The organism is Arthrobacter sp. 01N444 (assembly GCF_056399305.1).
Map to the genome: position 1 here is coordinate 57,672 of NZ_JBFTRB010000007.1, position 115,343 is coordinate 173,014.

101 protein-coding genes, 1 tRNA gene and 1 pseudogene (2 of these 103 cut by a window edge) are annotated in these 115,343 nt (G+C 68.1%); 66 read left to right on the plus strand and 37 right to left on the minus strand.

The annotated features are described in order from the left end of the window. Positions 1-1,248: the 5' portion of a PucR family transcriptional regulator gene (locus tag AC1DKN_RS10420; protein WP_476871223.1), read on the minus strand. Its footprint begins 528 nt before the window's first position; only the first 1,248 of its 1,776 coding nucleotides appear in the window; it begins with the start codon at positions 1,246-1,248; its stop codon lies off the left edge, out of view. 111 nt (positions 1,249-1,359) lie between these two features. Between AC1DKN_RS10420 and AC1DKN_RS10425 the strand changes: the two genes are divergently transcribed. Both AC1DKN_RS10425 and AC1DKN_RS10430 read left to right on the plus strand, forming a co-directional pair. Beyond that, on the plus strand, positions 1,360-2,898 hold the full coding sequence (locus tag AC1DKN_RS10425; RefSeq protein ID WP_476871224.1) for an amino acid permease: 1,539 nt from the start codon (positions 1,360-1,362) through the stop codon (positions 2,896-2,898). After that, positions 2,895-4,592: a flavin monoamine oxidase family protein gene (locus AC1DKN_RS10430; RefSeq protein WP_476856604.1), complete on the plus strand. Its 1,698-nt coding sequence runs from the start codon at positions 2,895-2,897 to the stop codon at positions 4,590-4,592. The genes AC1DKN_RS10425 and AC1DKN_RS10430 overlap by 4 nt, the downstream gene beginning before the upstream one ends. 27 nt (positions 4,593-4,619) lie before the next feature. On the opposite strand, the gene AC1DKN_RS10435 is transcribed toward AC1DKN_RS10430, so the two are convergent. From AC1DKN_RS10435 to purU, 3 genes are read right to left on the minus strand one after another with little or no spacing between them, the layout of a single operon-like run. Next, positions 4,620-5,141, minus strand: coding sequence for a gamma carbonic anhydrase family protein (locus AC1DKN_RS10435; RefSeq protein WP_223984877.1), 522 nt, complete (start codon positions 5,139-5,141; stop codon positions 4,620-4,622). 38 nt (positions 5,142-5,179) lie between these two features. Then, the gene (locus AC1DKN_RS10440) at positions 5,180-5,623 is read right to left on the minus strand and encodes a class I SAM-dependent methyltransferase (protein WP_476871225.1); all 444 of its coding nucleotides are present in this window, start codon (positions 5,621-5,623) and stop codon (positions 5,180-5,182) included. A 21-nt stretch (positions 5,624-5,644) separates the two neighbouring features. Then, positions 5,645-6,505: a formyltetrahydrofolate deformylase gene (gene purU / locus AC1DKN_RS10445; RefSeq protein ID WP_079553266.1), complete on the minus strand. Its 861-nt coding sequence runs from the start codon at positions 6,503-6,505 to the stop codon at positions 5,645-5,647. Between the two features lie 313 nt (positions 6,506-6,818). Here purU and glyA point away from each other — a divergent pair, with 313 nt between their 5' ends. The 11 genes from glyA (at position 6,819) to AC1DKN_RS10500 (ending at position 16,736) form a co-directional block, all read left to right on the plus strand. Next, positions 6,819-8,117 (plus strand): serine hydroxymethyltransferase, encoded by a 1,299-nt coding sequence (glyA, locus tag AC1DKN_RS10450; RefSeq protein ID WP_459384157.1) that lies wholly within the window; start codon positions 6,819-6,821, stop codon positions 8,115-8,117. Positions 8,118-8,120: 3 nt separating this feature from the next. Next, positions 8,121-9,041, plus strand: a complete 921-nt coding sequence (locus AC1DKN_RS10455) for a bifunctional methylenetetrahydrofolate dehydrogenase/methenyltetrahydrofolate cyclohydrolase (protein ID WP_476856601.1) — start codon at positions 8,121-8,123, stop codon at positions 9,039-9,041. 183 nt (positions 9,042-9,224) lie between these two features. Then, positions 9,225-10,202 (plus strand): ABC transporter ATP-binding protein, encoded by a 978-nt coding sequence (locus tag AC1DKN_RS10460; protein ID WP_043436284.1) that lies wholly within the window; start codon positions 9,225-9,227, stop codon positions 10,200-10,202. A gap of 10 nt (positions 10,203-10,212) precedes the next feature. After that, on the plus strand, positions 10,213-11,088 hold the full coding sequence (locus AC1DKN_RS10465; RefSeq protein WP_476871289.1) for an ABC transporter permease: 876 nt from the start codon (positions 10,213-10,215) through the stop codon (positions 11,086-11,088). Continuing rightward, a complete protein-coding gene (locus AC1DKN_RS10470) occupies positions 11,085-11,933 on the plus strand; it encodes an ABC transporter permease (protein WP_476849124.1) in 849 nt (282 codons plus the stop codon). The genes AC1DKN_RS10465 and AC1DKN_RS10470 overlap by 4 nt, the downstream gene beginning before the upstream one ends. Positions 11,934-11,959: 26 nt before the next feature. Further along, entirely contained in the window at positions 11,960-12,316 is a 357-nt protein-coding gene (locus AC1DKN_RS10475; RefSeq protein ID WP_476871226.1) for a VOC family protein, read from the plus strand. A 146-nt stretch (positions 12,317-12,462) separates the two neighbouring features. Beyond that, entirely contained in the window at positions 12,463-13,032 is a 570-nt protein-coding gene (locus AC1DKN_RS10480; RefSeq protein WP_476849122.1) for a hypothetical protein, read from the plus strand. 10 nt (positions 13,033-13,042) lie between these two features. Continuing rightward, positions 13,043-13,876: an exodeoxyribonuclease III gene (locus AC1DKN_RS10485; RefSeq protein ID WP_476859167.1), complete on the plus strand. Its 834-nt coding sequence runs from the start codon at positions 13,043-13,045 to the stop codon at positions 13,874-13,876. A 17-nt stretch (positions 13,877-13,893) separates the two neighbouring features. Next, positions 13,894-15,009, plus strand: a complete 1,116-nt coding sequence (gene trpS / locus AC1DKN_RS10490; protein ID WP_476871227.1) for a tryptophan--tRNA ligase — start codon at positions 13,894-13,896, stop codon at positions 15,007-15,009. A 4-nt stretch (positions 15,010-15,013) separates the two neighbouring features. Then, positions 15,014-15,625, plus strand: coding sequence for a 2'-5' RNA ligase family protein (locus tag AC1DKN_RS10495; RefSeq protein WP_223914197.1), 612 nt, complete (start codon positions 15,014-15,016; stop codon positions 15,623-15,625). After that, on the plus strand, positions 15,570-16,736 hold the full coding sequence (locus tag AC1DKN_RS10500) for a YihY/virulence factor BrkB family protein (RefSeq protein WP_476871228.1): 1,167 nt from the start codon (positions 15,570-15,572) through the stop codon (positions 16,734-16,736). The genes AC1DKN_RS10495 and AC1DKN_RS10500 overlap by 56 nt, the downstream gene beginning before the upstream one ends. Here AC1DKN_RS10500 and AC1DKN_RS10505 read toward each other — a convergent pair. The 5 genes from AC1DKN_RS10505 to sdhC form a co-directional block, all read right to left on the minus strand. Beyond that, the gene (locus tag AC1DKN_RS10505) at positions 16,699-17,463 is read right to left on the minus strand and encodes an alpha/beta hydrolase family protein (RefSeq protein WP_079553244.1); all 765 of its coding nucleotides are present in this window, start codon (positions 17,461-17,463) and stop codon (positions 16,699-16,701) included. The genes AC1DKN_RS10500 and AC1DKN_RS10505 overlap by 38 nt on opposite strands. Before the next feature lie 134 nt (positions 17,464-17,597). Further along, positions 17,598-18,380, minus strand: coding sequence for a succinate dehydrogenase iron-sulfur subunit (locus AC1DKN_RS10510; protein WP_026537821.1), 783 nt, complete (start codon positions 18,378-18,380; stop codon positions 17,598-17,600). Position 18,381: 1 nt separating this feature from the next. Continuing rightward, positions 18,382-20,181, minus strand: a complete 1,800-nt coding sequence (sdhA, locus tag AC1DKN_RS10515) for a succinate dehydrogenase flavoprotein subunit (protein ID WP_476849119.1) — start codon at positions 20,179-20,181, stop codon at positions 18,382-18,384. Positions 20,182-20,359: 178 nt separating this feature from the next. After that, a complete protein-coding gene (locus AC1DKN_RS10520; protein ID WP_230008514.1) occupies positions 20,360-20,839 on the minus strand; it encodes a succinate dehydrogenase hydrophobic membrane anchor subunit in 480 nt (159 codons plus the stop codon). Positions 20,840-20,842: 3 nt separating this feature from the next. Continuing rightward, on the minus strand, positions 20,843-21,223 hold the full coding sequence (gene sdhC, locus AC1DKN_RS10525; RefSeq protein ID WP_079553238.1) for a succinate dehydrogenase, cytochrome b556 subunit: 381 nt from the start codon (positions 21,221-21,223) through the stop codon (positions 20,843-20,845). Positions 21,224-21,490: 267 nt separating this feature from the next. On the opposite strand from sdhC, the gene AC1DKN_RS10530 reads away from it, so the two are divergent. The 24 genes from AC1DKN_RS10530 (at position 21,491) to AC1DKN_RS10645 (ending at position 47,668) form a co-directional block, all read left to right on the plus strand. Next, entirely contained in the window at positions 21,491-22,624 is a 1,134-nt protein-coding gene (locus AC1DKN_RS10530; protein ID WP_026537818.1) for a mannose-1-phosphate guanylyltransferase, read from the plus strand. A gap of 97 nt (positions 22,625-22,721) precedes the next feature. Beyond that, the gene (locus AC1DKN_RS10535; RefSeq protein ID WP_476849117.1) at positions 22,722-23,921 is read left to right on the plus strand and encodes an amidohydrolase; all 1,200 of its coding nucleotides are present in this window, start codon (positions 22,722-22,724) and stop codon (positions 23,919-23,921) included. Between the two features lie 275 nt (positions 23,922-24,196). Next, entirely contained in the window at positions 24,197-24,661 is a 465-nt protein-coding gene (locus AC1DKN_RS10540) for a MarR family winged helix-turn-helix transcriptional regulator (protein ID WP_476871229.1), read from the plus strand. Between the two features lie 166 nt (positions 24,662-24,827). Beyond that, positions 24,828-25,259, plus strand: a complete 432-nt coding sequence (locus tag AC1DKN_RS10545) for an organic hydroperoxide resistance protein (RefSeq protein ID WP_476871230.1) — start codon at positions 24,828-24,830, stop codon at positions 25,257-25,259. Next, positions 25,256-26,287, plus strand: a complete 1,032-nt coding sequence (locus AC1DKN_RS10550) for an NADP-dependent oxidoreductase (protein ID WP_476856597.1) — start codon at positions 25,256-25,258, stop codon at positions 26,285-26,287. The genes AC1DKN_RS10545 and AC1DKN_RS10550 overlap by 4 nt, the downstream gene beginning before the upstream one ends. Positions 26,288-26,596: 309 nt before the next feature. After that, a complete protein-coding gene (locus AC1DKN_RS10555; protein ID WP_476849114.1) occupies positions 26,597-27,703 on the plus strand; it encodes a BMP family lipoprotein in 1,107 nt (368 codons plus the stop codon). Positions 27,704-27,866: 163 nt separating this feature from the next. Further along, positions 27,867-29,546 (plus strand): ABC transporter ATP-binding protein, encoded by a 1,680-nt coding sequence (locus tag AC1DKN_RS10560; protein ID WP_476871231.1) that lies wholly within the window; start codon positions 27,867-27,869, stop codon positions 29,544-29,546. Then, positions 29,539-30,939, plus strand: a complete 1,401-nt coding sequence (locus AC1DKN_RS10565) for an ABC transporter permease (RefSeq protein WP_476871232.1) — start codon at positions 29,539-29,541, stop codon at positions 30,937-30,939. The genes AC1DKN_RS10560 and AC1DKN_RS10565 overlap by 8 nt, the downstream gene beginning before the upstream one ends. Then, positions 30,936-32,252 carry an ABC transporter permease gene (locus AC1DKN_RS10570; protein WP_223914190.1) on the plus strand — a complete coding sequence of 439 codons (1,317 nt, stop codon included), beginning with the start codon at positions 30,936-30,938 and terminating at the stop codon, positions 32,250-32,252. The genes AC1DKN_RS10565 and AC1DKN_RS10570 overlap by 4 nt, the downstream gene beginning before the upstream one ends. 2 nt (positions 32,253-32,254) lie before the next feature. Further along, the gene (locus tag AC1DKN_RS10575) at positions 32,255-32,659 is read left to right on the plus strand and encodes a cytidine deaminase (RefSeq protein ID WP_476871233.1); all 405 of its coding nucleotides are present in this window, start codon (positions 32,255-32,257) and stop codon (positions 32,657-32,659) included. Beyond that, the gene (locus tag AC1DKN_RS10580) at positions 32,656-33,987 is read left to right on the plus strand and encodes a thymidine phosphorylase (protein ID WP_476871234.1); all 1,332 of its coding nucleotides are present in this window, start codon (positions 32,656-32,658) and stop codon (positions 33,985-33,987) included. The genes AC1DKN_RS10575 and AC1DKN_RS10580 overlap by 4 nt, the downstream gene beginning before the upstream one ends. Before the next feature lie 178 nt (positions 33,988-34,165). Further along, complete coding sequence (locus AC1DKN_RS10585) at positions 34,166-34,801, plus strand: DedA family protein (RefSeq protein WP_476871235.1); 636 nt, start codon at positions 34,166-34,168, stop codon at positions 34,799-34,801. Positions 34,802-34,957: 156 nt separating this feature from the next. Then, positions 34,958-35,692: a DedA family protein gene (locus AC1DKN_RS10590; RefSeq protein WP_476871236.1), complete on the plus strand. Its 735-nt coding sequence runs from the start codon at positions 34,958-34,960 to the stop codon at positions 35,690-35,692. 32 nt (positions 35,693-35,724) lie between these two features. After that, on the plus strand, positions 35,725-36,891 hold the full coding sequence (locus AC1DKN_RS10595) for an adenosine deaminase (protein ID WP_243180079.1): 1,167 nt from the start codon (positions 35,725-35,727) through the stop codon (positions 36,889-36,891). Between the two features lie 121 nt (positions 36,892-37,012). Next, on the plus strand, positions 37,013-37,618 hold the full coding sequence (locus tag AC1DKN_RS10600; protein ID WP_476871290.1) for a MazG nucleotide pyrophosphohydrolase domain-containing protein: 606 nt from the start codon (positions 37,013-37,015) through the stop codon (positions 37,616-37,618). 189 nt (positions 37,619-37,807) lie between these two features. Next, positions 37,808-39,088, plus strand: coding sequence for a phosphopyruvate hydratase (eno, locus tag AC1DKN_RS10605; protein ID WP_018774732.1), 1,281 nt, complete (start codon positions 37,808-37,810; stop codon positions 39,086-39,088). Between the two features lie 86 nt (positions 39,089-39,174). Beyond that, complete coding sequence (locus tag AC1DKN_RS10610; RefSeq protein WP_476871237.1) at positions 39,175-39,978, plus strand: FtsB family cell division protein; 804 nt, start codon at positions 39,175-39,177, stop codon at positions 39,976-39,978. 207 nt (positions 39,979-40,185) lie between these two features. Beyond that, positions 40,186-40,848, plus strand: coding sequence for a DUF501 domain-containing protein (locus tag AC1DKN_RS10615; protein WP_476871291.1), 663 nt, complete (start codon positions 40,186-40,188; stop codon positions 40,846-40,848). Beyond that, complete coding sequence (locus tag AC1DKN_RS10620) at positions 40,845-41,804, plus strand: Ppx/GppA phosphatase family protein (protein WP_476871238.1); 960 nt, start codon at positions 40,845-40,847, stop codon at positions 41,802-41,804. Before AC1DKN_RS10615 ends, AC1DKN_RS10620 begins: the two co-directional genes overlap by 4 nt. 66 nt (positions 41,805-41,870) lie before the next feature. Beyond that, complete coding sequence (locus AC1DKN_RS10625) at positions 41,871-43,283, plus strand: S8 family serine peptidase (protein WP_476871239.1); 1,413 nt, start codon at positions 41,871-41,873, stop codon at positions 43,281-43,283. Between the two features lie 38 nt (positions 43,284-43,321). After that, positions 43,322-44,824: an NAD(P)/FAD-dependent oxidoreductase gene (locus AC1DKN_RS10630; protein ID WP_476856586.1), complete on the plus strand. Its 1,503-nt coding sequence runs from the start codon at positions 43,322-43,324 to the stop codon at positions 44,822-44,824. A gap of 125 nt (positions 44,825-44,949) precedes the next feature. Next, positions 44,950-45,894, plus strand: a complete 945-nt coding sequence (locus tag AC1DKN_RS10635) for an N-acetyltransferase (RefSeq protein WP_476871240.1) — start codon at positions 44,950-44,952, stop codon at positions 45,892-45,894. Positions 45,895-45,926: 32 nt separating this feature from the next. Continuing rightward, positions 45,927-46,000 (plus strand) — tRNA-Leu (locus AC1DKN_RS10640). A 318-nt stretch (positions 46,001-46,318) separates the two neighbouring features. Continuing rightward, positions 46,319-47,668 (plus strand): ABC transporter substrate-binding protein, encoded by a 1,350-nt coding sequence (locus tag AC1DKN_RS10645; protein WP_476871241.1) that lies wholly within the window; start codon positions 46,319-46,321, stop codon positions 47,666-47,668. A 546-nt stretch (positions 47,669-48,214) separates the two neighbouring features. Here the strand turns inward: AC1DKN_RS10645 and AC1DKN_RS10650 are convergent. The 4 genes from AC1DKN_RS10650 to AC1DKN_RS10665 are packed head-to-tail and all read right to left on the minus strand — an operon-like array spanning position 48,215 to position 52,337. Then, a complete protein-coding gene (locus tag AC1DKN_RS10650; protein WP_230009341.1) occupies positions 48,215-48,988 on the minus strand; it encodes an ABC transporter ATP-binding protein in 774 nt (257 codons plus the stop codon). Next, positions 48,985-50,079 carry an ABC transporter ATP-binding protein gene (locus tag AC1DKN_RS10655; protein ID WP_476856584.1) on the minus strand — a complete coding sequence of 365 codons (1,095 nt, stop codon included), beginning with the start codon at positions 50,077-50,079 and terminating at the stop codon, positions 48,985-48,987. The genes AC1DKN_RS10650 and AC1DKN_RS10655 overlap by 4 nt, the downstream gene beginning before the upstream one ends. After that, positions 50,076-51,044: a branched-chain amino acid ABC transporter permease gene (locus AC1DKN_RS10660; RefSeq protein WP_223914177.1), complete on the minus strand. Its 969-nt coding sequence runs from the start codon at positions 51,042-51,044 to the stop codon at positions 50,076-50,078. The genes AC1DKN_RS10655 and AC1DKN_RS10660 overlap by 4 nt, the downstream gene beginning before the upstream one ends. A gap of 9 nt (positions 51,045-51,053) precedes the next feature. Next, on the minus strand, positions 51,054-52,337 hold the full coding sequence (locus AC1DKN_RS10665) for a branched-chain amino acid ABC transporter permease (protein WP_476856583.1): 1,284 nt from the start codon (positions 52,335-52,337) through the stop codon (positions 51,054-51,056). Between the two features lie 508 nt (positions 52,338-52,845). On the opposite strand from AC1DKN_RS10665, the gene AC1DKN_RS10670 reads away from it, so the two are divergent. Together AC1DKN_RS10670 and AC1DKN_RS10675 are read left to right on the plus strand one after the other, a co-directional pair. Beyond that, positions 52,846-53,811: a hypothetical protein gene (locus AC1DKN_RS10670; RefSeq protein WP_476871242.1), complete on the plus strand. Its 966-nt coding sequence runs from the start codon at positions 52,846-52,848 to the stop codon at positions 53,809-53,811. A 164-nt stretch (positions 53,812-53,975) separates the two neighbouring features. After that, positions 53,976-54,893 (plus strand): Bax inhibitor-1/YccA family protein, encoded by a 918-nt coding sequence (locus AC1DKN_RS10675; protein WP_476871243.1) that lies wholly within the window; start codon positions 53,976-53,978, stop codon positions 54,891-54,893. Between the two features lie 111 nt (positions 54,894-55,004). Here the strand turns inward: AC1DKN_RS10675 and AC1DKN_RS10680 are convergent, their stop codons facing one another. After that, on the minus strand, positions 55,005-56,243 hold the full coding sequence (locus AC1DKN_RS10680; protein WP_476871244.1) for an acetyl-CoA C-acetyltransferase: 1,239 nt from the start codon (positions 56,241-56,243) through the stop codon (positions 55,005-55,007). A 20-nt stretch (positions 56,244-56,263) separates the two neighbouring features. Continuing rightward, positions 56,264-57,423 (minus strand): annotated as a pseudogene (gene galK, locus AC1DKN_RS10685) (galactokinase). Between the two features lie 89 nt (positions 57,424-57,512). Between galK and AC1DKN_RS10690 the strand changes: the two are divergent. From AC1DKN_RS10690 to AC1DKN_RS10705, 4 genes are all read left to right on the plus strand, one after another. Beyond that, complete coding sequence (locus tag AC1DKN_RS10690; RefSeq protein ID WP_243180042.1) at positions 57,513-58,490, plus strand: aldose 1-epimerase family protein; 978 nt, start codon at positions 57,513-57,515, stop codon at positions 58,488-58,490. A gap of 169 nt (positions 58,491-58,659) precedes the next feature. Continuing rightward, complete coding sequence (locus AC1DKN_RS10695) at positions 58,660-59,973, plus strand: AI-2E family transporter (RefSeq protein ID WP_476849095.1); 1,314 nt, start codon at positions 58,660-58,662, stop codon at positions 59,971-59,973. 21 nt (positions 59,974-59,994) lie between these two features. Further along, positions 59,995-61,233, plus strand: coding sequence for a threonine ammonia-lyase (gene ilvA / locus AC1DKN_RS10700; RefSeq protein WP_476871245.1), 1,239 nt, complete (start codon positions 59,995-59,997; stop codon positions 61,231-61,233). Positions 61,234-61,238: 5 nt separating this feature from the next. Further along, positions 61,239-61,865, plus strand: a complete 627-nt coding sequence (locus AC1DKN_RS10705) for a rhomboid family intramembrane serine protease (RefSeq protein WP_476871246.1) — start codon at positions 61,239-61,241, stop codon at positions 61,863-61,865. Positions 61,866-62,001: 136 nt separating this feature from the next. Here the strand turns inward: AC1DKN_RS10705 and greA are convergent, their stop codons facing one another. Together greA and AC1DKN_RS10715 are read right to left on the minus strand one after the other, a co-directional pair. Beyond that, entirely contained in the window at positions 62,002-62,496 is a 495-nt protein-coding gene (greA, locus tag AC1DKN_RS10710; RefSeq protein ID WP_028277369.1) for a transcription elongation factor GreA, read from the minus strand. Between the two features lie 219 nt (positions 62,497-62,715). Beyond that, positions 62,716-63,168 carry a DUF4307 domain-containing protein gene (locus tag AC1DKN_RS10715; protein ID WP_476871247.1) on the minus strand — a complete coding sequence of 151 codons (453 nt, stop codon included), beginning with the start codon at positions 63,166-63,168 and terminating at the stop codon, positions 62,716-62,718. 117 nt (positions 63,169-63,285) lie between these two features. Here AC1DKN_RS10715 and mca point away from each other — a divergent pair, with 117 nt between their 5' ends. From mca to AC1DKN_RS10735, 4 genes are all read left to right on the plus strand, one after another. After that, on the plus strand, positions 63,286-64,191 hold the full coding sequence (mca, locus tag AC1DKN_RS10720) for a mycothiol conjugate amidase Mca (RefSeq protein WP_230008780.1): 906 nt from the start codon (positions 63,286-63,288) through the stop codon (positions 64,189-64,191). A gap of 105 nt (positions 64,192-64,296) precedes the next feature. Further along, complete coding sequence (locus AC1DKN_RS10725) at positions 64,297-64,683, plus strand: hypothetical protein (RefSeq protein WP_476871248.1); 387 nt, start codon at positions 64,297-64,299, stop codon at positions 64,681-64,683. Continuing rightward, on the plus strand, positions 64,661-66,928 hold the full coding sequence (locus AC1DKN_RS10730) for a thioredoxin domain-containing protein (RefSeq protein ID WP_476871249.1): 2,268 nt from the start codon (positions 64,661-64,663) through the stop codon (positions 66,926-66,928). Before AC1DKN_RS10725 ends, AC1DKN_RS10730 begins: the two co-directional genes overlap by 23 nt. Continuing rightward, entirely contained in the window at positions 66,925-67,590 is a 666-nt protein-coding gene (locus AC1DKN_RS10735) for an HAD family hydrolase (RefSeq protein ID WP_476871250.1), read from the plus strand. Before AC1DKN_RS10730 ends, AC1DKN_RS10735 begins: the two co-directional genes overlap by 4 nt. A 125-nt stretch (positions 67,591-67,715) precedes the next feature. Here AC1DKN_RS10735 and trhA read toward each other — a convergent pair whose 3' ends face one another. Next, complete coding sequence (trhA, locus tag AC1DKN_RS10740; RefSeq protein WP_230009209.1) at positions 67,716-68,432, minus strand: PAQR family membrane homeostasis protein TrhA; 717 nt, start codon at positions 68,430-68,432, stop codon at positions 67,716-67,718. Positions 68,433-68,586: 154 nt separating this feature from the next. Between trhA and AC1DKN_RS10745 the strand changes: the two genes are divergently transcribed. Next, complete coding sequence (locus tag AC1DKN_RS10745) at positions 68,587-69,348, plus strand: isoprenyl transferase (RefSeq protein WP_043436292.1); 762 nt, start codon at positions 68,587-68,589, stop codon at positions 69,346-69,348. 233 nt (positions 69,349-69,581) lie between these two features. Next, positions 69,582-71,021: a PhoH family protein gene (locus AC1DKN_RS10750; RefSeq protein ID WP_028277376.1), complete on the plus strand. Its 1,440-nt coding sequence runs from the start codon at positions 69,582-69,584 to the stop codon at positions 71,019-71,021. 433 nt (positions 71,022-71,454) lie between these two features. On the opposite strand, the gene AC1DKN_RS10755 is transcribed toward AC1DKN_RS10750, so the two are convergent. Together AC1DKN_RS10755 and AC1DKN_RS10760 are read right to left on the minus strand one after the other, a co-directional pair. Next, on the minus strand, positions 71,455-72,105 hold the full coding sequence (locus AC1DKN_RS10755) for a GNAT family N-acetyltransferase (protein WP_476871251.1): 651 nt from the start codon (positions 72,103-72,105) through the stop codon (positions 71,455-71,457). Between the two features lie 48 nt (positions 72,106-72,153). Continuing rightward, positions 72,154-72,981, minus strand: coding sequence for a hypothetical protein (locus tag AC1DKN_RS10760; protein WP_476871252.1), 828 nt, complete (start codon positions 72,979-72,981; stop codon positions 72,154-72,156). A 58-nt stretch (positions 72,982-73,039) separates the two neighbouring features. Between AC1DKN_RS10760 and AC1DKN_RS10765 the strand changes: the two genes are divergently transcribed. Then, positions 73,040-73,597 carry a prepilin peptidase gene (locus tag AC1DKN_RS10765; RefSeq protein ID WP_476871253.1) on the plus strand — a complete coding sequence of 186 codons (558 nt, stop codon included), beginning with the start codon at positions 73,040-73,042 and terminating at the stop codon, positions 73,595-73,597. Positions 73,598-73,739: 142 nt separating this feature from the next. On the opposite strand, the gene AC1DKN_RS10770 is transcribed toward AC1DKN_RS10765, so the two are convergent. Both AC1DKN_RS10770 and AC1DKN_RS10775 read right to left on the minus strand, forming a co-directional pair. Continuing rightward, positions 73,740-75,455: an MDR family MFS transporter gene (locus AC1DKN_RS10770; RefSeq protein WP_476871254.1), complete on the minus strand. Its 1,716-nt coding sequence runs from the start codon at positions 75,453-75,455 to the stop codon at positions 73,740-73,742. Then, positions 75,452-76,168 carry a TetR/AcrR family transcriptional regulator gene (locus AC1DKN_RS10775; RefSeq protein ID WP_476871255.1) on the minus strand — a complete coding sequence of 239 codons (717 nt, stop codon included), beginning with the start codon at positions 76,166-76,168 and terminating at the stop codon, positions 75,452-75,454. The genes AC1DKN_RS10770 and AC1DKN_RS10775 overlap by 4 nt, the downstream gene beginning before the upstream one ends. 166 nt (positions 76,169-76,334) lie before the next feature. Here AC1DKN_RS10775 and AC1DKN_RS10780 point away from each other — a divergent pair, with 166 nt between their 5' ends. After that, positions 76,335-77,003: a VWA domain-containing protein gene (locus tag AC1DKN_RS10780; RefSeq protein WP_476849085.1), complete on the plus strand. Its 669-nt coding sequence runs from the start codon at positions 76,335-76,337 to the stop codon at positions 77,001-77,003. Positions 77,004-77,105: 102 nt separating this feature from the next. On the opposite strand, the gene AC1DKN_RS10785 is transcribed toward AC1DKN_RS10780, so the two are convergent. From AC1DKN_RS10785 to AC1DKN_RS10795, 3 genes are all read right to left on the minus strand, one after another. Further along, positions 77,106-78,542, minus strand: a complete 1,437-nt coding sequence (locus AC1DKN_RS10785; protein WP_079553135.1) for a class II fumarate hydratase — start codon at positions 78,540-78,542, stop codon at positions 77,106-77,108. 71 nt (positions 78,543-78,613) lie between these two features. After that, positions 78,614-79,228 (minus strand): carbonic anhydrase, encoded by a 615-nt coding sequence (locus AC1DKN_RS10790; protein ID WP_028277382.1) that lies wholly within the window; start codon positions 79,226-79,228, stop codon positions 78,614-78,616. A gap of 9 nt (positions 79,229-79,237) precedes the next feature. Next, a complete protein-coding gene (locus AC1DKN_RS10795; RefSeq protein WP_476871256.1) occupies positions 79,238-79,951 on the minus strand; it encodes a DUF4245 domain-containing protein in 714 nt (237 codons plus the stop codon). Between the two features lie 213 nt (positions 79,952-80,164). Here AC1DKN_RS10795 and glpX point away from each other — a divergent pair, with 213 nt between their 5' ends. Beyond that, entirely contained in the window at positions 80,165-81,187 is a 1,023-nt protein-coding gene (gene glpX / locus AC1DKN_RS10800; protein ID WP_028277383.1) for a class II fructose-bisphosphatase, read from the plus strand. Positions 81,188-81,339: 152 nt separating this feature from the next. After that, the gene (gene galE / locus AC1DKN_RS10805) at positions 81,340-82,311 is read left to right on the plus strand and encodes a UDP-glucose 4-epimerase GalE (protein WP_223914156.1); all 972 of its coding nucleotides are present in this window, start codon (positions 81,340-81,342) and stop codon (positions 82,309-82,311) included. Positions 82,312-82,394: 83 nt separating this feature from the next. Here galE and AC1DKN_RS10810 read toward each other — a convergent pair whose 3' ends face one another. The 5 genes from AC1DKN_RS10810 to AC1DKN_RS10830 form a co-directional block, all read right to left on the minus strand. Next, complete coding sequence (locus AC1DKN_RS10810; RefSeq protein ID WP_230008873.1) at positions 82,395-83,366, minus strand: lipid II:glycine glycyltransferase FemX; 972 nt, start codon at positions 83,364-83,366, stop codon at positions 82,395-82,397. A 4-nt stretch (positions 83,367-83,370) separates the two neighbouring features. Further along, a complete protein-coding gene (gene manA, locus AC1DKN_RS10815) occupies positions 83,371-84,660 on the minus strand; it encodes a mannose-6-phosphate isomerase, class I (RefSeq protein ID WP_476871257.1) in 1,290 nt (429 codons plus the stop codon). A gap of 80 nt (positions 84,661-84,740) precedes the next feature. Then, positions 84,741-86,372, minus strand: coding sequence for an LCP family protein (locus AC1DKN_RS10820; protein ID WP_476871258.1), 1,632 nt, complete (start codon positions 86,370-86,372; stop codon positions 84,741-84,743). 22 nt (positions 86,373-86,394) lie between these two features. Next, on the minus strand, positions 86,395-87,006 hold the full coding sequence (purE, locus tag AC1DKN_RS10825; RefSeq protein ID WP_476871259.1) for a 5-(carboxyamino)imidazole ribonucleotide mutase: 612 nt from the start codon (positions 87,004-87,006) through the stop codon (positions 86,395-86,397). Beyond that, the gene (locus AC1DKN_RS10830) at positions 87,003-88,151 is read right to left on the minus strand and encodes a 5-(carboxyamino)imidazole ribonucleotide synthase (protein WP_476856644.1); all 1,149 of its coding nucleotides are present in this window, start codon (positions 88,149-88,151) and stop codon (positions 87,003-87,005) included. The genes purE and AC1DKN_RS10830 overlap by 4 nt, the downstream gene beginning before the upstream one ends. 268 nt (positions 88,152-88,419) lie before the next feature. On the opposite strand from AC1DKN_RS10830, the gene AC1DKN_RS10835 reads away from it, so the two are divergent. Continuing rightward, positions 88,420-88,986 carry a GtrA family protein gene (locus AC1DKN_RS10835; RefSeq protein WP_223914153.1) on the plus strand — a complete coding sequence of 189 codons (567 nt, stop codon included), beginning with the start codon at positions 88,420-88,422 and terminating at the stop codon, positions 88,984-88,986. 77 nt (positions 88,987-89,063) lie between these two features. Here the strand turns inward: AC1DKN_RS10835 and AC1DKN_RS10840 are convergent, their stop codons facing one another. Continuing rightward, a complete protein-coding gene (locus AC1DKN_RS10840; protein ID WP_476871260.1) occupies positions 89,064-89,768 on the minus strand; it encodes a TIGR03089 family protein in 705 nt (234 codons plus the stop codon). A gap of 370 nt (positions 89,769-90,138) precedes the next feature. Between AC1DKN_RS10840 and AC1DKN_RS10845 the strand changes: the two genes are divergently transcribed. Genes AC1DKN_RS10845 through AC1DKN_RS10855 form a run of 3 tightly spaced genes read left to right on the plus strand, consistent with a single transcriptional unit; the run spans position 90,139 to position 95,760 of the window. Continuing rightward, on the plus strand, positions 90,139-90,681 hold the full coding sequence (locus tag AC1DKN_RS10845) for a WhiB family transcriptional regulator (protein ID WP_230008885.1): 543 nt from the start codon (positions 90,139-90,141) through the stop codon (positions 90,679-90,681). A gap of 29 nt (positions 90,682-90,710) precedes the next feature. Next, the gene (locus AC1DKN_RS10850; protein ID WP_476871261.1) at positions 90,711-94,106 is read left to right on the plus strand and encodes a glycosyltransferase family 2 protein; all 3,396 of its coding nucleotides are present in this window, start codon (positions 90,711-90,713) and stop codon (positions 94,104-94,106) included. Beyond that, complete coding sequence (locus AC1DKN_RS10855; protein ID WP_476856561.1) at positions 94,099-95,760, plus strand: DUF5719 family protein; 1,662 nt, start codon at positions 94,099-94,101, stop codon at positions 95,758-95,760. Before AC1DKN_RS10850 ends, AC1DKN_RS10855 begins: the two co-directional genes overlap by 8 nt. A gap of 30 nt (positions 95,761-95,790) precedes the next feature. On the opposite strand, the gene AC1DKN_RS10860 is transcribed toward AC1DKN_RS10855, so the two are convergent. After that, the gene (locus tag AC1DKN_RS10860; RefSeq protein WP_028277395.1) at positions 95,791-96,342 is read right to left on the minus strand and encodes a metallopeptidase family protein; all 552 of its coding nucleotides are present in this window, start codon (positions 96,340-96,342) and stop codon (positions 95,791-95,793) included. Positions 96,343-96,508: 166 nt separating this feature from the next. Between AC1DKN_RS10860 and AC1DKN_RS10865 the strand changes: the two genes are divergently transcribed. From AC1DKN_RS10865 to AC1DKN_RS10885, 5 genes are all read left to right on the plus strand, one after another. Beyond that, positions 96,509-96,898, plus strand: coding sequence for a DUF3499 domain-containing protein (locus AC1DKN_RS10865; RefSeq protein ID WP_476856560.1), 390 nt, complete (start codon positions 96,509-96,511; stop codon positions 96,896-96,898). A 93-nt stretch (positions 96,899-96,991) separates the two neighbouring features. Further along, positions 96,992-97,225, plus strand: coding sequence for a hypothetical protein (locus AC1DKN_RS10870; protein ID WP_223914147.1), 234 nt, complete (start codon positions 96,992-96,994; stop codon positions 97,223-97,225). A gap of 129 nt (positions 97,226-97,354) precedes the next feature. Further along, on the plus strand, positions 97,355-98,842 hold the full coding sequence (gene ahcY, locus AC1DKN_RS10875; protein ID WP_476856559.1) for an adenosylhomocysteinase: 1,488 nt from the start codon (positions 97,355-97,357) through the stop codon (positions 98,840-98,842). 157 nt (positions 98,843-98,999) lie between these two features. Further along, entirely contained in the window at positions 99,000-100,226 is a 1,227-nt protein-coding gene (locus AC1DKN_RS10880) for a L,D-transpeptidase (protein WP_476856558.1), read from the plus strand. 112 nt (positions 100,227-100,338) lie between these two features. Beyond that, the gene (locus tag AC1DKN_RS10885) at positions 100,339-101,634 is read left to right on the plus strand and encodes a TIGR01906 family membrane protein (protein ID WP_476856557.1); all 1,296 of its coding nucleotides are present in this window, start codon (positions 100,339-100,341) and stop codon (positions 101,632-101,634) included. A gap of 21 nt (positions 101,635-101,655) precedes the next feature. Here the strand turns inward: AC1DKN_RS10885 and AC1DKN_RS10890 are convergent, their stop codons facing one another. Both AC1DKN_RS10890 and AC1DKN_RS10895 read right to left on the minus strand, forming a co-directional pair. After that, positions 101,656-103,485, minus strand: coding sequence for an AMP-dependent synthetase/ligase (locus AC1DKN_RS10890; RefSeq protein WP_476871262.1), 1,830 nt, complete (start codon positions 103,483-103,485; stop codon positions 101,656-101,658). A gap of 61 nt (positions 103,486-103,546) precedes the next feature. Next, entirely contained in the window at positions 103,547-105,304 is a 1,758-nt protein-coding gene (locus AC1DKN_RS10895) for a dolichyl-phosphate-mannose--protein mannosyltransferase (protein WP_476871263.1), read from the minus strand. Positions 105,305-105,508: 204 nt separating this feature from the next. Here AC1DKN_RS10895 and rsmI point away from each other — a divergent pair, with 204 nt between their 5' ends. Together rsmI and AC1DKN_RS10905 are read left to right on the plus strand one after the other, a co-directional pair. Further along, positions 105,509-106,330, plus strand: coding sequence for a 16S rRNA (cytidine(1402)-2'-O)-methyltransferase (rsmI, locus tag AC1DKN_RS10900; protein WP_223914231.1), 822 nt, complete (start codon positions 105,509-105,511; stop codon positions 106,328-106,330). Between the two features lie 292 nt (positions 106,331-106,622). Then, positions 106,623-108,122, plus strand: a complete 1,500-nt coding sequence (locus AC1DKN_RS10905; RefSeq protein ID WP_476871264.1) for an NAD-dependent succinate-semialdehyde dehydrogenase — start codon at positions 106,623-106,625, stop codon at positions 108,120-108,122. A 9-nt stretch (positions 108,123-108,131) separates the two neighbouring features. Here AC1DKN_RS10905 and AC1DKN_RS10910 read toward each other — a convergent pair whose 3' ends face one another. Genes AC1DKN_RS10910 through AC1DKN_RS10920 form a run of 3 tightly spaced genes read right to left on the minus strand, consistent with a single transcriptional unit; the run spans position 108,132 to position 113,373 of the window. Continuing rightward, a complete protein-coding gene (locus tag AC1DKN_RS10910) occupies positions 108,132-110,675 on the minus strand; it encodes a transglutaminase TgpA family protein (protein WP_476871265.1) in 2,544 nt (847 codons plus the stop codon). Continuing rightward, positions 110,672-112,201 (minus strand): DUF58 domain-containing protein, encoded by a 1,530-nt coding sequence (locus AC1DKN_RS10915; RefSeq protein WP_476871266.1) that lies wholly within the window; start codon positions 112,199-112,201, stop codon positions 110,672-110,674. Before AC1DKN_RS10915 ends, AC1DKN_RS10910 begins: the two co-directional genes overlap by 4 nt. 14 nt (positions 112,202-112,215) lie before the next feature. Beyond that, positions 112,216-113,373: an AAA family ATPase gene (locus tag AC1DKN_RS10920; RefSeq protein ID WP_476871267.1), complete on the minus strand. Its 1,158-nt coding sequence runs from the start codon at positions 113,371-113,373 to the stop codon at positions 112,216-112,218. 177 nt (positions 113,374-113,550) lie between these two features. On the opposite strand from AC1DKN_RS10920, the gene AC1DKN_RS10925 reads away from it, so the two are divergent. After that, the gene (locus AC1DKN_RS10925) at positions 113,551-114,438 is read left to right on the plus strand and encodes a TatD family hydrolase (protein WP_476871268.1); all 888 of its coding nucleotides are present in this window, start codon (positions 113,551-113,553) and stop codon (positions 114,436-114,438) included. 304 nt (positions 114,439-114,742) lie between these two features. Beyond that, positions 114,743-115,343: the 5' portion of a ubiquitin-like domain-containing protein gene (locus AC1DKN_RS10930; protein WP_476849065.1), read on the plus strand. Its footprint extends 545 nt past the window's final position; the window shows 601 of its 1,146 coding nt (coding positions 1-601); it begins with the start codon at positions 114,743-114,745; its stop codon lies off the right edge, out of view.

A 115,343-nucleotide genomic window follows, 5' to 3' on the forward strand; every position in this document is an offset into this window, starting at 1 on the left:
GAGCAGGGCGTCGTCGACCTTTAACCGGGTAATGGCGGCAAAGCCGTACTCGGTGAGCTCCACGAGCTTTGTGTCGAACAGCCGCCGCCACTCCAGCAGCGCCCGCACCGGAGCCTCCCCCGGTCCGCCCGGGGTCCGGGAGCTGTCCGGGGCGGCGTCAATCCGGAGACCCTGCACGACCCGCAGCTGGCCGGACCGGGTGGAGGAGATGCTTTGGGCCAGCAGGTCCTTGAACCCGTTGACATGCCGTGCGGATCCTGAGGCCACGCTCTCCGGGTGCAGCAGCAGCGCCGTGGCCAGCTGGCTCGGGGCCAGGGAGCCGCTGATGCGCTGGCGGACCAGCAGTTCCAGCAGCCCGACCGCGGTGGAGACAACGCTGTTCTGGGCCGGGGTCAGCGGGGCGTCCGTGCCGAGGATGAGCGCGCCGAGGTTGGCGTCCCGGGTGCTGCGCAGCGGATACCCGAAGACGAGGGACGAGCCCGCGGCGTCGAACGAATCCATCTCGACCCGCGGACCGCTGCCGGCGAGCAGCCTGGCCAGCAGCGGCTGCAGGTCGGCGGAGTCAACTCCCGGCACGGTGCCGGCAGCGGCGCCGGCGGCCCGCGGACCGGGGGAGGGGCCCGAACCGCGGGCGCGCACCCGCCCGTCGGCGCCGACCAGCACGGCCCAAACCGGGACGCGCTGGACCAGGGCCGCGAGGAGTTCGTGCTCGGGGCGCGCGGACAAGACCGCGCGCATGAGCTGCCGGCTGGTGTCGGCCAACTGGCGGAAGGTCTTGGCGTTGTCCGACTCCAGGAGCCGGGAGAATTCCAGTCCCAGCGCGGCGAACGGGAGGCTCTCCGGGATGGCGACCAGCGTCAGGTTGTGCTGCCGGCAGGCCCGCACCACGGCATCGGGCACGGCGTTGAAGTACGGTTCCAGGCCAAAGCCCAGGGCGCCGACGCGGGCCTGGACCAGGCGCCGCACGTAAGCGTCCACCGCCTCCTCGCTGCCGCCCCCGCCCACGAACGGCAGGCCGGCCGTGAGCAGGAACTCGCCGTCGAGCAGGTAGGGGGTGGGATCTTCCAGTTCGCTGGGCTCCACCCAGCGCAGGCGCTCCTGGCCGTTGCCGCCGTCGTGCACGACGGCCAGTGCCGGCAACTGGCCCAGGAACTGCGCCAGAGTGACGAAGCCGAGCCGCTCCGGGTCCTCAGCAGCCACGGCCGCGGCCCCCGTGCCGGCCGCCCGGCCTGCGGAGTCCAAGTGCATTAAGTCTCATGAGTGAAGACTACAGGTCGTTTTGCACAACCTTGAGAGGTGGCTCACACGCCTAGGGTTGGTTCGGGAAACCGACCACTACTGAAGATAAGGACGTCAATGATGACTGTGCCAACTCTGATCGGCGACCGCCCGCCGGCGGAAGCCGGCCGTCCCGGGCTCACCGCCCAGCTCCTGCGCCGCAAGCCGATCGGACAGCTGGTCCGCGAGGCCGAGACCGGACACGGCGGCACGCGGCTGGTCCGCAGCTTCGGTGTCCTGCAGCTGACCATGATCAGCGTCGGCGCCACCCTGGGCACCGGCATCCTGGTCATCCTGGGCCAGTCGGTGCCGCTCGCCGGCCCGGCCATCTGGATCTCCTTCGCCATCGCCGGCTTCGCCGCCCTGCTCTCCGCCGTGTCCTACGCGGAGATGGCCGGCCTGGTCCCTGCCGCCGGTTCCAGCTACTCCTACACCTATGCCACCATGGGCGAGGGCATGGCCTGGATCTGCGGCTGGTGCCTGGTGCTCGAATACGCCGTCTCCGTGGCCGCCGTCGCGGTCGGTGCGGGCCAGTATGTCAACGAGGCCCTGGCGGTCTTCGGCCTGGAACTCCCGGACGCCATCTCGCAACCGCCGGGAGCCGGCGGCGTGCTGAACGTGCCCGCAATCGTGATTGTCGCCCTGGCCACCGTGCTGTTGGTCCGCGGCGCCAAGGAGAGCGCCTGGATCAACACGGCGATCGTCCTGGTCAAGGTCGGCATCCTGCTGTTCTTCTGCGCCGTGGCCTTCACCGCCTTCAACGGCGGACACTTCGAACCCCTCATGCCGATGGGCGCCGCCGGCGTCTCCGCCGCAGCCTCCCGGGTCTTCTTCTCCTACATCGGCTTCGATGCCGCCTCCACGGCCGGCGAGGAGGCCCGGAATCCCAAGCGCGACCTCCCGCGGGCCATCCTGCTCTCCATGCTGATCGTCACCAGCATCTATGTGCTTGTGGCCGTCGCCGCCATCGGCGCGCGCCCCTGGGGCTGGTTCGACGGCACCGAGGCGGCCCTCGTGAAGATCCTTGAGGAAATCACCGGCCAGCCGTGGGTTGGCGTGGTGTTCGCCGTCGGCGCCGTGCTCGCCATCGCCAGCATCGTGCTGACCGTGCTGTACGGGCAGACCCGGATCCTGCTTTCGATGTCGCGCGACGGCCTGGTGCCCAAGGTCTTCGGCCGGATCTCGGCCCGGACCGGCACGCCGGCTGCCGGAACCCTGATCGTGGGCACCGCCGTCGCACTGACCGCCGGCCTGGTGCCGCTCGGTGCCCTCGCGGACGCGACCAGCATCGGTACCCTGTTCGCCTTCGCCCTGGTCAACGTGGCAGTCATCTACCTGCGGCGGACCCGGCCCGAACTCACGCGCAGCTTCCGCGTCCCGCTCTTTCCGCTGACACCGGTTCTCGGCGCCCTCATGTGCGCTTACCTCATGGCCAACCTCGGCGCCGAGACCTGGGCGGTGTTCGGGGCCTGGATGCTCGTTGGCTGTGCCGCCTACTTCGGCTACGGCCGGAAGAACTCCAGGGTGGCTGCGCTGAGCCACGAGGACTACCTTGACCTATCAAGCCGCCACCCTGACAACACCACCACACACCAGGAAATGAAGGCAGAGATCTCATGACCATCGCCACCGAACTTCCGGCTCCCCGGTCCGCTGCTGAAGCGGGCGCGGCGCCCATCACCATGCTGAATCCGGACTTCCCGTTCAGCTACGACCACTACCTCGCCCACCCGGAGGGCCTGGGATCGGTGCCGCCCGAGCTGTACGGGACCGAGGTCGCCGTCGTCGGTGCCGGACTGTCCGGACTGGTGACCGCGTATGAGCTCATGAAGCTGGGCCTGCGGCCGGTTGTCTACGAGGCCGACAGGATCGGCGGCCGGCTGCGGACCGCCAGTTTCCCGTCCGCGCCGGGGATCGTGGCGGACCTCGGCGGAATGCGGTTCCCGGAATCCGGCAAGGCCTTCTACCACTACGTGGACCTGCTCGGGCTGCAGACCCGGGCCTTCCCCAATCCGCTGGCGCCGGCGACCTCCAGCACGGTGATCGAGCTCGCGGGCCAGAAATACTATGCCGAGACCGCCGCGGACCTGCCGCCGTTCTTCCGTGAGGTGGCGGACGCGTGGAAGGCTGCCGTGAACGACGGCGCCGCGTTCGCCGAGATGCAGGACGCCATCCGCGCCCGGGACACAGCCCGGATCAAGGACCTCTGGAACGCGCTGCTCCCGCAGCTGGACGAGCAGACGTTCTACGGCTTCATCGCCGGCAGCGACTCCTTCAAGGAAGCCGGATTCGCCCACCGCGAGGCCTTCGGGCAGGTGGGATTCGGCACCGGTGGCTGGGACACCGACTTCCCCAACTCGATCCTCGAAATCCTTCGCGTGGTCTACACCGACGCCGATGACCGGCACCGGCTCATCGACGGCGGCGCGCAGCGGCTCCCCGAGGCACTGTGGGAGCACGCGCCGTCGGGTATGGCCCACTGGCCGGACGGCACCTCGCTGGCCTCGCTGCACGCAGGCGCGCCGCGCGGCGCCGTGGACCGCATCGCCCGCGACGGCGGCGGCGACTTCCGGATCCGGGAACGCTGGGGTCGCGAATCCGCCTACCCGGCGGTGGTGACCACCTGCCAGTCATGGCTGCTCTCGACCAGGATCCACACGGACGAGGCCCTGTTCCCTGCCGAACTGTGGACGGCGATCGAGCGCTCCCACTACATGCAGTCCTCCAAGACCTTCGTCATGGTGGACCGGCCGTTCTGGAAGGACATCGACCCGGCCACCGGCCGCGAGGTCCTGTCCATGACGCTGACCGACCGGTTGAACCGTGCCACCTACCTGCTGGACAACGGCCCGGACCAGCCGGCCGTGATCCTGCTGTCCTACACCTGGAACGACGACGCGCTGAAGTGGCTCTCGCTCACCGCGGAGGAACGGGCGGAGCTCATGTTGCACTCGCTGCAGCAGATCTACCCCGGGGTGGATATCGCCAGCCACATCGTGGGCCAGCCGATCACGGTCTCCTGGGAGGCCGACCCGAACTTCATGGGCGCCTTCAAGGCCAACCTGCCGGGACACTACCGCTACCAGCAGCGGCTCTTCACGCACTTCAAACAGGACGGGCTGCCGGCCGAACAGCGCGGGATCTTCCTCGCCGGCGACGACGTCTCCTTCACCGCGGGCTGGGCTGAGGGAGCCGTCACCACCGGGCTCAACGCCGTCTGGGGCGTGGTCAACCACCTCGGTGGCTCCACCCCGGCCGGGAATCCCGGACCGGGCGAGCTGCTCTCCGAGCTCGGGCCGATCGCCCTGGACTGAGCGGCGCCGGCCCCGGCGCACTGCTCCTCAGGCGCTGTGAAGTTCGCGGTGCGCGCGTGCCAGTTCCTGATAGTGGGCGGCGTTGTGCTGGACACCGGCGAACTCCTCGTCGCTGAGCTCGCGCCGGACCTTGGCCGGAACTCCGGCCACCAGCGAGCGGGGCGGGATGACGGTGCCCTCGAGCACCACGGCACCGGCGGCGATGAGGGACCCGGCGCCGATCACGGCCCCGTTGAGGATGGTGGCGCTCATGCCGATCAGGCAGTCGTCCTCAACGGTGCAGCCGTGGACCACGGCGCTGTGGCCGACGCTGACCCGCGCACCGACGGTGCAGGGGAAGCCGGGGTCCGCGTGCAGCACCACGTTGTCCTGCAGGTTGCTGCCGGCGCCCACGCTGATGGCGGCGGTATCGGCGCGGACGCTGACACCGTAGAAGGCGCTCGAGTTCTCGGCCAGGGTGGCGTTGCCGATCACGGACGCCGTGGGCGCGACGAAGGCGGAGTCATGGACGGCCGGAGTGGTACCGGCGAATGCGTAGAGGGGAGCCATACCTCCAGCCTAGGACACGCTCAACGGGGAAAGGAGGGTCAGGCGGGGGACCGGAGCACCGTGAAGCCCTCGCCGCGCGGGTCGGCCGAGGTGCGCGGGTCGCCTGAGCTGCGCGGTTCGGGTGCGGGGAGTACGACGGCGATCGGCGCGCCCGGTTCCGCCACCCGCCCGAGTTCGCGGACGACGTCGTCCCACTGTTCCGCGGGCAGGCCCGCCAGGGCGTCCACCGCCCACACTGAGGCAAACGCGGCATCGGCGAACGGCAGGGAGACCGGTCCGGCCACGGAGGCTTCCAGCCCGTGGGATCGGGCGATGTGGATGTTCTCCTCGGACTGGTCGACACCGGTGAAATGGATGCCGGACTGCACAAAGTGCAGCCCGTCGGCGCCCGGGCCGCAATCCAGGCCCAGCACGCCGTGCCGGCCCTCGTTCTTCAACAGCGCCACAAACGATTCGAGCCGGTCCCTGCGGGAGGATTCCATAGCTCCAGTTAATGACCGCTTCTAGTTAAAGACAACCGTCCGGTTGCCGTCGAGCAGGACGCGGTGCTCGGCATGCCACTGCACGGCCTGGGCGAGGGTCCGGCCCTCCACGTCGCGGCCCATCTGGACGAACTGCTCCGCGGTGCGCCGGTGGTCCACGCGGATGACTTCCTGCTCGATGATGGGCCCCTCATCCAGGGCCGCCGTGACGTAGTGCGCCGTGGCGCCGATGAGCTTCACGCCGCGGGCATGCGCCTGGTGGTAGGGCTTGGCACCCTTGAAGGAGGGCAGGAACGAGTGGTGGATGTTGATGGCCTTGCCCGTCAGCTCGGTGCAGAGCTCGTCCGAGATGATCTGCATGTACCGGGCCAGGACGGTGAGCTCGATGTCGTGTTCCTTCATCAGGACCCGGAGGGCGTCCTCCGCCTGGACCTTGGTGTCCGGGGTGACCGGGATGTGGTGGAACGGGATGCCGTAGAACTCCGCCAAACCCTCGAGGTCGCGGTGGTTGGACACGATGGCCGGAATGTCGATCGGCAGGGTTCCGGAGCGCTGCAGGAACAGCAGGTCGTTCAGGCAGTGGGCGGACGTGCTGGCCATCAGCAGGGTGCGGACCTTCCGGCCGGCGGGGTTGAGGCTCCACTGCATCCCGAAGGCCTGCGCCACGGGTTCCAGCGCCGCCTGCAGCTCCGCCTGGGACGCCGCCGTCGTCGCCTCGACCCGCATGAAAAAGGTGCCCGTACCCTGGCTGCCGTATTGCTGGGAATCTGTAATATTGCAGCCCGCCACCAGGAGGGCCCCGGCGACGGCGTGCACGATGCCCGGCCGGTCAGGGCAGGAGAGAGTCAGGATGTAGGAGGCAGTCAGGTTCTCATCAGTCACGAGGAACAGCCTACCTGCGCTTCAAGGGCAGTTTTGAAAGGGTTTTGGTAGTGTTAACCCGTCGCAACTGGCGTTGGATGGCTAACCATCAGGGAGCGGCACTCACGAAGACCACGGATCGTACGCCTGGGCCGAGGGTCATGTCTTACCGGTCGGCAGCATCACCGCTGCCGCACCGTTGCTGGTGCCCGCGCGGGGTGCCGGCCGCCGCTGTCGCGGCCCGCTGTCAAGGGGCCCGTAATCAAGGGGCGGCGCAACGGGCCAGCCGGTAGCCTGACCAATAGCCGTACCCGTTGCCAACCAGGAGTTCCTCGTGACTACTACCACCGCCACCTCAGCCGCCGTGAGCAACCAGCCGCTGGCCGAACTCGACCCTGAAATCGCCGCCGTCCTTGCCCAGGAGCTTGGCCGCCAGCGCGGCACCCTGGAAATGATCGCTTCCGAGAACTTCGCCCCGCGCGCCGTGATGGAAGCCCAGGGCTCCGTCCTGACCAACAAGTACGCCGAGGGCTACCCGGGACGCCGCTACTACGGCGGATGTGAATACGTCGACGTCGCCGAGCAGCTCGCGATCGACCGCGTCAAGGAACTGTTCGGCGCCGAATATGCCAACGTGCAGCCGCACTCCGGCGCGCAGGCCAACGCCGCCGCGCTCGCCGCCATGATCACCCCGGGCGACAAGATCCTGGGCCTGTCCCTGGCCCACGGCGGGCACCTCACCCACGGCATGAAGCTGAACTTCTCCGGAAAGCTCTACAACGTCGCCGCCTACCAGGTCGAGGAAGATGACTTCCGGATCGACATGGACAAGCTGCGCGAGCAGGCCATCGCCGAAAAGCCCCAGGTGATCATCGCCGGCTGGTCCGCCTACCCGCGGCACCTCGATTTCGCGGCCTTCCGTTCGATCGCCGACGAGGTCGGCGCCCTGCTCTGGACCGACATGGCGCACTTTGCCGGCCTCGTCGCCGCCGGACTGCACCCGAGCCCGGTGCCGTACTCCGACGTCGTGACCTCCACCGTGCACAAGACGCTGTCCGGTCCGCGCTCCGGCGTGATCCTGGCGAAGCAGGAGTGGGCCAAGAAGCTTAACTCCGCCGTGTTCCCCGGCCAGCAGGGCGGCCCGCTCATGCACGTGATCGCGGCGAAGGCCGTGGCCTTCAAGATCGCCGGCACCGAGGAATTCAAGGAGCGCCAGGAACGCGTGCTCGAAGGCGCCAAGATCATCGCCGAGCGCCTCGGCCAGGCCGACGTCGCCGGCGCGGGCGTCTCGGTCCTGACCGGCGGCACCGACGTGCACCTGGTCCTGGTGGATCTGCGCAACTCCCAGCTGGACGGCCAGCAGGCCGAGGACCTCCTGCACTCGATCGGCATCACCGTCAACCGCAACGCGGTGCCGTTCGACCCCCGCCCGCCGATGGTCACCTCCGGCCTGCGCATCGGCACACCGGCCCTGGCCACCCGCGGCTTCGGCGCCGAGGAATTCACCGAGGTGGCGGACATCATCGCCACGGCGCTGAAGTCCGGAGCTGCCACGGAGATCGAACCCCTGCAGGCCCGCGTGGACAAGCTCGCCGCCGATTTCCCGCTGTACCCGCAGCACGAGCAGTGGTAGGCCATGACTTCTTCGCACACCGCAAAAACGGCTGAAACTGCACGGATCCTTGACGGCAAGGCCACCGCCGCCGCCATCAAGGCCGAGCTGACCGAGCGCGTGGCCGTGCTCAAGGCCCAGGGCATCACGCCCGGGCTGGGCACCATCCTGGTGGGCTCCGATCCCGGCAGCACCTGGTACGTCGGCGGCAAGCACAAGGACTGCGCCGAGGTGGGCATTACCTCCATCCGCCGCGACCTGCCGGAAGAGACCAGCCAGGACGAACTCCTGGCCGTGGTCCGCGAGCTCAACGAGAACCCGGAATGCACCGGCTACATCGTCCAGCTGCCCCTGCCCAAACACATCGACCAGGACGTCATCCTGGAGGCCATGGATCCCGAGAAGGACGCCGACGGCCTGCACCCGATGAACCTGGGCCGGCTCGTGGCCAACGTCAGCGGACCCATGAAATCCCCGCTGCCGTGCACGCCCAAGGGCTGCGTGGAGCTGCTGACCCGGCACGGGATCGACCTGAACGGCAAACGCGTCCTCGTGGTGGGCCGCGGCGTCACCATCGGCCGTCCCGTGGGTCTGCTGCTGACCCGCAAGGACGTCAATGCCACGGTCATCCTGGCCCACACCGGAACGGTGGACCTGCCGGCAGAACTGCGGCAGGCCGACGTCGTGATTGCCGCCGCCGGGCAGCCTCACATGATCAAGGCCGCGGACCTCAAGCCCGGGGCGATCGTGCTCGACGTCGGTGTCAGCCGGGTCGATGACGGCAGCGGCAAGGCAGTGGTCACCGGCGACGTGGACCCCGCTGCGGCCGACGTCGCCGCCTGGCTCTCGCCGAACCCCGGGGGAGTGGGGCCCATGACCCGCGCCATGCTGCTCGCCAACGTGGTGGAAACCGCGGAACGCCAATGGGCAGAGAAAAACCGCTGAGCAGAGGAACGCCGCCCGGGGCCCGCCTAAGGCTCCCGCGGTGGTTGGGCCGGCTTTCGGCGGGCCCAACCACCGCAGGATTCCGCACGTTCTACCGCCTGCCGGCATAACGGAACGGATACGTCAGGAGTTTTTACGAAAAGACTCTTTCATAGTTTGCGGGGATCCACTACCGTAGTGCGGGTGTCCGAACTTGCCTCTAAAGAATCACGCGCGAGCAGCCCCTCCGACGCCGCTCTCCCATACGTCATCACCGCCGAGAACCTGACCAAGCGTTACGGCGACGTCACCGCCGTCGACGGCATCTCCTTCCGCGTTCCCGCCGGGGAAGCGTTCGGCCTGCTGGGCCCCAACGGCGCCGGCAAGTCCACCACGATGAAGATGATCGGCGGGGTCTCGCAACGCACCTCCGGCAGCCTGAATATCATGGGCCTGGACCCCGAACAGCACGGGCCGGAGGTCCGCGCCCACCTGGGCGTCGTGCCGCAGCAGGACAACCTGGATGAGGAACTGAAAGTCCGGGACAACCTGCTGGTCTACGGCCGCTATTTCGGCCTGCCCATGAGCTACCTCAAGCCCAAGGCCGACGAGCTGCTGGAATTCGCCCAGCTCACCGATAAGGCCAACTCCAAGGTCGATGCCCTCTCCGGCGGCATGAAGCGGCGCCTGACAATCGCCCGCTCGCTCATCAACGAGCCCCGGATCCTGCTGCTGGACGAGCCGACGACCGGCCTTGACCCGCAGGCCCGGCACATCCTCTGGGACCGGCTGTTCCGGCTCAAGGAACAGGGCGTCACCCTGATCCTCACCACGCACTACATGGACGAGGCCGAGCAGCTGTGCGACCGGCTGATTGTGGTGGACAAGGGCAGGATCATGGCCGAGGGATCGCCGGCCAGCCTGATCCGCGAATACTCCACCCGCGAGGTCCTGGAACTGCGTTTCGGCTCGGAACGCAACGCGAGCGTCGGCGCGGAGCTCGGCGGCATCGGCGAACGCGTGGAAACCCTGCCGGACCGGGTGCTCATCTACGCCCACGACGGCGAGGCCGCCCTGGAGCAGGTCACCGCCCGCGGCCTGCGTCCGGTCACCTCACTGGTCCGCCGCTCCTCACTCGAAGACGTCTTCCTGCGCCTGACCGGCAGGAGCCTCGTTGACTAAGAAAGAGCAGCTGACTAAGCCAATTCAGGCAGCGGGAACGACGGCGGGCGCCGCGGCGGGGACGGCCCTGCGCGCGCACTCGCCGGAAGTCTCGGCCGCCCGTGCCCGCCGCTGGGGCGCGTTCTACTACGCCGAACAGGTCCTGCGGGTCATGAAGGGCTACGGCTGGACCATCGTGATGTACGGGGTGGGACAGCCGGTGGCCTACCTGTTCGCGATGGGCGTTGGCCTGGCCACCCTGGTCGAGGCCAACGGCGCCGGCGTCTTCGGCGGGGTCAGCTACCTGACGTTCATCGCGCCGGCCCTGCTGATCTCGGCGGCCGTCATGACGGCCGCCAACGAGTTCACCTTCCCCGTGATGGACGGCTTCAAGTGGCGGCGCGTCTACTACGGCCCGCACGCCTCGCCGCTGACTCCCGAGCAGATCGCCGGCGGCCAGATCATCGCCGTGACGGTGCGCTTCCTGCTGCAGTCGGCCATCTACTTCGCCGTCGTCGCGCTCTTCGGCGCCTCGCCCGGCGCCTGGGGCTGGGTGTCGATCCTCATCGCCACCCTCGCCGGCCTGTCCTTCGGCCTGCCGCTCATGGCCTACGCGGCCACCATCCAGCACGACAAGGGCCAGTTCGCCATGGTCATGCGGTTCATCGTCATGCCGTTGTTCCTGTTCTCCGGCACGTTCTTCCCGCTGGACACGCTCCCGCTCGCAGTCCGCTGGATCGGCTGGATCTCACCGATCTGGCACGGAACCGAGCTTGGCCGCGTGGTCAGCTACGGGTACGAGGAAGAGCCGTGGCTCACCGTCGTCCACGTCCTCTTCCTGCTGGGCCTGGCGGCTGCCGGCTGGATCCTGACCAAACGCCAGTTCGCCAAAAGGATGGCCTCATGAGCGTCCTGACCGGAAGTTTCAACACAGGGGACCACAGCGTCACCGAAGCCGCGCGCCGCCGCCGCTACGGGCCCATCTACTCCCGCAACGTCCGCGCCGTCGTCGCCCGCGGGCTCATGGCCACCAAGAGCAGCAACTGGATGGTCATGGTCTCCGGGTTCTTCGAACCCGTGTTGTACCTGATCTCCATGGGCGTGGGCCTGGGCGCCATTGTCGGGTCGGTCCAGGGCCCGGGCGGGCAGGAAATCAGCTACGCCGCGTACATCGCGCCGGCGCTGCTGGCCGTGTCCGCCATGAACGGCGCCGTCTACGACTCCACGTGGAACGTCTTCTTCAAGATGAACTTCGCCAAGCTGTACCAGGGCATGCTCTACACCTCGCTGGGGCCGCTGGATGTCGCCATGGGCGAAATCTTCCTCGCCCTGCTGCGCGGGGCCATGTACGCGACCGGCTTCACGGCCGTCATGGGCCTGATGGGCCTCATCACCACGCCGTGGGCCATCCTGATGATCCCGGCCTCGGTGCTGATCGCCTTCGGCTTCGCGAGCTTCGGCATGGGGATCACGAGCTACATGAAGACGTTCCAGCAAATGGACTGGATCAACTTCGTCATGCTGCCCATGTTCCTCTTCAGTGCCACGTTCTACCCGCTCAGCGTCTACCCGCAGTCCATCCAGTGGCTGATCCAGGCCATGCCGCTGTGGCACGGCGTGGAACTGCTGCGCCAGATCAGCGTGGGGGTGTTCACCCCGGCCACCGCCGTGCACATCGGCTACTACCTCGTCATGATTGCCCTCGGCGTCCTGCTCACCACGAGCCGGCTGCGCAAACTGTTCCTCAAGTAGCCGTCCTTCCAAAAAAAGGAGACCCCATGATCGGAAAATGGCAGGCCCTCGTCATCGACTGCGAGGACCCGGACAAGCTCGCCCGCTTCTACCAGGAGCTGCTGGGGATGATCCGGGTGCAGGAGGACGAGGAATGGATTTCGATCGGCGACGCCGCCGACCGTCCCGCCGTCGCCTTCCAGCGGGTGGAACGGCTGGTCCGCCCGCAGTGGCCCGACGCCGAGCACCCGCAGCAGATGCACGTGGACGTGCTCGTCGGGGACCTCGACGCCGCCGAAGCCGAGGTGCTCCGGCTCGGCGCCACCAGCCTCGACGCCGGTACGGAAACCTTCCGGGTCTACACGGACCCCAGCGGCCACCCGTTCTGCCTTGTCCTGACCTAAACCTCCGTCCTGACCTAAACGCTGGTCCTGACCTAAACGCCGGTCCTGACCTAAACGCTGGTCCTGACCCAGGCCGGGCGCGGGGGCGGCGTTCGCCCGGGGTGGAAGCGGAACGGGCGGCCGGCCCCGTTTGCGATAATGGGCTCATGCAATCTCTGGGTAGCTCCTCGTCCACGTCCAACGACACCACGGCCCGCGGCCGGTTTTCCATGTTCCGCATCAGCGGGCCGGGGCTGCTGGTCTTCATCATCGCGTTCGTGGTGGCCGTGATCTTCGCGGCCAACCAGAACGACGTCGTGGGCTGGATCGTGGCGATCATCGCCGGCTTCTGGCTGGCGCTGGCCTCCTTCGTCGTGTTCAGCATCCAGAAGGCCGCCAAGAAGGCCGGAGCCAGGCTGACCGAGGCCCAGAACGCGTTCAACGCCGCAGCGGGCCGGCCGCCGGCTGCGGGCAGCGCGGACCACGGCGGAACCCGCGTGGTGAGCGAAAGCCGCGCAGCGGACAGCGTCCGCGACATGAAGCTGGACCACTCCTTCAAGATTGTCCAGGTCCAGGTCCGGGTGGTCGAGCAGGAGCGGGCGAAGGGGGAGGCGGCGGACCGCGACACGATCAGCCGCGCCCTGGAGACCATCGAGATCACCGCCACCAACGCGCGGGACATGATCAAATCCCCGGGCGGCGATGACGCTCCCGTCAGCGGAACCATCATCGACTAGAGTGGATCGGGTGAGCTCGGCATTGAAGAAGGACCACCTTCGCATCGCGTCAGTCAACGTCAACGGCCTCCGTGCCGCCTACAAGAAGGGCATGGCGGAGTGGCTTGAGCCGCGCGAGGTGGACATCCTGTGCCTCCAGGAGGTCCGCGCGCCGGACGCGATCGTCGAGGAACTGCTCGGCGAGGGCTGGTACATTCTCCATGCCGAGGCCGAGGCCAAGGGCCGGGCCGGCGTTGCCATTGCCTCCCGGGAGGAGCCCCTGGCCACCCGGGTGGGGATCGGCGATGACTTCTTCGCCACGGCCGGACGCTGGGTCGAGGCGGACTACATCGTGCGGGACGCGGACGGGCAGGCCTCACAGCTGAGCGTCGTGAGCGCCTACGTGCACTCGGGCGAGGCCGGCACTCCCAAGCAGGACGACAAATTCCGTTTCCTCGACGTCATGGTCCAGCGGCTGCCCGAACTCGCCAAGCACAGTGACCACGCGCTGGTGGTGGGCGACCTCAACGTCGGCCACACGGAGCTGGACATCAGGAACTGGAAGGGCAACGTCAAACGTGCCGGTTTCCTGCCGGAAGAGCGGGCCTATTTTGACCGTTTCTTCGGCGAGGAAATCGGCTGGAAGGATGTTCACAGGGGCCTGGCGGGTAACGTCGACGGCCCCTACACTTGGTGGTCGCAACGGGGCCAGGCCTTCGACAACGACACCGGCTGGCGCATCGATTACCACATGGCCACGCCCGCTCTCGCTGCTGCCGCAGTGTCAGCCGTTGTTGACCGGGCAGCGTCCTGGGACACACGCTTCTCCGACCACGCCCCGCTGGTAGTGGACTACCGGCTCTAGTCTTAAGGCTTCCACGAATGACCACCACTTCAACTGCGACCACTGTGGCCCAGGCCGGCGTCGCCCCCGACGCTCAGACTGCCACCGCGAAGGACGCCTCTGCGGCCACCGCGGCCGGGCACCGCATCCTCTCCGGCATGCAGCCCTCCGCCGACTCCCTGCACCTTGGCAACTACCTCGGCGCCCTCGTGAACTGGGTCCGGATGCAGGACGAGTACGACGCCGTCTTCTTCATCCCGGACCTGCACGCGATCACCGTTCCGCAGGATCCTGCCGAGCTGGCGCACCGCACCCGGGTCACGGCCGCGCAGTACATTGCCGGCGGCGTCGACGTCGACAAGTGCACGCTCTTCGTCCAGTCCCAGGTGCCCGAGCACGCCCAGCTGGCGTGGGTCCTGAACTGCATCACCGGCTTCGGCGAGGCGTCCCGGATGACCCAGTTCAAGGACAAGGCGCACAAACAGGGTTCCGACCACGCCAGCGTCGGGCTGTTCACCTACCCCATCCTGCAGGCAGCGGACATCCTGCTGTACCAGCCGCACGGTGTCCCCGTCGGCGAGGACCAGCGCCAGCACGTGGAACTCAGCCGTGACCTGGCCCAGCGGTTCAACTCCCGCTTCGGCGACACGTTCACAGTGCCGCAGCCCTTCATCCAGAAGGAATCCGCGAAGATCTACGATCTGCAGCACCCCACCGCCAAGATGTCCAAGTCTGCGGAGTCGCCGGCAGGGCTGATCAACCTGCTGGACGAGCCCAAGGTCACGGCCAAGCGGATCAAGTCCGCCGTGACGGACACGGAGACCGAGATCCGGTTCGACCGGGAGGCGAAGCCGGGGGTGTCCAACCTGCTGACCATCTACTCCTCGATCACCGGGCAAAGCGTCGACGCCCTCGTCACCGCCTATGAGGGAAAGATGTACGGCCACCTGAAGGCGGACCTCGCCGAGGTGGTCACGGAGCACCTGACCCCGATCCGGAACCGGGCCAAGGAGCTGCTGGACGATCCCGCGGAGCTGGACCGGCTGCTGGGCCTCGGCGCGGACAAGGCCCGGGAGATTGCCTCGGTGACCCTGCGCGACGTCTACGCCAAGGTGGGTTTCCTGCCCTATGCCGGCGCCCAGGGAGTCCGCTAGGTCAATGTCCTCCGTCAGCAAAGTCACCGCGAAAGCCGCCACGTCGAACGGACAGCGCAGCGAAGGCATCAGCATCGGTGTGATCCTGAGGTTCCCGGCGGACATCGCTGAGGAGCTCCAGCGCTGGCGGGCATCCTTCGGGGATCCCATGGCCGCCGTCGTCCCGGCCCACATCACGCTGGTCACCACCACCATGACGAAGGACTGGGCCGCGACCCAGCGCCATGTCCGGGACGTGGCACGGCGGCAGGAGCCCTTCACTGTGACCATCGCAGGGACCGGGTCTTTCCGGCCGGTGTCCCCGGTGGTCTTCCTGAACGTAGAGGACGGCTTCGGGGACTGCGTGAACCTGCACCGCCAGCTGCAGTCCGGCCCCCTGGAGCGGGAATTGCCGTTCGGCTACCACCCGCACGTCACCGTGGCCCACGATGTTGCCCCGGAAAGCCTCGACGAGGCCGAAACGGTCCTGAAGGATTACAGGGCCACGTTTCCTGTGGCTAGCATGGGACTTTACGAGCACGATGACAACGGCATCTGGCAGCTACGGGAAGAGCTTGATTTTGGGACCAAACCTGACCACGACAGAGGCCCGGACGGCACCGCAGGCGCCCGATAAGCCGCCGCTCCCCACCGATCTGGCCGGGCTGAAACTGGAAGTCATCCGCAAGAGGGTCGAATGGGGCCGGACCCGGCGCTCCGGCGGCGGCATGGTCGCGTCCCTGATCGCGATGATGAACTGGCTCTTGGCCCGGCTGAACATGCTGCTGCCCCTGCGCGCATACTCGCACTACCTGCGTCAGCGTGGCCCGCTGTTGAGTGCCGGCATCGGCTTCCGGATGTTTTTCTCCATCACGGGCCTGTTGGCCACTGGCTTGTCCTTGGCGGGCCTCGTGCTCAGCGACCACCCCGCCCTGCTGGACCAGGTCATCAGGAGTGTGGCCGCCGCCGCGCCGGGCCTGTTGCAGGTCGACGGCAGCGAGGGGCTGGTTAACCCCTATGCGCTGCTGAACCCCACCAGCCTGGGTTGGGCCGCCGGGATCGCCGCCGTGGTGACGGTGTTCACGTCCCTGGGCTGGATCAGCGGCATCCGCGACGGTATGCGGAGCATGATGCAGCTCGGCCCTTTGGTGATGAATCCGATCCTGCAGATACTCAAGGACGTCGGCACGCTGCTGCTGATGGGGCTGGCCCTGGTAGTCAGCTCCGCCGCCTCGCTGATCTTCGGCACGGCCGCCGGATGGGTTACCGGGCAGCTGGGCCTCGAACCGATAGTTGCCGGGCCGCTGACGACCTCCGTCACGATCCTCGTCCCGCTGCTGCTCGGCTGGGGCACCGCCGTGATCATGTACCGGGTGGCCGCCGGGCTGAAGCCGGCCCGGCGCTCCCTGCTGGAAGGGACCACTCTCGCCGCGGTGGGCACCACCATCCTCCAGATCTTCAGCACCCAGCTGCTGGCCAGCGCCGGCAAGAACCCCATTCTGGCGCCCTTCGCCATCATCATCGGCCTGCTGATCTGGTTCAACCTGGTCAGCCAGGTCTACGTGATCTGCGCCGCGTGGGTGGCGATCCGGGAAGAGGACCTCAAGGCCGGGCCCGCCGCCGCGACCACCGGCTGGGGTGCCCGGCGCGTCCAGCCGGGTAAAACCCCGGTCGAGCCGCGGGTCCGCCGCAGGCCGCTGGCCGCCGCGTTCAGGCGTCGAGGTACTGGTCGGCCCACGCCGAAATAATCTTCGCCGCACGGGCCGCCTGGCCTTTGCCGGTCAGGAGATGGTCGCTGCCCTCCAGCGAGACGAAGCTGCGCGGGTGGCGTGCCGTCTGGAAGATGGTGCTGGCGTTTTCGATCCCGACCGTATTGTCGGTGGGGGAGTGCAGCACCATGAGCGGCTTGTGCAGCTGCCGGATGCAGTCCGTCAGGTCCGCGTTTTCGAGATCCTCGACGAAGTGCCGGCGGATCTCCACCCGCTTGCCGCCGAGGTCCACCTCGGCGCTTCCCTCGCTCAGGATGCGGTCCAGGGCCGCGTCAAAGACGTGGGCCACGTGCTTGGGGGAGAAGGGGGCACCCACGGTGGCCACGGCCCTAAGCTCCGGGATCTGCCGCGCGGCGGACAGGACGGCCGCGCCGCCAAACGAGTGGCCCACCAGCAGGGAAACCCGGCGGTCTGAGTCCCGCATGAATTCGGCGGCCTTGACGGTGTCGGCAACCTTGTGGCTGAAGGACCCCTCCGACCACATTCCCGCCGACTCTCCGAGCCCCACGTTGTCGAACCGGAGCATGCCCACGCCGTTGTCCGCCAGGGCCTTGCACATCCGCGACGCCGAGGGGCTGTCCTTGCCCAGGGTGAAGCCGTGCGAGAACACACCCCAGCCCTTGACCGGGCCCTCCGGCAGGTCCAGCACGCCGGAGAGCCGCTCGCCGGTGGAACCCAGGAACGAGACTTTTTCTGAGTGGGACAAAGTGTCCCCTTTCGTGTGAGGGCGAATCATTGAGGGCGGAAACGACGGCGGCGCCCCCACCCGAAAGGTGAGAGGCGCCGTCGTCGGTAACTACTGAAGGTGAAGCCGGTAATGCGGGCCGGTGGAACCGGTCCTTAGACCTTGCGGGACAGGATGGCCTGCTTGACCTCAGCGATTGCCTGCGTGACCTGGATGCCGCGGGGGCATGCTTCGGTGCAGTTGAAGGTGGTGCGGCAGCGCCACACGCCTTCCTTGTCGTTGAGGATCTCCAGGCGCATGTCGCCGGCGTCATCACGGGAATCGAAGATGAAGCGGTGCGCGTTGACGATCGCCGCCGGGCCGAAGTACTGCCCGTCGGTCCAGAACACCGGGCAGGACGAGGTGCACGCGGCGCACAGGATGCACTTGGTGGTGTCATCGAACCGTTCGCGGTCCTCGGCCGACTGCAGGCGTTCCTTGGTGGGCTCGTGGCCACGGTTGATCAGGAACGGCATGACTTCGCGGAAGGACTGGAAGAACGGCTCCATGTCCACGATCAGGTCCTTCTCCACCGGCAGGCCCTTGATGGGCTCGACCGTGATGGGCTTGGACGTGTCCAGGTCCTTCAGCAGGGTCTTGCAGGCGAGGCGGTTGCGGCCGTTGATGCGCATGGCATCGGAGCCGCAGACGCCGTGGGCGCAGGAACGGCGGAAGGAGACGCTGCCGTCCATCTCCCACTTGATCTTGTGCAGGGCGTCCAGGACACGGTCGGTGCCGTACATGGTGACCTTGAAGTCATCCCACGTGGCGTCCTCGGAGACCTCGGGGTTGTAGCGGCGCACGCGCAGCGTGACGTCGAAGGACGGGATTTCCCCGCCCCCGCCGACGCCGGCGGGCAGTTCGATCTTGGATGCTGGCTCAGCGAGTTCAGCGCTCATCTTAGTACTTCCTCACCATCGGCTCGTAGCGCGTAAAGACCACCGGTTTGGTGGCAAGCCGGATGCCGGCAATCGACTCGGCGGAACCGTCCGCCGGGGCGTGGTCATCCTTGTACGCCATGGAGTGCTTCATGAATTTTTCGTCGTCGCGCTCGGGGAAGTCCTCGCGGAAGTGGCCGCCGCGGGATTCCTCGCGGTGCAGGGCCGCCACGGTCATGACCTTGGCGAGCTCGAGCAGGAAGCCCAGCTCCACGGCCTCGAGCAGGTCCAGGTTGAAGCGCTTGCCCTTGTCCTGGACGCTGATGCGCTGGTACCGCTCCTCGAAGGAGGCAATGTCTTTCAGGACCTGGTTCAGCGTGTCGGCGGTGCGGAACACCTGCATGTTGGCGTCCATGGTGTCCTGCAGTTCCTTGCGGATCGCAGCGACCTTCTCGGTGCCGTCAGAGGTGCGGACGTGCTCCAGCAGGTTCAGCGTGTAGGCCTCCGGGTCAACGGGGAGCTCCACGAAGTCGGCGGTTTTGGCATACTCGGCGGCGGCGATACCGGCGCGCTTGCCGAACACGTTGATGTCCAGCAGCGAGTTGGTGCCCAGACGGTTGGAGCCGTGGACGGAGACGCAGGCGACCTCGCCGGCGGCGTAGAGGCCCGGGACCACCGTGTCGTTGTCCTGGAGGACCTCGGCGCTGATGTTCGTGGGGATGCCGCCCATGGCGTAGTGGGCCGTTGGGAACACCGGAACCGGCTCCGTGTACGGCTCCACACCCAGGTAGGTGCGGGCGAACTCGGTGATGTCCGGCAGCTTGGCATCGATGTGTGCAGGCTCAAGGTGCGTCAGGTCCAGGAGGACGTAGTCCTTGTTCGGGCCGCAGCCTCGTCCCTCACGGACTTCGTTGGCCATGGAGCGGGCCACGATGTCGCGCGGGGCGAGGTCCTTGATGGTGGGCGCGTAGCGCTCCATGAAGCGTTCACCCTCTGAGTTGCGCAGGATCGCGCCTTCGCCGCGGGCGGCCTCGGAGAGCAGGATGCCCAGGCCGGCCAGACCTGTCGGGTGGAACTGGAAGAATTCCATGTCCTCCAGGGGGATGCCCCGGCGGAACGCGATGCCCATGCCGTCACCGGTCAGGGTGTGGGCGTTGGAGGTGGTCTTGAAGACCTTGCCGGCGCCGCCGGAGGCGAACACCACGGACTTGGCCTGGAAGACGTGCAGCTCGCCGGAGGCGAGGTCGTAGGACACGACGCCGGCCACGCGCTTCTGCTTGTACGGCGTGCCGTCCTCGCGGACAGCGTCCTCTTCGACGGTCAGCAGGTCCAGGACGTAGTACTCGTTGTAGAACTCGACGTTGTGCTTGACGCAGTTCTGGTACAGGGTCTGCAGGATCATGTGGCCGGTGCGGTCGGCGGCGTAGCAGGCGCGGCGGACCGGTGCCTTGCCGTGATCGCGGGTGTGGCCACCGAAGCGGCGCTGGTCAATGCGGCCCTCGGGCGTGCGGTTGAACGGCAGGCCCATCTTTTCCAGGTCCAGGACGGCGTCGATCGCTTCCTTCGCCATGACCTCGGCGGCGTCCTGGTCAACCAGGTAGTCGCCGCCCTTGATGGTGTCGAAGGTGTGCCACTCCCAGTTGTCTTCCTCGACGTTGGCCAGGGCTGCACACATGCCGCCCTGCGCCGCGCCGGTGTGGGACCGCGTGGGGTAGAGCTTGGTCAGTACTGCTGTTCGGGCGCGCTGACCTGATTCGATCGCCGCGCGCATCCCGGCGCCACCGGCACCGACGATCACGACGTCGTACTTATGGACCTGCATACCAGACGCTCTTTCTCTCAAAATTCGCTATAAACCACCGGCAGGCCGCGCCTGCCCGGTGAAGTCTCGTGCAATCTGCGCCTGCGTTCGGCAGGCAAGATCAGTTGCCGTGACGGACCGCGGATTCCTGCCCGGACGGGCTGCTGTCCGCGGCGGTTCCGCCGCTACGGCTGGGCCCTTATGGCGCGGGGCAGAAACCGCCGGGAAGCTGGACGCCGTTGGCCACGGGGCACGGATTGAACGTGAAGATGACCAGGGTGCCCAGGATGATGATGACCGTGGTGGCCGCATAGAGAACAATCTTCAGCCAAAGGCGCGTTGCGTCCTTCTCTGCGTAGTCATTGATGATCGTGCGGACGCCGTTGGTGCCGTGCAGCATGGCGAGCCACAGCATGGCAAGGTCCCAGAACTGCCAGAACGGGTCGGCCCACTTGCCGGCCACAAAGCCGAAGTCGATCGCGTGGATGCCCTCGCCGACCAGCAGATTCACCGTCAGGTGGCCGAAGATCAGCACCACCAGCACGACGCCGGAGAGGCGCATGAAGAGCCAGGCGAGCATCTCGAAGTTGCCCTTGGAACCGCCAGTGCGGCGGTACTTGGGCTGGATCTTTCCGCTACCGGGTTTTCCACTGCGTGGACTCTGAATGGTTGCAGTCATGGCTTAGTGACCTCCAAGGGCGAGGGACAGGTGGCGGATGGAGAAGCCGACCATGACGACGACCCAGAGGCCCAGGACCGTCCAGAGCATCTGACGCTGGTACTTGGCACCCTTCTTCCAGAAGTCGACGGCGATGATCCGCAGGCCGTTGAAGGCGTGGAACACGATCGCCGCGACAAGGCCCGTTTCACCCAGGGCCATGAGGGGGTTCTTGTAGGCACCAATCACTGCGGTGTAGGCCTCGGGGGACACACGCACCAATGAGGTGTCCAGCACGTGGACCAACAAGAAGAAGAAAATCACTACACCGGTAATGCGGTGTCCAACCCAGGACCACATGCCTTCACGGCCGCGGTACAAGGTGCCAGCTGGTTTTGTCGGCACTGAATAAACCTCCCTGCAACACAGCGGCGCTGGCATGGGATCCACGCGGGGGGAACGCCTGCTGCGAGAGCACTCGTAAGCTCAAGCCTAAATCTAGGCTTCGCTCACAGCTTATTCAATTTGGGAACTCCTTGTTGACAGGCCCCGGCGCGGTTTTGCGTTTGTTTTGAGACGAACGCCACATTTGACCGTGGTCGCAGGCGCCGGAAGGGCCTGATCCCGGCCCAATTCGGACCGAATTGGCCGCCGTCGGCTAAAGTAGCCGTGATGACTACAGACAAAGTGACAAGCCAGGATTCACCGCTGGACCGTTTTATTGCGGTTATTCCGGCGGGCGGGGTGGGGACCCGCCTCTGGCCCCTGTCACGGGCAGCGGCCCCGAAATTCCTTCACGACCTCACCGGTTCGGGCAGTACTCTGCTGCGCGCGACCTATGACCGCCTCCAGCCCGTCGCCGGCAAGCACGTGCTGGTGGTGACCGGCTCCGCCCACAGGGCAGCCGTCTGCCGCCAGCTGCCTGAGGTCCTGGAAGCCGACTTGGTCCTGGAGAGCGAACCCAAGGACTCCGGTGCTGCGATCGGCCTCGCCGCGGCCATCCTGCACGAGCGGGACCCGGACATCATCATGGGCTCGTTCGCCGCGGACCAGGTCATCAGCCCGGACGATCTCTTCCAGGACGCCGTCCGTGAAGCCGTCTACACCGCGGCCGCGGGCAAGATCGTCACCATCGGCATCAAGCCGACCCATCCCTCCACCGGATTCGGCTACATCCGTTCCGGCGCGAACCTCCACATCCCGGACGCGCCCAGTGCGCAGTCCGTGGTGGAGTTCGTGGAGAAGCCCAGCGAGGAAGTGGCCCAGGAGTACGTCGACAGCGGCGAATATGTCTGGAACGCGGGCATGTTCGTGGCCCCGGTCTCGCTGATGCTCAAGCACCTCGAAGCCAACCAGCCCGAGCTCTTCGCCGGACTCCAGGAGATCGCCAAGGCCTGGGACACTCCGGAGCGCGACGCCGTCACGGCCCGGGTGTGGCCCACGCTGCCCAAGATCGCCATTGACTACGCCGTCGCCGAGCCCGCCGCGGCCGCCGGCGACGTCGCCGTGGTGCCCGGAACGTTCCTCTGGGACGACGTCGGGGACTTCGCCTCCGTGGGCCGGCTCAACAGCGCCAAGGAAGTCGACGAGGTCACGGTCCTGGGCGAAGGCGCACGCGTCTTCACCGAGAACGCGAGCGGCGTGGTGGTCTCCGATACCAAGCGGGTGATCGCCCTGATCGGCATCAAGGACGTCGTGATCGTTGACACCCCGGACGCCCTGCTGGTCACCACCAAGGAGCACTCGCAGCGGGTCAAGCAGGCCGTGGATGCCATCAAGGCCAAGGGCGACACCGACGTCCTGTAGGCGGAGGGGAGCGGATCACGGCCTGTGCAATGTTCAGCAATCCGTAACGCGCCGTACCCGATGCCGCTATTCTTTGGCCGCTCGATAGAGTTATTCAGTGCGCAACTATTCGACTGAAGCTGAGCCCACGACTCTCGTGGGGCCGTGGCTGGAGCCCCTCCTGCCGGAGCTGATCGCTTTCCGCCGCGACCTCCATGCGCATCCGGAACTTTCGTTCAAGGAGTTCCGCACCACCGACAAGCTGGCGAAACGGCTCGAGGAAGCCGGGCTCAAGCCGCGCCGCCTCGAGGGCACGGGCCTGACGGTCGACGTCGGGCAGGGTCCCATCGCCACCGCACTGCGCGGGGATATCGATGCCCTGCCGATCATCGAGGAAACTGGCCTTGAGTTCGCCTCGAAGAACCACGGCGTGACCCATGCCTGCGGCCACGACGTCCACACTGCCACCATGCTTGGGATCGCGCTGGTCCTGCAGCGCATGCACGAGGCGTCCCCGCTGAGCGGGACCGTCCGGATCATCTTCCAGCCGGCCGAGGAAACCATGCCCGGCGGCGCCACCTCGTGCATCGAACAGGGCGTCCTGGAAGGCGTGCCGCGCATCCTGGCGCTGCACTGCGACCCCCGGATCGAGATCGGCAAGATCGGCACCCGGATCGGGGCGATCACCTCCGCCTCGGACACCATCAAGATTGAACTCTCCGGCCGCGGCGGCCACACCTCGCGCCCGCACCTGACCGAGGAGCTGGTCTTCGCCCTGGCGCAGATCGCGGTCAACGTTCCCGCAGTGCTCTCGCGCCGCGTCGATGTCCGCAGCGGCGTGTCCGTGGTCTGGGGGCAGATTTCCGCGGGCTCGGCCCCGAACGCCATCCCGGGCAGCGGCTACATGGCCGGCACCATGCGCTGCCTGGACCGCGACGCCTGGCACGACGCCGGCGAGCTGCTCGACGACATCATCCGGCAGGTCGCCGAGCCGTACGGCGTCGATGTCCACCTGGAACACACCCGCGGCGTGCCGCCGGTGGTCAACTCCGAGCACGAGACCGCGCTGATCGAGGCCGCGGCCCGCGCCGAAATCGGCGAGGGCGCCGTGGTCCTGACCCCGCAGTCCATGGGCGGGGAAGACTTTGCCTGGTTCCTGGCCGACACCCCCGGCGCCATGATGCGCCTCGGCACGAAGACGCCAGGCGGGGAAGAATACGACCTGCACCGCGGCGACTACATTGTCGATGAGCGGGCGCTGGGCCTGGGCATCCAGGTGCTCACGGCGGCGGCCCTGCGCACCATCCGCGACCTGTAAGCCGTTCCGCCCGGGCCCCTACACCGGGCCCGCCCTGCTGCACCCGGCCAGGACCGCCGCACGGAGTTTCCCCACCTATTCCGGCACGACGCCGGGACACGCCGGCGGTGCGGGCCGACACGCCGTCGGCACCCGTCAAACGTGGGGAAACTCGGCGGCAGCGGCGGGGAATCGTGCCGCGGCGGCCCCTTCTACGTCGATGCCGGTTCCCGCTCCGCAATTCAGTTGTGCACAACTGAATTGCACGCAACTAAATTGTGCGGTACGGTGGAGTCATGACCACGTCAGAAGAGGCCCGCACGGGCGGCCCGGAAGCGCTCCGCCTGAACCGGCAGGTGTGTTTTGCGATGTACTCTGCCTCACGTGCCGCCACGGCCGCCTACCGGCCCATGCTCGAGGAGCTCGGCCTGACCTACCCGCAGTACCTCGCCATGCTGGTGCTCTGGGAAGCGGAGCCGCGCAGCGTGCGTGAACTGGGGGAGGAGCTGGGCCTGGACTCCGGCACGCTCTCGCCGCTGCTCAAGCGGCTCGAAGCGCTCGGACTCGTCCAGCGCCGCCGCTCCGCCGAGGACGAGCGCCGCGTGGAGATCTTCCTGACCGGCGCCGGCGCCGCCCTGAGCGCCAAGGCCAGCGGCATCCCGCAGCGCCTGGCGGACGCCGCCGGGCTCACCGCCGCGGAACTGGACCAGCTCCGCGACACCCTGGGCCGGCTGACGAACGCGCTCCACGCCTCCCACTAAGCCCTTCCCTTAAGCCCTTCCCCCTCCACCACCCTTCCCCGGCCCCCACGGCCGACGTCGAAATCGCGGGAGGCGTGCCAGCTCGCCGGAAGTTTACGGCGACTCCGCAGGCTTCCGGCGAGTTCCCCGCTGAACCCCTTCTTCCCGCCGACAGAACGGAATCACCATGAGGACCCTTTACACAGCAGAGGCCCTGGCCTCAGGCGAAGGCCGCGACGGCACCGCCATCAGCAAGGACGGCAAGCTGAGCGTCACCCTTGCCAGCCCGGTCGAACTCGGCGGTGACGGCGCGGGCACCAACCCCGAACAGCTCTTTGCCGCCGGTTACGCCGCGTGCTTCCACTCCGCCCTGCGCCTGGTGGGACGCAAGGAGCGCGCCGACCTGACGGACTCCGCCGTCGCCGCCAAGATCCACTTCGGCGCTCTCGAGGACGGTGCCGGCTACGGTCTGGCCGCCGAACTTGAGATCGCCCTGCCCGCCGTGGACCGGGACACGGCCGAGGCCCTCGTGGCCAAGGCCCACCAGATCTGCCCGTACTCCAACGCCACCCGCGGCAACATCACTGTCGACATCACCATCCTGGAGGTAGCCGCATGAGCAACAACACCGAAACTCTCACCCTTCCCGCCACCACCCGCGAGATCCAGCTGGCGTCCCGCCCCCACGGCCGCCCCGTCCCGGCGAACTTCCGCCTCGCCGAGTCGGCGCTGCCCGAACTGCAGGACGGCCAGGTCCTGGTCCGCAACCTGTTCATCTCGGTGGACCCGTACATGCGCGGACGCATGAACGACGTCAAGTCCTACTCCGCGCCGTTTGCGCTGGATACCGCCCTCGACGGCGGCGCCGTCGGCGAAGTGATCGCATCCCGGGCCGAAGGCCGCGCTGTGGGCGACACGGTGGTGCACGGCCTCGGCTGGCGCGAATACGCCGTCGTCGATGCCGCGGCCACCACGGTGGCGCGCACCGATCTGGCCCCCGCGTCAGCATTCCTCGGCGCCCTCGGCATGACCGGGCTGACCGCCTACGCGGGACTGCTGAAGGTCGCGGAATTCAAGCCCGGCGACGCCGTGTTCGTCTCCGGCGCCGCCGGCGCGGTCGGCTCGCTCGTCGGGCAGATCGCCAAGGCCATGGGCGCGTCCCGGGTGATCGGCAGCGCCGGCTCGCCGGAAAAGGTGGCACGCCTGCTCGAACTCGGCTTCGATGCCGCGTTCAACTACCACGACGGCCCCGTGGCGGAACAGCTCGCCGCGGCCGCGGGTGAGCGCGGGATCGACGTCTACTTCGACAACGTCGGCGGCGAGCACCTCGAAGCCGCGCTGTCCGCCCTCACGGTCGGTGGCCGGGTGGCCATGTGCGGGGCCATCGCCCAGTACAACGCGACCGAACCGACGCCGGCGCCGCGGAACCTCATGCTGGCGATCGGCAAACAACTGACGCTCAAGGGCTTCCTGGTGGGCGGCTACTGGCAGCACATGGCCGAGTTCGTCGAGACCATGTCCGGCTGGCTGGCCGACGGAACGGTCCGTTACGACGAGACGGTGGTGGACGGGCTGGAGAACGCCCCGCAGGCCTTCATGGACCTGCTCGACGGCGCCAATACCGGCAAGATGCTCGTGCGGCTGTAGCCGGACACCCGGCAATCGCCGTGCCGCCACATACGCCTCCGGCGCCGGTTCCTGCGGGGACCGGCGCCGGAGGCGTCTGTGGTCGCGGCGGGCACCGGCTACCTCTAGGTAACAAGTTCTCAACAATCTGGGCATTCGCCGGGACGTGTGTTATCGGGACGTGGCGCAGGCCACTACAGTAGCTTGCATAAGTGCGCCTCGGCGCAGTGCTGCGAAATCCATCAGTGACAACAGAGATCAGCGGAACACCGCAGACAGACACTCATTGAACTTCCGTCGTAGCGCCTACTCTTTCTTCCTGGAGGAAAATTGAAGAACTCTCTGCGTGCCACCTTTAAGCGCGGATCAATGGCCGGCGTTGCCACCGCGGGCGCGGCTGCACTCCTGCTGACCGGCTGCGGAGCTGCCCCGGAGGCCAGCACCGCCACCAACACCGCCAGCAACTACACGGGCTGCATCGTGTCCGACTCGGGTGGATTCGATGACCAGTCGTTCAACCAGTCGTCCTACGAGGGACTGCAGAAGGCCAAGAAGGATCTCGGCATCGAGATGAACCAGGCCGAGTCCAAGACCAACAACGACTTCGAACCGAACCTGCGCGCCATGGTCTCCGCCGGCTGCAACCTGACCATCACGGTCGGCTTCCTGCTCGGCGACGCCACCAAGTCCCAGGCCACCGCGAACCCGGACAAGCACTTCGCCATCATCGACTTCGGCTATGACACCCCGGTCGCCAACGTCAAGCCGATCATCTACGACACCGCCCAGGCAGCATTCCTGGCCGGCTACCTCGCAGCCGGCACCACCAAGACCGGGACGGTCGCCACGTTCGGCGGCATCAAGATCCCCACGGTCACCATCTTCATGGACGGTTTCGCCGACGGTGTGAAGTACTACAACGAGAAGAAGGGCAAGGACGTCAAGCTTCTCGGCTGGGACAAGGCCAAGCAGGACGGCTCCTTCACCGGTGACTTCGAAAAGCAGGACAAGGGCAAGCAGTTCACCCAGAACTTCCTGGACCAGGGCGCAGACATCGTCATGCCCGTCGCCGGTCCGGTCGGCAAGGGTGCCGGCGCGGCCCTGCAGGAAGCCAAGGCAGCAGGCAAGGACGTCAAGCTCATCTGGGTTGACTCCGACGGCTACCTCACGGCACCGGATTACAAGGACATCATGCTCTCCTCCGTCATGAAGCAGATGGGCGAGGCCGTCGAGACGGTCGTCAAGCAGGACAAGGACGGCCAGTTCACCAACAAGCCGTACGTTGGCACCCTCGCGAACGACGGCGTCCAGCTTGCCCCGTTCCACGACATGGATTCCCAGGTTCCGGCCGAACTGAAGTCCGACCTGGACCAGATCAAGAAGGACATCGCCGACGGCAAGCTGAAGGTTGAATCCGCAGCCAGCCCGAAAGCCTAACTTCCTCCGCTAAGCGCCACGGCCCGTCCGGTCACCACCGCACGGGCTGTGGCGCTTTTCGTTGCGGCCCTTAGTGCCTCAGATCCCAGGCACTAAGCTGGTGCTGCAGCGCCCCTACGCGTCCGGACCAAGCCGTCCGGACACCTCGAGATTGGTCAGAGTTTTGAAACTTGAACTCAAGGGCATTACCAAACGCTTCGGCTCCCTGGTAGCGAACGATCACATCGATGTGGTTGTTGAACCCGGGCAGATCCACTGTCTGCTCGGTGAGAACGGCGCTGGCAAGTCCACGCTGATGAACGTCCTCTACGGACTGTACGAGCCCACAGAGGGCGAAATCCTAATCGACGACAAACCGGTCACGTTCCGCGGCCCCGGCGACGCCATGGCGGCCGGCATCGGCATGGTGCACCAGCACTTCATGCTGGTCCCCGTCTTCACCGTCGCGGAGAACGTTGCCCTGGGAGCGGAGACCACCAAGACCGGCGGATTCCTGGACCTGGATGACACCCGCCGGAAAATCCGGGAGATCTCGGACCGGTACGGTTTCGACGTCGACCCCGACGCGCTGATCGAAGACCTCCCCGTGGGCGTGCAGCAGCGCGTGGAGATCATCAAGGCACTGGTCCGCGACGCCAAGGTGCTCATCCTCGATGAGCCCACGGCCGTGCTGACCCCGCAGGACACCGATGAACTGCTGGACATCATGCGCCAGCTCAAGAGCCACGGCACCTCGATCGTCTTCATTTCCCACAAGCTGCGTGAGGTGAAGGCCGTTTCGGACACCATCACCGTCATCCGGCGCGGCAAGGTAGTGGGCTCGGCCGATCCCGGCGCCTCGACCACCGAGTTGGCCTCCATGATGGTGGGCCGGGCCGTGAGCCTGACCCTGGACAAGGCTCCCGCGAATCCGCAGGAGACCACCTTCGAGGTCAAGGACCTCACGGTCATCGCCCCCAACGGCCAGCACGTGGTGGACGGGATCAGCTTCGGAATCGCCCGCGGCGAGATCCTCGCCGTCGCCGGCGTCCAGGGCAACGGCCAGACGGAACTGACCGAAGCCATTTTGGGCCTGCACGAGCGGGTCCACGGCTCGATCACCCTCGACGGCGAAGAACTCGTGGGCCGCAGCGTCAAGGAGGTCCTCAACGCCGGCGTCGGATTCGTCCCGGAGGACCGTTCCCTCGACGGGCTGATCGGCACGTTCTCCATCGCCGAGAACCTGATCCTGGACCGCTATGACCAGGCGCCGTTCGCCAAGGGCATCAGCATGAGCCCGGCCAAGGTCCTGGAGAACGCCAAGACCCGGATCGCGGAATTCGACGTCCGCACCCCGTCCGGCTCGCTGGCAGCCGGCACCCTGTCCGGCGGCAACCAGCAGAAGGTCGTCATGGCCCGGGAGCTCTCCCGGCCGCTGCGGCTCTTCATCGCCTCCCAGCCCACCCGCGGCGTGGACGTGGGCTCCATCGAGTTCCTGCACAAGCGGATCGTCGCGGAGCGGGACCACGGCACGCCCGTCATGATCGTCTCCACCGAACTGGACGAGGTGATTGAACTCGCCGACCGGATCGCCGTGCTGTACAAGGGCCGGCTGGTCGGGATCGTCCCGGCCGGCACCGGGCGCGACGTCCTGGGCCTGATGATGGCCGGCGTTTCCCCGGACGAGGCCCAGACCGACGCCGCAGGCAGGCACTCGGCCCGATCCCTTTCTGAAAACCCGGCCGCGAACGCAGCAGAAACCCCGGCCGAAAACCCCGCAACGAAGCCGGCCATGAACCCGGCCCCCGCCGCCCCGTCCGTGCAGGAGCCCGGCTCCGGCGCCGTAGGAGACCCCCATGAGTGACAACACCGAGCCGCGGTCCGCGGCCGCACCGGACCCGGACCGACTTCCGGCATCGCAGGCCACCGACGTGGAGCCTGAACCGCTCGAGGACGATGCAGACTTCGTCACCTCGCTGGACACCGCGGGCGGCGCCCACCAGCCATCGGCCGTTCCGGTCTCGACCCAGAGCGGAGCTCTTCCGGGTGCCCCGGAAGAGGAGTCGCTGCTGCGCAAGATCTTCACCGGCAACGGCATCGTGACCATCCTGGCGGTGCTGCTCGCACTGATCCTCGGCGGCCTGCTCATCGCCATGACGGACAAGGTTGTCGGCACCACGGCGGGCTATCTCTTTGCCCGGCCCAGTGACTTCCTCATCGCCGTCTGGTCCGCCGCCACCGATTCGTACGTCGCCCTCTTCCAGGGCGCGGTCTTCAACCCCCGCGGGAACGGCGTGGCCGGACAGTTCGCCCCCCTCATGGAGACGCTGACCATCGCCACCCCGCTGATCACCGCCGGCCTCGGCGTCGCCCTGGCCTTCCGCGCGGGCCTGTTCAACATCGGTGCGCAGGGCCAGATCATCATGGCCGGCATCCTCGCCTCATGGGTCGGCTTCGCGCTGCACCTGCCGCTGGGGATACACCTGCTGCTGGTCCTGGTGGCCGGCGTCATCGGCGGCGCCGTCTGGGGCGGCATCGTCGGCGTGCTCAAAGCCCGGACCGGCGCCCACGAGGTCATCGTGACCATCATGTTCAACTACATCGCACTCTATTTCCTGCGCTACCTGCTCGACACTGACTTGTTCCAGCGTCCGGGGGCGGACACACCGATATCGCCCATCGTGGACCCCAGCGCCGCGTACCCGCTGATCTTCGGCAGCCAGTACCGGCTGCACCTGGGATTCCTGCTGGCCATCGCGGCCACCGTGTTTGTTTCGTGGCTGCTGAACCGCTCCACGCTCGGTTTCGAATTCCGTGCCGTCGGGGCCAACCCCAAGGCAGCCCTGACCGCCGGCATCAACGTCTCCCGGGCCACCATCCTGGTGATGACCATTGCCGGTGGCCTGGCAGGCCTGGCCGGCGTGGCACAGGTGGCGGGCACCGAAAAGGTCCTGACCGACGGTGTCGCGGCAACCTACGGCTTTGACGCGATCACGGTCGCGCTGCTGGGACGGTCCTCGCCATGGGGCACCTTCGCCGCCGGCCTGCTGTTCGGGGCCTTCCGCGCAGGCGCTGTCCAGATGCAGATCCAGACCGGAACTCCGATCGACATCGTGCTCGTGGTCCAGTCACTCATCGTGCTGTTCATCGCGGCGCCGCCGCTGGTCCGGGCGATCTTCGGACTCAACCCGCGCAAGAAGAAGGCCGCGACCGCCGGCAAAACCAAGCAGGCCGCAACCACCGGAGGTGCCGCATGAGCACAACAGCAACCTCGCCCGTTGAAGGAAAACCCCAGCCGGAGAAGAACCACAGGCCGACGGTGTCCGCCAAGCCCGTGACTTGGAAGTTGCCGGTCACGCTCGCGGTGCTGGCCACCGTAGCGTTCATCTTCTTCGGACTGCTGGGCCCGCAGGCGAACGCCAAATTCGGCGTTTCATCCAGCGGAGACTTCTTCCAGCTCCCGGCGATCGAAGTACCCGCATTCCTGTCCGGCATGGTGCTCTCCCTGATCCTGCTGGGCCTCGCGGGCTACGCCCTGGTCCTGAAGGCGAGAGCGAACCGGCGGCCCCCGCGCTGGGTGCCGGCCGTGTTCACGGTCGTGTTCGTGGTCGCCTTCCTGATCTGGGTGGTGGGCGGCGCCCGGACCCCCAGTATTTCGCTGGCCGGCCTCATCGCCGGATCCGTGACCCTCGCCGTGCCGATCGTCTTCGGCTCCCTGTCCGGTGTACTGTGCGAACGCGCCGGCGTCGTCAACATCGCCATCGAAGGCCAGCTCCTGGGCGGTGCCTTCACGGCCGCGCTCGTCGCCAGCCTGACGCACAACCCCTACCTGGGCCTGCTTGCGGCGGCCGTGGCGGGCGCCCTTGTGTCGGTGGTGCTGGCAGTGTTCAGCATCAAGTACGTGGTCAACCAGATCATCGTCGGCGTCGTGCTCAACGTCCTGGTCTCCGGGCTCACCGGCTTCCTGTTCACCACCGTGATGCAGTCCGATCCGGAGAAGTACAACTCGCCCGCCGAGCTGCCCATCATCGATATCCCGGTCCTGTCCAGCATCCCCGTGATCGGGCCCATCCTCTTCAAGCAGTCCGTGGTGGGCTACCTGATGTACGTGGCAGTCATCGTGATCTGGGTCGCACTGTTCAAGACGAAGTGGGGCCTGCGCGTCCGTGCCGTGGGCGAGCACCCGCAGGCGGCCGACACCCTGGGCATCAAGGTCAACGCGACCCGCTTCTGGAACGTCACGCTCGGCGGCGCCGTCGCCGGGATCGGCGGATCGTTCTTCACCCTCGTGGCGATCGACAGCTTCACCAAGGAAATCTCCGGCGGGCGCGGCTTCATTGCCCTCGCCGCCATGATCCTGGGCCGCTGGAACCCGATCGGGGCGTTCTTCGCCGCGCTGCTGTTCGGCTTCGCCGACAACCTGCAGAGCATCGTGACGATCATCGGCACCCCGGTGCCGAGCCAGTTCATGGCCATGCTGCCGTACGTGGTGACCGTGTTTGCCGTGGCCGGGCTCGTCGGCCGCTCCCGGCCGCCGGCCGCTGACGGCATACCGTACATCAAGGGCTGAGAATGGACAGCATCGACGTCGACTGGGCTGCACTCGAAGCTGCGGCAGTGTCCGCCATGAAGAACGCCTATGCGCCGTATTCGAAGTTTCCGGTGGGGGCCGCGGCCCTCACCGGAGACGGGCGGATCGTCAGCGGCTGCAATGTCGAAAACGCCAGCTACGGGCTGACCCTGTGCGCCGAGTGCGCCCTGGTGGGCAACCTGCAGATGACCGGCGGGGGATTGCTGCGCGCCTTCTACTGCGTCGACGCCGGCGGGAATGTCCTCATGCCGTGCGGGCGCTGCCGCCAGCTGCTCTACGAATTCCGGGCTCCGGACATGGAGCTCATGACCACGCAGGGAATCAAGACCATGGACCAGGTCCTTCCCGATGCCTTTGGCCCCCAACACCTGGAGGAACCCCGGTGACACAAACGACTCAGAACCCCCCCAACAGTGAAGCGTTCGACGCCGTCGACATCATCCGCATCAAGCGGGACAAGGGTGTGCTCAGCCCGGCCCAGATCGACTGGACAATCGACGCGTACACCCGCGGCGCCATCGCCGACGAACAGATGGCCGCCCTGAACATGGCCATCCTGCTCAACGGCATGGACCGGGCCGAGATCTCCCGCTGGACGGCGGCCATGATCGCCTCCGGCGAGCGGATGGACTTCTCCAGCCTGCGGCGGCCCGACGGCGGCGTGAAGGCGACGTCGGACAAGCACTCCACCGGCGGCGTCGGGGACAAGATCACCCTGCCGCTGGCTCCGCTTGTAGCGGTGTTTGGCGTGGCAGTGCCGCAGCTCTCGGGCCGCGGCCTCGGCCACACCGGCGGCACCCTGGACAAGCTCGAGGCCATCCCGGGCTGGCGTGCGGCCCTGAGCAATGAGGAAATGATGGCCCAGCTCCAGGACGTCGGCGCGGTCATTTGCGCGGCCGGCGCCGGGCTGGCCCCGGCGGACAAGAAGCTCTACGCGCTCCGCGATGTCACCGGGACCGTGGAGGCCATCCCGCTGATCGCCTCCTCGATCATGAGCAAGAAGATCGCCGAAGGCACCGGCTCGCTGGTGCTCGACGTCAAGGTGGGCAGCGGCGCGTTCATGAAGGACGAGGCCCGCGCCCGCGAACTGGCCGAAACCATGGTGGCCCTGGGCAAGGACGCCGGCGTCAACACGGTGGCCCTGCTCACCAACATGAACACGCCGCTGGGCCTGACCGCGGGCAACGCGATCGAGGTCGAGGAATCCGTGGAGGTCCTCGCCGGCGGAGGCCCGGACGACGTCGTCGAACTCACCGTCCGGCTCGCGGAGGAAATGCTGGCGTGCGCCGGCATCCGCGACGCCGATCCCCGGGCAGCACTCCGGGACGGCCGGGCCATGGACGTCTGGAACCGGATGATCGAGGCCCAGGGCGGAGACCCGCGCGCCAAGCTCCCGGTCGCCAAGGAATCCGAGGTCATCTACGCCCCGGCCGACGGTGTCCTGGTGGAGCTCGACGCGATGGCCGTCGGCGTCGCTGCCTGGCGGCTCGGTGCCGGGCGCGCCCGCAAGGAGGACCAGGTCCAGGCCGGTGCCGGGGTGCGGATGCACGCCAAGCCCGGCGCCACGGTCAAGGCAGGCGAACCGCTCATGACCCTGCTCACGGACACACCGGAGAAGTTCGAGCGTGCCAAGGAAGCGCTCGAACACGCCGCCGTGATCGCCCCCGAGGGCTCCCGGCCCGCCCAGAAGCTCATCATCGACCGCATCGCCTAAGCCCGTTGCCCTATCCCTTACGGTGCCCAAACCCTGGGGATAACAGCCGTACGGGAGAGGGCAGCGGCGGCCGGAGCCGGCGTTACACTGACTTCACAGCAGTACCCGTCAAGCGCAGGCCCGGCTCCGGCCGAGCCTGCGCTTGGATAGATCTGGCCCCGCCGCGCGTTAGGAAGCTGTGCAGGCAATCAATGACTTCATCCTCGCCGCCGCAGGGCAACCCTGGGTCCTCGTCCTGGTTTTCGCCTGCTGCGTGATCGACGGGTTCTTCCCCCCGATTCCGAGCGAATCGGTGGTGGTGGGCCTGGCTGCAGTCGCCGCCACTGCGGGCGTCCCCAACCCTCTGCTCCTGGTCGCAACGGCTGCCGCAGGGGCCCTGGTGGGCGACAACATGGCTTACCTGATCGGCCGCGGGACCGGAACCCGGCGCTGGGCGTGGCAGCGCGGCCCGCGCATGCAGGCGGCCTTCCGCTGGGCCGGCCGGGAACTGCGGAAACGGCCCGCCTCACTGATCCTTGTGGCGCGCTTCGTCCCGATCGGGCGGGTGGCCGTTAACCTGACCGCCGGCGCCACGCACTACCCGTGGCGCAGATTCGTCAGCCTGACGGTGCTCTCGGCGCTGCTCTGGGCCGGCTACTCGGTGGGGATCGGCCTGACTGTTGGTCCGTGGTTTGAGGAAAACCACGTGCTGGGCGCGGCCATTGCCATCGTCTGCGCGATCGTCCTGGGCGTCGTCCTGGACCGCGTGATCAGCAGGGTGCGCGGCCGCGCACCGGAGGAACCGACGCATTCCGTGCCGCCCGCCGAGTCCTAGGCGGATTGGGCCCGCCCATGGGACACTTAGGAGCGATTTGGGTCACGTTTGTTGGCCGCACGTCGTGCAAAGTTTCGTCCATGGTTCTACCCACTGTCATCGCGAGTACGATACGGCTTAGTTGTCCGTTCCCAGTCATCAAGGAGCACCACCTGCATGGAGTTCATTAACGAGGCCGTGCTCCATGCCGCTGGCCAGTGGTGGATCTACCCCCTCCTGCTGGTTTTCTTCTTCGTGGACGGCTTCGCGATGGTGGTCCCCAGCGAGACCCTGATCGTTGCCCTGGCGGCGTACTCCGTGCACAGCGGCCAGCCCAACCTGTGGATCCTGGGCCTCACCGCCCTCGTGGGAGCCATGGCCGGCGACAACATGGCCTACATGCTGGGCCGCAAGATTGGCCTCGAGCGGTTCCGCTGGATGCGCAAACCGAAGGTCCAAAAGGTGTTCGGCTGGGCCCACTACGAACTTGAAAAGCGCGGCGCCGTCCTGATCTTCACCGCCCGGTACATTCCGTGGGGCCGTGTCGCCGTCAACTACGTGGCAGGCACGACGGCGTTTCCGCACCGCCGGTTCTTCTTCCTTGACGGCTTTGCCTGCCTGACGTGGGTGGCCTACTCAATCGGCATCGGCGTCCTGGCCAGTTCCTTCCCGTGGCTGCACCACAACCCGTTGCTCAGCGCGGGCATCGCGGTGGTATTCGCCATTGTGCTCGGTGTCCTCATCGACCATCTCCTGCGCTGGTGGCACAAGCGCCTGGGCCGCCACGACACCAGTCCGGTCCCCTCCGAGACCGAATACGCCACCGAACCCGCCTCCGGTGAGCGTGCTTCCGAGCTGCACGGCACGATGCTGGCCGGTCCGTCCGCTGAGTCCGGAGCGTCCGGAAAGTAGCTTCCGGCGCCCGGCGACCCTATGGTTGGAACGTGACTGAGACTATTCCTGACGCTGCCCCTGACCTCGACTTCGACCTGAAGGGCCTTCCCAAGGTTTCCCTTCACGACCACCTGGACGGCGGACTCCGGCCGGCCACCATCATTGAACTTGCTGAGGCCGTCGGCCACACGCTGCCGTCCACGGACCCCGTTGCACTGGGGGAGTGGTTCCGCGAATCCGCCGACTCCGGCTCCCTGGTCCGCTACCTGGAGACTTTCGACCACACCATCGCCGTGATGCAGACCAAGGAGGGCCTGTTCCGCGTCGCGAAGGAATTCGTCGAAGACCTGGCCGACGACGGCGTCGTGTACGGCGAGGTGCGCTGGGCGCCCGAACAGCACCTGCAGAAGGGCCTGAGCCTGGACGACGTGGTCGAAGCCGTGCAGGCCGGCCTCGAAGCTGGAGTGGACGCCGTGGCAGAGACCGGCCGCGATATCCAGGTGGGCCAGCTCATCACCGCCATGCGCCACGCCGACCGCGGCCAGGAGATCGCCGAACTGGCCGTCCGCCACCGCAACAACGGTGCCGTCGGCTTCGACATCGCCGGCGCCGAGGACGGCTTCCTGCCGTCCCGCTTCAAGGACGCCTTCACCTACCTGGCCCAGCACAACTTCCCGGCCACCGTCCACGCCGGCGAAGCCGCCGGCCTGGAAAGCATCCAGTCGGCCCTCGTCGACGGCCGGGCCCTGCGCCTGGGCCACGGCGTCCGGATCGCCGAGGACGTCACGATCGAATTCGAAGAGGACGAAGAGGCCGCCGACGCCGAAGGCTTCGACGACTCCGTCAACGACACCATCGGCATGGTGACCCTGGGCGAGCTCGCCAGCTGGGTGCGGGACCGTGGCATCGCCCTGGAGATCTGCCCCTCCTCCAACCTGCAGACCGGTGCCATTGCCGGCTTCGGTGAGGGCATCGAAAGCCACCCGCTGGACATGCTCTACCAGCTCGGCTTCAACGTCACCATCAACACCGACAACCGGCTCATGAGCGGCGTGACGCTGACCGACGAGTTCGAACTCCTGGTTGAGACGTTCGACTACGACCTCGATGACCTGCTGGAGCTGACGCTGAACGCGGCCGAGGCCGCCTTCCTGCCGCTCGAGGAGAAGGAAGCCCTGGTCGAATACATCAACGAGGCCTACTCCGATCTTGGCTAACGAGGACACATCACCCGTCCAGGGGCTCGCTGGGCCCACAGCGGCAGGGGTCCCCGGCCGAGCTTGCGAGGTCGGGGAGCTGTTGGGGCTGATAGCGGCCCTGCGCGAGCATTGCCCCTGGATGGGTGCCCTCACCCACGAGTCCCTCGTGGAGTACCTCCTGGAGGAGGCCTATGAAGTGGCCGAGACCATCGAGACCGGCGCCGGCGACGCGGAACTGCAGTCTGAACTGGGGGACGTCCTGTTGCAGGTGGTGCTCCACGCCCGGCTCGCCGAGGAACGCGGCGCCTTTGACCTGGGCGATGTCGCCCGGGGCCTGAAGGCCAAGATGATCCGGCGCAACCCGCACGTGTTCCGGCCCGACGGCTCGCTGCAGGATTCCTTCCCGGCAACGGTGGAGGAGATCGTCCTGAAATGGGACGCCGTCAAGAAGGCCGAGAGGCCCGAACGCGGCCACGTCTTCGACGGGGTTCCCGCCGCGCTGCCGGCCCTCGCGCGGGCCCAAAAGCTCCTGGACCGCGCCGAACGCGCGGGTATGGCAGCGGCCGCCGGCCAAACCGCCGCCCGAACCGCCGTCGACCTCCCGGCCGCCGAGGAGGAACTCGGCGACCTGCTGTTCGGGATCGTGGCCGCTGCCCGGGCCGGCGGGCTCGACGCCGAACGCGCCCTCCGCGGCGCCCTGCGCCGGTTCCAGGACAGCACCGGCCCCCGGCCCTCGGCACAATAGCGCTGGCAGACTAGAGTCGGCACGGTAGCGGCACCATCATGACGTCCGGGGATTGGATAGGTTTCCGTAACTTATCCCGCTCTCGACTACGCTAGTAGCGACGACGACGTCGGCTTTTCCGCTTGATGTACAGCCAGAGTCCAAGCAGTCAGATTCCCTGCAGATCGCTTCACCCAAAGGAGCATATCCATGGCGCTTATCGATGCCATCCACGCCCGCGAAATCCTCGATTCCCGTGGCAACCCGACCGTAGAAGTTGAAGTCCTGCTCTCGGACGGCCAGATCGGCCGCGCAGCAGTTCCCTCCGGCGCTTCCACCGGCGAGCACGAGGCCGTTGAACTTCGCGACGGCGACAAGGGCCGCTACCTCGGCAAGGGCGTCCAGAAGGCCGTCGACGCGGTCATCGACCAGATCGCCCCGGCCCTGACCGGCTTCGACGCGACCGACCAGCGCAGCATCGACCAGGCCATGATCGACCTGGACGGCACCCCCAACAAGGGCAAGCTCGGCGCCAACGCCATCCTGGGCGTGTCCCTGGCCGTGGCCAACGCCGCCGCCGCCTCCGCTGACCTGCCGCTGTACAAGTACCTGGGCGGGCCCAACGCGCACGTCCTGCCCGTGCCGCTGATGAACATCCTCAACGGCGGCTCGCACGCCGACTCCGACGTGGACATCCAGGAATTCATGATCGTCCCGATCGGCGCCGAGACCTTCTCCGAAGGCCTGCGCTGGGGCGTCGAGGTCTACCACAACCTCAAGTCCGTCCTGCAGGCCAAGGGCCTGTCCACCGGCCTGGGTGACGAGGGCGGCTTCGCGCCGAACCTGCCGTCCAACCGTGCCGCCCTGGACCTGATCCAGGAAGCCATCAAGAACGCCGGCTACACCCCGGGCAAGGACATCGCCCTGGCCCTGGACGTCGCCTCCTCCGAGTTCTTCAAGGACGGCGCGTACCAGTTCGAGGGCAAGGCCCTTTCCGCCACCGAGATGAGCGCCTACTACGCCGAGCTCGTGGCCGACTACCCGCTCGTGTCCATCGAGGACCCGCTGGATGAGAACGACTGGGAAGGCTGGAAGACCCTCACCGACACCATCGGCGACAAGGTCCAGCTCGTGGGCGATGACCTCTTCGTCACGAACCCGGCCATCCTGCAGCGCGGCATTGACACCAAGACCGCGAACTCGCTGCTCGTCAAGGTCAACCAGATCGGTTCCCTGACCGAGACCCTGGACGCCGTTTCCCTGGCCCAGCGTGCCGGCTACACCACCATCACCTCACACCGCTCCGGCGAAACCGAGGACACCACCATTGCTGACATCTCCGTTGCCACCAACGCGGGACAGATCAAGACCGGTGCCCCGGCACGCTCCGAGCGCGTGGCCAAGTACAACCAGCTGCTGCGCATCGAAGAGGAACTCGACGACGCCGCACGGTACGCCGGCCGCAGCGCGTTCCCGCGTTTCAAGGGCTAGTTAGCCGCGAAAACCGGTAACCGGTGGCTATGGTTGAAAGACCATGGCCACCGGTTCTTTTTTTGGTCCGTTTTTGAAGGAGTGACATGGCAACCCGACGCCCCAATGTTCCCCGGGCTACGCCTGCCGCCAAGGCTGCTGCTGCCAAGCCTGCGGCCACGGGTCTGGGGGCAGCAGCCGACGGCGGCGAGGTGATCCAGGCGGACTTTGGCGGCGCCCGCAGCGGCGCGGCGGCGCCGGCCGGCGCTGCGCCTGCCCCGCCACGGGTGTCAGCTCACACAGGCAAGCCGGCCCCGGGCAGCACCGGCGCCGGATCTGCGGCCAGAGCCCGTCCCGCAACAGCCCCGGCAGGAGCACCGGCAAAGCCCGAGACCCGCCCGGCGGCCGGGAAGGCCGGCGCCAAGTCCGGCGGCAAGGCCGGCGGCCAGTCCGGCGGCAAGGCCGGCGGCAAGACCCAGAACCGGACCGCCGCAGGGGGCCCGGACGAATCCCTGGACCCCGTGCCCGCCAAGGCGTTCTCGGGCCGGCTGCTGGCCCTGGGCGTCGTCATGATTGCCATCACCATCCTGCTGGCCCCCACGGTCAAGATCTTCCTGGACAAACGCGCCGAAATCGCGGCGCTGCAGGCCGATATTGCGGCCAAGCAGACGAAGCAGGAGGACCTCAAACGCCAGGTGTCGCGGTGGCAGGATCCCAACTATGTGAAACAGCAGGCCCGCGACCGCATTAACATGGTTATGCCCGGAGAGACGGGCTACTGGGTATTCGGCAGCGATCTTCCTGCCGCGCAGTCCGGTGGCGCGGCGGGTGCAGCATCAGCACAAGACCCGGCCAACCTGCCCTGGGTGGACGCCCTCTGGGAGTCCATCAGGCGATCGGCAACAGACTAGAAGCGGCGCCCGCCGCCGGGATTGTCCCGCGGACAATCCGGAACAGGGCAGGAAGGTGCCACTCCCGTGGACGAGAACCGAGTGGACCAGAACCGAGCAGCCGAGAACAACGACGGGGCCAAGGCCCCGGCACCACGGCACAGGGCAGACGCCCCGGAGGGCTCCCGCCAGCCGTCGCCGCACGATCTCGAGGTCCTCAGCCGCCAGTTGGGCCGGCCCGTGCGCGACGTCGTCGAAATCCCGGCACGCTGCGTCTGCGGAAACCCGCTCGTTGCCGCCACTTCGCCGCGGCTCAGCAACGGTACGCCGTTCCCCACCACGTTTTACCTCACCCACCCGGTGATCACGTCGGCGGTATCGCGGCTGGAGGCCGCCGGGCTGATGAACGAAATGAACGACCGGCTCGCTGCCGACGCCGGCCTCGCGGCCCGGTACCGGTCCGCCCACGAGGCATATCTGGCCTCCCGTGCCGAGATCGGCGCGCGCTCCGGCATCGGGGCCGTTCCCGAAATTGACGGCGTCTCCGCCGGCGGAATGCCGACCCGCGTCAAATGCCTGCACGTCCTCGTGGGGCATTCGCTGGCGGCCGGTCCGGGCGTGAACCCGCTGGGGGATGAATCGATCGCGGCCATCGCCGAATGGTGGACCGTGGAGCGCTGTTACTGCGACGGCGCCTGGGACACCGGCGGGGAGGCCCCGTCCCGGGACCTCAGCCGCCATGGCCCCCAAGGCCTGCCGGAGATCGTGGGCCGGCCCGCACCGGTCCGCAAGTCCCGCGTCGACGCCGCCGGCGCCGGCGCCGCTGACACGGCCGCCGCCGCCGGTGCTGCTGAGACGGCCGGTACCACCGGCACGGGGGAGTCCAAGTGACCCGGGTCGCGGCCGTAGACTGCGGCACCAACTCCATCCGCCTGCTGATCGCAGATGTGAGCGCAGGCGGCGCAACAGGGCCGGCCACGCCGCGGCTGACCGACATCGTGCGGGAAATGCGCGTGGTCCGGCTGGGCCAGGGCGTGGACTCCACAGGTGAACTGGCCCAGGAAGCGCTCGAGCGCACCTTCGCCGCGACCCGGGACTACGCTGCCCTCATCCGCGAGCACGGCGCCGAAAAAGTGCGCTTCGTGGCCACCTCCGCCACCCGCGATGCCCGCAACCGCCAGGTTTTCGTCGACGGCATCCGCGACATCCTCGGCGTCGAACCCGAGGTGATCACCGGCGACGAGGAAGCCGCGCTGTCCTTCGCCGGCGCCAGCAGTGTCCTGCCCTCCCGCGGGCAGGACCCCGTGCTGGTGGTGGACCTCGGCGGCGGCAGCACGGAGTTCGTGCTGGGCAACGCCGACGGCGTCATCGCGGCCCGGTCGGTCGACGTCGGCTGCGTCCGGATGACCGAACGGCACCTGCGCAGCGATCCGCCCACCGCGGATCAGATCGCAGCCGCAGAGACCGACGTCGACACCGCCATCAGCGAGGCGGCACAAACCGTTCCGCTGGAACGCACCACCGCCGTCGTCGGCGTGGCCGGCTCCGTCACCACCATCACGGCGCACGCGCTGCGCCTGCCGGAGTACTCACCGGCCGCGATCCACGGCACCGAACTGGACCTGGACGCGGTCCGGAAAGCCTGCACCGAGCTGCTCGAAATGACCCGGGAGGAGCGGGCCGCGCTGCCTTACATGCACTCCGGGCGGGTGGACGTGATCGGCGCCGGTGGACTGGTCTGGCGGCGGGTCCTGCAGCGCCTGGCCGAGGTCACCGGCGGGCGCATCACCACGGCCGTGAGCAGCGAACACGATATTCTTGACGGAATTGCCCTCAGCATCCGATGATCCCGCCCCAGCAGCCGTGCCCCAGCGCGCGCCCGTGCCGCTGGTGCATCCGCCGATAGGACCTGAATGACCAGAGCAACAGCCCGGCGCCGCCGGACCGCCTCCGCGTTGATGGCCTTGGCCCTCGCCGGCGGAGCGTCCACGGCGGCGCTGACCCTGGCCGCACCCGCCCACGCCGACTCCTGGCGGGACAAGGAATACTGGCTCGCCGAGTCCGGCATCACCAAAGCCTGGGACGTTTCCAAGGGAGCCGGGGTCAAGGTCGCCGTGATTGACAGCGGCGTGGACGGCCGGCATCCGGATTTGGGCGGCGTGCTCGCTGGCGGCGCGGACATTTCCGGCGCCGGCAAGGCCAACGGCCAGGAGAGTATCGGCGCCAAACCCGAACACGGCACGCTCGTGGCCACCATGCTGGCCGGACGGGGGCACCAGGCGCCCGAAGCGACCGCCAAACCGAGCGCCAGCGCAACTGGCCCTGCCGCCGGCCCGGCCGCTGGACCTGACGGGGTTGTCGGCGTCGCCCCGGAAGCGCAGCTGCTGTCCGTCTCCACCTGGCTCGGTTCCGCCAACCCGGGCGGCAAGAGCGACCAGGACCAGATCCCGGAGGCAGTGCGCTGGGCCGTGGACAACGGCGCCCGCGTCATCAACATCTCCCTCGGCAGCACGTCGCCGGAATGGCCGCAGAGCTGGGACGCGGCATTCCTCTACGCCGAACAGAAGGACGTCGTGATCGTCGCCGCCGCGGGCAACCGGGTGGGCGGCAACGTCCAGGTCGGCGCCCCGGCCACCATCCCCGGCGTCCTGACGGTTGCAGGCCTGGACCGCACGGGCGCGGCCAGCATCGACTCCTCCTCCCAAGGCATCAGCATCGGCGTCGCAGCTCCCGCCGAGGACCTGGTTGGCGGCCTGCCCGGCGGCGGCTACGCCGACTGGGCCGGCACCTCCGGAGCCACGCCCATCGTGTCCGGCGTCGCGGCCCTGATTCGCTCCAAATGGCCCGAAATGTCCGCCAGCCAGGTCATCAACCGGATCGTCACCACGGCCAAGGACGCCGGGGCGCCAGGGAAGGATCCGCTCTACGGCTTCGGCGTGCTGAACGCCGAGGCCGCACTCAAGGCCGATGTCCCGGAAACCAAAGTCAATCCGCTGGGGTCCATTTCGGACTGGATCCGGGTCCACCGGCGCGGAAACCTCGCCACGACTGCCTCTGCCGCGGAGCCCGCGCCCTCCAGCGCTGCCCCCACCCTGCCCGAAGCGACCGTGCCCGTCGCGGAGAAGCCGTCCCAGCTGGACAGTGCCGTGCCGGCCGCGGTGGTCCTGGGCTTCGGAGCCCTGCTCGTGGGAATCGTTGTGGCCGCCGCGTTCCAGCTGCGGGCCGCCATGCGCACGCCGCCGAAGGACGGCCCGGACGGGCCGGACGGGCCCGGCAAGGCCGAACCCGAGGCCGTCAATCCGGTGGACTCCAGCAAGCCGTCATAGTTAGTGAAGGTTTTCACAAACTACTGTATTCTTGAGATATGGCATCCTCCCTTCAGCTCCAGGACCGTCCCCGGGTACTCGTCGTCGGCGGCGGGTACGTCGGCCTGTATGTAGCCCTCAAACTTCAGAAAAAGATCGCGAATGCTGGTGGCATCGTCACCCTCGTGGATCCGCTGCCCTATATGACCTACCAGCCCTTCCTGCCGGAAGTTGCCGGCGGCAACATCGAGGCGCGCCACGCAGTCGTCTCGCACCGCCAGCACCTGAAGCAGACGGAACTCATCCAGGGCCGCGTCACCTCGATCGACCACGCCAACCGCACGGCAGTGGTCGCACCCTCCGACGGTGGACACACCTTCGAGATTCCGTACTTCGACGTCGTGCTTGCCGCCGGCGCCATCACCCGCACGTTCCCGATCAAGGGCCTCGCGGACAAGGGCATCGGCCTGAAGACCATCGAAGAGGCCGTCGCCCTGCGCAACAAGGTTCTCGAGCGGATCGAGACCGGTTCCCTCATGACGGACCCCGTTGAGCGCGCCCGCGCCCTGACGTTCGTCGTCGTCGGCGGCGGCTTCGCCGGCATCGAGTGCATCACCGAAATGGAAGACCTGGCCCGCGCCGCGGTCAAGAACAACCCGCGCATCAAGCAGGAGGAAGTCCGCTTCGTCCTGGTCGAGGCGATGGGCCGCATCATGCCCGAGGTCACGGCATCGCAGGCCGAATGGGTCGTCGAGCACCTCCGCAGCCGCGGCATCGAGGTCCTGCTGAACACTTCCCTCGACAACGCCGAGGGTTCCCTGAAGCTCATCAACCTCCCGGACAAGAGCCCGGCCCAGGAATTCGAGACCGACACCCTGGTCTGGACTGCCGGTGTGCAGGCCAACCCGATGGTCCGCTCCACCGACTTCCCGCTCGAGCCGCGCGGCCGCGTCCGCGTCCTGGCCGATCTGCGCATCGCAGGCGACGAGGGCATCATCGAGAACGCCTGGGCCGCCGGCGACGTCGCTGCCGTCCCCGACCTCACGGGCAGCGGCCTGCCGGACGGCACGTGCGTGCCGAACGCGCAGCACGCGCTGCGCCAGGCCAAGCGCCTCGCCAAGAACCTGTGGGCCTCCCGCTGGGACAAGCCGCTCAAGGATTACAAGCACAAGAACCTGGGCGCCGTCGCTGGCTTCGGCGAATGGAAGGGCGTGGCGAACATCAACCTGCTTGGCCGCATCGGCCTCAAGGGCCCGCTGGCCTGGCTGGCACACCGTGGCTACCACGGCATGGCCATCCCCACTGTGGAGCGCAAGATCCGCGTGATCTCCGGCTGGATCTGGGCCTTCTTCCTGGGCCGCGACACCACGCAGCTGATGGATCTGGACAACCCGCGCGGCGCCTTCGTGGCCGCAGCGACGCCGGCCCCGAAGCCTGCCGCTGCTCCCGTTGCCGGCACGCCTGCGGATGCTGCCAAGAACGACGCCGCGAAGAGTGGCACTGCCAAGAACGACACTGCCAAGAACGACACCAAGGAAGCTGTTCCGGCCGACTCCAAGTAGCCTGATCCGAGCCTTCGACGGCGGCTGTTCCCCCCAGGGGGAGCGGCCGCCGTTTTCGTGGCGGGCAGCCGCCCCAGGACGCCGGGAGCGGGCAGGAGCGCGGGACCCCCGCCTAGACTGGCTCCATGACAGCTGAAAAGGACCTGCACGCCCTCCTGGCCACCATGCACCCCGAACTGCGCGAGGGCGAATACGTCTACGCCCTGTGGCCGCACGGCAAGCCCCTGGCCGGGGCCATTGCGGCCGCCGTCCGTGAGGCGGAAGGGCTGACCGTCGTGCTGCCGCGGAACGAAGCGGACAGCCTGGGGCTCTCCTACGACTTCGTCGCGGCCTGGATCACGCTCCAGGTGCACTCTTCGCTTGAGGCGATCGGCCTCACGGCTGCCGTCAGCGCGGCCCTGACCGAGGCGAAGATCAGCTGCAACGTCCTGGCCGGCTTCCACCATGACCACCTGCTGGTGCCGGTGGCGGACACCGAACGGGCGCTGGAGGTACTGCACGAGCTCGTCGCGGCCAACGGGGTGCACAAACCGGCACCGGAACTCGTGCTGCGCAGCGAGGAACCGGCGGACCGTCCCGCCATCCTCGCCCTCACCGCCGCCGCGTTTGCCATCTCGCCCGCCACCGGAGAGCACATCGACGGCGAACCCGAGGAAGTGAAGCTGCTGGCGCGGTTGTTCGAGTGCCAGGAATACCTGCCGGCGTTCAGCATCGTGGCCGAACTCGCCGGCGAAATCGTGGGGCATGTGATCAGCACCCGCGGATGGGTGGACGGTCTGGAGCTGCTCGGCCTCGGGCCGATCGGGGTGGTGCCGCGGCTGCAGCGCCACGGCATCGGCACCGCGCTCATGAACGAGACCGTGGCGCGGGCTAACACCGCGGGGGAGCGGGGGATAGCCCTGCTGGGCAGCCCCGAGTATTACTCCCGGTTCGGCTTTGTTCCGTCCACCTCGCTCGGGGTGGCGCCGCCGGAGGCAGGCTGGGCCGCGCACTTCCAGTTGCTGCCGCTCGCCGTCTGGCCCGGCGGCGTGAGCGGCACCTTCCGCTATGCGGATCCTTTCGCGGGCTGATCCGCCCGGCGACGGGATACCATTGACCGGGCGCCCCAGTAGCCCAATTGGCAGAGGCAGCGGACTTAAAATCCGCGTGTTGTGGGTTCGAGTCCCACCTGGGGCACTGAGCTGTGCGCCGCCCTGCGGCGCGGCGGCAGCCGGGTGGCCCTGACCCCCGGCGTTCCCAGGACCCTCGCACGGGCTTGTCCACGCACGTGCTTGCCCTCGGGGTCGCCTGACCCGGGCAGCCGTTCCGGGCCGTCGCCCCCGACAAAACAGCCGCCGCAAACCGTCCAGATTTCCTCTATGCAACGAGTGTTATAAGGATGTGACCGTAGTCACTTATTTTCACGTCGAAATTGCACTAGCTTGAAGTGGAATCAGGAACACCTGATCTTTCGCGTCAAAGGCCGTTCGCACCTTTAGATCGAGGAGCTTGTACATGACTTCACTCCCCCGGGTTGCGCCCCGCGTCGCTAAGCTCACCGTGCTTAGCCTCGGCGTCGCCCTTTTGGCTACGGCTTGTGGCGGTTCACCCGCCCCGAGTTCGTCGGGATCCAGCTCAGCCGCGGCCGCGGGAATCGCGTGCCCGGCACCTAGCGCCACCGGTGGCGGTACCAGCGCCGCCGGCGAAACGGGCACTGTGCCCGCCTCGGCCACCACCACCCCCACGCCCCTGAAGATCGGCTCGCTCCTGCCGACGACGGGTTCGCTGGCCTTCCTCGGCCCGCCCGAAATTGCAGGTGTCAACCTCGGCATCAAGGAGGTCAACGATGCCGGCGGCGTCCTGGGCAAGCCGGTAGAGGTCATCCACCGTGACTCCGGCGACACCAAGACCGACATCGCCACCCAGTCCACCACGGCACTGCTCGGACAGGGCGTCAGCGCAATCGTCGGCGCCGCCTCCTCGGGTGTCTCCAAGACCGTAATCAACCAGATCACCGGTGCCGGCGTCGTCCAGTTCTCCCCGGCCAACACCTCCCCGGACTTCACGGCGTGGGATGACAAGGGCCTCTACTGGCGCACCGCGCCCTCGGACGTGCTCCAGGGCAAGGTCCTCGGCAACTACATGGCCACCTGTGGCGCCCAGACGGTCGGCATGATCGTCCTGAACGACGCCTACGGAACCGGCCTTGCTAAGAACGTCCAGGCAGCTTTCGAGGCGGCCGGCGGCAAGGTTGTTGCCCAGGAGCTGTTCAATGAAGGCGATTCCCAGTTCAGCAGCCAGGTGGACAAGGTTCTGGCCGCCAAGCCGGATGCCATTGCCCTGATCACCTTCGACCAGGCCAAGAGCATCGTTCCGCTGATGACGGGCAAGGGCGTCAAGCCGACCCAGATCTTCATGGTGGACGGCAACATGTCCGATTACAGCAAGGACTTCCAGGCAGGAACCCTGAAGGGCGCCCAGGGCACCATCCCGGGCACCTTCGCCAAGGAGGACTTCAAAAAGAAGCTCCTGGCGATTGACCCGGCGCTGAAGGACTACAGCTACTCCGGCGAGTCCTACGACGCAGTGAACCTGATCGCACTGGCTGCCGAGGCCGCCAAGAGCACCAAGGGCACCGACATCGCAGCCCAGCTCAAGGCAGTCTCTGAAGGCGGGGAGAAGTGCAACACATTCCCGAGCTGCGTCACCCTGCTTCGCAACGGTAAGGACATCGACTACGACGGCCAGTCCGGCCCCGTAACGTTCTCCGACGCCGGCGACCCGACGGAAGCCTACATTGGCATCTACGAGTACCAGGATGACAACACCTACAAGCCGGTCAAGGAAGAATTCGGCAAGCTGTAAGCCGCTTCCCCTCGACTAACAAAAGACCCCCGTCCAGTCCGGACGGGGGTCTTTTGCGTGCGGGGGAGCGGGGGCGGAGCGTCAGGACCGCGGAACCGGACGCGGTTGCGGAACCGGATTTGCGCTGCGGATTCGGACAGGGGCGGCGCGGATCCGAGGTGCGCCGGTCCGGAGCCGGTGCGGAAACAGGACATGAGGACGCCAAGAGGGGCCGGCGTCGTGGTGTCGACATCCGAGGTGCCTTGGCAGCCACGAGGTGCGGGGAAGGGCTGCCGTGGCCGTGCGGCGGCTGCGGAACCGGATTTGCGCTGCGGATTCGGACAGGGGCGGCGCGGATCCGAGGTGCGCCGGTCCGAAACCGCCGCGAAAACGTGGCTCAACCGAAGGGCGACGGAGGCCGAGCAAGTGGCTGCGGGGGCGACCGGAGGCGACCGGAGGCGACTGGAGATGCCGTGGGGCCACGGACTGTTGTAGCAGGCACCGGGCACGCAGAAGGGCCGCCACCGGCTGGTGACGGCCCTTGCGGGGGAGATACTGCCCGGAGCGCTATTCGACAGTGTCTGCGAGCGTCCCCAGGTAGAGCTGGATGACCTTGGGATCCTTCATGAGCTCCCGGCCAGTACCGGTGTACGCGTCCTTGCCCTGGTCCAGCACGTAGGCGCGGTCGCAGATCTGCAGGCAGCGGCGCGCGTTTTGTTCCACCATGATGACGGAGACGCCGGCCCGGTTGATCTCGTGGACCCGGAGGAAGGTCTCATCCTGCTTGACAGGGGAGAGGCCCGCGGAGGGCTCATCGAGCAGCAGAACGGCCGGGTCCATCATGAGGGCCCGTCCCATGGCGACCATCTGGCGTTCGCCGCCGGAGAGCGAGCCGGCACGCTGGGCGCGCCGTTTGGCGAGCTCCGGGAACAGTTCGGAGACAAAGTCGAACCGTTTGGCGAAGTCCTTGGGCCGCTGGAACATGCCCATCTGCATGTTTTCCTCGATGGTCAGGGCGGCGAACACGTTGTTGTTCTGCGGAACGAAGCCGACGCCCTTGCTGACCAGCTTGTTGGCCTTGAGCCCGGTGATGTCCTGCCCGCGGACCACCACCGAGCCGGAGTGGACCTTGACCAGGCCAAACATGGCCTTCAGCAGCGTGGACTTGCCGGCGCCGTTGGGGCCGATGATGCCGATCAGCTCACCCTTGCGGGCCTCGATGCTGCAGCCGTTGAGGATATTGACGCCGGGGATGTAACCAGCCACCAGATCGGTGACCTTCACGACCGAGTCGCCATCGAAGGCGGGCTGGGCGGCCGGTGCCGCGCTGGTGGCGCTCATTCTTTGTCCTTCTCTGTGCGGTTTGGCTCTTCGGCGCGGTTCGGCTCTCCGGCGCTGCGGCGGCCGCGCGTCGTCCCGTTCGCCGCCTCCTCCGCCTCGGTGGCGAGGACGTCGGCGGAGATGATGCCGGCGTTTTCAGTGCCGACAATCGATTCCTCGTCGGCGACCAGCTCCGCGGCCAGTTCCTTGATGCCCTCGGCGTCGCCGAGATCCACGTCGTGGTGGGCGCCGAGATAGGCGTCGATCACGGCGGGGTTCTTCATGACTTCGGCGGGAGGCCCTTCGGCCACGATCTTGCCCTCTGCCATCACCACCACCCAGTCGGCGATGTGGCGGACCATGTTCATGTCGTGCTCGACGAACAAAACCGTCATGCCCTCGGCCTTGAGGTTCTTGATGTGGTCCAGCAGCGACTGCGTCAGCGCCGGGTTGACGCCGGCCATCGGCTCGTCGAGCATGACCAGCTTGGGCCGCACCATGAGGGAGCGGGCCATTTCCAGCAGCTTCCGCTGCCCGCCGGACAGCGACGCCGCGTAGTCGTCCCTCTTGGCGTCCAGTTTGAACTTCTCCAGCAGCACGTTGGCTTCCTGGGTGATCTTCTTTTCCTGGCCGCCCCAGATGCCCTTGAACAAAGCCTTGGACAGCCGTTCCCCGGACTGGCTGGAGGCGCCGAGGCGCATGTTCTCCATGACGGTGAGCTTGCCCATGACCTTGGTGAGCTGGAACGTGCGCACCATCCCCATCCGGGCAACCTTGTACGAGGAGACGCCGGCGATGTTGTTGCCCTCGAACTGCCAGGTACCCGAGTTCGGGGTATCGAATCCCGTCAGCAGGTTGAACAAGGTGGTCTTGCCGGCGCCGTTGGGGCCGATCAGCGCGGTGATCTTGTGCCGCGGGATCTCGAGGTACTGGACGTCGACGGCGTTGATGCCGCCGAAGGTGCGGGTGACGTTTTCTGCCACCACGATCGGATCACGCTTCTTGCAACCGGGCGCGATCTCGCCGGCGGCGATCGGACGGTTGTCCGTCATGTAGTCGATCTCTTCCGACGTGCGGGGTTCGTCCCGTGACTCTTCGCTTGGAATGCTCATGCGAATGCCAGCTCCTTCTTATTGCCGAGAACGCCCTGGGGCCTGAAGATCATCAGCAGCATGAGCGCCACGCCGACCAGGATGTAACGCAGCTGCCCGGCCTGGACCGTGTTCAGCCACGTGATGGTGCCGGACTCGATCAGGCCGTAGAGGATGCCCTGGGTGAGCGAGAGCACCACCCAGAAGATCATCGCGCCGACCACCGGGCCGAGCACAGTGCCGAGCCCGCCGAGCAGCAGGCAGGTGTAGAGGAAGAACGTCAATTCCGTGCCGTAGTTGGCCGGCTGAACCGCGCCGCGGGGAATCGTGAAGATCATGCCTGCCAGGGCACCGAGCGCGCCGCCGATGATCAGGGACTGCATCTTGTAGGCGTACACGTTCTTGCCGAGCGAGCGGACGGCGTTCTCGTCCTCGCGGATGCCCTTGAGTACCCGGCCCCAGGGGCTGCGCATCAGCAGCCAGACCAGGGTGCAGAAGAGGGCCACGACTGCCCAGGCGACCACCCGGATGAAGAAGTCGCGGTTGTTCATGCCAACGTAGGTCCCCGGCGGGAAGGGGTTCATGGCGTAGAAATCGCCCTCGAAGGCGGCCAGGCCGTTGGCCGAGCCGGTGACGGCGGTCAGCTGGTTGGTCGTGACGATGTAGCGCACGATTTCGGCCGCCGCGATGGTCACGATGGCCAGGTAGTCCGCCCGCAGCCGCAGCGTCGGGATGCCCAGCAGCAGGGCGAAGATGGCGGAGGCGACGACGGCGATGAGCAGCCCGACGAAGAACGGCACATGGAACGTCAGTGTGGAGATGGCGAAGCCGTAGGCCCCCACTGCCATGAAGCCTGCCTGGCCGAAGTTGAGCAGGCCGGTGTAGCCGAAGTGAACCGCGAGGCCGAGGGTGGCCAGGGCGTAGGCAGCTGTCGTCGGGCTGAAAAGTTCGCCGGCGGCGCTGGAAAATATGAATCCGAAGTCCATGGCTGTCTCCTAACCCACGCGCTCTTTGCGGCCCAGAATGCCCTGAGGGCGGAACAAGAGGACAACAATCATGATGAACAACGCTCCCACGTATTTGAGGTCGGCTGCGAGGCCGAACACGGTGGTCAGCTCCACGAAGATGCCGACGATGATGGAACCGACCAGGGCGCCCCAGACTGTGCCGAGGCCGCCGAGGGTGACGCTGGCGAAGATGAGCAGCAGGATCTGCGAGCCCATGTCGAAGGTGACGCCGGGACGGTAGTAGGCCCAGAGGATGCCGCCGAGGGCGGCGAGCATGCCGCCGACCACCCAGACGATCCGGATGACGGAGTCGACGTCGATGCCGGAGGCCGCGGCCAGCGCCGGGTTGTCGGCCACAGCACGGGTGGCCTTGCCGAGGCGGGTCTTGAGCAGGACGATCCCGAGGGCGGCGATCACGACGGCGCTGACGAGGAGGGACAAGAGGTTGTTGGGGGAGATGGAGATCGGGCCGATCAGGATTTCCACGCTCTGGGCGAACGGCAGTTGCTGGGTGGCGCCGCCGAAGTAGAACTGGATGATGTAGCGCACGGACAGGGCGAGGCCGATGCTGACGATCATCATCGGAACAAGTCCGGTTCCGCGGCGCCGCAGGGGTTTCCACAGGCCCGCGTCCTGGACGTAGCCGAACAATCCGCCGCCGATGACGGCCAGGATGACGGCCAGCCAGAACGGCAGGTGCATCTGGTTGAAGGCGAACACCAGCACCGCGCCGAGGGTGACCATTTCACCGTGGGCGAAGTTGGTCAGGCCGGTGGTGCCGAAGATCAGGGACAGGCCCACGGACGCGAGGGCGAGCAACAGGCCGAAGCTCAGGCCTGCCACCAGCCGGTTGAGCAGGTTTTGCATGAAATTCTGCTGCTCCACGACAATGCCCTTGCCAAACGTGAAGATCACCGAGAGGTTTGAGGTCTGGCTGAAGGTGACGTTGCGGGGGTTCTCCTGGCCCTCGGCCAGTTTGATGCCCTGCGGAAGCGTGGACTCATCGAGTTTGACCTCGTAGGTTCCCTGGGTGGGGACGCCGATGGTCCAGGCGCCGTTGGCTCCCGATTTGGTGGTTCCCGTGAAATCGCCGCTCGTGGCGGTGATGGTCACCCCGGGGATTGGTGCGCGGTCGTCGCCGCGCAGGAAGCCGCTGATGCTGTTCGTGAACTGGGTGGCCGACGGGGATGGTGTCGGCGAGGGGGTCGTGGCGCTGGACGCCGGGGCCACGATGAGCAGTAGCGCAGCCGTGGCTGCAAATACTGACCCCACAGCCCTCAATAGTCTGCCGCGCCGTCTCTGCGACAGGCCGCTCGTTGTGCTTCTCAAATTGAAAACCTCCACATGGGGGTGCTGTGGGTTGCGCCTTTGCAACCGTTGCGAACGGTCAGGGGACGAGCGTCTGGCAATACGATCATGTGTTGTGATGTCCGTCACCCTGTGTGGCCTATGCTACAGCCCGGGGGGCCCAAAGAATGCCGCCGCGAGCAGGGAGAACGTCGCGATCGGGTAACAACCGTGTAGCGCCGCCGACACCTTGCTGTAGCCCAGCTAAAGAAAACTTTTGTTGATTCCGAGTATGCCTAAACAGTGGCCTGCCCGGTCCCCGATTCGCCGGGCCGCCCGGGGCTGGCGCGGGCGGCCGGGCACGTCCGCTCCGGCCCGCGTCACCGCCACCCCCAAGCTTTTTCCAAGCCCGCCGGCGTTATGGTGCGAAGAGCGCCAGAACCCGAGTCCGTTCGTTCCGGAATCCGGCCGGCGCCGAAGGCAGGGGCCGATCGTGGAGGGCCGACTGATGAACCGGGTGGTCAAGCTGTGCCTCGCGGGTTCGCTTGTACTGGCGATCCTGGGCCTCCCGGCGCTCAGCCTGGGCCCCGAAACCGCTGGGGCGCAGGCCTGCGTTCCCTCCACGGAGGCACTCAGGGACCCCTATCCGGGGATCCAGGCGGCGGCGTCCAGCTTCGAGGCAGGCACCCTGGACGGGTTCGGCATTTCCGTGGCCGGGACGGGGAACGCCTCGGTGTCCACCGGGCTCTCGCGCTCCGGGAACTGTGCCGCCCTCCTGCACACCACCGCGGCGCCGGGCTCCATCGCCAGGCTGACGGTGGGCCTGACCCCCGGGACCACGGAGGCATATGCGGACGGCTGGTTCAACATCGCCGCCGAAGGAATGGCGGGAAACAATGTTCCCTACTTCCGGTTCTTTGCCGGCGGAGTCCGCGTCCTGGATGTATTCCGGCAGAACATCTCCCATGAGCTCGTGCTCCGTACCTCGTCACCTGCAGGGTTCGCCTACACCACCTTGCGGCGGGACGTCCCGACTGACTCCTGGCACCGGCTCGTCATGCACGTGGTCCCCAACGGCCCCGGGACCAACGTCCAAATCTGGTGGGACGGGCGTTCGGTCTACGCCGGCACTGTCAGTATTTCCGCCACGACGCTCGACACGCTCCAGCTTGGCTCCGAACACGATCAGCAAATGGCCGACATCTATATCGACGACGTCATTGTCAACAGCGGCACGGGAACGCCGGCGCCGGTTCCCGGCCCGCTCCCGGAGCCGAAGGGGGACCCGTCGCAGCGGTTCGACGATTTCCACGGTGACGGACAGTCCGGCCTGCTCGCGGCCGGCACCGTCACGAGCCGCACTGTCACGAGCCGCACTGTCGCGAGCCGCACTCTCGCGAGCCGCGCCGGGAGGCCGGCGTCCGCGGACATGCTCGGCCTGAAAAACCCGCTGACCTAGATCACGGTTCGGTTGCGGCGGTCCCCGTGGGGAACTATCCCTCCCTGTCAGCCGTGGGAATTGGTAGCGTGACTATATAAAACCCTGTTTCGTCTAGTCCGCAACGCACTAGTCCGCATCGCACCGGAACATCACCCACCCCCTTATTTTGGAGGACACCCGCAATGGCACATGGCGGAAACCCGATCTTCAGCGGAAAGAATTTCCGCGAAGCCACCCAGGCACCGCCTGCCCCGCAGGCCCCATACGGTCAGAACCCATACGGTCAGAACCAGTATGGCCAGACCGCTTACGGCCAGGCCCCGGGCCAGGGCGGGTGGAATTCGGCCCAGCAGGGCATGACCCAGGAACAGCTCCAGGACCTGTACAACCGCCCGGCGGCCGGGCCGGCTGACATTGGCCGGATGACGTACGACGACGTCATCGTCAAGACCGCCGGGTGCCTCGGCATCCTGGTAGTCGGCGCCGCAGTGGCGCTCGCCGTCCCGCAGGGCACCGGATCCATGCTGATGATCCTCGGAGCCCTCGGCGGCTTCGCCCTCGCAATGGTCAACACCTTCAAGAAGCAGCCGTCGCCCGGACTGATCCTGGCCTACGCCCTGCTCGAAGGATTCTTCCTCGGCGGCCTGACCCGCATCCTCGACAACCTGTTCCCGGGAGTCGGCATCCAGGCCGTCGTCGGGACGCTGTCCGTCTTCGCCGTGACGCTGGTGCTATTCAAGAGCGGCAAGGTCCGGGCGACGCCCAAGCTCATGCGGTTCTTCATGATCGCACTGATCGGCTATGCGGTGTTCGCGCTCATCAACCTCTTCATGATGATGACCGGGGCCGTGACCACGCCGTTCGGACTGAGCACCAGCGTGGAGATCATGGGCATCCCGCTCGGCGTCTTCATCGGCTTCCTGGCGATTGGCCTGGCCGCCTTCTCCCTGATCATGGACTTCACGTCCATCGAGGCGGCCATCAGCGCCGGCGCCCCGCAGCGATTCTCCTGGACCGCTGCCTTCGGCCTCACGGTCACGCTGGTCTGGCTCTACGTCGAGATCATCCGACTCCTGGCCATCCTCCGCGGCGACGAGTAGCCGGCGTCGTTCCTGAACGACCCTGATTTCCCGCGAGGAGCCCCGCCCAACGGCGGGGCTCCTCGTGTTTGCGGCGACGGGAACCTGCTGCAGCCCATCAGCTGCAACGCCTCAGCTGAGCCGCTCGAACACAACCGCCATGCCCTGGCCGCCGCCGACGCACAGCGTGGCCAGGCCGAGGGAGGCATCGCGGGCGCGGAGCCCGTTGAGCAGCGTGGTGGTCATGCGTGCGCCGGTCATCCCGAAGGGGTGGCCGAGCGCGATGGCGCCGCCGTGGATATTGAGCTTCTCCGGATCGATGCCGAGCTCCCGGGCGCTGGCCACCACCTGGACCGCGAAGGCCTCGTTGAGCTCCACGAGGTCGATGTCCCCGATGCCCAGCCCGGCGATCGTGAGCGCCCGGCGGGTCGCTTCCACCGGTCCCATGCCCATCAACTCCGGGGACAGGGCGCTGACACCGGTGGAGACGATCCGGGCTAGCGGTTCGAGACCCAGTTCGCGGGCGCGCGAGTCACTCATGACCACGACGGCGGCGGCCCCGTCATTGAGCGGGCACGCGTTCCCGGCCGTCACAGTGCCGCTACTGCGGAAGACGGGCTGCAGGGCGCCGACGGCCTCCGCGCTCACACCGGGACGCGGCGAATCGTCGCGGTCCACCACCGAGCCGTCGGTGCGGGTATACGGCGTGATTTCGCGGGCGTAGAACCCGGAAGCGATGGCCGCCTCGGCCCGGTTCTGGCTGAGCACCGCCCAGGCGTCCTGCTCCGCGCGGGTGATGCCGTAGCTTGTGGCGACGTTCTCCGCCGTCTGGCCCATGGCGATATACACGTCCGGCATCCGGCCGCCCAGCCGCGGGTCGGTCCACGGCGTGTTGGCGGCCGCACGGGCCTCGGTGCGTTTCCGGGCCGCCTCGAAGCGCGGATTGTGCGTGCTGGCGTCGGTCTCACCGGCACCGGACCACTCCCGGTAGCGCGACACCGCCTCCACCCCGGCGGCCACGAACGCCTGGCCTTCGCCGGCCTTAATGGCGTGGAAGGCCATCCGGAGCGTCTGCAGGCTGGAGGCACAAAAACGGTTGATGGTGGCGGCCGGAACGTTGTCCAGCCCGGCCAGGATGCTGACCACCCGGGCCATGTTGGAGCCGGCCTCACCGCTTGGCTCGGCGCACCCCAGATAGATGTCGTCCAGGCCGCGGCCTGGCCCGGCGGCGGCGTCGAACGCAGGAATCCCGGCGAGGGCCGCTGTGATCATGGCCGCGGCGAGATCGTCGGGACGTTCGTCTTTCAGGGATCCTTTGAAGGCGCGGCCGATCGGGCTCCGGGCGGTAGAAACGATGACAGCTTCTGGCATGCGCCCAGACTACGCCCCGCCTAGGCCAGGCGCATGGCTCCGGCCGCGGGGCTGACGCTGAAGATCTCCGGCGCGGCATACCCGGCCCGGGCGAAGGCACGTTCGACGGCGGAGCGAACCTGCTGCGCCGATCCCGCCGGGGTCAGGGCGATCGCGGAACCGCCGAAGCCGCCGCCGGTCATGCGGGCGCCGACCGCGCCGGCCGACCGCGCCGTGTCCACGGCAAGGTCCAGCTCCGCGCAGGAGATCTCGAAGTCATCGCGCATCGAGGCATGGGACGCGTCGAGCAGGGGGCCGATGGCGGCCGGGCCCCGGGTGTCCAGCAGCTCCACCGTCTGCAGCACGCGCTGGTTCTCGGTGACCACATGCCGGAGCCGGCGGAAGGTCTCCTGGTCCAGAAGGCCGCTGGCCTCCTCGAGGTCCTCGAGCCCGACGTCGCGCAGCGCCCGCACGCAAGGACCTCGGCGGCGAGTTCGCACGATTCCCGCCGGGCCGCATACCCGCCGTCGGCGTGGGAATGGGAAACCCGGGTGTCGATAACCAGCAGCACCAGTCCCGCGGCGTCGGCGTCGAACGGCACCAGCCGGACACTTTGGTCCCGGCAGTCGAGGAAGACGGCGTGGCCGGCCGTGGCCCGGAGCGAGGCGGACTGGTCCATGATGCCGGTGGGCGCGCCGACGAAGTCGTTCTCCGCCCGCTGGGTGGCCAGGACCATATCCTGCACGGAGAGGCCGGCGTCCATGAGCCCGTTCAGCGCCGAAATCACGGCGCATTCGATGGCGTGGGAGGACGACAGGCCCGCCCCGCGCGGAACCTCGGAATCCAGGAGCAGGTCCATGCCGGGAACCTGAAGGCCCCGCTGCTGCAGGGCCCAGATGACCCCGAGCGGGTACTTTGTCCAGCCCCTGGCACTGGCGCGGGCCAGCGAGCCGGTCTCCGCGGTGGTCAGCCCCTGGTTGCCGAACGTGGAGAGCATCCGCACGGTGGAGTCCGGCCGGACCCGGACGGCAACCCGGGCCGCCCGGTCGATGGCGAACGGCAGGACGAAGCCCTCGTTGTAATCGGTGTGCTCGCCGATGAGGTTGACCCGTCCCGGTGCCTGCCACACGCCGTCGGGCCGGGCGCCGAAGACCGTCTCAAACCGGGCGGCGAGCCCGCGGCCGCCCAGGGGTCGATTCATGGCCTGGCTCCTGCGCTGCTGGAAGTCATGGGTCCAAGGTATACGGGTTGCCGGGTTGTTTGTGTGGTGCGGGCTGTACGGTGGTCACCATGGATCTCTCAGCGACACCCCCGGCATCCGGCACTGTATCCGCCGCCAATGACACGATGCGCCGGTACGCGTCCGGCCGGCAGTACGAGCTCCGGCGCGGCGACGCCCTGGCAGTCGTCACCGAACTCGCCGCCGGCCTGCGGCTCTACAGCCGCGGCGACACCGCCCTGACGGAAACCTATGGGGATGCCGACATCGCGCCCGGTGCCACCGGAATCACGCTGGCACCGTGGGCCAACCGGGTGGAGGACGGGGTCTGGCACCTCAACGGCAAGAAGCTGCAGCTGGACATCACCGAGGTCTCCCGCAATAACGCCAGCCACGGTCTGCTGCGGAACTCCTCCTACGATCTCGTGGACGAGGACGAGTTCTCCGTAACCCTGGAGGCGGCAGTCTTTCCGCAGCACGGCTACCCGTTTCTTCTGCGGCACCGGGTCCGCTATGAACTGGCCGAGGACCTGGGCCTGGTGGTGCGCCAAACCCTGATCAACGACTCCCAGGACCGCGCGCCGTTCGTGCTTGGCGCGCACCCGTACCTGCGCCTGGGCGACGTGCCCAGCGAGGACCTCACCGTGAGCGTGGACGCCCGGACCAGGCTGGTCGCCGACGACCGCCTCATCCCGCGCAGCAGTGAACCGGTCAGCGGCGACTTCGATCTGCGCGGCGGGCGGCCGGTAGGGACACTTGACCTCGATTCGGCCTACACGGACCTGGAGTTCGACGGCGGCGTCGCCCGGCACACGCTGCGCTCACCCGACGGGCGGACGGTGAGCCTGTGGCAGGACGCGAGCTGCGGGTACGTCCATGTCTTCGTGACGACGGAATTTCCGGGCCGGTCGAAGGCGGTCGCGATCGAGCCGATGACCGGTCCCGCCAACGCGTTCAACAGCGGCGAGGGACTGCGCTGGCTTGCGCCGGGGGAGCAGTTCTCCATGACCTGGGGCATCTCCGCCTCGCTGACGGCCGCTGCAGGCTGACGCTGGGGGCTGACGCTGTGGGCTGACGCTGTGGGCTGACCGGCGGCCTGACCCCAGGAACGGCCCCCGGGCCGGTGCCTCGGCCGTTGACCGGTGTCTGGGCCGTCGCCCGGTGCTGGTTGCTGGTTACTGGTTTCCTATTGACCGTCGCCTACGGAATCATGGGGCTATGACGCCAGCTGAGGACGCCGCACCTGCCACAAGCCCCTCCTATTCCGCGGCCGGGACCGGCGCACGTGCCGGGGCCCGGGTATGGACCGACCGGGAGATCGACCAGGACATTCCCTACGGCGTGCGGATCGCCGCCGCCTGGGCGTGGCGCGGCGGGCTGATCCTGCTCGTGATCGGGCTGCTGGTCTGGCTGCTCAGCCACGTCAGCTTCCTCATCATCCCCGTGATGGTGGCCGCCCTCCTCTCGGGGCTCCTCAGCCCCGCAGTGCGCTGGATGGCCAACCGGCGCGTGCCCAAGGGGCTCGCCGTCGCCATCACTGTGCTCGGCTTCATCGGCCTCATCGTCGGTGCGCTGACCCTGGTCGGGCGCCAGCTCATGCAGGGCTTCGGCGAGCTGTGGTCCCAGGCGCTCACGGGCGTGCAGCAGGTACAGACCTGGCTGTCGGAAGGCCCGCTGCACCTGACGGCCGCCCAGATCGACAAGTACATCGAGGACGCCACCGCTGCCCTGCAGAACAACAGCAGCAGCATCCTCAGCGGGGCTCTGACATTCGGGAGCACCGCCGGGCACTTCGCCGCCGGCCTGGTCCTGGCGCTGTTCATCCTGATCTTCTTCCTGCTCGAAGGCGACAGAATCTGGGCCTTCCTGGTCAGGCTCATGCCCCGGAAGGCGCGCCGGGCCACGGACGGCGCGGGCCGCCGCGGCTGGACATCCATGGTCAGCTACGCACGCATCCAAATGTTCGTCGCCTTCGTGGACGCCGTGGGAATCGGCGTCGGCGCCGCCATCATCGGCGTGCCGCTCGCGCTGCCGCTGGGCGTGCTGGTCTTCCTCGGTTCGTTCATCCCGGTGGTCGGCGCGCTGTTCACCGGCGCGATCGCCGTGCTGCTGGCGCTGGTCGCCAACGGGCCCGTCAACGCCCTCATCATGCTGGCGATCGTGCTCGGCGTCCAGCAGCTCGAAAGCCACATCCTGCAGCCCCTCGTCATGGGCAAGGCCGTCTCCCTCCACCCCGTCGCCGTGATCCTGTCCGTCGCGGCCGGCTCCTACCTCGCCGGGATCCCCGGCGCATTGTTCTCCGTTCCGATCCTTGCCGTAGCAAACTCGTCGATTCGCTACATTGCGGGCAGAACGTGGGAACATGATGAAGTGTTGGCAACCGCGGGAGCCGGGGGCGGTCATGCCCCCGAACCCGGCGCAGACACCACCTTCACAGACGTCCACCTGCCGGGCGCAAACCCCGGCGGCGAGGGCGCCGCACCCAACAGCGGTGCTCCGGGCAGTGATGCCGGACGGGGCACCGACGCCTGATCCAAAGAAGGAGAACAGTTCGTGAATAACCTTGAGAGCCTGCCCGTCACGCTGGACGATGTCCTGGAGGCGCAGAAGCTGCTCGACGGGATTATTACGCGGACGCCCGTGGAATCATCGCGGGCCCTCGGCAGCACGGTCGGCGGCGAGGTCTTCCTCAAGTGCGAAAACCTGCAGCGCGCCGGCTCCTTCAAGGTCCGCGGCGCCTACGTGCGGATGGCCAAGCTCTCCGACGCCGAAAAGAAGCGCGGCGTCGTGGCGGCCTCTGCCGGAAACCACGCCCAGGGCGTGGCTGTCGCAGCCAAGAGCCTGGGCATCAAGGCCCGGATCTACATGCCGCTCGGCGTCGCATTGCCCAAGCTCGCCGCCACCCGCAGCCACGGCGCCGAGGTTGTGCTGCATGGCCACAACGTGGACGAGGCGCTGGCGGAAGCCAAGCGCTACGCCGATGAAAGCGGTGCCGTCTTTGTCCACCCCTTCGATGACGTCGACGTCGTCGCCGGCCAGGGGACGGTCGGGCTGGAGATCCTCGAACAGGTCCCCGACGTCGACACCATCCTGATGGGTGTCGGCGGCGGCGGACTCCTCGCGGGCGTTGCCGTTGCGGTGAAGGCGCGCGCCAAAGAACTCGGCCGCGATATCCGCATTATCGGCGTCCAGGCTGAAAACGCCGCCGCCTATCCACCCTCGCTCGCCGCCGACGCCCTCGTCCCGCTCAAGAAGGTCTCCACCATGGCCGACGGCATCGCCGTAGGCCGGCCGGGCCAGTTGCCGTTCAGCATCATCCGCGAGCTCGTCGACGACGTCGTCACCGTCAGCGAAGACGCCCTGGCCCGGGCGCTGATCTTCCTGCTGGAGCGCGCCAAGATGGTGGTGGAACCTGCCGGGGCCGTCGGCGTCGCGGCGCTCATGGAAGGCAAGATCGAAAACCCCGGAACCGTTGCGGTGGTCCTCTCGGGCGGCAACATCGACCCCATGCTGATGCTCAAGGTCATCCAGCGCGGCCTCTCCGCCGCCGGCCGGTACATGACCGTGCGGATGATGCTGGACGACCGTCCGGGCTCGCTGGCCACGATTGCCCGCATCATCGCCGAGAACGACGCCAACGTCACTGGCCTGGACCACACCCGGGTGGGCGGCTCCATCAGCATGGGCGACGTCTCCATCACCGTCAACCTGGAAACCAAGGGCCACGAGCACTGCAGCCAGGTCCTGGCGGCGCTGCGCGCCGAGGGTTTCCAGCCGATCGTGGTGCACTAGGGGCCATGGTGACGGACGCGTTTGGGGGCGGGGAGCCGCGGGAAGGGGAGAGCACCGCGGTGCGGGCCCGCCGGGGACTGCTGGTGGTCGGCTCCTTCGTGGTGCTGCTCTACCTGATCGAGATCCTCAACACCGCACTGTTCCACTCCCTGAACCGCACTTTCGGGCTGCGGCCGCGCAGCCTGGACGGGGTCCTGGACATCCTGACCTTTCCCTTGCTGCACTCCAGCCTGGCCCACCTGATGTCCAACACGCTCCCGTTGATCATCTTCGGCTTCCTCGTGTTCCTCTCCGGGCGCCGGGTGTTCATCACCGCACTGGCCGCCAGCTGGCTGGCATCCGGGCTCGTGGTGTGGCTCATCGGCGGCGCCAGCGTCACTGTTGGCGCCTCCGGGCTGGTGTTCGGGCTCTTCGCCTTCCTCCTGGTCCGCGGCTTCATCAACCGGAACTGGTGGCAGATCGCCCTGTCCGTGGTGTTGTTCATGGCCTACGGCGGCATCCTGTTCGGAATCCTGCCCACCGTGGCCAGTTTCGTCTCATGGCAGGCCCACCTGGGCGGGGCTATCGGCGGCATCACAGCCGCGCTGCTGCTGAGCACCAGGCGCCCCGGGGCGCTGTCCGCGGGACGCTGAATACCCCGGGAAGAGGACACCTCCCCAGGACTCCGGCCAAACCGGCCGGCCCCAACAGCCCCCCGCCAACGGGCGGAAAAAAACGACGCCGGCCTCCCCGCGAGGGGAGACCGGCGTCGCTGTTCTGTCGCTGGTGTCAGCCGGCGTACGGCTTGGCGGAGATGATCTCCACCGTGATGTCCTTGCCGTTCGGGGCGGTGTAGCTGAGCTTGTCGCCCTCCTTGTGGCCAACGATGGCCGCGCCGAGGGGGGACTTCTCGCTGAAGACATCCAGGTCCGAGTCGCCGGCAATTTCACGGGAGCCGAGCAGGAAGCTCTCCTCGTCGCCGGCAATCCTGGCCACGACGATCATGCCGGGCTCCACGATGCCGTCGTCGGCCGGGGCCTCCCCGACGTGGGCGTCCCGGAGGAGGGCCGTGAGCTGGCGGATGCGGGCCTCGATCTTGCCCTGCTCCTCCTTGGCAGCGTGGTAGCCACCGTTCTCCTTGAGGTCGCCCTCCTGGCGCGCCGCTTCGATCTTCTGGACGATTTCTGCCCGGCCGGGGCCGGAAAGGTTGTCCAGCTCTGCCTTCAGGCGGTCAAAAGCTTCCTGGGTAAGCCAAGCCGCAGTTGCGCTGTTGGTGGTAGACACGGACTTCTCCTTTGGGTGGTCATACAAGCAAAGACCCCGCCACGGTGGCCACTTTTATGACGCAGTAACCAGCTCAGCGGGGGAAAGGTATTGATCCATTGTAGTCAATCCTGTGGATAAACCAAAGAGGACTGCGGCGTGGATCACACGGTGTCCCAAGCAGCCTCGGACGGCATCACTGCGTGCGCGGCCCGGCACTTGCCGCGGCCTGTGGTCCCGTTATTGTCCGGCGTCGGGAATCCAGCAGCTGTCCACGACGGCGGAGACCGCCTGGGATTCCGTGCGCAGCTGGGTGCGGTGGGCTGTGGTGCGTCCGCCGTCCGTGCCGGCATCGGCCGCGTTCGGCCCGATGTCCACAACCTTCCAGCCAACAATCGCGAACTTCGAGTCCATGGCCTTCACAGCGCATTTCGCCTCCGCTGCCGGGTCCTTCGTGACCTGGAAGTCGATTTCCGTGACCGTGGCGTCGGGGGTGCTGTAGCCGACATCCTTGTAGCTGACACCGCCGATGGCCGCCGACGTCGAGACCCAGGCCAGAAAGGCAATGCCCACGGCGAGGGCGGCGATCAGGATGTTGCGTTTGACCTTGCGGGTCAGCGCGCGCTTTTGGCCGCCGTAACGATTGGATAGGCTGTTAGGTGCCGGCGCGGCAGGCTGGTCCTCGGAAGTCACCAGTCCAGTTTAGTGTGGATCGGACCGGGATATTTCCGGCTGGCCGCACAGACCAAGCCGCACACCAACAGACGCACCCCAACAGGGCAGCACAGCAGAAAGAGGAGCCGTCCCACGATGACAGCATCCCCCAGCCCGTCAGCACCGCTTCGTCTGCTGGCGGTCCATGCTCATCCCGACGACGAATCCAGCAAGGGTGCCGCCACGATGGCGATGTATGCTGCCGCCGGCGTGGACGTCCTGGTGGCCACGTGCACCGACGGCTCCCGCGGCGACATCCAGAACCCCGCGATGGAGGGGCAACCGCACCCCAAACGCGACATGGCCGGGGCACGCCGGCTGGAGATGGACGCCGCCGCGAACGTCCTCGGCATCCGGCAGCGCTGGCTCGGCTTCGTCGATTCCGGGCTGCCCGAGGGCGACCCCCTGCCGGCCCTGCCGCCCGGGTGCTTCGCCCTGCAGCCGCTGGAGCGGGCGGCCGCACCGCTGGTCCGGCTGGTCCGGGACTTCAAGCCCCACGTGATCCTCAGCTATGACGAGAACGGCGGTTACCCGCACCCGGACCACATCATGGCGCACCGGGTGGCCGTCGAGGCCTTCGCGGCGGCCGGCGATCCCGCCCGGTATCCGGACGCCGGGGAACCCTGGGTGCCCAGCAAGCTCTACTACGACCGCGCCTTCAGCCCGGACCGTTTCCGTGCCCTCCACTCCGCGCTGGAGGAGGCCGGCCTGCAGTCCCCGTATGCCGAGCGGCTCGCTGCGTGGCTGGAAGCGGACGCCGAGGGGCATACCCCGCCGCCGCCGACACACGCCACCACAACCCAGGTCGAGTGCGGCGATTTCTTCGAAGCCCGCGACGACGCACTCCGCTCACACCGGACCCAGGTGGACCCGGAAGGATTCTTCTTCGCGGTCTCCTCGGCCATGCAGCGCAAGGTCTGGCCGTGGGAGGACTACTCCCTGATCGAATCCCGGATCCCCGTAGATCTGCCGGAAACGGACCTCTTCGCCGGGCTAAGATAGAGACGAAATGGCTCTTCTATCCAGTGTAGAAAAGATGTTGTAGACAAAGCACTGTAGAAAAGTCACCGCAGAAAAGACACCCAGTTCCACAGAAGGTTTCCCACCGTGCATTCCTTGCTCATCGCCCTCGCAACAACCCCGGCGCCGACCCCTACGCCGTCGCTGCGCCCGGGCCTGTCCGAGGACCAGGTCACCCCGGGTCTGCTGGGCTTCCTGCTGACAGCCTTCATCGTGGTGTTGACCGCGCTGCTGATCGTAGACATGGTGCGGCGTATCCGCCGGGTCCGCTACCGTGCCCAGGTGGAGGAAGAGCGTGCGGCCGCCGAGGACGCATCCCAGGAATCAGGGGCCCCGGGCGGCGTATTCCCTGCCGACGGCGCTGCCTTCCGCGCTGACGGCACGGCCTTCCCCGCCGACGGCGGGGTTTCCCGGTCCGACGGCGCGGTTAACCGGCCGGAAGTCAACGGCGATGCGGGACCCGGAACCCGCTGACCGCGGATTCCCCAACCCGCCGTCCGGGGCCTCGAATGCCCTGGCGGCGGAACCCTCTGCGTACCTGCGCCAGCACGCCGGCAACCCCGTTCACTGGCAGCCGTTCGGTGACGCGGCCTTCGCCGCCGCTGCCGCCCGGGACGTGCCGGTGTTCCTCTCAATCGGCTACGCGGCCTGCCACTGGTGCCACGTCATGGCCCATGAATCCTTTGAGGACCATGAAACCGCCGACTACCTGAACGCCCACTTTGTCTCCATCAAGGTGGACCGGGAAGAGCGCCCCGACGTCGATGCCGTCTACATGACAGCGACGCAGGCGATCAGCGGCGAGGGCGGCTGGCCGATGTCCGTCTTCCTCCTGCCCGATGGCCGCGCCTTCCATGCCGGCACCTATTTCCCACCCCGGCCCATGCCGGGCCGTCCGTCCTTCCGGCAGGTCCTTGAAGCCGTGAGCGAGGCCTGGACGGAACGCCGCGGCGCCGTCGAGGCCAACGCGGCCACCCTGGCGCGCGGCATCGCCGCCTCCCAGCCGGCAGCCGCCCTGCGCCTCGACGGGCCGCCCGAACCCCTGGACGCGGCGCTCCTTGGCGAAGCCGTCACCGCCCTCTCCGGCGCCGAGGACCGGGCCCACGGCGGCTTCGGCGGCGCACCGAAGTTCCCGCCCGCGGCCGTGCTCGAATTCCTGATCCGTCACGCCGCAGTGCCCTCGGACAGCATGCCGCCGGCAGCCGCTCCGGACACCGCAGGCCAGGACTCCGCGGGCCTGGAGACCGCGACGGCGGCCCGGGACATGGCCGGTCAGTGCCTGGCAGCAATGTCCCGCTCGGCGTTGTTCGACCAGCTCGACGGCGGCTTCGCGCGCTATTCGGTGACGGGAGACTGGTCCGTTCCGCACTTCGAGAAAATGCTCTACGACAACGCCCAGTTGCTGCGCGTCTATGTCCATTGGGTCCGGCTGGGCGGCACGCCGGAGTACCCGGCGGCCGAGGCCGCCGGGATTGCCGGGCTTACCGCCGACTGGCTCCTGGCCCGCCTCGGGCTGGCACCTGCGACGGGCCCGGCGCCAGCCCCTGCGGCGGGCCCTGCGACGGGACCGGACACCGGGGTCGTGGCCCTGGCGTCGTCGCTGGACGCCGACACGGTCGTCGACGGCGTGCACGCCGAGGGGGCCAGCTACCTGTGGACTCCCGGCGGCCTGGAGTCGCTCCTGGGCCCGGCCGACGGCGCCGCCGTGGCGGCCCTCATGAACGTCCGAATGCCCGGAAGCGTGACCGCCGACGGTTCGCCGCTGCATCCGGGCCGGGAGATGTCCGGCGGGGACGCCGCGCTGTGGCAGCGGGTGCGCCCGCTGCTGGCGCAGTCGCGCAGGAACCGGCCCCAGCCCGGCCGGGATGACAAGGTGGTGGCGGGCTGGAACGGACTGGCAGTCGCCGCCCTCGCCGACGCCGGCGCCGTCCTGGCACGCCCGGAGCTTGTGGCCGCGGCGGAGCGGATCGCGGACTATCTTGAGCGCGTGCACTGGCGGCCCGCGGCGGATGGCCCCGGCAGGCTTCTGCGCGTCTCCCATGACGGAGTGGCGGGCGGAATCGGCGGTTTGCTGGAGGACTACGCCTTCTGCGCCGAGGGGCTGTTCGCGCTCTATGCGGTTACCGGGCACACCCGCCGGTATGGGCTGGCCGAGGCCATTCTGGACGCCGCCTGCAGGCGGTTCGCGGCCGACGGCGGCCTGAGGGACGCTGCGGGGGAGTCCGCACAGGTCACGGCCGCCCAGGGCGGCCGTGACGGCCTGGAACCGTTCGACGGCGCCACCCCCAGCGGCGCCGCCGCGCTGGCCGGTGCCCTGCTGACCCACTCGGCCTTCTCCGGCTCGTCCGAACACCGCACCCTGGCGGCCAGCATCCTCGCCCTGTTGCTTCCTCCGCTTGCGGGCCAGGCGCCCCGCGCCGCCGGCTGGCTGCTCGCGACCGCCCAGGCCGCCCTCGCCGGTCCCATCGAGGCCGCCGTCGCCGGACCGGACACCCCGGAACGGGCCGTGCTGCACCGGGAGCTGCTGCTCTCGGCCAGCCCCGGGCTGGTGGTCGCGGTCCAGGACGACGGCGCCGCCCGGCCAATACCGCTGCTGCAGGGCCGCGGCGCGGGCCCGGACGGCGCCCCGCAGGTGTTCCTGTGCCGCGGCATGGTCTGCGGCCTCCCCGCGACTTCCGTCGAAGAAATGCGCGGGCAGCTGGCTAGGATGTCCTCATGACTGGTCAGGACGGCTTTGAGCTGGTGGTGTTCGATTGCGACGGTGTGCTGGTGGATTCCGAGGTGATCGCCATCCGGGTGGACCAGCGAGTGCTGGCCGATCTCGGCTGGGACCTGGAACTCGATGACATCGTGGAACGGTTCGTCGGAAAATCCGAGGCGCACTTTGTGGCCGCCGTGGAACAGCAGCTCGGGGTCCGGCTGGCCGACGGCTGGGACCGCGACTACGGTCGCTGGTACCAGGAGGCGTTTGAACGTGACCTCGAGGCCGTTGATGGCATCGATGACGCCCTGGACCGGCTGTCCCTGCCGCACTGTGTCGCCTCCAGCGGCAGCCACGAAAAGATGCGCCGGACCCTGGGCAAGACCGGGCTGCTGCGCCGCTTCCAGGGCCGCATCTACAGCGCCACAGAGGTGGCCAACGGCAAACCCGCGCCGGACCTGTTCCTCCACGCCGCGGCGAGCCTGGGCACCGCTCCCGGGCGGTGCGCCGTCGTCGAGGACAGCGCCTACGGCGTCCAGGCCGCCCGGGCGGCGGGAATGCACGTCTTCGCGTATGCCGGCGGTGTCACCCCGGCTTCCCGATTGGCCGGTCCCGGAACCACCGTCTTTTCAGACATGCGGCTGCTGCCCGAGCTCATTGCGGCAGGGCATCCCGGCTGAGCCGGGGCCAGCTCCTGACGCCGGAATTCCCCACGATTGAAGCCGGCGCCCGGCGTGTCGGGCCGAACTGCCGGCGAGTCCCGGCGTCGCTGTCTCAAAGGTGGGGAGAATCAGCGCAGCCGGCGTCAGCCCAGGACCGCGATGGCAATGGCGATGTAGTGCGCGGCGAAGGCAAAGACCGTCAGCGCATGGAACAGTTCATGAAAGCCGAAGTGTTCGTAGCTGAAATTCGGCTTCTTCAGCGCATAGAACACGGCTCCCGTGATGTACAGGACCCCGCCGACGCAGATCAGCACCGCCGAGGCAGCGTTGGCGGCGAAAAAGTCCGGCAGATAGAACAGCGAGCCGCAGCCGAGTGCGATATAGATCGGCACATAGAGCCACCGCGGGGCATTGGTCCACAGCAGGCGGAACAGCACACCGAGGATGGCCCCGGACCAGATCACCCAGAGCAGCACTTCGGCTTGCTGCCGGTCCAGCAGGGCCCAGGCGAGCGGCGTGTAGCTTCCGGCGATCACCAGCATGATGTTCGTGTGATCCAGCCGCTTCAGGACGATCTTCACACGCGGTGACCAGTTCCCGCGGTGATAGACGGCACTGACGCCGAACAGCAGGACCCCGGTAACGGCATAGACGGCGCAGGCCACCTTCAGGTCCGGCGGCGCCAGGATCACCAGCACCAGCCCGGCGGCCAGTGCCAGCGGGGCGGTGACGGTGTGGATCCAGCCCCGCCATTTGGGCTTGATCATCAGCAGTTCAGCCAGGCGCACCGCGGCGTCGTCCACCGGGGTTGCCCGCTTCGCCGGAGGCTCCGGCCGGGGCTCCGGACTGTTGCTTTCCATGCCGTAATAGTAACCTACGCCCTAGTAAGTTACCGGTGAGTAACAAGCGGTCCGGGGCTGTCCTGTGACGGAGCTGCACCCGGCACGGCCCTCCGGCAGGTAGCCTAGGATGTGCACTGAACAAGTACCTCAAGGAAGCCAGGTGAATCTCCGGATGGAAATGCCCGGATTCCTCTACGGCTTTTACGAGCGCAAGCTCCAGCGCTCCCTCGATCCTGAACGGATCCCGCGCCACGTCGGCGTCATGGTCGACGGCAACCGGCGCTGGGCCCGCCAGTTCAACGCCCCCACGAGCCAGGGCCATCAGGCCGGCGCGGACAAGATCCACGAATTCCTCGGCTGGTGCCAGGAGCTGGGCATCAAGGTGGTCACCTTGTACATGCTCTCCACGGACAACATGAACCGCTCCGGCGAGGAACTCGACCTCCTGATGGGCATCATCGCCAACACCCTGGACCGGCTGGACGAGGACGCCAACATCTCGGTTCACGCCATGGGCGCCCCCGAGCTGCTGCCGGACTACCTCGCCGAGCGGCTGAACAACCTGACGGCGCGCACGCCCGCGCAGGAGAGGCTGCACGTCAACGTCGCCGTCGGCTACGGCGGACGGCGGGAGATCGTCGACGCCGTCCGGGAACTGCTGCACGACGCCGTCGCCCGGGGAGCGGACATTGGACAATTGGCCGATGAACTCACCGTGGATGACATCTCGCGCTTCCTCTACACCCGGGGCCAGCCGGATCCGGACCTGGTGATCCGGACCTCCGGGGAGCAGCGGCTGTCCGGATTCCTCATGTGGCAGAGCGCGTACAGTGAGTTCTACTTCTGCGAGGCCTTGTGGCCGGCGTTCCGCAAGGTGGATTTCCTGCGTGCCCTGCGCGACTACGCCGGCAGGCAGCGCCGCTTCGGCGCCTGAGCGGTTCACGCGGAGTTCACAAGACGGCAACAAGAATCGCCGAAAAATTATCGGACAAACAGGCCCCCGGAGACGTACGTTAATCCCATCGGCAGGCAATTCGCCGGCCGATCGGGGAGGCCAGTACATGGAGCGGATTTTCGCACCGGGTGTATGGGAGGCCGCGTCCGGCCTCCAGGCCGAGCCGCCTCACCAATAACAATTCCGGGCATTGCCCCGGGGCTGGAGTCGATGTGGCTATTTCTGAGCAACTGCCCGACGTCATTTCCGATCAGGGACAGAAAGCTACCTCTCGCGCCAAGCGAGCCACCTCAAAGACCGGTGCAGCGGATTCCGCGGCGGCCGGTCTTGCTGTTTCCGGGGAAGGAACAGGGAGCCGGGGCACGGCCCGCAGTTTCGTGATCGATACGTCCGTCCTGCTCTCCGATCCGCGGGCCCTCCTGCGCTTCGCCGAGCACGAGGTCATCCTGCCGATCGTTGTCATCACCGAGCTCGAAGGAAAGCGCCACGACCCGGAGCTGGGTTACTTTGCGCGCAAAGCCCTCCGGCTGCTCGATGACCTGCGGCTCGAGCACGGCGGCCTGGACCGTCCCATCCCGCTGGGCCCCGACGGCGGCACGCTCATGGTGGAGCTGAACCATATCTCCGCCGAGGTGCTGCCCGCCGGGTTCCGCGGGGTGGACAACGACAGCCGCATCCTCGCGGTGGCCAAGAACATGGCCAACGAGGGCCGCGACGTGACGGTGGTGTCAAAGGACCTGCCGATGCGCGTCAAGGCCTCGGCCATGGGGCTGCTGGCCGACGAGTACCGCAATGAACTCGTCAAGGACTCCGGCTGGACCGGCGTCGCCGAGCTCGACGCGGGCGAGGACGAGGTTGCCACCTTGTACGGGCACGAGCCGGTATTCATCCCGGCGGCGGCCGAGATGCCGACCAACACCGGGCTGGTCCTGCTGTCCAGCCGCGGCTCGGCCCTCGGACGGGTAGGGGCGGACAAACAGGTCAGGCTGGTGAAGGGCGACCGCGACGTCTTCGGACTCCACGGCCGCTCGGCCGAGCAACGGTTGGCGATCGACCTCCTGATGGACCCGTCGGTCGGCATCGTGTCCCTCGGCGGCCGGGCCGGCACGGGCAAGTCCGCACTGGCCCTGTGCGCCGGTCTCGAAGCCGTCCTGGAGCGCCGGGAGCACCGCAAGGTGATCGTCTTCCGGCCCCTGTACGCGGTGGGCGGCCAGGAGCTCGGCTACCTGCCCGGGTCCGAAGCGGAAAAGATGAACCCGTGGGCGCAGGCGGTCTTTGACACCCTGGGCGCGCTGGTCAGCCAGGAAGTTGTGGAGGAAGTGATGGACCGGGGCATGCTTGAGGTCATGCCGCTGACGCACATCCGCGGACGCTCCCTGCACGACGCATTCGTGATCGTCGACGAGGCGCAGTCCCTGGAGAAGAATGTGCTGCTGACAGTGATGAGCCGGATCGGCCAGAACTCCAAGATCGTCCTGACCCACGACGTCGCCCAGCGGGACAACCTGCGGGTCGGACGGCACGACGGCGTGGCGGCCGTCGTCGAGACCCTGAAGGGACACCCGCTGTTCGGCCACATCACCCTCACCCGCTCGGAGCGCTCGCCGATCGCAGCCCTCGTGACGGAGCTGCTGGAGGGGGCGGAGATCTAGCCTCCCGAGGTTGGGGGCCGTGGTCCGGTTCGCCGGACCACGGCCCTTCGCTGTGGTCGGGTAATCGTGGTTGGGTTCGCCGGGCAGCGGCGTCCCGCCGTCGCTTAGACACCTCCCGTCGCTGCGCTGCGGTCGCTGGGCGACCTTCGCTTCGCTTTGGTCGGCGATGCGCTCCTTAGCGGGACACCGCTGCCCCGCGATGGTGAGACGCCCACCAGCCGGGTCGCCGTCTTTCGTAGAGGAGCGCATCGCGGCGCATCGGATCCCCGGAGGTCGCCCAGCGACCGCAGCGGGTCCCATGCGTCGTGTCTAAGCGACGGCGAAAGGTGGCGGTCCGGCGAACCCAACCACGGCACCCGCAACCACCGCAACCCAGCGACGGGAAGCGACAGGAGGCGTCTGAGCGACGGCGGGCGCCGCGGCCCCGCTGGGGCTATTCGTGGATGCCCAGGAATTTGGCCGTGGGTTCGTGGCCTTTTACCTCGAGCTGCCAGTCGGGGCGTTTGAAGGTGGCGGGGGTGAGGCGGACGTTTTGGACCTCTTGGGCCTTGCCGCCCCAGGCGGCGCGGGTGACGCCGTTGAGCTCGTAGCCGAGGGAGCGTGAGACGCCCAGGGACTGCTGGTTCCAGGCGGCGGCCTCGGATTCCGCCACTTCGGCGCCGAGCCAGTCGAAGGCGTAGAGGGCGACGGCGGCCCGCATTTCCTTGCCGAAGCCCTGGCCGTGCACGCTTTGCCGCAGCCAGGAGCCCGTGGTGACCGTCTTCAGCGTGGCGAAGTCTTTGGCCTCGACGTCCTGGCATCCGATGAACTCGCCGTCGTGCCAGATGCCGAGCAGGAGGGTCCAGTCCTGCGGTGTCATGTTCCCGCGGCACCGCCAGTACCACTGCGCCATGTTCGGGCCGAGCTCCTCAGCGGGGGATTCGGCCCACGGCCTGCTGAAGGGGCTGCGGCCCGGCTCGTGCACGCCGCTCAGGGCGGCTGAGACCGCGGCCGGAATGTCCGCGTCGCGGATGGGGCGCAGCTGAAGACGCGGCGTGGTCAGGCTCAAGCCGAAAGGGGGCCAGTAGTCGGCGGGTTCAGTCATCGCAGGAAGCCTAGCGGTGCCGGCGGGCGGATGCGAGTCACGGCCGGTCTATTCCGCGGGGACGTCCCAGCTGATGTGGCGCCGGACGTCCGTGAGGTTCATCGATTCGGCCAGGAACAGGTCATCGAGCATGTATTCGTCGACGCCCAGGATGCGGAGCCAGTGCCCGTAACCGTCCTGCTCTGAGCCGGCCCCGGGCGCGTCCAGCCAGCGGCTCGCAACGCAGACGCCCGTGCCGGAGTCAATCCTCAGCAGCGTGCGTCCCGGACGGCATAGCGGGGCTCCGAGATCGGCGGGACGGTAGGAGAGGTTCGGGCTGACCGTCGATTCCAGGGCCGGCCGGCCCTCGTGGTCTACCTCCGTGATGGGGCCAAGCTCGACGGCGTTGGAGTTGGGGAACTCCAACGGGACGGGGGCGTTCCCCGCAAGCTCCACCGGGTCCAGGACGGCGGCGAACCTGCCGTTGCCGAACGACGGCTCGCCATAAGCTGCCTCCGGGCGGCGGCGCACCAGCCCGTCGTCGTCGTACACCGGCGTAACCAACTGCGGGGGTAGGAGCCAGGTCTTCCTCGTGGAGCTGATATAGAAGCCGCCGCGGGAGTCATTGATGCCGGTGGTGCTGCCGATGACCAGTCCGTCGGCAGTCTCCAGCCGCAAGGCACCGGGCCGGCGCAGCCACCCCCTGACGAGGTCGCCGGGGGAGGGGGCGGCCGGGGAAACCGCGGAAACCGTGAGCGGCCGGTCCAGGTACTCGAACCTCAGCGACTGCCACTTCCAGGGCGATGACCGGCACAGGTTCCGGAAGGCCGCGGCCTTCTCCGCCGGGCCGCGGGGCGCGTCCGGCCCGCGCCGGTTCGTGCTGTCCCATGCGGCCATATCCACAGTTTACGCGCGGGGACCGCCGGGCCGGACGAATATCAAGTAGCATCCGAGGGTGATCGAACGACTCGGCACCCTGGGCGCCGCCAACCCGCTGGCTTTCTGGCTTGCCCTGGCTGCGTGCGCGTATTTCTTCGTGATGGCCGTTCGGCTCACGGTCATTGACGTCCGGCACCACCTGCTCCCGGACAGGATCGTCTTTCCCTCCTATGGGATCGCCGGAGTCCTTCTGCTGGGCGCGGCGGCCAGCCAGTTGCTTCCCGGCGGGCAGGACGTGGCCGGCCCAGCCGACGCCGGGGCATTCGGCATTCCGGGGCTCCGTGTCCTGGCCGGCGGGGCAGCCCTCTGGCTTTTCTACTTTCTCCTGCACGCGGTATATCCGCCGGGAATGGGATTCGGCGACGTGAAACTCGCGGGCGTCTTGGGAATGTACCTGGGATTCCTGGGCTGGGGGCACGTCATGGCGGGGACCTTTGCGGCGTTCGTCCTCGGCGGGCTGTGGAGTCTCGGATTGCTCGCCGCACGGCGCGGGACGCTGCAGTCGGCCATTCCCTTCGGGCCCTTCATGCTGGCCGGCACGGCCGCCGCCATGCTGCTGCCGACCGCCGGATAGGCCGACTGCACGGCCATCCCGGCCTGCCGGAGCCGACCGGCTGGCACGCGGCAGGGGCGCCGCACCCCCAAAGGTTGCGGCGCCCCTGCTGGCACTCACCGGCTGCTGCCGGGCCGTCTCCGGACCGTCAGTTTCCGGACCCTCAGCCGCGCAGGCGGGTGAGCTCGTCTTCGTGGCCGGACCCACCGGTGTTGCCGTGGGCTGAAAGCCCTTCGGGCCCCGTGGACTCTGCGGCGTCGGCGGCGTGGCGGGCTGCCGCCCGTTCCGCCTCGAGCCGCTCGGCTTCCTCGCCGCCGACTGCTTCGCCGCGGGCCACCATGCCGGCGGTGTCCGACAGGGGGATCTGCTTGAGGGTCAGGGCCAGAATCAGGGCGATGACCAGGAAGGGCAGCAGGTACCAGAAGACGGGGGCGAGCGAGTCCGCGTAGGCGTTGACAATCGCGTCCTTGAGCTGCGCCGGGAGCTGGCTGAGGACCTGGGGGTCCATCGTCCGGGTGGACTGCGACGCCTGCTCAGCGGACGCCCCGGCGCCGGTAAAGGCATTGGTCAGGGACTCGGAGAGCCGGGTGGTGAAGATGGAGCCGAACACCGCGACGCCCAGGGATGCGCCCACCTCGCGGAAGTAGTTGTTGGTGCTCGTGGCCGTGCCGATCTGGTCCGCCGGCACCGAGTTCTGGACCACCAGGACAATCACCTGCATGATCGAGCCCAGGCCGGCGCCAAAGACGAACAGCTGCACGCAGATGGCCCAGATGGGCGTGGCGGCCGTGAGTGTGGTCAACCACAGCATTGCCGCGATGGTCAGGGTGGCCCCGAGGATCGGGAACATCTTGTACTTGCCGGTCTTGGAAATGCGGATACCGGAGAAGATGGCCATGCCCATGAGTCCCACCATCATGGGCAGCATCAGCAGGCCGGATTCGGCGGCGGAGGTCCCGGAGGACATCTGCAGGAAGGTCGGGACGAAGGCGATAGCCGCGAACATGCCCAGCCCGAGGGTGAAGCCGATGGCGGTGGAGTTCACGAAGATCCGGTTCTTGAACAGGCTCAACGGAATGATGGGGTCCTCCGCCCGGCGCTCCACCAGGATGAAGGCCGTAGCGGCGAGCACCAGCCCGGCGCCGAACGCCCACGTCAGCGGGGAATCCCAGCCTTCGTCCTTCTTGCCGCCGAAGTCGGTGAAGAAAATCAGGCACGTCGTGGCCGCGGAGAGCAGCAGCACGCCCAGGATGTCGATCCGCTTCTCGGCCTTCTTGTTCGGCAGCGTCAGGGTGAACCAGGCGATGGTGAACGCGGCGATGCCGATCGGGATGTTGATGTAGAAGGCCCATTCCCAGGTCAGGTGGTCCACGAAGAAACCGCCCAGCAGCGGTCCGGCGACGGCGGAGAGGCCGAAGATTGCGCCCAGCGGGCCCATGTACTTGCCGCGCTCCTTGGCCGGAACGATGTCGGCGATGATGGCCTGGGACAGGATCATCAGGCCGCCGCCGCCGAGGCCCTGGATGGCGCGGAAGACCACGAAGCCCCAGAAGTCGGTGGCGAGGGCGCACCCGACAGAGGCGAGGGTGAAGAGCCCGATGGCGATGAGGAACAGGTTCCGGCGGCCCAGGATGTCGCCGAACTTTCCATAGATGGGCATGACGATGGTGGTGGCGAGCAGGTAGGCAGTGGTAATCCAGGCCTGGTGTTCCACGCCGCCGAGCTTGCCGACGATCGTCGGCATGGCGGTGGAGACGATGGTCTGGTCAAGGCTGGAGAGCAGCATGCCCGCGATGAGGGCGGAGAAGATGATCCAGATGCGTTTCTGGGTCAGCAGCAGCGGCTCGGCTGCTGGCTTGGTGCTGACGGCGGCGCTCATTGCGCTCCTTCGGAAGGGTTGGGCTGGACTGTATTTGACTCGACTCCGTCGAAGTGGACTGTGTCGAACTGGGACATGGTGAACGGCAGGGAGAAGAGCGTGCGGGCTGCTGCAATGTTTTCCAGCAGCAAGTCCTTGTAGGGGCGGGCGTTGCCCTCGGAGAAGTAGTCGGCGCTGGTTTTCCTGGCGACGTTTCCGAGGAGGACCACGGCCATGCGGACTACGGGATGATCGGCAGGTACGCCTTCCCTGGCCGCGAGCAACCGGGCGAAGTCGGCCTCGCGTTCCTCGGTGGCGCCGATGATCTTCAGCATCAGTTGGGGTTCCTTCTTGATCACCCCGATCAGCTGGCGGGTCTCTTCCTCGGAGCCGCTCATCCGCTCGGACAGATCAAGGGACAGGCGCACGAGGTCGGCGAGGAGTGAGGCCGAGATTTCCCCGGCGGGCGAACCCGCGCCGCCCGCCATGAACCGGGCCACCACCTCTTCCGGAAAGTCGTCGTCGACGTGGCCCAGGATCGCATCTTCCTTGGCAGGGAAGTAGTTGAAGAAGGTCCGGCGGGAGATGCCCGCGCGCTCGCAGACTTCCTCCACGGTGTAGCCGCTGAGGCCGCGTTCGGCGGTCAGGGAACGCGCGACGGCGGTAATCGCCGCCCGTGTTGCGGCCCGCTTGCGCTCGCGGAGGCCGCCCGAAGTAATTGCACTGTTTCCCATGGAGTGTATTTTTGCACTTAATCATAAATAGTGCAAAAGATGCTTTGGGCTGTTGCCGGCAATAATGTCGCTGCCCGGCTGTAGCCTGCTCCTGTCCAGCCATACCGCTGGCAACAGGTGGCCCGCGACGAGGCAGAAGCGCCGTCGGGGCCGGAAATGGGGAAGCATGACAGATTCAGCCCTGACGCACGTGTACGTCCTCCTGGACCGTTCCGGGTCGATGAGCGCCATCGCCGATGACACTGTGGGCGGGTTTGCGGCGTTCATCCGCGAACAGCGGGCAGTGGCGGGCCGGTGCCGGCTGTCGCTGGCGCAGTTCGATGACACCTACGAGCGCGTCTACGCCTCGGTGGACATCCAGGACGTGCCGGCGCTGGACCTGCAGCCGCGGGGCAGCACCGCCCTGCACGACGCCATGGTCCGGCTGATCGGCGAAGCGGGTGCGGAACTGGCGGCCCTTCCGGAGGACGAGCGCCCCGGCACTGTGCTGGTGGCCGTGCTGACGGACGGCCACGAGAACTCCTCGCGCGAGGCCACGGGCGAGTTGGTCAAGGCCCTGGTCCAGCGGCAGCAGAGCCAGTGGGGCTGGCAGTTCACATATTTGGGCGCCAACCAGGACGCCGTATTGACCGCCGGCGGCCTCGGCATCCGCGCCGAAGACGCCCTGACCTATGCCGCCGGGAACGTCGATGCTGCCTTCTCCGTCCAGTCCGCCAAGACGCGGCGGTTGCGGGAGGCACGGATCGGCGGTGCCAGCATGGCGGATGCCGCGGCCGCGGCGGCGTACACGGCGCAGGAGCGGGAGGCCGCCGGCGGGGAACCGCCCAGGGTCTAAGTTCTGACCTGCGGTGCAGACATGCCGACGGCCGGCACCCTTCCAGGAAGGATGCCGGCCGGCGGCGGATGTTCTCTTCGGGGGCGGCGCCGCCCGGAGCCGTTAGGCCTTGTGCGGCGGGCGCGTCATGGACATGACGTCCAGTGCGGTGTCCAGCTGCTCTTCGGTCAGTTCGCCGCGCTCGAGGAAGCCCATGGAGACGACGGTCTCACGGATGGTCAGGCCCTCGGCCACGGCCTTTTTGGCGATCTTGGCGGCGTTCTCGTAGCCGATGAACTTGTTCAGCGGGGTCACAATCGACGGCGAGGCCTCGGCGAGGAAGCGGGCGCGCTCGACGTTGGCGGTGATGCCGTCGATCATCTTGTCGGCCATGACGCGGCTGGTGTTGGCCAGCAGGCGCACGGATTCAAGGAGGTTGGCGGCCATGACCGGGATGCCGACGTTGAGTTCGAAGGCGCCGTTGGTGCCGGACCACGCGATGGCGGTGTCATTGCCGATCACCTGGGCGCAGACCATGATGGAGGCTTCGCAGATGACGGGGTTGACCTTGCCCGGCATGATCGACGAGCCCGGCTGCAGGTCCGGGATGGCGATTTCGCCGAGGCCGGTGTTGGGGCCGGAGCCCATCCAGCGCAGGTCATTGTTGATCTTCATGAAGGAAATCGCGATGTTGCGCAGCTGGCTGGACGCTTCGATGAGGCCGTCCCGGTTGGCCTGGGCCTCGAAGTGGTCGCGGGCCTCGGTCAGGGGCAGTCCGGTGTCGGCCGCCAGCAGTTCGATCACGCGCTCCGGGAATCCGGCCGGCGTGTTGATGCCGGTGCCCACGGCGGTGCCGCCGAGCGGGACCTCGGCGACGCGGGGGAGGGCGGCGTTGATGCGCTCGATGCCGTAGCGGACCTGCGCTGCGTAGCCGCCGAACTCCTGGCCCAGCGTGACGGGGGTGGCGTCCATGAGGTGCGTTCGGCCGGACTTCACGACGTCCTTGAATTCGGTGGCCTTGCGCTCCAGCGACTCCGCCAGGTAGCCGAGGGCCGGGATCAGATCGTTGATCAGGGCGGACGTGGCGGCGACGTGGACGGACGTGGGGAAGACGTCATTGGAGGACTGCGAGGCGTTGACGTGGTCGTTCGGGTGGACAACCTTGTCGCTTCCGGCAGACGTGAGGGCACGCGTGGCGAGCTCGGCGATGACCTCGTTGGTGTTCATGTTCGAGGACGTGCCGGAGCCGGTCTGGAAGACGTCAATCGGGAAGTCGCCGTCGTACTTGCCGGCCGCAACCTGGTCGGCTGCGTCGGCAATCGCCTGGGCGAGCTCGCCGTCGAGCACCCCCAGTTCTGCGTTTGCCTGGGCGGCGGCCTTCTTCACCCGTGCCAGGGCTTCGATGTGGGCGCGCTCCAGGGTCTTGCCGGAGATGGGGAAGTTCTCGACTGCCCGCTGCGTCTGTGCGCGGTACAGGGCGTTCACGGGAACGCGGACTTCGCCCATCGTGTCGTGTTCAATGCGGAACTCTTCGGTGTTCAACTCATCTGTGGAAGTCATGGGGCTAGCTTATTGGGAGTAGGAGTCCCACCGAAAACCGTGAGCAGGCTGCGACGGCCGGGCGCCGGGGTTTACAGCCTGCCGATGCTGGAAACGAGATCGGCCCGGCCGTCAGCCAGGCTGTAGGCGAGGCCGATCACGGCCGTGCGGCCGCTGTCGACTGCGCCCGAAATCACCCGGGAACTGTCCACCAGCCGCTGCGAGGTCTGCTTGACGTTCTCGACCACCATGTCGTTGACGTCGGTCTGATTGTTACGCAGCGAGGTCAACACGGACGGGGTGATCCGCTCCACCAGGCTGCGGATGAAACCGACCGGCATCTGGCCGGTTTCCACGGCGTTCTTGGTTGCGGTGACAGCACCACAACTGTCGTGCCCCAGGACGACGATCAGCGGGACGTCCAGTTCGCTGACGCTGTATTCCAGCGAGCCAAGCACGGCGTCGTCGATCACCTGGCCGGCGGTGCGGACCACAAAGGCGTCCCCGAGGCCGAGGTCGAAGATGATTTCGGCGGCAAGCCTGGAGTCGGCGCAACCGAAGATCACCGCGAAGGGGTGCTGGTTTTCGACCAGCGACGAGCGACGCGACGCGTCCTGGTTGGGGTGTGAGGACGTGCCGGCGACAAAACGCTTGTTGCCTTCACGGAGACGCTGCCAGGCGAGTGCGGGAGTCAGATAAGTAGCCACGTGGCCACTTTACGGTGAAGGGCTGGCCGAAGGTGAAACTGTTGCGCCTGGCGTGCTGGAGGATGCCCCGGCGGGAGGGTTGCTTTCGAGCGACTTCACCACGGCGGTGGCCAGGGCGGAGAACTCCTCCAGCGTCGCGGATCCGGAGAGGATGACGGTGGTGCCGCGATCAGTCAGCATCATGGATTTCTCGCCCTTGCCGGTGTCGCGCAGTTCCCAGTCGCGGCCGCCGGCGTTGCGGGTGCCGGTCACGGGAGCGTTCTTGGTCTGCTGCAGGAGCCAGGTGGGGTTGGCCGTGCGGGTCTGCACGAGGGCGATGAAGGATTCCTTGGGCGTCAGGTAGCCGACTTCCCAGGCGGGGACGCCGCTGCCGGCGCCGGACTCCCAACGGGCGTAGTTGGCGCGGAATGTGTCGCCGGTATCGGCCGCCACGGGTGTGAATCCCGCCACACCCGCCGCGTTCTGCGCGGTGGCGCTGACGTTGACGTTGGGCCGGTAACCGTCGGTCTTCGGAGACGGGTTCATGAGGACGATCGGCAGGAACGCGGCGATGCTCACCACCAGGGCGATGATCATGCCCATCACGGAGGCGTTGGCGCGTTTGGCCGCCGCGGCGGCGATGACGGGCTTCACGGGCTGTCCGGAAGGGGCCGGGTCTGCCGCGGGGGCGCTGCCAGCCGGCGAACCGGGGGCGGCGGGGGAAGCGTCCTGCAATTCACTCACCCCTCTATAGTCGCGCATGTCCGGGCCGATCTCACATTCGCGGCGCAGCGGCCCCTCCGACGGTGAAGTGCGTCACGCGCCGGTCATCCCATGACCTTCCGGGTCCGCCCCGACTATGATCAATATCAGACGAATCACCGCGACGGATCGATCCTGGCCGTACGGGTTCAACGACCGCCACTCGAAGAAGAGGTTCACGTGACACCAGCGCCCATGTCCCAGAAGTACTCCACGCTTTCCCCGTCGCTCGCCGTCGGGATCGATGAGCCTGACCGCAACCTCGCGCTGGAACTTGTCCGCGTCACGGAAGCCGCGGCCATCGCCGGCGGCCACTGGGTGGGTTTCGGCGACAAGAACAAGGCCGACGGCGCCGCCGTGGACGCCATGCGCTCCTTCCTGCAGACCGTGCACTTCAACGGCGTCGTTGTCATCGGTGAGGGCGAGAAGGACGAAGCCCCGATGCTGTTCAACGGCGAGCACGTCGGTGACGGCACCGGCCCCGAGTGCGACGTCGCCGTCGACCCCATCGACGGAACCCGGCTGACCGCCCTTGGCATCAACAATGCCCTGGCCGTCCTGGCCGTGGCCGAACGCGGCTCCATGTTCGATCCCTCCGCCGTGTTCTACATGGAAAAGCTCGTCACCGGCCCGGAAGCGGCCGACATGGTGGACCTGCGTCTGCCGGTCAAGCAGAACCTGCATCTGATCGCCAAGGCCAAGGGCGTCAAGGTCAACCAGCTCAACGTAATGATCCTGGACCGCGACCGGCACCGCCCCCTCGTGGAGGAAATCCGCGAAGCCGGCGCCCGCACGAAGTTCATCATGGACGGCGACGTCGCGGGGGCCATCGCCGCTGCGCGTGCCGGCACCGGAGTCGACGCCCTCATGGGCATCGGCGGAACCCCGGAAGGCATCGTCGCGGCCTGCGCCATCAAGTCCCTCGGCGGCGTCATCCAGGGCCGCCTGTGGCCCACGAGTGACGAAGAGAAGCAGAAGGCGATCGACGCCGGCCACGATCTGGAGCGCGTGCTCTCGACCAACGACCTCGTCTCCAGCGACAACTGCTACTTCGCGGCCACCGGCATCACCGACGGCGACCTCCTCAAGGGCGTCCGCTACTCCAAGGACAAGGTCCTCACCCAGTCCATCGTGATGCGCTCCAAGTCCGGCACGATCCGCTTTGTCGACGGCGAACACCAGGCCAGCAAGTGGGAAGGCTACGCCCGCAGGAGCTAGCACCTGAACGGCAACACTGAACTGCACGATAGAGCACAGCGAATCCTGGGCCGCCTCCGCGGTCCGGGATTCGTCGTCTTAAACCAAGTGCATGATGACGTGTCTATTGCGGTGGGGCGGCCGGGGCCCGTGGGATTAGATAGGGTGGAGCCATGACGTGGCTCGTAACTGGCGGTGCAGGATATATCGGTTCTCATGTGGTTTCCGCTTTGCGCGGTGCCCGGATTCAGCCGGTGGTGATTGACTCCCTCTCCAGCGGGCACCGTGAGTTCGTGCCGGCCGATGTGCCGTTCATCCATGGCAGCATCCTCGACGCCGACCTCGTGGCCCGCACGCTGCGGGAGCACGCGGTGACCGGGGTGATCCACCTGGCCGGTTTCAAGTACGCCGGGGTTTCCGTCCAGGAGCCGCTGCTGACTTATGAACAGAACGTCACGGGCACCGCGCAACTGCTCAAGGCCATGGAGCTCACCGGCGTCGACAAACTGGTGTTCTCCTCGTCCGCGGCCACCTACGGCACGCCCACCGGCGACATCGTCACCGAAGCGACGCCCACCAACCCGGAATCTCCCTACGGCGAGAGCAAACTCATCGGCGAGTGGCTGATCCGTGACCAGGGCCGGGCCCGGGGCCTGAGCCACACCTCGCTGCGGTATTTCAACGTGGTCGGCTCAGGTGCGCCCGAGCTTTACGACACCAGCCCTCACAACCTTTTCCCGATCGTGCTGCGGGCGCTCACGGCCGGTAAGACGCCGCGCATCAACGGCATCGACTACAACACGCCGGACGGAACTTGCGTGCGCGACTACGTGCACGTGGCGGACCTGGCCACCTCGCATGTGGCCGCCGCCCAGGCGCTCGAGGCGGGCAAGCCGCTGGAGCGGGTGTACAACCTCGGATCCGGGGACGGGCTGTCCGTGCGCCAGATCATGACGGCGATGGCCGACGTCACGGGGATCGATTTCGAACCCGAAATCGGTCCGCGGCGGGCAGGGGATCCGGACCGGATCGTGGCCGACGGCACGCTGGCCGCCCGCGATCTCGACTGGAAGATGCGGCACTCCGTGGAGCAGATGGTGGCCAGCGCCTACGACGCCCAGCGGCACGCCATTACGGCCAACTAGCGCCCCCACCAACACCGGCCACCGGGGACAGAACGGCCCGGCTGGCCGGGGCGACCCGGTGGCCGGTGCCGCCTGCTGGGCCCTTAGCGGTTTGCGAGGGCCCGGGACCGGGCGCGCAGCTTCTTCGCGAGCTGGGCGCCTTTGCGGGCCAGCTGGTAGCTGCCGTAGCGGACCTTCCGGACCGGCAGGTCCCACGTTCCGGGATACGCGATCCCGCGGCCGCCGAACGACTTCTTGAACGCCGTGAACCCGGCCCATTTGTGGTCGGGCTGGTCCTCCGGCGCCACGCCCCAGAGGTCCACGTGCTTGAGGCCCTTCGCCTGGGCGTCCGCGATCAAGGTGACAAGCAGGGGGATGCCCGCGCTGAGTTTGCGGTGGGTGTCGTCCAGGGCGGCGTGCGCGTAGGTCCGGGTGTCGGCCGAGTCGTAGGCCAGGGCTGCGGCGATGGGGTGGCCGTCGAGCTCCGCGATGAACAGCGTCGCCGCGCCGGCCGGCATCAGCGAGAGGGCCACCTGGGTCAGGTATTCGTCGCTTTGCGGCTTGAAGCCGTTGCGGGCGGCCGTCATGTGCAAGAACTCCAGGAGGACGGCGATCTCTGCCGGATCCTGGCTGGAGCGGAAGCTCACGCCCTTCTTGTGGATGTTGCGGAACAGGTTCCGGTTCGCCGGCTTCATATCCGCCAGGACGTCCTTGAAATCCCGGTCGAGGTCCACAATCCAGCTGAGCTCGGGCTGCTGGCTGGCCGGGGCCGGCTGCAGGCCGCGGCTGCGGAGTACCGAGTCGGCTTCGGCTGCGGTGAATCCTGCGGTGACCGGCTCAACCCGGACAAACACGGCCCCGCTGGTCCGGGCGAGGTCCGTCAGGGCCGCCAGTGCGGCGTCGAACGCTGCCAGTGACTCGGCGACCGGGCCGTACGGGGAGTACAGCAGTTTACCGGCCGGATTGGATTCCTCCACCGCAAGGAAGCGCCACCCGGGCCCGGACTGTTCGTGGACGGTGCGTCCCAGCGAACGCTGGAACTGTGCCCACTGCGGGCTCTGCAGGAAATAATCCATGGTGTCAGGCTTCCAATGCGGTGGTGACGGCAAATGCCAGGGCGGGGCCGGTGGCGCCGGAGACGGCGTGGACATTGACCGGTGCCTCGGCGGCGGGCAGGAAGGCACTGGCGCCCCTTTCCAGCCGGAGCTCGCCCTTGGGGGAGTCGAGGCGGACGGAGCCGTGGGTGACAATGACGACGGCGGCACCGGACTGCGCCAGCGGGACGGGCTCCGCGCCGGGCGCCACAACAATTCGCTGCAGCTGGAATTCCCGGAACGGCGGCCGGAAGAGTTCCTGGCCCAGCATGGTGGTCTCGGCGGGGAGCATGGGCACCGCGACGGCCTCGAACGCCACGGTCTTCAGCAGTTCCGGCACGTCGACGAATTTCGGCGTGAGCCCGCCGCGGAGCACGTTGTCCGAGGACGCCATGACCTCGATGCCGAGGCCGTGCAGGTAGGCATGGACATTGCCGGCCGGGAGGTACACGGCCTCACCGGGGGCGAGGGAAATCCGGTTCAGCAGCAGGGAAATCAGCACTCCCGGATCTCCGGGGTACCGGCCATTCAGGCTCACCGCGGTGGACAGTTCCGCCTCGTGCCCGGCCATCGGGGCACCGGAGACGAGGGCCGCAACGATCGTCGCCGTCGCCTCGGCGACATCCCCGCCGCCGGTGATGAGGCGTTCGAAGGCGGAGCGCAGGGCCGCGGGTTCGTCCGGCTGCGCCAGGTCCTCGAGCAGCAGCGGGACCAGCGGCGGCAGCTGCAGCCCGGCGAGCTCGAAGCACGCCGCCAGATGCTGGAAGACCGCACGGGATTCCGCGGCCGGCCGGAACCCGCAGAGGGCCTCGAATGGAGTCAGCGCGAAGATCATTTCGGGCTTGTGGTTATCGTCCTTGTAGTTGCGCTCCGTTGCGGCGGGGTCGACGCCGGCGGCTTCCTCGCGTGCGAAGCCCTCCCGGGCCTGGGCGAGCGTCGGGTGCACCTGCAGGGACAAGGGCGCCTCGGCCGCGAGGACCTTGAGCAGGAACGGCAGGCGCGGACCGAAAGCGGCCACGCTCGCGCTGCCCAGGCAATGTTCCGGATCCCCGGCGATCAGGGCGTCCAGCGGCAGCCGTCCGCCGTCGTGCGTTGCGGGTGCGTGCCGGCCGGCACCGCCGGGCGCCGGCGTCAGCGCGACGGACGGGGAGCCCGGGTGGGCGCCGATCCAAAGCTCCGCTTCAGGACCGCCGGAAGCCGGCCTGCCCAGCAGCCCGGCGATGGCCGTCGGGGAGCCCCAGGCGTAGGGCCGGAGGACGTTCTCAAGTTCGTACATGGCCTGGTCCCTGTCTGATCAATGAAATGTCTCGTCAAAGAAATGTGGTCGCACTGCTGCGGTCAAGGCTGCTGCCGGGGTTAGAGCGGCGCGCACTGTCCGTTGGTGGCCACGAGGTCGCGGATGGACTGTTCGTCGCCGTTGCGCTTGAACTGGTTCAGCATCTCTTCGGTGATCGGCTCGCCGTCCGGCGTAGTGGTCACGGGGGTGAAGTCCGACGGCGCGGGCGGGGGATCGGTGGCCGGGACGGGGCCGGCGGCCGAGACCGGCCCGGCAGCCGTACCGGGCTGCAGGACCGCATCGTCAGTTGCGGCTGCGGCACCGGCGGACGGGCTGGCCAGCAGTTTGGCCACCCGCGCGTGGATGACGTCGAAGTCCGGGGACGTGGAGAAGGCGGCGTCGAAGTCCGGCGGACCGATGGTCAGGCGGCTGACATCCTGCCCCTTGGCCTTCATGGCCAGGTCCACGAAACTGCCGAGCTGGCCGGAGGAGATGTTCGACTCGACCACCTTGGTCCCGGCCTTGGCGATGTCCTCAAACTTGGCCAGCAGTGTTGCCGGGTCGAGCTGCTTCAGCATCGCCTGCTGCACGCACTGCTGGCGCTGGATGCGGGCATAGTCGTCCACGAATTCCCGGGACCGGCCGTACCAGAGGGCGTGGAAGCCGTCGAGCGTCTGGTCTCCGGCCGGAATCCAGCCGTCCGGCATGCCGTGGATGCCGTTGGCCTCATCCACCATCGGCCCGCTGATGGGGACCCAGCCGCCGGCCTTGATCCGGATGCCGCCCATGGCGTCGATGAGCTTGGAAAAACCGTCCATGTCCACGAGCACGTAGGCCTGGACCTTGATGCCCAGCGTTCCTGACACCGCTTCGAGGGTGGCCTGCGCCCCGGGGTCGGCCACCCCGGGATAGAGGTCCTGGTGCTGGTTGGTGACCTCGGTGTTGATCGCGTTGATCAGGCATTCGTCGCCGCAGTTGTAGCCATCCGGGTACACCTGGCGCATCGGCGATTCCGCGCTGAACTGGGCGTTCTGGAGGTTGCGGGGCACGGAGATGATCGCCGTGCTGCCGGTCTTGGCATCGACGCTGATCACCGAGAGGCTGTCCGGCCGGCGGCCCGTGCGGTCCGCTCCGGCGTCGCCGCCCATCATCAGGAAGTTGTACCGGCCATCGGACGGCTCAAGGGTGGGGCCGGAGCCGGAGAAGATGCTGCCGATGGCGTTGCGGCTGATATTGAGCAGATAGGCCGCGTAGCCCAGGGATCCGCTGCTGAGGATCATGGCCAGCACGAGCGCCAGCACCACCGCGGGACGGATCCTGGGGGCGAGCGTCCCGGGCCGGATCAGCCGCAAGGTGTTCAGGAACAGGGCGGCCCAGCCGATGGCCAGGCAGGCGAGGCCGAGCACCAGCAGGAGCGAGGGCACCGTGCCGGTGAGGAGGTTGATCAGCGTGGAGCGGGACACGAGCAGGAGCACCACGGCCAGCAGGGCCAGCGCCCAGACCGTGAAGGTCACGCGCAGCGCGGCCCGTCCAAGCCGGCGGCTGCCCGCGACGGTTTGGGCGCTACCGGGAACCAGCAGCGTCATGAGGATCAGGACGAACGCCCGCTTGGTGAGCACCGGGGACGGGGCGCCGGAGGGATGCCGGACCGGGTCGCCCAGTGCCCGCCCGGACTGCTCAGGGCCGTGTGTGGGGGCGTAGCTGCTGCTCATGCCGGGATTCCTAATGGCTGCCTTAATTGCCGCTACGCGGGGTGACGTTTCCGGCGGCGAACACTTCGCTGACCTTGTGCCGCAGGTTCGCGCCCTTCCGGGTTGCGACGTCGTTCAGCTCCTTGGCGAACTCCAGCAGGTCCGCCCGGAGCTGGACTGCCAGTTCGTCCGTGCCCGAGGCCAGCATGCGCACGGCCAGGAGGCCGGCGTTGCGGGCGCCGCCGATCGAGACGGTGGCGACCGGAACGCCTGCCGGCATCTGCACGATGGACAGCAGGGAATCCATGCCGTCCAGGGTCTTCAACGGCACGGGGACGCCGATCACCGGCAGGGGAGTGACCGAGGCCAGCATGCCGGGAAGATGCGCGGCGCCGCCGGCGCCGGCAATGATCAGGCGAAGACCGCGCTCGTGGGCCGTCTGGCCGTAGCGGATCATCTCCGTGGGCATCCGGTGGGCCGAGACGACGTCGGCCTCGAACGGGATTCCAAACTCGGCGAGGGCTTCGGCGGCGGCTTCCATGACCGGCCAGTCCGAATCCGAGCCCATCACGAGGCCCACGAGCGGGGTGCCCGCGCGGGCGCCGGCGAGGGGGTTTCCCGCTTTGTTGGCTTCGGGGCTGGCTGCGGTGCTCATGCGGTCTCCTCGGAGGTTGCCGGCATTGCGCCGGTGTGGGCCCGGCCATTCCGGATGATGTCGGCCACAGTGGTGGCCCGCTGCCGCACGGAGTCGACGTCGGCGGCTGAGGTCCCGACCAGGTTAACGTGGCCGATCTTCCGTCCGGGCCGGACGGCCTTGCCGTAGCAGTGCACCTTCGCGGCGGGTTCGCTCGCGAGGGCGGCGGGGAAGGCGGAATAGAGGTCCTGGTTGGCGCCGCCGAGGAAGTTCTTCATCACCACGACGGGCCCCAGCAGGTCAGTGGCGCCCAGCGGCAGGTTCAGGATGGCCCGCAGGTGCTGCTCGAACTGGCTGGTCACCGAGCCGTCCTGGGTCCAGTGCCCGGTATTGTGCGGGCGCATGGCGAGTTCATTGATCAGGAACCCGGCGCCCACGCCCGGGGTCTCGAAGAGTTCGACGGCCATGACACCGGTCACGCCGAGTTCGCCGGCGATCCGGACCGCGGCGTTTTCCGCGGCTGCGGCAACATCGACGGAGATGTCCAGGGCCGGGGCAATGACTTCATCGCAGACCCCGTCCACCTGGATGGTGTGCACCACCGGCCAGGCCCGTGTTTCACCGTCAGGCGTCCTCGCGACCATGGCCGAGAGCTCCCGGCTGAATTCCACCTTGGCTTCGGCCAACAGGGGGGACATGGCCTCGAACCAGTCGGCGGAGGCCGCCGCGTCCTCGGCCGAGGACACGATGCGCACGCCCTTGCCGTCGTAGCCGCCGCGGGGCATTTTCAACACCACCGGCCAGCCGGTCTGCTCGCCGAAGGCGACGAGGTCCGCGACATTGGCGACGGAGGCCCACGTGGGGTTCGGAAGCTCGAGCCGGTCGATCGCGGCGCGCATCACCAGCTTGTCCTGGGCATTGACCAGGGCATCCGGGCCGGGATGGACGTTCACGCCGGCACCGATCAAGGACCGCAGGTGCGCCGTGGGGACGTGTTCGTGGTCGAAGGTCAGGACGTCGAGGCCGCGGGAGAACTCGAGCAGATGCTCCAGGTCCTTGTAGTCGCCAACCGGGGCGTTAGCCACGGCAGAGACTGCGGAGACGTCCTCGCCTTCGGCGAGAACACGGAGCTCAAAGCCCAGGGCGGTCGCGGCAGGGGCCATCATGCGGGCAAGCTGGCCGCCGCCAACAACACCGATTACAGGAAAAGTCACAAGTCCCAGCCTACCGAAAACCTCACGGGAACCCGGCTTTTGGGGATTGGCAAGCGCGGGAACGGTGCCGGGACGGGGGTTTCGCACCCGCCCGCCCGGCGCCCGCCGCCGGGTCCGCAGGGAGCCGTCTGAGCGGCCGCTGCGGGCGGACTCCCGGGAAACGGCGCTAAAATGGGCGTTTGGCCCAATGGCCGACAGTTCCAGAAGGCCACGGAGGGTCATGATTACTACACTTAACGAGCGCATGCGCGGGCTTGCCTCGCTGTTCTGGCGCGAAGTGGCCAAGTTCGGTGCCGTCGGCGGCATCGCGTTCGTCATCGACAACGGACTGACGTTTTACCTGATGCACGGTCCCATGACCGACAGCGAGGCCAAGGCCCGCTTCTTCGGGGCCAGCGTGGCGACGGTCTTTTCCTGGGTTGCGAACCGTTTTTGGACGTTCCGGCACCGCCGGCAGGCCAACGTGCTGCGCGAGTTCGTGATGTTCCTCATCATCAACGGGATCGGCATCGGCATCTCCACCGGCCTGACCGCCGTCGCGAAGTACGGCATGGGAGTCACCGACAAGAACATGCTCTTCCTGGCCGGGGTGGTCGGCATCCTGGTCGCGACCGTGGTCCGGTTCTTTGCCTACCGCTTCCTGGTGTTCAACCAGGAACTCGACGCAGAGCCCGAGTTCTCGCACGACCACGAGATCATCGAACGGCACCCGCACTCCCAGCCGGTTGCCACGGCAGCCGTCAGGGAACCCGTCAACGATCCGGAACTGCCCGGCCCGCCGGCCTAAGGAACCGCCGTCCCGGGGAATCAGCGGCTGGGGATCGGTGCCCGGGCGATCAGTGCCCGGAAGTCAGCGCGTGGGGATCAGTCCCCGCTGATGCGCTCGGCGTCCCGCAGTTTGCCGGTCACCTCTACCTCGGGGTGCACCAGGACCACGGAACCGTCGGCCTTCCAGGTTCCCAATGACTGCGCAAGAACGGTTTCGAGGCCGTCGGCCGCCGGAACGAGCAGCCGCAGCCCGGGGCCCTGGGCCGCGGCAAAACCGTCCAGGAGCGCCCCGTGCGCATGGACTGCGCCGTCGGAGGTGCGGACGGCGAGACGTCCCGCCTCCGGATCCACGTGGGGCATGAAAATGTCGCCGTGGGAGCGGACCTCGGCGGCGTAGTCGAGGACGCCGCTGGGCAGTTCACCCGTCCACCGCATGGCCAGTGCCGGCAACGACACGGCCAGGACGGCGTCGAACCCGCCCGCGGCAGCGCCCGGACCCGGGTCCGCGGTGGCCAGCAGGTCAGCCTCCGCGTCGTCGAAGACCACTTCCATGCCAAGCTGCCAGGCCGCGAGGGCCAGGATCACCGACTTCCAGTGCGCGGGCAGGTCCAGGCGCAGCCGCATGCCCGGTTCGGCGTCGAGTTCGTCCTGCAGCAGGTTGGAAGTCTTCGCGACCCAGTTGTCCAGCACGCGGCCAGAGAGTTCAACCCGTTCCGCATCGGGGCCGTACCAGGTCAGCCGGGGCGCCGTGGCCTGGCCGGACCGCAGCGCTGTCATCAGGTCGATTGCCGGAATGCTCATGCCCTCATCTTGCCACGGCTGTTGTCGCGGCCGATCAGTCCCCGGCTCCGTGACGTCCGTCACCCCGGCGGCCCCGGCGTTCGGCGGGGTCCGCGCAGGGCGCGGGAAAATTTCCCGAAAATTCAATGAAAAGCCCCAAAAGTGCTCAGTACCCTGATTATTCCGCGGGTTCTCGCGGGAGAGGAGAAAAAATTCCGGGCGTGGCGTGCCTCCACTTTGTGTATCAAGTTGATTATTATCTCCGCCGTGGCTTGACTCCCGGATACTTACACGCGTGTAATTAGTTATCTAAAGCCACTGCACAAAAACCGGCACTCAACCGAGTGTCCAAGGGGGTCTTGCAGTGGCTGCAAATCAGGAGGGGGACGCCATGGGGCTAGCAGAGCGTATCCATGAAGATGCCGTAGTTGCCGGCCAGGCCACGGCGAAATACCGGTCACGCGGCGTGCCGACTGACTGGTACGTAGATCCGGCGGATCCGGACGCAGCTGACCGCTATAACGAACACACCAAGGATTCCCTGCAGGAGGCCGCCACGGCCTTCCTCGCAGCGCACGACGAGCTCCTGTCCGGCCCGGATCATGACACCGATCCCCTCGACCCGCCGATGGAGCTCCATTCGCCCGGTTCCGGTACCGCCGGGCAGCCAGTCTGGATCGGCCTGCCGTCCCGGCAGGAATTCGACGACGAGGGCGAGCTCGGCTGGCAGACCGATGCCCTGTGCGCCCAGACTGATCCCGAAGCCTTCTTCCCCGAAAAGGGCGGCTCCACCCGCGACGCCAAGAAAGTCTGCGGCGCCTGCAACGTGCGTTCCCAGTGCCTCGAGTACGCCTTGTCCAACGACGAGCGCTTCGGGATCTGGGGAGGCCTCTCGGAGCGCGAGCGGCGCCGGCTTAGGAAGCGAGCAGTCTAATTCTTCAAGAAGTACGAGTCACCGCCGTCGTGGTCTCCCACGACGGCGGTGATTTTCTCCCCAGGACCCTTGCGGCGCTGGCGGCCCAAACACGGCCCGCCGACGCCGTGATCGGTGTCGACACCGGATCCCGCGACCACTCCGCCGCCCTCCTTGAACAGGAACTGGGCAAGGCCAACGTCACTGTCTTCGACCAGCCCAGGTCCGGCATGGGTGGAGCCGTCATGGCCGGGTTCAAGGCCCTCGCGCCGTGGCCTGCGGAGGGCTCCGCCGCCACGGCGCCGGGCACCGACTGGATCTGGCTGCTGCACGACGACGCCGCACCGGCACCCGAGGCCCTGGCCGAACTCCTCCGTGCGGTCGAGCGGGCGCCGTCGGTCACGGTTGCAGGCTGCAAGCAGCTGGACTGGCATGCCGAGCGGCGGCTGATCGACGTCGGGCTCTCCACGAGCCGCTGGGCCGAGCGGCTGACGCTGATCGACGCCGACGAGCTCGACCAGGGCCAGTACGACGGCCGCAGCGATACCTTTGCGGTCAATTCCGCCGGCATGCTGGTCCGCCGCGACATCTGGGAGGAGCTCCGGGGCTTCGATCCGGCCCTGCCCGGCAGCGGCGACGACGTCGACTTCTGCTGGCGCAACCGTCTCGCCGGGCACCGCGTGGTGGTGGTCCCCAGCGCCCGAATGTTCCATGTCTCGCACCGTCCCCACGCCCTTGGCAACGCGACGGCCGCACGCAAGGCGCAGGTGCACCTGCGGCTCAAGCACGCGGCCGGCTGGAAAGTCCCGCTGCACGCGGCCGGCGCCCTCCTGGGCAGCCTCTTCAAACTCGTCCTGAGCATTGCGGTCAAGGACCCGGGGCACGGGTTCTCCCAACTGCTGGCGACCTTTGCCGCGCTGGGCCGCCCGGCGGCGGTGGTCCGCGGACGCCGCAATGCCGCGCGCACCCGCCGGATCCGGCGCTCCGTCATGAAAGGACTGCAGACGCCGCGCCGTGAGGTCTGGGCGCACCGGCGCTCCCTGATTGAGGCGCTCGGCGCCGACGACTTCGGCAGCGAGTTGACAGGTCCCGGTCCGCTGGCCGAGCAGCCCACCGGGAACACCGGCAATGCTGACGATTTCGCCGCCATCGCCACCCCGGACCGCGGGTGGGTGGGCAGCGGTGCGGTGCTGGCCATCCTCCTGACCCTGGCGGTCTCCCTGACAGGGCTGCTTAGCCTGTTCCGGGCTCCGGCCGTCTCCGGCGGCGCGCTGATCCCCGTCTCATTGCGCCTCTCCGAAATCTGGAACCATGCCTCGACCTGGTGGATCAGTCTGGGCGCGGGCCTGCCGGGCCACGGCGACCCCTTTGGCTACCTGCTGTGGGTGCTCGGTGTGCTCGGTGCCGGCGATGCCAACGGCGGCGTGGGCTGGTTGTTGATCCTCGCCATGCCGCTGTCTGCGCTGGGCGCGTGGTTCGCTGCCGGCGCCCTGACTGCCCGCCGGAGGCTGCGCCTTTCGGCCGCCCTGCTGTGGGCCGCGGCGCCGGCACTCCAGGTGTCCGTGAACCAGGGCCGGCTCGGCGCCTTGGTCGCGCACGTCATGATCCCGGTGGTCGTCCTGGCGCTGCTCCGGGCGACCGGCACGGCCGCGGGCCGCGGCATCCATGCCGTCCCGGCCCCGGGGCAGGGACGGCTCATCCCCACGCCGGCCGCCCGTCCCGGTGTCAACGGGACGCCGTCGTGGACGGCTGCGGCCGCCGCGGGGCTCGCCCTGGCCGTAGTCACCGCCGCGGCGCCCTCGCTGCTGCTGCCGTCCATGGCCGTCGTGGCCCTCTGCGGCGTGCTGTTGGGCCGGCGCGGCCGCACGGTGTGGTGGGCGCTCCTGCCCAGCCTGTCACTGTTCCTGCCCTTCGCCTTCTCGGTCCTGGACCGGCCGCGGGCGCTCCTGGCCGACCCGGGCCTGCCGCTCGGTTTTGACGCCGCCCCACTGTGGCAACAGGCCCTGGGGCAGCCACTGAACTTCGACGCCGGCGCCGGACTCACCGGGCTCAGCGCCTTCGGCGGGTCCGCCGCAGGTTCCGCCGGGCCGGCCGGTCTGCCGTGGGCACTGCTGCTGGCCTTGCTGTTGGGGCTGCCGGTACTGCTGCTGGCCCTGGCCGCACTCTTCATGCCGCGCCGGCTTGTGCTGGCCGGACGCACCCGGACGGCACGGGGTCTGTGGGCCGTGGCCGTCCTGATGCTGGCCGGCGGCTGGCTCGCCGGGCATGTCGCCTCCGGCGCCAGCGCCGAGGTCCTGGTCACGCCGTTCCCCGGCCCCGCCGTCTCGGCTGCCGCGTTCGCGTTCCTGGGCGCTGCCCTGATCGGAGCCGAAGGGCTCCTGGACGCCGCCGACCGGACCGCCGGTACCGGGCTGGCACGGAAGGTCCTGATCCGCGGCACGGCCGCGGCATCCATGGTCCTGCTGCTGGCTGCGCCCCTGGCCGGGTTCACCGTGTGGACCGCACAAAACCTGCTGCAGCCAACGTCGCAGACACCGACACAGGCAGCGGCAGCCACCGCGGGACCCTCCGGTCTCGGGACCCCGAGACTCGTCCAGCCTGCCCAAGCCCGCACGCTGCCCGCAACGGCGGTTGATCGCGGCGAGGGCCCGGAACAGTCCAGGACGCTCCTGATTGCCAGCAACGAGGACGGAAGCTTCGACGCAACACTCATGCGCGGCGCCGGGACCACCCTGGACGCACTCTCAACGATCGCCGCCGCCCGCGGCATCATGGGAGCGCCGGGCCAGGAGACGGTCCGCGACGACGACGCCGTCGCCGGATCGCTCCGGAACGTCGTGGCCACCATCGTCGCCGGCGAAGGCGTGGATCCGCGGGAGGACCTCGAGCGGCTCGGCGTCGGCTTTGTCGTGCTCCGGGTTGCCGATTCAGCCTCCGAATTGACGGCCAGCCGCATGGACGCAGTCCCCGGACTTGTCGCCGTCGGCCAGACGGGGACGGGCTGGCTCTGGCGGGTCAGCCCGCAGGACCGGCCCGGCATCGCGGACTCCGACGTCGCGCACCGGGTCCGGGTAGTGGACGGCAGCGGCGCCGCCATCGGACTGCTCCCGTCCGAAGAAGTCTCGGCGGCCGGCACAGTCCCGGCCGGCCCCGAGGGCCGCCTTGTGGTGCTCGCCGAGCGGGCCGATCCGGGCTGGAGCGCCTGGCTTGACGGGCGCCGCCTGACCTCAACGACGTCGGGATGGTCGCAGGCCTTCACACTGCCGGCCCAGGGCGGCCAGTTAAGCATCCGTTACGAAGCGCCGTGGGCCGTCCTGATCGGAATTGCGCAGGCCGTGATGATCGGGCTGACCGTCCTCCTCGCCGTGCCCATGCCTGCCCGCCGGTCCAACACCGGCCTGTCCAGGGACGAAGCCTCCCTGCGTAAGGAACATCAGCATGTCTAAGGGCGACAACGAAAAAGAAACCGAAACGGAAGCTGAAACGGGTCCGTCGCCGCGGAAGCGGCGGCTGCCGCGGGCCGGAGTGATCGGCGGCATCCTCTCCGCGGTGGCCCTCGTTGCCGCGGGCGGCGGCCTGGTATCGGCGGCGTCGCTGACGCCCCAGAACCCCGCCAGCAGGCAGCTCGAGGCCCCCGTCGCCGCGGTTCCGGCCGGCAGCAGCGTCGGGGTCTGCCCGGGCCCGGCCCGGCTGCTTGAGGGCACCCCCGTGGGCACCGACCCCCAGTTCAGTCCGGAATCCGCCACCGCGAAGACAGCCGTCAGCGCCGCCGTGCTCGGCTCAAGCGCCGGCATCATCCCCGGCAGCCGGCTCGCCCCGCTTAAAGGTGCCCCCCTCGCCGACATCGCGCCGGGCGCCGCGCCCACAGCTTCCGCGCCCCCGGCTTCCGCGGCTGCGGCCCGCACGCCCGTGCTGGTCGCCGGCGTCGTGCCCCAGCGCGAGGTGGACAACATCAGCGTCCTCAGCGCCGATGCCCAGAACAACCACCAGGCAGCTGCCGGCGCCGTCCTGAGCTACACGGCAGAGGACGGGGACCTCCAGGGTTCCGCGGCTGCCGCGTGCCAGCAGCCCGGCAACGATCTCTGGCTGGTCGGCGCCAACACTGCGCTCGGCCGGTCGGCAGTCCTGAACCTGACCAATGCCTCCAGCACGCCGGCGACGGTGAGCCTGGACCTCTTTGGCTCCGAGGGCCCGATCCAGGCTCCCGGAAGCCGCGGCCTGCTGGTGGCGCCCGGCAGCACCCGCTCCATCATCCTGGCCGGGCTCGCGCCGGGACAGGAACGGCTCGGCGTGCGGGTCCGCAGCACCGGCGGCCCGGTGGCTGCCGTGATCCAGCAAAGCGTGCTCCGCGGCCTCACACCCGGCGGCGTCGACTTCATCACCCCCGGCACCGCCCCGTCCGTCAGCCAGGTGGCCGCCGGCCTCGACATCCAGGATCCCGCGGCGCTGGCCGCGCTCAAGGCAAAGCCCGGCTTCGCCGACGCCGGACCGGCCCTCGAAGTCGCCGTGCCGGGGGCCACCGACGCCGTGGTCGAGATCAAGCTGTATGGTCCCGACGGCCAGAAGGCGCTGCCCGGGGGAGGCGTGGTGACGGCGAAGGCCGGCGCGGTCACGGAAGTTTCCCTGGCCGGGGTCCCGGCCGGGACCTACACCGTGGCGGCGAGCTCGGATGTCTCGTTCGCGGCCACTGCCCGGCTCACGCGGGGACTGCAGGCCGGGGACGCGGCGGACATCGCGTTTTCCGCCGCCTCGGCCCGGCTGGGCAGCCAGCACATCGTTGCGGTTCCGCGCACGGGCGACCGGCAGCTCGTTCTCGGTGCCCCCGCCGGCCGGGCGACCGTGACCTACACGCCAATTACTGCGGACGGCAAGATCCGGACCGCGGGCACCGCCGACATTGCCGGCGGAACCACCGTTTCCATCAAGATCCCCGCTGACGTGGGCGACTCGCCGCTCGTGGGGTATGTGGTGTCCGCCGCCGGGGATCCGGCGTACGGGGCACTTGTTCTGGCGCAGGACGGGCGGCAGGACATTTCCGCGGTGGCGCTGGCGCCGGAAGCGGCAGGACAACGGCAGGTCCCCGTCACGCTGGGCTACTAGGCCCGGGGGCAGGCCGGAAGCAGGCTCGGGCTAGTACCGGCGGCGGTAGACGGGGTCGAGGGACTCCGGCGGTACGCCGAGCATCTCGGCCGTGTATTCCACGACGACGTCGTGCACGAGGTCCTGGAGTTCGTCCCGGGTTCCGCACACCTGCTCCACCACCCGGCGGTACAGCGTGATGACCGGTCCGTCCTCGGCCGTGGCAGCAGTGAAAGCGCCCATCGGCGCGGGCGTGCGGTCCGCCACGAGCTGCTCCAGGCCCGGGGGGATCTCGTCAACGGCGAAGCGGACGCCGTCGAGCGGCTTGCCCCAGATGTCGTGCAGCCGCTGGGCCGAGTCCAGGACGAAGTCATCGAAGCGGTCGGAGCGGGTCCGGTAGCCGGGCAGGGTGGGGAGTATGAGCTCGCCGCGAAGGCCCCGGCCGTGCCGGTTCCTGCGGCGCTGCCGGAAGGTCTTTCCCTGGACGGCGGCAGGCGACCCGGCCAGAGGCGCGCCGGCGGGGCCGGAACCGGCGCCTGTGCGTCCGGCGTCGGGGTCAGCCAACCGGACCGTGAAACCCGAATCGTGGTGCGATGACTGCATATCTTGACTCTAAACCCGCGCAATGAAATACGCGATACAGCCCCGACGGCGATCCGCCGCCGCGCCGCCGCGGCTCCGCCGCCGCTCCGCCGCGGCGCCGCCGCGGCACAACGACAGACGTTTCAATGCGCAGCCCCCGGCCCGAGGGGGAGTAGTCTGTGATGTCGTGGGTGCAATTCGTATTTGTTCTAGGTCTGCCTGCCGCAATTCTGCGGTGGCCACTTTGACGTACGTCTACGCCGACTCCACGGCCGTTCTGGGCCCGCTGGCGACGTACGCCGAACCGCACTGCTACGACTTGTGCGAACAGCACGCCGATTCGCTGACCGTGCCGCGCGGCTGGGAAGTCATGAGGCTGGCGATGCCCGCAACCCCGGCCGGCCCCGGCCCCGACGACCTCCTGGCCCTTGCCAACGCGGTCCGCGAAGCGGCCTCCCGTCCGGCTGCGGGGGAAACGGCGAAGGGGCAGCGCACGCTGCACCCGGCGCTGGAGGCACCGGCCCCGGCCGAGGGCGTCCGGCGCGGACATCTGCGCGTCCTGCGCGAACCTTCCTAAGGCGTCAACTGGCGGTAGGGTGGAAACTGCAAAAAGCCGTCAGCCACTTAGCCACCGGCGCCCTGTTGCGGCGCCCATCAGGGAGCGTTCACCATGCCCAAGCTCAGTTCCGAACTGTTGTCTGTCCTGCGATGCCCCGTCACCGGCTCCGGCCTGGTGCAGGAAGGCGACGAGCTCGTCACCGTCACGGCAGATGGCGCCGGGAACAAGCTGCGGTACAAAATCGAGGACGGCATCCCGCTGCTGCTGCCGCCGGAACTGCTGCCCGCCGCCGCGGCGGCCCCCGCTGATCAGCACGACGCCGCCCCGCGCCACGCCGCGGAATAGCCGCCCCAAAACGCCGCCGGGCACCCATCGGGGAGGCCCGCGGCACCGAATGACTGCTTAGATCCTGCTCCAATCCAGAATCGCCCAGCTCCAGACACGCGATGCCACCGGCCACAACAAAGGACTCAGATGACTTTCGATTACAAGATTGCGGACATTTCCCTGGCCGAGGCGGGCCGCCACCAGATCCGCCTCGCCGAGCACGAGATGCCCGGACTCATGTCCCTGCGCGAGGAGTTCGGCGCCAGCCAGCCGCTCAAGGGCGCCCGGATCGCCGGATCCCTGCACATGACCGTCCAGACCGCGGTGCTGATCGAGACCCTTACCGCCCTCGGCGCCGAAGTCCGCTGGGCGTCCTGCAACATCTTCTCCACCCAGGACGAAGCCGCCGCCGCAGTGGTGGTCGGCAACGGCACCGTCGAGGACCCCCAGGGCGTCCCCGTCTTCGCCTGGAAGGGCGAGACGCTGGAGGAATACTGGTGGACCGCCCAGCAGATCCTCACGTGGCCGGGCGCCGACGCCAACCCTGAGCTGGGCCCGAACATGATCCTGGACGACGGCGGCGACGCCACCATGCTGGTGCACAAGGGTGTCGAGTTCGAGGCCGCCGGCGCTGTCCCCGCCGCCGCCGAGGACGAGTCCGAGGAAGGCCGGGTGTTCCTCGACGTGCTGCGCGCATCCCTCGAGTCCGACCCGCAGAAATGGACCCGCATCGGCGCCCTCCTGCTCGGCGTCACCGAGGAGACCACCACGGGCGTGCACCGCCTGTACCAGCTGGCGGAGCAGGGCAAGCTGCTCTTCCCGGCGATCAACGTCAACGACTCTGTCACCAAGAGCAAGTTCGACAACAAGTACGGCATCCGCCACTCCCTGCCGGACGGCATCAACCGCGCCACCGATGTCCTGATGGGCGGCAAGGTCGCCGTCGTCTGCGGTTACGGCGACGTCGGCAAGGGCGCAGCGGAGGCCTTCCGCGGCCAGGGGTCGCGCGTGATCGTCACGGAGATCGACCCGATCTGCGCGCTCCAGGCGGCCATGGACGGCTACCAGGTCGCCAAGCTGGAATCCGTCCTCAGCGAAGGCCACATCTTCATCACCACCACGGGCAACAAAGACGTCATCATGGCCAAGCACATGGCCGAGATGCGTGACAAGGCCATCGTGGGCAACATCGGGCACTTCGACAATGAGATCGACATGGCCGGGCTGGCGCGGGTCCCCGGCATCAAGAAGGTCGAGATCAAGCCCCAGGTGCACGAGTGGGTCTTCGAAGCTGACCCGGCCACGGGTAAGGGCGGCCGCTCCATCATCGTCCTGTCCGAAGGCCGCCTGCTGAACCTCGGCAACGCCACCGGACACCCCTCGTTCGTCATGAGCAACTCCTTCGCCAACCAGACGATCGCCCAGATTGAACTGTTCACGAAGGCCGGCCAGCCCGAGGGCGAGCGGGAATACGAGAACCAGGTGTACGTCCTGCCCAAGATCCTGGACGAAAAGGTCGCCCGCCTGCACCTGGGTGCCCTCGATGTGGAGCTGACCGAGCTGTCCAAGGAACAGGCGGAGTACCTGGACGTCGACGTGGCCGGACCGTACAAGCCCGGTCACTACCGCTACTAGGAACCCTCCCAAAGGGCCCCGGACGAAGGTCCGGGGCCCTTTGTTGTGACCGTTTTGGGGGCACTTTTGTAACCGGATCGTGGTCGAATCGGGCCGGGGTTCCAAGGTAATTCGCTTATGCTGGCAGGATGACGTGTGGAAACGCCCGGGTCCTGTGATGGCCCTGAAAACCTGGAGTACCGGCCGAAAGATCGCCCTGCTGGGGGTGCTCTGTGCCCTGGCAGCCGGCGGCGGAGCCTTCGCCGCGGCGGCTCCGGGGCTGGCCCAGTCCGGGATTTCCTCCGAGGCCGGGTCCCCGTCCCGGACGACGCCGGGACTCGCCGTCCCGGTGGTCGCCCCCGCAGAATTGGCCGTCTCGCCCGCCGACGGCGCCAAGCAGGTCAACCCTGCGGCGCCGGTTTCCCTCAAGGTCACGAACGGCCGGATTGACCGCGTGGCCCTGACGAGCGATGACGGCGACACCGTTGACGGTACCTTGGGCACGGACGGGTCCGCCTGGACGTCCTCCGGCAACCTGACATTCAACACGCGGTATAACTTCACGTACTCCGTGGTGGACGACGCCGGACGCGAGACCCACAGCACGCGCGCGTTCACCACCGTCTCGACCGCCAACGAGGCCGACGCCGCCATATACCCCTTGGACGGGATGAAGGTGGGTGTGGCCCAGCCCCTGCAGATCACTTTCAGCGAGCCGGTCCTGAACCGGACCGCCGTCGAAAAGGCCATCAAGATCACCTCCACGTCCGGCCAGGTGGGTGATTTCCACTGGTTCAACAACAACACTGTCCGGTACCGGCCGGAGGCCTTCTGGGCCGCGAACAGCACCATCACCATGGACATGAAGCTGTTCGGCGTCGAGCTCGGCAACGGGCAGGTCGGCAACTTCAACAAGACGGTAACGGTCCACATCGGGGACAAGAAGGTGGCCGTCGCCGACGCCAAGGCCCATACGTTCTCGGTCAGCATCAACGACAAGCCGGCCGGACACTGGCCGGCGACCATGGGCGACACCCGGTTCCCGTCGGCACGGGGCTTCCTCGTGTTTATGGAGAAGCACCGTGTGGAGCACATGGATGCCTCCACGATTGGGCTCAAACCGGGGGATCCGGCCTACTACGGCCAGCTGGACGTCAACTACGCCACGCGCCTGACGCCCAGCGGGGAATTCATCCACCAGGCCACGGAGTCCGCGATGCCCTACATCGGCAAGACGAACCTCTCCCACGGCTGTATCGGCCTGGGCCCGGACGGCGCGAAGTGGGTGTTCGACAATATGACCACCGGCGACGTCGTCCAGGTGGTGAACACCGAGGGGGAGTACGCCAACTTCGATGACGGCTTCGGGGACTGGAACATCCCTTGGGCCCAATACGCCAACTGACGGGGTGGCACCTCGCTGAGCCCAATCCTCTGACGGTAGGCTCAGAGCCAGATAAGTTGCGCAGCCGGGCGCAGGCCGGGCAGCGCAGAAGCCTACGGAAGCGAAGCTCCACGTGACTGACAAGAGTCCCACCCCTCCCGACCGGCCGGATCCGCACCTGGATCCGTCGGACGACACCGACGAACCGGCGTTCGACTGGATGAAGCCGGCTGCCGCCGGCAAGCCCACGGCGGGCACGGCAGCCGGCAAGGCAGGATCGGCCGCAGCCGCCGGCAAGGCAGGGCCGGCCGCAGCCGCCGGCAAGACAGGATCAGCCGCAGCAGCGGGATCAGCAGAGGGCACGGCAGCGCCGTCGGCAACGCCCACCGCCAGCCAGCCGGAGAGCCGCGCCGACCGCAAGGCGGCCGAGGCCGCCGCCACGGGGCCGTCGGATACTTCCCCGTCGGACGTGGCCACGTCGCATGCTGCCACGTCGAATGACGAGGCGCGCGGGGCAGGAGCCGGCGCATCAGCCGGTGCCCGTCTGGACCCCGCCCCCGAGGACGAAGTCGAACGCCGCAACGCCGAACGCCGTAATGCCGAACGCGAGCAGGCGGCCAAGGCCAAGCCCGTCCTCCCGCGGGTGCTTCAGGTGCTGCTCGCCGTGTTCTACCCGGTCATCCTGCTGGTGCTCGCCGTCCGCGCCGTGACCAGCCCCCTGTTCCTCTGGGTGGAATACAACCGTCCGGGCTTCCCCGGTGACGGCTACGGCTTCAGCACCGATGACCGCATGACGTACGGTTCCTACGCGGTGGACTACCTCAGCAACTGGTCGGGCCCCCGCTACCTCGGCGATCTTGTGGACCAAAGCGGGGAGCGGTTGTTCAAGGACGGCGAAGTCAGCCACATGGCCGACGTCAAGGCCGTGATCCTGTCCACTTTCGGCGCCGGTACCCTGCTGATCCTGCTGGGCCTGGTGGCCGTGATCTACCTCAAGCGGCGCCATAACGGGGGAGTCCGCCGCGGCCTGTTCGCCGGCTCGATCGTCACCCTTGCGCTCATCATCGGCCTCGGGACCCTCGCGGTACTCGGCTGGGAGCAGTTCTTCACCGATTTCCACCGTATTTTCTTCGCCAACGGGACCTGGACATTTACGCTTCAGGACACCCTGATCCGGCTCTTCCCGGGCCAGTTCTGGATGGACGCCGGGATCGTCATCGGAAGCCTCGTGCTGCTCGCTTCCTTGGTCACCCTCGTCCTGACCTGGCCCACGCGCCGGCGCCGCGGCCTCGGCAAGAAGGCCGCCGCCACGTCTAAGGGCACCGATACTGATGCCGGCGCCGGCGCCACCGCCGAGGCTGCGCCCGCGGCGGACGGCACGGCCGGCAGCGACGCAGAGGGCCCGGCGCGCACCCGGCACACCGTCTGACGACGGGCCGGTTGCCCGGGGTCAGCCGTAGATGCGGTTGATGTGCTGTTCGTAGTCCCGCACGACGGCGGCCCGCTTGAGTTTGAGCGAGGGGGTCAGGTGCCCTGATTCCACGGTGAAGTCGGCGTCCAGGATGACGAAGCTGCGGATGGACTCGGCCGTGGAGACCGTGAGGTTCGCGGCATTGATGGCTTCCTGGATCGCGGCCCGGACCGTCTGGTCCGCGGCGGCTTCGGCCGGCGCCATGACGGGCACCTTCCGGGCGGCGCACCAGTTGCGCAGTCCCTCCGGGTCCAGGTTCACCAGTGCCGAGACGAAGGGCCGGCCGTCGCCAACGACCACGGCCTGTCCGACCAGCTGGTGCTCCCGGATCTTCTCCTCGAGCGGGCCCGGGGCGACATTCTTGCCGCCGGCTGTGACCAGCAGGTCCTTCTTCCGGCCCGTGATGGTCAGGAATCCGTCCTCGTCGAGGGAGCCGAGGTCGCCGGTCCGGAAGAAACCGTCCACGAAGGCCTCAGCGTTGGCGGCCTCGTTGGCGTGGTAGCCCTTGAAGACGCCGATGCCCTTGACCAGAATCTCGCCGTCGTCGGCCACCCGGACCGTGGTGCCCGGCACCGGGACGCCGACGGTGCCCACCCTGGTCCGCGCCGGGGTGTTGGCTGTGCAGGGCGCCGTGGTTTCGGTCAGGCCGTAGCCTTCCAGGACGGGGATGCCCACGCCGCGGAAAAAATGGGCGTCGTTGGAGCTCAGCGGGCTCGCGCCGGAGACCGTGTACCGCAGCTGGCCGCCGAAGGCCTGCCGGAGCCTGGGATACAGGATCCGGTCGAAGACTGCGTGCCGGGCACGCAGCAGGAGCCCCGGGCCCGTGCCGTTGCCCCGGGAGGCGGCGTCGAGGGCCTTGGAGTAGTCGATCGCGGCCGCGGCTGCGGCTGTGAAGATCCGTTCCTTGCCGGCTGCGTCCGCCTTCTGCGCGGCTCCGGCGTAGACCTTTTCGAAGATCCGGGGGACCACCAGCAGAAAGGTGGGTTTGAAGCTGTCCAGGTCGTCCAGGAGCTCTTTGGCACTGGCGGTGTGGCCGAGGGTGGATCCGGAGCTCAGGCAGACCACCTGTACCGCCCGGGCCAGGACGTGCGCCAGGGGCAGGAACATCAGCGTCCGGGAACGCGGCTGCATGAGGAGCTCGGGCAGGAACAGGACGATGTTCTTGGCCACGAGGGCAAAGTTGGCGTGGGTGATCTCGCAGCCCTTGGGCTTGCCGGTGGTGCCCGAGGTGTAGACCAGGGACGCGACATCCGCCAGGGACGCCGAGGTCCGGTGGCGTTCCAGCTCGGCGTCGGTCACCCCGGTGCCGGCCGCGGCCATGCTTGCCAGGTTCGGTGCGGCGCCGTCGTGCTCCATCCGCACGACGGCAACAAGCCGGTCACCGAGGACGGTGGAGGCGTCCAGGACGCCCTGGACGAGGGCGGCCCTGGCGTGGTCCTCGACGAACACCCGCCGGGCCCCCGAATCATGGAGAATCCACTCGACCTGGGCCGCGGAGGAGGTCTCATAGATCGGGACGGTGACGCCGCCGGCGAACCAGATGGCGAAGTCCACCACCGTCCACTCGTACCGGGTGGCGGACATGACCGCGACGGTTTCGCCCGGCGTGAGTCCGCCGGCGATCAGGCCCTTGGCCAGGGCAGTGACCTGCTCCAGGAAGTGCTGGACGGAGACGTCGGTCCAGCCGGCGGGGCCTTTGCGGGAGTAGAGGGCGTGCACGGGATCCTTCGCGTGCTGCTCCAGGAGCAGGTCAGTCACGTTGCTCTCCGGGTCCAGCTCCACGAGCAGTCCGGTGCTTGCTTCTCTCACAGCCGAGTCTCCATTTCCTGGTCCGCCCGGAGTTCGGCGGACATTCCCCTGCAATCCTGCCCTAGATCCAGGACGGCATCCACATCCGGATGCGCCAGTCCTGGTACGGGATCACCTCGGCCGTCCAGACCGGGTAGAAGAACGCGGACACCAGCACGGCCGCCACCACGAACAGCGCCACCAGGTAGAACCCGGACCGCCGGCGCCAGAGGGGGTCGGCGCGCTGGCCGAGCACCAGCCCCAGGCAATAGACGAGCGCCAGCACCAGGAACGGTTCAAAGGACACGGCGTAGAAGAAGAAGGTGGTGCGCTCCGGGTACATGAACCAGGGGAGATATCCTGCGGCCACTCCGGCCAAGACTGCGCCGGCGCGCCAGTCGCGGCGGCCCGCCCACCAGAACAGCAGGACACCCAGGCTCACGGCCGCGCTCCACCAGATCAACGGGTTGCCGACGGAGAGGATGGCGGTGGTGCAGTTGGTCAGCTCGCAGCCCGGGGTGCCCTGCCCGGGGGATTCATAGAAGAAAGACGTGGGCCGGCCCATGACCAGCCAGCTCCAGGCGCTGGCCTCGTAGGGGTGGTCGGCACTGAGGCCCTGGTGGAACTTGTAGGCCTCCAGGTGGTAATGCGCCAGGGACCGTACGGCGTTCGGCAGCCAGCCCCACTCGGCCGAGGGGTTGGCATCGGCCCAGTGCCTGAAGTAGGCGTCCGTGGAACGGAACCACCCGGTCCAGGTGGCGCCGTAGACCAGGGCGGCCACCGGAACGATGCTCAGGAAGGCCGGGACGCCGTCCTTGAGGATGCCGCCGCTGATCCAGGCATGCACGCCGGCTATGCGCCGCGCACTGAGGTCCCAGAAGACGGTCAGCAGGCCGAATCCGGCCAGAAAGAACAGGGCGGACCATTTCGTGCCGACCGCCAGGCCCAGGCAGACGCCCGCCGCGAGGCGCCACCACCGGATGCCGAGCCAGGGCCCGGAGGTGAGCTGCAGCGCCGAGGGCCGCCCCGTGGCGGAGGCCGCGGCCTGCCGGCCGAGCCGGGCAGCGAGCCGCCTCCGGCCGTCGTCTCGGTCCATCAGCAGGGCCCCGAACGCGGCGAGGATCCAGAACATCAGGAAGATGTCCAGCAGCGAAGTCCGGGACATGACCAGGTGGTGGCCGTCCACGGCAAGCAGGATGCCGGCCACGGCGCCCAGGGTGAGCGAGCGGAAGAGCTTTTGCGCGATCAGGGCCAGCAGGAGGATGGACAGTGTCCCCGTCAGGGCCGCACCGAACCGCCAGCCGAAGGGGTTGTCCGCCCCGAAAAGCCACATGCCCGCGGCGATCATCCACTTGCCGACCGGCGGGTGGACGACGTACTCCGGCGTGTTCAGCAGCACGCCGGGGTTGCCGGCGATGAAGGAGTCGTTCGCCCGGTCCGGCCAGCTGCGCTCGTATCCGCTGATCAGGAAGGAGTACGCGTCTTTGACGTAGTACGTTTCGTCAAAGACCAGGTTGCGCGGCGTGTCCAGCCGGACGAACCGCAGGACGCCGCCCAGCGCGGCCGTCAGGACGGGAATGAGCCAGTACCAGAGCCGAAGCGACGCCGGGTAGTCCCGCCAGCTCTGGAGGCCGCCGATCAGGCGTTCCCTGAGGGCCTCCGGGGTATTGGCCTCGGCGGGGCGGCCGATCCAGCGGTGCCCTTCAAGGTTGCGGCCGGTGCTGAAGCGGCTCCGGTCCTTGCCGGCCGCCCGGCCGTCGGGACGGCTGGGACCTGTTGCCGGCGATGCATCGGGGCCAGTCTCGGGCTGCCGCGTGGGGGTCTGGGTCACGTTGCCCATGCTACCTTTCGCAGCTGTGCTCGCAGGCCCCCGCCCCGGCGGCAGTAGGCTGGTCCTGTGGACCACGAACCCAGCCCTTCCCCCCTTCCTCCCCTCGATCCTCCCTTCGACGGCGATGCCGCCGCCGCCGTTCCCGCCCCTGATTCCGCGTCTGATTCCGCCGCTGTTTCCGCCAGTGTTCTCGCCCCTGGCGGTTCCGGCAGGATCGTTCTCGCCGCGACGCCGATCGGCAATGCGGGCGATGCCTCGGCGCGGCTCGTGGAGTTGCTCGCGACGGCGGACATTGTCGCCGCGGAGGACACCCGGAGGCTGCACCGCCTTGTGCAGAACCTCGGCGTCACCGTGGCCGGCCGGATCATCAGCTATCACGAGCACAATGAGGCAGCCAAGACGGCTGACCTGCTGGAGCAGGTCCGGTCCGGCAAGACTCTTGTGATGGTGACCGACGCAGGCATGCCCTCTGTCTCTGATCCGGGGTTCCGGCTGGTTGAAGGCGCCGTCGCGGCCGGCCTCACCGTCACCGCGGCCCCGGGACCCTCCGCCGTGCTGACCGCCCTGGCCCTGTCGGGCCTGCCGACGGACCGCTTCTGCTTCGAGGGTTTCCTGCCCCGCAAGGCCGGTGAACGCTCCTCGCGGCTGGCCGATCTCGACACCGAGCGGCGCACCATGGTGTTCTTCGAGGCGCCGCACCGTCTGGAGCCCATGCTGAGGGCCCTGCGTGAGAGCTTTGGCGCCGACCGCCGGGCCGCCGTCTGCCGCGAACTCACCAAGACCTATGAAGAGGTCATCCGCGGCACCCTGCGCGAACTGCTTGAATGGGCCGAGTCCAGCGAGGTACGCGGCGAAATCGCCGTGGTGGTGGGCGGTGCCCCGGAACGCGAACCCGGCCGCCCCGAGGATCATGTGGCCGCCGTCAACGGGCTGATAGCCCAGGGCATCCGGCTGAAGGAGGCTGTCGCCGCAGTGGCCGATGACGCGAAGGTCAGCAAGCGCGAACTCTATGCCGCGGTCCTCGCCGCGCGCTGAGCCGTGCGCTGAGCCAGGTGGTGGGTGCCGGGCGGCGGGTTCCGGCGCGCTGCTTGCCTCGGGGGCTGGCCGGAACCGGGCTCCACGCGCACGCAGAACGGTTGTGCAGCTGCACAGCATAGTCTGGATACAGTAGTGCGCGCATGCATAGACTTGCCAGTGAGCGCGGCAGTAGCGTGGCAGTAATCCAGACGCCCGTGCCTGCCTGTGGGAACGAGCGCCTACAACGAAAACTCATTCAAGAAACTTGTGCCCGCACTAGTTCAACCGAATTGCTGACGAGGGAGTCATTGTGACTGTAACTGCCCAGCCTATTGTTTCCGCGGACCGGGAGAGCGCCCTGCTGGCGTCCGTTCCGACGGGTCTGCTGATCAACGGCGAATGGCGTCCGGCCGTGTCCGGGAAGACCTTCGACGTCGAGGATCCCGCGACCGGGAAGGTCCTGCTCAGCATTGCTGACGCCGGTCCCGAAGACGGCAGGGCGGCCCTGGACGCGGCCGCTGCCGCGCAGGAGTCCTGGGCCAAGGTCCCGGCCCGGGAACGCGGCGAGATCCTGCGCCGCGCCTTCGAGCTGGTAACCGAACGGGCCGAGGACTTCGCGCTCCTGATGACCCTGGAGATGGGCAAACCGCTGGCCGAGGCCCGCGGCGAGGTCACCTACGGCGCCGAGTTCCTGCGCTGGTTCTCGGAAGAGGCCGTCCGCGCGTTCGGCCGCTACTCGGTCTCCCCGGACGGCAAGTCCCGGCTGCTGGTGACCAAGAAGCCCGTGGGCCCGTGCCTTTTGATCACGCCGTGGAACTTCCCGCTGGCGATGGCCACCCGCAAGATCGCCCCCGCGGTCGCGGCCGGCTGCACGATGGTGCTCAAGTCCGCGAACCTGACCCCACTGACCTCCCAGCTGTTCGCGGCCGTGATGGTCGAGGCCGGCCTGCCCGCCGGTGTCCTGAACGTCATCCCGACCTCCACGGCCGGCGCCACCACGGGCCCGCTGATCAAGGATCAGCGCTTGCGCAAGCTGTCCTTCACCGGTTCCACCGAGGTCGGCCGCCGGCTGCTCGCGGACGCGTCCGAGACGGTGCTGCGGACCTCGATGGAACTCGGCGGGAACGCCCCGTTCGTCGTCTTCGGGGACGCCGACATCGACGCCGCCGTCGCCGGGGCGATGCTGGCGAAGCTGCGGAACATGGGCGAGGCCTGCACCGCGGCGAACCGGTTCATCGTGCACGAGTCCGTCGCGGCCGAGTTCGCGGAGAAGTTCGCCGCGAAGATGGCGGATATGACCACCGCCCGCGGCACCGAGGCCGAGTCCAAGGTTGGCCCGCTGATCGATGCCAAGAGCCGGGACAAGGTCCACGAACTCGTCACCGACGCCGTGAACTCCGGTGCTGTCGCCGTGACCGGCGGCTCCGCCGTCGAAGGCCCGGGCTACTTCTACAAGCCCACGATCCTCACCGGCGTGAGCGAGGGCAGCCGGATCCTGTCCGAGGAAATCTTCGGACCCGTCGCCCCGATCATCACCTTTGACACCGAGGACGAGGCCGTCCGGCTCGCGAACAACACCGAGTACGGGCTGGTGGCCTATGTCTTCACCCGGGACCTGAACCGGGGCATCCGGATGGGCGAACGGCTCGAGACCGGCATGCTGGGCCTCAACGCCGGCGTGGTCTCCAACGCTGCCGCCCCGTTCGGCGGCGTCAAGCAGTCCGGTCTGGGCCGTGAAGGCGGCCTCGAGGGCATCGAGGAATACCTCTACACGCAGTACATCGGCATCGCCGACCCCTACGCCGGCTAGCCACGCCAGCTACCCGCGGCGCACCCGGCGGACGGAGTTGCGGATCTTTCCCCAGGATCCCGCGAACCCCCGCCGGGTGCGTCGTGCTGTCCGGGAGTATTGTGCTGTCCGGGAGAGGAACCCGCGGGGCAGCCGGAGGGCCCGTCGCCAGCCGGACATGACCGACGGCGGGAGCCAGGCCGCGCGCAGCCGGACCAGGAAGCCGGCGTTGGCGCGCAGCGAGGCCTGCACCAGGGCGATCCTGGCCGCGGCGGAGTCGGCCGGATCCGCGGAGCCTGCGGTCCGCGCCGGACCGGCCACGCCGCCCGGGCGGCCGTACTGCTCACGTTCGAAGTCCTCGGTCAGGGCCGCCGCGGCCCGCTGGCCGGGCCCGTCCGCACCGCCGGGTTCCCCCAAAACCGTCGAGGCGCGCAACCGCTCGGAGAAATTCCGCGGCGTTTCGCTCGCTCCGGGCGCCACCCCGTAGTCCGTGGCCAGATCCCGCAGTTCCGCCCAGGCCGGCAGCGCCGTCCCGGCCGTGACGCCGGGATAGCCGCGGGACGCCGTCCTTAGCCTGCGGCGCCGCACGCCGCTGCGCACCAGCCGCGGGGAGGCCACCAGCAGCGCCAGCAGCAGCACCGCGGCAACGCTGTACAGCGCCTGTGCCGCCTGCGCGCCGCTGGGCGCCGGCGTGCCCGCTCCGGGAAGCGGGACCGTGCCGGGGGCCGGGAACGGTGCCTGGGTGGAACCGTCACCGGGGGTCAGGGCGTCGTTGCGGTCGTTGGTGCTGGCACCGCTGCGTGCGGCGGCATCCGTGGCGTACGCCGGAACGACGCCGCGGGACGGTGTCGGCTCAAACGCGACCCAGCCGATGCCCTGGAAATAGAGCTCCGGCCAGGCGTGGGCGTCCCGGGCATCGACCTCGAACTCCGGAAGCGGGCCCTGGCCCGAGACCGCCACCGTGGCCCCCGTGGGGCGCCCCGGCGCGTAGCCCACGGCGATCCTGCTCGGAATGCCCTCCAGCCTGGCCATCACGGCCATGGCGGAGGCGAAATGAATGCAGTAGCCGCTCTTCTGGGTCAGGAAGTCCGCCAGCACGGACAGGCCGTTGCCGTCGTAGCCGCCCTGCACGGGGGACTGCAGCGAGTAGCTGAACTCGGCGGAGCGCAGATACCTCTGGATGGCCATGGCCCGCGAATACGGCGAGTTGGCACCCGCCGTCACGGTTTTAGCCGTGCTGCGCACAACCTCCGGAACATTCGACGGTTCCCGGAGGAACAGCTCGGGGACACCGGTCACCGGCCCGGAAGCGCCCGCCAGCAGCGCTGCCGTGAGCTGCGGAGTGACGGACGAGACCACATATTGCTGGCCGCGGGAATTTGTGTCCACACCCTTGATGCTCAGCGTGGCGGGGTCCCAGCTCCAGCGCCCTGAGAGTCCGTTGACAGCTTCCGGCGCATACGGTGCGGGCAGGTACGGGCTCGTGTACTGGCCGGTGTTGACGGCCGTAATTACGCGGAGCTCGGCCGGGGCGGTCTCATGCCCGGCCTCGAGCCGGCCGGTTCCCGGCTGCCGGCTCGACTCCCGGTCATCGGGTGACCAGGAATCGCCGTCAAAGGTGTCCACGGTCACCGAGCGCAGGTACGGCGTCGTCGGCGCGTTCGTGGCGAAGGTGATCCGGCCCTCGCCGGAGGGGCTGCGCAGGCTGTTGCCCAGGCTGATCATCGGATTGAGGCCGGTGGCGCCGCCGAACGGGTTCAGCCGCGAGCCCTGCGGGAAAGTGCCCTGGTCGAAACCCGGGATGACCAGCTGCAGCACCAGCGTGAGGGTCAGCGCCGCGACGGCCGTGACCGTGCCGCGCCGGAGCTGCCCGGGGTTGCGGGCGGTGTCGGCCAGGGTGCGGGTATCCGGCGTGTACCAATGGCTGCAGCCGAGGATCAACAGGTACCCGACTACGGCGCCCACGAACCCCAGCACACCCACGCTTTGCGGCTTGACCATGGCCGGCACCACGAGGATTGCCAGGATCCCGAGCCCGCTCGTGGCCGGCAGCGCCAGCGGGAACGCCAGGGCATCGATGAGGATCACGAGCAGCCCGAGGACCGCGCAGATCAGCATGACGATTCCGGCGTTGGGGGCCACTGGGGTGCTCTCGGCCAGAACCGTTTCGCTGGCGCGCCGGAGGAACTTTCCCAGGTAGTTCATGGTCTCCGGGGAGGGGATGAACCCGGCAATGCTGTGCTGCCGGAAGAAGATGAAGGTCACGGCCACGATCAGCGCCACCAGGCCGCCGGCGGTCACCAGCCAGGGCCGGGCACGCAGGGACCGGAGCACCGCGAGGGAGAACGCAACGGAGAGCACGGTACTGAACACCGGGGAGTACCAGGCCCAGCCACGCAGGACGCCGTTGAATCCGAGGGCCGCGCCCGCGACGGCTACCGCGACGGCGGTCGCCATCACCCAGGGCCGGGCGCCGGGTCCGTCCGGCCGGGACGCCGCACCGGGGGAGAGGGCTGTCGGTTCTTCTTCGCCAGCCGTGCCGGTGCCTTGGCTGCGTTGCGGGGCGAGGGTCATGGCCGGCCCCCCACGCCGCGGCGGACGTCGGCCCCGGCGGACATCCCCGGGTCTGCCTGGTCGAAGGCTGCCCAGGCGTCAGGCAGCGAGCTCTGGGCGGACACCGCCAGGGCCCGCCATCCGCCCAGCCGCAGCGCCTCCAGCACCTCGGGCACGTCGCCGGAGTCCTGTGCCCGGTCCGTGACCAGCAGCGCGAAGGCGTTCGCGCCGAACCCGGCGGCCGGGGACAGCGCCCGGGCCTCGGCCGGGGTCAGGCTGCCCAGGACCGCCAGGACAGGTCCGCGCAGCCGGTGGGCGGAAAGTTTGTCCATCAGGGTGTCGTCGAAGGCGTGCGGGTCATTCCCGGTGCCCGCCCCGGCCCCGGAGCGGAATCCACCCGGCGCGGAAGATCCGGTGCTGGTTCCCGCCGCGGCCTTCTGCGGGCGGGGCCCCGTGCGGTCACGGTGCAGGTGGTTGTGGTGGTGGGTGTGGTGCGGGCCGGAAAGCTCGATGGCAGCCAGGCTTTCGGCGATGGACTGCAGCCCGGCCGTTCCGGTGTATTCCTCGGCTTCCGGGTCGGGAGCGGACGGCGAATGCCGGAAGGCCGGCTCGCCCGCGCTGTCCAGGAACCGCAGCGAGTAGTTGCGTTCCGCGAGGTGCGCCCCGATCGACATCGCCGCCGTGACAGCCCACTCGAAGGCATCAGAGGTCAGCAGGTCGTGGCCGTCCCCCTCCCCGCCGCCCGGATGGCCGCCGGAGGAATGGGCACTGTGGCCGAACACCCCGTGGGGGTAGGCGGAGAGCCGCTGGTCCAGGATGATGGTCGCCTCGGGGGTCGTGACGGATTCCTCCTGCCGCACCATGAGGGACCCGTGGCGGGCGGTCGCGGCCCAGTGCACCCGGCGCAGCGGATCCCCGTGGCGGTATTCGCGGGTCATGACGTCGTCGTCGCTGGGATTGGCCCGGGCCCGCGTGGGTGTGACACCGTCGTGTCCGCGCGCACCGGCGAGCCCCGTCTCCGGCAGCTCGATGGCGGCGGGCGTGACGGTGAGGAGGTCGCCGTCGTCAATCGCGTGGCGGTGGAACGAGAGCCCGAAGGGATCGCTGAAGTCCGCCGTGACGGGCCCGATCAGGAACTGGCCGCGCCTGGCCGAGCGGAGGTGGTACTCATAGCGGCTGGTGCCGCCGGCTGCCGCACGGGCCGGGAACCGGAAGACGGGCGATTCGCCGAACCGGGCCGGCAAGTGTTCCTCCATGACCGCGTGGCCTGTGCCCGCCCCGGTCCGCGCGACGGCCAGCCGCACCGTGGCACGGGCGGACGTTTCAACCGGCGACGGGCTGAATTCGCGGTAGACCCGGAACCTCGGCTTCAGGACCCGGGTTCCGGCCAGGGCCAGCGCCGGCAGCACCAGCAGCAGGACGGCCAGAGCCAGCAGGTCCCGGCGCCCCATGATCTGCGCGGCCAGCAGCGACACCGCACCGGCGCCGAGCAGGCCCCAGCCGCGGCTGCTGAAGAAGTGCCTGGGGAACCGATCCCTTAACGCCACGGCGGAGCCATTCCCTAGCGCGGATTAGGCAGGTTGGGCGGCGGCGCGGCTGCCATGGCCGAGGCCTTCTTCCGGCCGGGGCGTCCGGTTCCGTTGGGTGAGGCCGTCGCGTCCGGGGTGACGGGTATCTTGGCGATGATGGCCCGGATGACGCTTTGCGGCGTCTCACCCGCGCTGGCCGCCTTGCGGTCGAGGATGATCCGGTGGGCGAGCACCGCTTCGGCGACGCTGACGACGTCGTCCGGCAGCACAAAGTCCCGGCCCTCCAGCGCGGCGGTGGCCTTCGCCGCACGCAGGAGCTGCAGCATGGACCGCGGACTGGCGCCGAGCCGGAGAAGCCCGCTTTCCCGCGTGGCCCGGCCCAGGGCCACGGTGTACTCCTTGATCGACCGGGACACGTACACCTGCTGCACCGTGGCAATCATGGCGGCCACTTCCGCCGCGGTGACCACTGCCGTCACACGCGCCAGCGGAGAGGAGGCCTGGTGGGTTTCGAGCATCTCCATCTCAGACTCACGGTCCGGGTAGCCCATGGAAATCCGGGCCATGAAGCGGTCCCGCTGCGCTTCCGGCAGCGGATACGTGCCCTCCATCTCAATGGGGTTCTGCGTCGCCACCACCATGAAGGGCTCATCCAGCCGGTAGGACGTGCCGTCCACCGTGACCTGGTGCTCCTCCATGCACTCCAGCAGGGCTGACTGGGTCTTGGCCGAGGCGCGGTTGATTTCGTCCCCGATGACGATGTTGGCGAACACCGCGCCGTGCCGGAACTCGAAGGTCCGGGTCGCCTGGTTGTAGATGGACACGCCCGTGACGTCGGACGGGAGCAGGTCCGGGGTGAACTGGATCCGGCTGACGGAACAGTCGATGGTGCGGCCCAGCGTCTTCGCCAGGAGCGTCTTGCCCACCCCTGGGACGTCTTCGAGGAGCAGGTGGCCCTGGGCGAGGAGGACCGTGAGCGCCAGTTTGGCCGCTTCGGCCTTGCCGTCGATGACCGTATTGATCGCCGTCAGGATCCGGGTGCTGGCTGAGTGGAAAGCGTCGGCTTCCATGGCCGGCAGTTCATGCCGCGGGGGCCGGTGTCCGGCTGCGTTTGGATCCAAGGAAGCGCGGCCCGGGAGGCTCTGTCCTTGGGGGAGGATGTCGTCTACGGAAGTGCGGTGGTAATCCATCGGCAGCCTTTCAGCCCTGGTGGGTCCCGGATCTGACCGCCCGCGGCGGCCGGGCCCCGCAGTGGCATTCACCTGTTTCCTAACGGGGAAATTACAGAGTATTAACAGACTACTAACACAACTGCCGGCCCTGACAGAGAGTTCCGGGGAAATCTGGCCTCCGGTTAGGGTGGATGAATGCTCAATCCCCTCACTCCCGTCCCCTTCCGGTCGCCTGGACACGACGGTACCGGACGCAGCGGGTATCCGCCCGCACCTGAACCGCTTCCCGTGCCGGTCATGGACAACCACACGCATTTGGATTTTCCCGACGCGGAGCTTGAGGTGGGCATCAAGGACGCCCTCGATGCCGCCGCCGCCGTGGGCGTGCAAGGCGCGGTGCAGGTGGGCTGCGACCTCGAATCGTCCCGGTTTACGGTCAACGCCGTCGACCTCGATTCACGGCTCCTGGGCGCTGTTGCCCTCCACCCCAACGACGCCCCCGGCTACGCCCGGCGCGGCGGCCTGGAGGAGGCCCTGGCCGAGATCGAGGAGCTCGCCGCCCATCCGAGGATCCGGGCGATCGGGGAGACCGGCCTGGACTTTTTCCGGACCGAGGGCGAGGGCCTGGTCCACCAGCGCTATTCATTCCGCCGCCATATCGACATCGCCAAACGGCTTGGACTGACGCTGCAAATCCACGACCGCGACGCCCACGACGACGTCGTCCAGGTCCTGCGCGAAGAGGGGGCCCCGGAGCGGGTGGTCTTCCACTGTTTCTCAGGCGGCGAGGCGCTCGCCCGGACCTGCAACGCGGAGGGCTGGTACATGTCCTTTGCCGGAACAGTGACATTCAAGAACGCGACGGACCTGCGGGAAGCGCTGGCTATCGCTGAGCCGAGCCGGATCCTGGTCGAGACCGACGCGCCCTTCCTCACCCCGCACCCGCATCGCGGCCGGCCGAACGCGAGCTACATGGTTCCGTACACGGTGCGGGCCATGGCCGATGTGACTGGGTCGGAGCTTTCCGGGCTGTGTGCGCAGATCGCCGCAAATACGGTGCGGGCGTACGGATCCTGGGACTGAACCACCCTCATCCAGACTCCCGGTGTAGATACGGGGTATGCACAAATTCTTGGTTCCTTTATAACGCTTCGATTACAGTGGTCAACTATTAGCCGGGGTCGGGGAAGGCCTACGGATAATTTCACTCCAGCAGGGCGTGCATTGTGGCCAACGAACCACATGCGCGCTCTCGTTTTGGGTGAGGCAGTGCACGCATGTTCCGTGACGCTCCGGACGCTGTCCGGAGCCGCCGTTGGCGCGCTCGCGGGGGATGGCCACGTGCACTTTTCCCCGTGCCCGGAAGGTCCAAGAGATTCGGGCAATTGTGGTCAAGTTCTTCACATCGGACGGCAAGTTCAGCTTCGTCAAGGTTGGCACGCAGCTCGTGGTGCTGGTGGCACTGGTGCTGGGCCTCGTGGCCTTCGTCGGCAATAACAAGACGATCACACTCAACGTGGATGGCAAAGTCAGCTCCGTCCAGACCTTCGGCGGAACCGTCGGGGAAGTCGTCAAGAGCGCCAAGGTTGAACTGCAGCCATCTGACAGGGTGTCGCCTTCGGCGGACGCCCATGTGCAGGACGGGTCAGTCATCAACGTCAATCTCGCCAAGGCCGTCAAGGTCAGCCTGGACGGCGCCGAACGGACCATCTCCACCACCGCACCCACCGTCGAAGGGCTCGTGACCGAACTCGGCGTGGCCAGCGCTTCTCAGGTCTCCGTGCCCAAGGACGCCCAGCTCGCCGTCTCCGGCTCCTTCGTCTCCATCTCGACGCCGAAAAAGGTGAGCCTCGTTGCGGACGGTAAGGCGGCAGCGACCACCACGACGGCGGCCACAGTCGCCAAAGTGCTCGAGGACGCCGGGCTTTCGCTTGGGGCCAGCGACCGCGTCTCCCAGCCCGGGAACGCCCCGGTGGTCAATGACATGG

Excerpts from the sequence above, each read along its gene's own strand:
- AC1DKN_RS10425 (WP_476871224.1), top strand. The coding sequence starts at position 1,360 with ATGACTGTGCCAACTCTGATCGGCGACCGCCCGCCGGCGGAAGCCGGC.
- AC1DKN_RS10430 (WP_476856604.1), top strand. The coding sequence starts at position 2,895 with ATGACCATCGCCACCGAACTTCCGGCTCCCCGGTCCGCTGCTGAAGCG.
- AC1DKN_RS10435 (WP_223984877.1), bottom strand. The coding sequence starts at position 5,141 with ATGGCTCCCCTCTACGCATTCGCCGGTACCACTCCGGCCGTCCATGAC.
- AC1DKN_RS10440 (WP_476871225.1), bottom strand. The coding sequence starts at position 5,623 with ATGGAATCCTCCCGCAGGGACCGGCTCGAATCGTTTGTGGCGCTGTTG.
- AC1DKN_RS10455 (WP_476856601.1), top strand. The coding sequence starts at position 8,121 with ATGACTTCTTCGCACACCGCAAAAACGGCTGAAACTGCACGGATCCTT.
- AC1DKN_RS10470 (WP_476849124.1), top strand. The coding sequence starts at position 11,085 with ATGAGCGTCCTGACCGGAAGTTTCAACACAGGGGACCACAGCGTCACC.
- AC1DKN_RS10475 (WP_476871226.1), top strand. The coding sequence starts at position 11,960 with ATGATCGGAAAATGGCAGGCCCTCGTCATCGACTGCGAGGACCCGGAC.
- AC1DKN_RS10480 (WP_476849122.1), top strand. The coding sequence starts at position 12,463 with ATGCAATCTCTGGGTAGCTCCTCGTCCACGTCCAACGACACCACGGCC.
- trpS (WP_476871227.1), top strand. The coding sequence starts at position 13,894 with ATGACCACCACTTCAACTGCGACCACTGTGGCCCAGGCCGGCGTCGCC.
- AC1DKN_RS10495 (WP_223914197.1), top strand. The coding sequence starts at position 15,014 with ATGTCCTCCGTCAGCAAAGTCACCGCGAAAGCCGCCACGTCGAACGGA.
- AC1DKN_RS10510 (WP_026537821.1), bottom strand. The coding sequence starts at position 18,380 with ATGAGCGCTGAACTCGCTGAGCCAGCATCCAAGATCGAACTGCCCGCC.
- sdhA (WP_476849119.1), bottom strand. The coding sequence starts at position 20,181 with ATGCAGGTCCATAAGTACGACGTCGTGATCGTCGGTGCCGGTGGCGCC.
- AC1DKN_RS10520 (WP_230008514.1), bottom strand. The coding sequence starts at position 20,839 with ATGACTGCAACCATTCAGAGTCCACGCAGTGGAAAACCCGGTAGCGGA.
- AC1DKN_RS10530 (WP_026537818.1), top strand. The coding sequence starts at position 21,491 with ATGACTACAGACAAAGTGACAAGCCAGGATTCACCGCTGGACCGTTTT.
- AC1DKN_RS10540 (WP_476871229.1), top strand. The coding sequence starts at position 24,197 with ATGACCACGTCAGAAGAGGCCCGCACGGGCGGCCCGGAAGCGCTCCGC.
- AC1DKN_RS10545 (WP_476871230.1), top strand. The coding sequence starts at position 24,828 with ATGAGGACCCTTTACACAGCAGAGGCCCTGGCCTCAGGCGAAGGCCGC.
- AC1DKN_RS10550 (WP_476856597.1), top strand. The coding sequence starts at position 25,256 with ATGAGCAACAACACCGAAACTCTCACCCTTCCCGCCACCACCCGCGAG.
- AC1DKN_RS10565 (WP_476871232.1), top strand. The coding sequence starts at position 29,539 with ATGAGTGACAACACCGAGCCGCGGTCCGCGGCCGCACCGGACCCGGAC.
- AC1DKN_RS10570 (WP_223914190.1), top strand. The coding sequence starts at position 30,936 with ATGAGCACAACAGCAACCTCGCCCGTTGAAGGAAAACCCCAGCCGGAG.
- AC1DKN_RS10575 (WP_476871233.1), top strand. The coding sequence starts at position 32,255 with ATGGACAGCATCGACGTCGACTGGGCTGCACTCGAAGCTGCGGCAGTG.
- AC1DKN_RS10590 (WP_476871236.1), top strand. The coding sequence starts at position 34,958 with ATGGAGTTCATTAACGAGGCCGTGCTCCATGCCGCTGGCCAGTGGTGG.
- AC1DKN_RS10600 (WP_476871290.1), top strand. The coding sequence starts at position 37,013 with ATGGGTGCCCTCACCCACGAGTCCCTCGTGGAGTACCTCCTGGAGGAG.
- eno (WP_018774732.1), top strand. The coding sequence starts at position 37,808 with ATGGCGCTTATCGATGCCATCCACGCCCGCGAAATCCTCGATTCCCGT.
- AC1DKN_RS10610 (WP_476871237.1), top strand. The coding sequence starts at position 39,175 with ATGGCAACCCGACGCCCCAATGTTCCCCGGGCTACGCCTGCCGCCAAG.
- AC1DKN_RS10625 (WP_476871239.1), top strand. The coding sequence starts at position 41,871 with ATGACCAGAGCAACAGCCCGGCGCCGCCGGACCGCCTCCGCGTTGATG.
- AC1DKN_RS10630 (WP_476856586.1), top strand. The coding sequence starts at position 43,322 with ATGGCATCCTCCCTTCAGCTCCAGGACCGTCCCCGGGTACTCGTCGTC.
- AC1DKN_RS10635 (WP_476871240.1), top strand. The coding sequence starts at position 44,950 with ATGACAGCTGAAAAGGACCTGCACGCCCTCCTGGCCACCATGCACCCC.
- AC1DKN_RS10645 (WP_476871241.1), top strand. The coding sequence starts at position 46,319 with ATGACTTCACTCCCCCGGGTTGCGCCCCGCGTCGCTAAGCTCACCGTG.
- AC1DKN_RS10650 (WP_230009341.1), bottom strand. The coding sequence starts at position 48,988 with ATGAGCGCCACCAGCGCGGCACCGGCCGCCCAGCCCGCCTTCGATGGC.
- AC1DKN_RS10655 (WP_476856584.1), bottom strand. The coding sequence starts at position 50,079 with ATGAGCATTCCAAGCGAAGAGTCACGGGACGAACCCCGCACGTCGGAA.
- AC1DKN_RS10660 (WP_223914177.1), bottom strand. The coding sequence starts at position 51,044 with ATGGACTTCGGATTCATATTTTCCAGCGCCGCCGGCGAACTTTTCAGC.
- AC1DKN_RS10675 (WP_476871243.1), top strand. The coding sequence starts at position 53,976 with ATGGCACATGGCGGAAACCCGATCTTCAGCGGAAAGAATTTCCGCGAA.
- AC1DKN_RS10680 (WP_476871244.1), bottom strand. The coding sequence starts at position 56,243 with ATGCCAGAAGCTGTCATCGTTTCTACCGCCCGGAGCCCGATCGGCCGC.
- AC1DKN_RS10690 (WP_243180042.1), top strand. The coding sequence starts at position 57,513 with ATGGATCTCTCAGCGACACCCCCGGCATCCGGCACTGTATCCGCCGCC.
- AC1DKN_RS10695 (WP_476849095.1), top strand. The coding sequence starts at position 58,660 with ATGACGCCAGCTGAGGACGCCGCACCTGCCACAAGCCCCTCCTATTCC.
- AC1DKN_RS10705 (WP_476871246.1), top strand. The coding sequence starts at position 61,239 with ATGGTGACGGACGCGTTTGGGGGCGGGGAGCCGCGGGAAGGGGAGAGC.
- mca (WP_230008780.1), top strand. The coding sequence starts at position 63,286 with ATGACAGCATCCCCCAGCCCGTCAGCACCGCTTCGTCTGCTGGCGGTC.
- AC1DKN_RS10730 (WP_476871249.1), top strand. The coding sequence starts at position 64,661 with ATGCGGGACCCGGAACCCGCTGACCGCGGATTCCCCAACCCGCCGTCC.
- AC1DKN_RS10735 (WP_476871250.1), top strand. The coding sequence starts at position 66,925 with ATGACTGGTCAGGACGGCTTTGAGCTGGTGGTGTTCGATTGCGACGGT.
- trhA (WP_230009209.1), bottom strand. The coding sequence starts at position 68,432 with ATGGAAAGCAACAGTCCGGAGCCCCGGCCGGAGCCTCCGGCGAAGCGG.
- AC1DKN_RS10745 (WP_043436292.1), top strand. The coding sequence starts at position 68,587 with ATGGAAATGCCCGGATTCCTCTACGGCTTTTACGAGCGCAAGCTCCAG.
- AC1DKN_RS10755 (WP_476871251.1), bottom strand. The coding sequence starts at position 72,105 with ATGACTGAACCCGCCGACTACTGGCCCCCTTTCGGCTTGAGCCTGACC.
- AC1DKN_RS10760 (WP_476871252.1), bottom strand. The coding sequence starts at position 72,981 with ATGGCCGCATGGGACAGCACGAACCGGCGCGGGCCGGACGCGCCCCGC.
- AC1DKN_RS10770 (WP_476871254.1), bottom strand. The coding sequence starts at position 75,455 with ATGAGCGCCGCCGTCAGCACCAAGCCAGCAGCCGAGCCGCTGCTGCTG.
- AC1DKN_RS10775 (WP_476871255.1), bottom strand. The coding sequence starts at position 76,168 with ATGGGAAACAGTGCAATTACTTCGGGCGGCCTCCGCGAGCGCAAGCGG.
- AC1DKN_RS10780 (WP_476849085.1), top strand. The coding sequence starts at position 76,335 with ATGACAGATTCAGCCCTGACGCACGTGTACGTCCTCCTGGACCGTTCC.
- AC1DKN_RS10785 (WP_079553135.1), bottom strand. The coding sequence starts at position 78,542 with ATGACTTCCACAGATGAGTTGAACACCGAAGAGTTCCGCATTGAACAC.
- glpX (WP_028277383.1), top strand. The coding sequence starts at position 80,165 with ATGTCCCAGAAGTACTCCACGCTTTCCCCGTCGCTCGCCGTCGGGATC.
- galE (WP_223914156.1), top strand. The coding sequence starts at position 81,340 with ATGACGTGGCTCGTAACTGGCGGTGCAGGATATATCGGTTCTCATGTG.
- AC1DKN_RS10810 (WP_230008873.1), bottom strand. The coding sequence starts at position 83,366 with ATGGATTATTTCCTGCAGAGCCCGCAGTGGGCACAGTTCCAGCGTTCG.
- manA (WP_476871257.1), bottom strand. The coding sequence starts at position 84,660 with ATGTACGAACTTGAGAACGTCCTCCGGCCCTACGCCTGGGGCTCCCCG.
- AC1DKN_RS10820 (WP_476871258.1), bottom strand. The coding sequence starts at position 86,372 with ATGAGCAGCAGCTACGCCCCCACACACGGCCCTGAGCAGTCCGGGCGG.
- purE (WP_476871259.1), bottom strand. The coding sequence starts at position 87,006 with ATGAGCACCGCAGCCAGCCCCGAAGCCAACAAAGCGGGAAACCCCCTC.
- AC1DKN_RS10830 (WP_476856644.1), bottom strand. The coding sequence starts at position 88,151 with ATGATGGCCCCTGCCGCGACCGCCCTGGGCTTTGAGCTCCGTGTTCTC.
- AC1DKN_RS10835 (WP_223914153.1), top strand. The coding sequence starts at position 88,420 with ATGATTACTACACTTAACGAGCGCATGCGCGGGCTTGCCTCGCTGTTC.
- AC1DKN_RS10840 (WP_476871260.1), bottom strand. The coding sequence starts at position 89,768 with ATGAGCATTCCGGCAATCGACCTGATGACAGCGCTGCGGTCCGGCCAG.
- AC1DKN_RS10845 (WP_230008885.1), top strand. The coding sequence starts at position 90,139 with ATGGGGCTAGCAGAGCGTATCCATGAAGATGCCGTAGTTGCCGGCCAG.
- AC1DKN_RS10855 (WP_476856561.1), top strand. The coding sequence starts at position 94,099 with ATGTCTAAGGGCGACAACGAAAAAGAAACCGAAACGGAAGCTGAAACG.
- AC1DKN_RS10860 (WP_028277395.1), bottom strand. The coding sequence starts at position 96,342 with ATGCAGTCATCGCACCACGATTCGGGTTTCACGGTCCGGTTGGCTGAC.
- AC1DKN_RS10870 (WP_223914147.1), top strand. The coding sequence starts at position 96,992 with ATGCCCAAGCTCAGTTCCGAACTGTTGTCTGTCCTGCGATGCCCCGTC.
- ahcY (WP_476856559.1), top strand. The coding sequence starts at position 97,355 with ATGACTTTCGATTACAAGATTGCGGACATTTCCCTGGCCGAGGCGGGC.
- AC1DKN_RS10880 (WP_476856558.1), top strand. The coding sequence starts at position 99,000 with ATGGCCCTGAAAACCTGGAGTACCGGCCGAAAGATCGCCCTGCTGGGG.
- AC1DKN_RS10895 (WP_476871263.1), bottom strand. The coding sequence starts at position 105,304 with ATGGGCAACGTGACCCAGACCCCCACGCGGCAGCCCGAGACTGGCCCC.
- AC1DKN_RS10910 (WP_476871265.1), bottom strand. The coding sequence starts at position 110,675 with ATGACCCTCGCCCCGCAACGCAGCCAAGGCACCGGCACGGCTGGCGAA.
- AC1DKN_RS10920 (WP_476871267.1), bottom strand. The coding sequence starts at position 113,373 with ATGGATTACCACCGCACTTCCGTAGACGACATCCTCCCCCAAGGACAG.
- AC1DKN_RS10925 (WP_476871268.1), top strand. The coding sequence starts at position 113,551 with ATGCTCAATCCCCTCACTCCCGTCCCCTTCCGGTCGCCTGGACACGAC.